This is a genomic window from Pseudomonas baetica (genome assembly GCF_019733355.1).
GTDB lineage: Bacteria > Pseudomonadota > Gammaproteobacteria > Pseudomonadales > Pseudomonadaceae > Aquipseudomonas > Aquipseudomonas baetica_A.
On record NZ_JAIHLQ010000031.1, the window covers coordinates 1 to 87,762 of the forward strand.

The window sequence follows — 87,762 nt, forward strand, 5'->3', positions numbered from 1 at the left end:
TGGCGTCCCCTAGGGGACTCGAACCCCTGTTACCGCCGTGAAAGGGCGGTGTCCTAGGCCACTAGACGAAGGGGACACACTACAACATTCACTCCCTGCTTCGTTTCGCTGTGTGCTTTACGCTGCAAGTGGCGCGCATTCTATGGATGGATTGAGAGGTCGTCAACCCCCTGATATAAATTTATTTAAATCAATGACTTCGACCTGCTTTACGAGGCCAATCGGGCTTTTCCGTCGCCCGGCGTTTGACGCCTATATTCCGGCGGTCGCCAAGGCGTTATAGTCCACCGCACAGTGATGGCAATCTGCACATCAAGGGCCAGCATTCATATATGCAACAAACGGCCGATACAGATTGCACCTGCCGATCCAATTCGTCGAGCGGCGCTAGGCGCACAAATGCCCAGCCACTACACTCGCATGCGAACCCTATAAAGAGGTCTTACCGGTGACACCACTCATGATCACCCTGCTAGTCATAGCCGGGATCGCAATTCTGATCGCCATTGGCTATATGAACCATGTGGTGGAAAACAGCAAACTGGAGAAGGCCCGCACCAAAGTCGAACTCAACGACCGCCTGCGTCGCTGCGGCGAACTGACCGAGACTTTTCCAGGCCAATTCATGACGCCTGCACTCAAGCTGCTGCTAACCCGCCTGGAACTCAACGTCTGCCAGCGTCTGTTAAACCTTGAGAAAACCAGTGCAACGACTAAAGCACGCATCACTGAACTGAGCGCACTGGTAGCCCAGGGCGAGTCGATCCCGATCAACAATCCGCCGGCACCGATCCTGACCGAAGCCAAAGCCAAAGACGTGCGCTTCCTGCTCGAAGCCCTCCACGGCCAGATCACCCGTGCCGCCCATGATGGGTTCCTGCCACCGAACGAAGCCAAGCACTGGGTTCGCGAAGTCCGCCACATTCTGGTGCTGCTGCACATTGAGTTTTTCAACAACCTCGGCCAACAATCTCTGCAACAAAACCAACCAGGCCAGGCCCGCCTCGCCTTCGAGCGCGGCGTGCAATACCTGCGCAAACAGCAGGATCCGCAGATCTACTCCGAACAACTGCAATACCTGGAAAAACTCCTCGCCCGCGCCAACGCCCAAGTCATGGACAAGATTGCGCCAGTTGAAGGTGAAGAGAACCAACTGACCGCTGGCCTCAAAGATGCCGAAACCGATGCGGACTGGAAGAAGAAAGTGATCTACGACTGATCGCTGACGTTGAAAGTGAAGCCACCGAGAGGTGGCTTTTTTGTGGACATGTGGTTGGGGCCCAGCCTCACAGAAGTTACATCCCAATTCGCGAGCAAGCCCACAGTTTGAACCGAGTACACCTGCCAGGTCGTCAAGTCATCAAAGCCGAAAATGCCCGACCATCCCGCGCAACTCGCCCCCCAACTGCGCCAGTTCAACACTCGAGGCTGCATTCCCACGCATTGCAATCGACGACTGATCGGCACTCGCGCGAATACTCGTCACACTGCGATTGATCTCCTCCGCCACTGAACTCTGCTCCTCGGCCGCCGCCGCAATCTGTTGATTCATCTGCTGAATCAACGAAACAGCCGCCGCAATACTCCCCAACGCACTCTCCGTCTGCAAGGCATCACTGACGGCCAGCTTCACCAGCTCACCACTGCTCTGAATCTGCTGCACCGAAGAATGCGCCGCCGAGCGCAAAGCACTGACCAAACGCTCGATCTCCTCGGTCGATTGCTGCGTACGCTTGGCCAAAGCGCGAACCTCATCGGCCACCACCGCGAAGCCCCTGCCCTGCTCCCCGGCCCGCGCCGCCTCGATCGCCGCATTCAACGCCAAAAGATTGGTTTGCTCGGCCACACTTTTGATCACCCCCAGCACCGTGCCGATATTCTGGATTTCGGCACTGAGGCTTTCGATACTGGAACTGGCCGAAGTCGCCGAATCAGCCAGTTGCTCGATCCGCGCCATGCTCTGGCGTACCACCTGCTGACCACTCTCAACCTTGTCATCCGCCGTCTGCGCCGCCAACGCAGCCTCTTCCGCGTTGCGCGCAACATCATGGACAGTGGCGGTCATCTGATTCATGGCCGTGGCCACCTGCTCGGTTTCTTCCTTCTGACTGCTGACCTCTAGGTTGGTCTGTTCGGTCACGGCCGACAGCGATTGTGCCGAACTGGCCAACTGCTCAATACCGGCCTGCAACCCGCTGACAATCTTGCTCAAGCCCGCCCCCATCTGCTGCATCGCCAACATCAGTTGACCAATCTCGTCACGACGGGTGACCTCGACCGTGGCACTCAGATCTCCGGCAGCGATCTGCTGCGCAACTTGAATCACGCTGCGCAACGGCGCGACGATCAAACGGGTAATCACCCACGCAGCGATCAAACCGACAAGCAGTGCCAGCGCCGATGAGCCAATGATCAGCAGCGCGTTCTTCTTCAGCTCAGCCTGCATCGCGCTGTCTTGCGCGACATAAGCCTGATTCACCCGCTCTACCACCTGCGCGGCACGCTCGTGCAGTTGTTCATAAACAGTCTTTTCCTGAGCCAGCAGCCCGGTGTACTCAGCCAGTTTTTCGTTGAAACCTGCGATGTGCCCCAAGACTTCGTTGAGCACCGTCAGATAGCCTTCGTCCTTGACCGTGGACTTCAACTCATCAGCCTGCGCCTGGGCTTGGGCAGCCTGTTCGATTTTGCCTTTGTCGGCATTGTCGGCATCACCTTTGCGGCTTTGATCCAGTCGAACCCGCGCCTCATTCATCGCTTGCAGCATCAGCTTCGACACCTGACTGACCTGACTGGCCTGCTCAATGAATTGCGCGCCATCCTTGCCCTCGGAATCCTTCAAGGTATACGCACCGTCGTCCGCCAGCCCGGCCTGCAACAAGTCGAGATTGTTGGCCACACTGGAAACCGACCAACTGGCCATTTCCAGCGCCAGATCCTTGGCTTGGGTCAGCGAAACGAACTCATCAAATGCCTTGCGATAGGCCGCCAGCGACTGCTCGACATCCGTCATCACTGGCACGTTGACCGATGATTGCGCCTTGAGCTCATTGGCCCGGGCAATAAGCCCGTCCACGCCCTCACGCACGGCATCGGCGGTTTTAGGATCACCGCGCAAGGCGTATTCCTGCTCGAGCAAGCGAACGTTGAGCAGGCCGCTATTGAGCGAGGACATCTGTTTGAGCCCGTCGAAACGCTGGCTGATGGTTTGCAGAGACCAGACACCAATGGCTGCTACCAGCGCGGTCAGCAGCAAGACCAACGCAAACCCGATACCCAGTTTTTTTGCCATACCAAGGTTGGCAAAACGTGCTTGCACGGCCGAAATCATTGCGCGTAGTCCCCTGCCAAAGTCTGTTGATGAAGAGTCGCAATGGCCATGAACCAGCACAAGTCTCTGGCGTCGGAATAATGGCAAAAAGCTACGCCCGCGTCGTTTTCAGAACACTTGAGGTCGATCCGAACCGGTATTGCGAAAGAACTGGCGGGCGCGCGGATCACAGGCGTAGGCCACGTTGATGCGATGCCATTCGCCAGCCTCGCCACTGGGGCTGAAGGCATCTGGAGCTGAAAGCAACACTCCGCAGCGTTGGGCCTGCCTGGACACTCGAGCCTGATCGGTCATTCGCGCACGCGCCCAGATAAACAATCCGCCCGTCGGTTTGCCGAAAACCTCCCAATCAGCATCCTCCAGAGCCTGTAACGCCGCTGCGCGATCGGCATTCAAGCGCTGCCGCTGACGCTGCACCAGTTTGCGGTATGCGCCGGTTGACATCAGGCTGGCCAGCACCGCCTCGGAAAATCTTGAGCATCCCAGACCACTGATCATCTTGACCCGAGCCAGCCGTGCAACCAACTCGCTATCGGCCAATACGAACCCCACTCGCAAAGAGCTGCTCAGTGTCTTGGAAAAGCTGCCGACATAGATGACCCGCTCCTCATCGTCCAGTGCAGCCAGGCGCGTACCATTGCCAGTGTGCAAGTCCGCGTAGACATCGTCTTCGATCAAGCGCACATCGTAGGTCCTGCTCAACTGCACGATGCGCTGAGCCACTGCCGGTGTCAGGGAACTGCCGGTGGGGTTGTGGTGATGGCTGTTGATGAAAAACGCACTGGGCTGAAACTGACGCAGCAGAGCCTCAAGCGCTTCGATATCCGGCCCGTTCGGCATTCGACGCACTTCGAGCATGCGCACGCCATGCAGCCGCAACAGGTCGAACAGCGGTGCATATCCCGGTGTTTCGACCACGACACAATCGCCGGCCTTGAATAATGTACGAACGATCAGATCCAGCGCATGGCTGGCACCGCCAGTGCTGAGTATCTGCGTGCTGCAGGCCTCAATGCTGAACAGTTTGAGTCGCTTGACGATCTGTTCGCGTAACGCTGCAAGGCCCAGTGGCGTGCTGTAGTTGAACAGGCTCGCCATGTCGGTACGCGCCACTTCACGCAATGCATAGCTGAGGTCGTCGGGCTCGCGCCAGCTTTCGGGTAAACCACCACCACCGAGTTTCAAGCCGCTTGAAGTGCCGCACACGGTATCGCACCAGGCCTGCCGGCCCTCGCATGGCACCGACTCCTCCTCCAGGCTCTGGTTCGACGGCGACGGCGCCACGATAAACCCCGCGCCCTGACGCGTGGTCAGAACGCCTTGCGCTACCAACCGCTCGCATGCCTCGACGACACATGACTGACTGAGCAGATTACCCCGGGCGATTTGCCGAACAGAGGGCAAGCGGGTGGCCGGCGGTACCCCGCTTTGCAGGATCCAGTCAGTCAGCCCGTCAACAATCTGCTGTACGACCGGCACCATTGCCTGTCGATCAATTCTCAATTCCATGAGCAAGCAAACTCCTGTCCGTTTTGCTGGCGGCAGTAAATCACAGCCACGCCGCACAGGCTGTGCGACAACGCCGCCAAAAGCGACCGTTCTAATCATTTGATACACATTGTTTATCGGTTTAACGGAACTGACGGCGATCCATAAAAAAGAAAACCCGCACGAAGGCGGGTTCTTTCAAGCGGCGCTTTTTCAGAACGCGGTGACGCCACCGTCCACGGCCAAAGAATGTCCCGTGGTGAACGCAGCACCATCGCTGCACAGATACAGCACGGCACTGGCGATTTCTTCGACCTTGCCGATGCGGCCTACCGGATGCATGGCGTTGGCAAACTCGCCCTTCTTCGGATCAGCCTCGTAGGCACGGCGAAACATATCGGTATCAATCACGGCCGGGCATACCGCGTTGACGCGAATTTTCTTCTTCGCATATTCGATGGCTGCCGATTTGGTCAGACCGATCACCGCATGTTTCGATGCCGCGTAGATGCTCATCTTCGGCGCAGCACCCAGCCCGGCCACCGAGGCAGTGTTGACGATCGCTCCGCCGCCCTGCGCCAGCAAAAGCGGCAACTGGTACTTCATGCACAGCCAGACGCCTTTGACGTTGACGCCCATGATCGCGTCGAACTCATCCATCGAGCCTTCGGCCAGCTTGCCTTTCTCGATTTCGATCCCGGCATTGTTGAAGGCATAGTCGAGGCGGCCGTAAATATTGATCACCTCAGCCATCAGGTTTTTTACATCGTTTTCGTCGGTGACGTTGCAACGCACGAAGGTGGCGTCACCGCCCGCTATACGAATCAGCGCCACCGTGCCCTCGCCCCCTGCCGCATCCAGATCGGCCACCACCACTTTCAGGCCTTCGGAGGCGAATGCCTGTGCGGTCGCACGGCCGATGCCGTTGGCCGCGCCAGTGACTACGGCAACCTGACCGAAAAACGTCATGCTCATTGTTATGTCCTCGAACGGGTAAATGCAGGGGGTGGGTCGAAGTGCAGCATAGCCACAGGGTTCTGCCAGACGTCAGCACTATCAAAAGCCTGTTTATGCGCCTATGCGCCCCAGTGATAGAACCCCATGGATCACTATCACTCCACTGGATCGACATGCATTCGCCGAATCAGCCAACCTTGCGACATCGCCGGTGAAGGTCTATCAACAAGGCTTAATTCAATTCGAGAACCTGCCATGACTTCCCAGACCAATCGCCAGTTCCTGCTCGCCAAACGCCCGGTGGGCGCTGCCACCCGCGAGACCTTCACTTATCAGGAAGTGCCGGTCGGTGAACCGGTTGCGGGACAGATTCTGGTCAAGAACGAATACCTGTCCCTCGACCCGGCCATGCGTGGCTGGATGAACGAGGGCAAGTCCTACATCCCACCGGTCGGCATCGGTGAAGTCATGCGTGCGCTCGGCGTAGGAAAAGTGCTCGCGTCGAACAACCCGGGCTTTGCCGTCGGGGACTACGTCAATGGAGCCATCGGCGTGCAGGATTATTTCCTCGGCGAGCCCAGAGGTTTCTACAAAGTCGATCCGAAACTGGCGCCGCTACCGGTTTATCTGTCGGCACTGGGCATGACCGGCATGACCGCCTACTTCGCGCTGCTTGAGGTGGGCGTGCCTAAGGCTGGCGACACGGTGGTGTTGTCCGGGGCTGCGGGCGCAGTGGGCAGCATTGCCGGACAGATCGCCAAGATCAAAGGTTGCCGTGTAGTGGGCATTGCCGGTGGCGCCGACAAGTGCAAATTCCTCATCGATGAACTGGGCTTCGACGGCGCTATCGACTACAAAAGCGAAGACGTGGTGGCTGGGCTTAAACGCGAATGCCCGAAAGGCGTGGACGTGTATTTCGATAACGTCGGCGGCGATATCCTTGACGCTGTGCTGAGCCGCCTGGCGCCGAAAGCGCGCGTGGTGATCTGCGGCGCCATCAGCCAGTACAACAACAAAGAAGCGGTCAAAGGCCCGGCCAACTATCTGTCGCTGTTGGTCAATCGTGCGCGCATGGAAGGTTTTGTGGTGATGGACTATGCCGCCCAATACGCCAGTGCGGCGCAGGAAATGGCTGGCTGGATGGCCAAGGGTCAACTCAAGAGCAAGGAAGATATCGTCGAAGGCCTGGAGACCTTCCCGGAGACGCTGATGAAACTGTTCAGCGGTGAGAACTTCGGCAAGTTGGTGCTGAAGGTTTAAGCCACCAAAAACCAATGTGGGAGCGGGTTTGCTCGCGAAGAGGTCGTGTCAGAAGACATTGATATCGACTGACCCAACGCTTTCGCGAGCAAGCCCGCTCCCACATTTTGGATCTTCAGCGTTTGATCAGGCGATTTCGGCTACGACCGAAGCCAATGCCTGCGCCGGGTCCGCCGCCTGGCTGATCGGACGGCCGATCACCAGATAATCGGAGCCGGCATCCAGCGCCTGACGCGGGGTCAAAATGCGGCGTTGATCATCCTGCGCGCTGCCCGCCGGGCGAATCCCCGGGGTCACCAGTTGCAGCGACGGATGCGCCGTTTTCAGTGCGGAGGCTTCCAGCGCCGAGCACACCAGACCGTCCAGCCCGGCCTTCTCGGCCAGTGCCGCCAGACGCAGCACCTGCTCCTGCGGCTCGATATCCAGACCGATACCGGCCAGATCTTCGCGTTCCATGCTGGTCAGCACGGTCACGCCGATCAGCAACGGCTGCGGGCCGCTGCGTTTGTCCAGCTCTTCACGGCAGGCGGCCATCATGCGCAGGCCACCGGAGCAATGCACGTTGACCATCCACACACCCATCTCGGCGGCGGCTTTCACAGCCATAGCGGTGGTGTTGGGAATGTCGTGGAATTTCAGATCGAGGAAGACTTCAAAACCCTTGTCACGCAGGGTACCGACGATTTCGGCGGCGCAACTGGTGAACAGTTCCTTGCCCACTTTGACCCGGCACTGCTTCGGGTCCAACTGGTCGGCCAGCTTCAGTGCGGCGTCACGGGTGGGAAAATCCAGGGCGACGATGATAGGAGTCTGGCAGGCGGACATGGATGGGCTCTCAGGCAAGTCGAAATCGGCGCGCATTGTAGCGGAACCGGCGGCGGCGCGGCACCCGATGATCGGTAATTCGTCGCGCCAAACGTGATCAGCATAGCGTTCGACGCTATTGTGTCGACTCCGATACACAACCGACATGTCGCCAACAAGCGCCCGCGCTAGCCTCGCCAGCCGCAACACGTCCTTACATCAGCACTTCCCGCCTCACGGCCGGACGCCTATGCTGAAACCACAACCTCGCAGCCCATCTTTGTGGTTGGCGGCCAAATGGCAGATGAACAGCCCCATGCACAACACCCAAACCACCGGAACGGATGAGCCAAAAGACGACAAGCGCTGGAGCATTCGCGCCCTGATCGTCGACGATGACGTGCCGATCCGCGAGCTGATGATCGATTACCTTGCCCGGTTCAATATCCACGCCAGCGGCGTCACCGACGGCGCGGCGATGCGCCAGGCGATGCAAGCCGAACATTTTGATGTGGTGGTGCTGGATCTGATGCTGCCCGGCGAAGACGGTTTGTCGCTGTGCCGTTGGCTGCGCGCCGAATCGGACATCCCGATCCTGATGCTGACCGCCCGCTGCGAACCCACCGATCGCATCATCGGCCTGGAACTGGGTGCCGATGACTACATGGCCAAACCGTTCGAACCGCGTGAACTGGTCGCCCGGATTCAGACGATTCTGCGCCGCGTGCGCGACGATCGTACCGAGCAGCGCGCCAATATTCGTTTCGACAACTGGCGCCTGAACAGCGTTCTGCGCCAACTGATCGCCGACAATGGCCTGGTGGTGCCGCTGTCCAACGCTGAATTCCGCCTGCTCTGGGTATTCATCGAGCGCCCGCGCCGGGTGCTCAGCCGCGAACAATTGCTTGATGCCGCCCGAGGCCGTTCGATTGAAGCGTTCGACCGCAGTATCGACTTGCTGGTCTCGCGCCTGCGGCAGAAACTCGGCGACGATCCGAAAGCTCCGCAGTTGATCAAAACCGTGCGCGGTGAGGGTTACCTGTTCGACGCAAGAGACATCGGCTGATGCGGGTGCGCTTCGACACCCTGTTCGGCCGCCTGTTTGGCGTGTTGTTCGTGGCGATCGTCCTGGCGCACCTGCTGGCGTTCACCTGGTTTCACCTCTACGGCCCGCCGCCACCTCCGCCGCCCCCGGCGTTTTCCCAAAACGCCGAGGGGCAACGGCCTCACCAGGATCCGCGCTATCCGCAACGGCCACCGCGCCCCTGGTTCGGCGGCCCGGTGGTGCCACTGACCTTTCAGTTCATCACCTTGATGATCGCCGCTTGGTATGGCGCCAAGTTGCTCAGTCGTCCGATCCAGCGCTTGAGTGACGCCGCCGAGCGCCTCAGTGAAGACCTCGACAGCCCACCGCTGGACGAATCCGGCCCGCGGGAAGCCCGGCAAGCAGCGCATACCTTCAACCTGATGCAACAACGGATACGCGAACAAATTCAGCAACGCTCGCGAATGCTCGGCGCTGTCTCCCACGACCTGCGCACACCGCTGTCGCGATTGAAACTGCGCCTGGAAAACATCAGCGACGACAAATTGCAAAGCCAGATGCGCCAGGATCTGAACGACATGATCGGCATGCTCGATGCCACCCTTACCTACCTGCACGAACAGCGCACCAGCGAAGCCTTGCAATTGATGGACGTGCAGGCGCTGGTCGAATCTCTGTGCGAAAACGCCCAGGATCAAGGCTCGGATGTGCAGGTCAGCGGCCATTGCGCACCACTTGCGGTACAACCGATGGCGCTGCGCTCATGCATCAACAACCTGATGGACAACGCCCTGCGCTATGCCGGGCAGGCAGGCATTGAACTGCTGGATCAGCGCGACCAACTGCTGATCCGCGTGATCGACCATGGGCCGGGAATTGCCGAGGACAAGCGCGAGGCGGTGTTTGAACCGTTTTATCGCCTGGAAGGCTCGCGCAACCGCAACTCCGGCGGCGTCGGCCTGGGCATGACCATTGCCCGCGAAGCGGCGCAGCGTTTGGGTGGACATCTGAACCTGGAAGAAACCCCCGGTGGCGGCCTCACGGCAGTCATCCGCCTGCCTCGCCCCTGAGAACTCCACCCTCTTGTGTACCCACCGGTACAAACCTCACATACCTGCGACAACTTGCCCCTTGAGGCTGCCTAAGCCGGTACACCCACCGGTTTTCCAGTCCAGGAGTGAGTCCGATGATCGGTAGCGTCAGCAACTACACGAGCTATACCAGCACCAGCAGCGCCTCCACGCAAAACGCCCGAGGCCAGCAACTGCAAAAACAACTGTTCGCCAAACTCGACAGCAACAGCGATGGCGCGGTGGATCAGGACGAGCTGAAAAGCGCCCTGTCGCAGAAGTCCGACGACGGCCTGCTGGTCAGTCTGAGCAAACAGTTCGGCGATCTGGACAGCGACGGCAGCGGCAGCCTGAGTTCCGAAGAAATGACTGCCATGGCGCCGCCACCGCCGCCAAAAGACCAAGCCCCCAACACTGACCTGGCCGACGCCCTGATCAGCGCGCTCGACACCGACGGCGACGGCGCCATTAGCAGCGACGAACTGAGCAGCGGCCTCACCAGCGCCGGCAGCACCGATACCAGCGCCGCACTGCTCAAGGCTCTGGACAGCGACAGCAGTGGTGACGTGAGCAGCGATGAATTGAAAGCGGCCTTGCAGGAAGGACGCGAACGCCCGGACGACCAACCGACCGCCAGCACCCAGACCAGCTCAGAAGCGTTGAACCGCATGATTGCCAACTTGAGCAAGCAATACTCGCTGGATAATGCAGCGCCTGTGGGCAAGTACCTGAACGTAGCGACTTGAGTTGAACGGGTGAACCGCGATCGTTCCCATGCCGGGGTGTCACTAGTGTCCGGTAAAACCTGTTTCATAGCAGAAGGCAGCCTTGAGCTGCCTTCTGCTCCGTTCGCTTCTGCCTTCGGTGTTCAAGATGTTCGATGCTTGATGGCCGTTCGAACAGCGTGTGGGCTAGCCGAATGACGAAGCTGGAAATAGACCCAGAGCCACCTAGATTCTGCTGCGTCCTCTTTTTTCAAATTCTCGACCAACTTCAGATTGGCGTTTTTCTTCAAGCGAGTGACGAAGAAAGAACCTGTCTGATCAATCTGGTGCCACCCGTTGTAATCGCAGTAACCCTTGTCGAAAACGTAAGTCATGCCCGCTTCGAGTGGCATTGTCAGCGCATCGCTTAGATCGTTGACGTTTGCCGCCGTGATGTTTACGTAAGTTGGGGCTGTCTGCCTTGGATCAATGGCTACATGCACCTTCAGGCCATGGGTGATACGGGTTTTCGTCGCGGTGGTCCATTCGTCAAAACCTGGGCCGCGCAAGCTGATCGAAGTCGAATCAATCAAGGTGATCATTGCTTCAAGAGACTTGCGCTGTTGACGAACGATGCCTTTGAGGAGGTGCTCGCAGGCCAACCGAAAGGGCTCTGAACTGCGCTTGTTCAGCGCATCACAAAGGGTGGAGCGAACCATGTTTTTAGCGTTGAGATGGTGGCGATGAGGTTCCAGTGACTGCGAAGCTGTCGCCAGCGTACGTAAGCTGTTGGCCTGAGTAATCTGGCCATAAATCAGCGTGACAAGCAGATCCAGGAGGTGAACTGCTTGGCGTACCGATCAGCACCACAGCGCTTGACCGCTGCTTTGAAAAGCTGATGAGGAAGGGCTTGAAGCATCTGTGCAAATCGGGTGCTGCTGAACATAGGCGAAAATCGAGTCTGAAAAACCTGATTATTGCTCAGGGAGCAGGCACAGCAAGGGGGAGCAAGCTCCCCCTTCAGTTTTTACCGGACACTAGTGATGCCGGGGTGTGGGAACGATTAATTGAGTACATCTGGACGAGATCAGCAGCCAGAACAGGCCTCTTCGCGAGCAAGCCCGCTCGCACAGTCTGGACTGGGTAGACCTGCCAGAAACAGGTCAGTTGTCAGGCCGGCGCATGCCGCCACACCCAATAAACTAACGGCGGTCTTCAACCCGAGCCTGACTCTTGCTCCAGTCCGTCAGCAAACTATAAGCAACAGCCAACAGCGTGGGTCCGATAAACAACCCGATAAACCCAAACGCAATCAACCCGCCAAAGACCCCCAGCAACACAATCACCAACGGCAGGTTCCCCCCGCGACTGATCAGGTACGGCTTGAGCACGTTGTCCACGCCACTGATGACGAACGTCCCCCAGATCCCGAGAAAGACCGCCATCCCATACTCACCCTTCCAGGCCAGCCAAGCCGTGGCCGGCACCCATACCAGCGGTGGCCCCATCGGAATCAGGCTGAGCAGGAACGTCACAATCCCCAATACCAACGCCCCCGGCACGCCGGCAATCAGGAAGCCGATCAACGCCAGAATCGCCTGCGCCGCCGCCGTACCGATCACGCCGTTGACCACCCGCTGAACCGTGCCCGCCACCAACTCGATGTAGTACCCGGCGCGTTCGCCAATCAAGCGTTCCAGCAAACGATGAGCAAACGCCGCCAGCCTCGGCCCGTCGCGATAGAAAAAGAAAACAAAGACAATGCTCAACGTCAGTTCGAGAATCCCGCCACCGATCTGCGCACTGCGCGCCAGCAACCAGTTACCGACCTGCCCCAGATAAGGTTTGATCGACACCATCAACGCGGCGCCCTGCTCATCAATGCTGTTCCAGAGCCCGACCAGCCGCTCACCCACAAACGGCAAACCTCCCAGCCACGTCGGCGCCTCCGGCAAACCATCGACTTGCACATCCTTGATGAATGCCGTGGCATCGCGCACGTGATCCGCCAGGTTAAACCCCAGCCAGACCAGCGGCGCCGCCACCAGCAACATCCAGCCCAACGTCAGAATGGCGGCAGCCAGCGATTCGCGGCCATTGAGCCAGCGGGTCAGAAGACGCATCAGCGGCCAACTGGCAAACGCCAGCACTGCGCCCCAGAACAACGCCGACCAGAACGGCGCCATCACCCACAGGCTGGCACCAAACAGCACCAGCAGAAGGATTTGCACCAACAGCCGATCGTTATTGAGCATGTAAGGTCTCGAAAAAGTCAGTCAGACAAAAAATAGGCGAACACACAGCGTGCCCGCCCGATACACCTTATCGCAACAGATTAATGTGCAAGCCAGGGCCTTCGACACTACCGGCTTCCAGCCGCCTCGCGCGCACGCCCTGCTCGATCAGTGCTTGTCGCCAAGCCTCGGCCTTGGGGCCCGACACTGTCACCCGTTGCGTAATATCCAGGTTCAAGCCACGGGAAATCAGCCGCAGCCAGGTGTCGTCCGGATCGCCAACCAACTTTGGAAAGTCCAGTTCACCGGTGCTTTTGAGCTGCCGCAACAAGGTCGCAGACGTCGGCAACAACTCGCCCAGCGGCGCTTCGGCAACGAACTGTTCAACATGCAGATAAGCCCTGCGATTGCCGCGCGTAATGCTGTAGAGCGCTATCAGCGTGTTATCCCTTGGAGCCGCCAGCCTTAGCAACAAATAGGCCTGCTGCTCATCGGAACCAAACAGTTTCGAGTTACCAAAGACCTCATTGGCCCACAGGCTGCTTTCGCCACAATCACGGGACTCGCACCAATACAGCAACTCGGCGCCCTGTTTTTTTTGCAGCGCTTCACGGGCGGCAGTGAAAGCTTCGTTGGCGGAGTGTTCCGGTGGCAGTTCGTAGGTCACTGACGTGGTTTGGCCTCTGGCACTGACCTGCCCTTCGAAGCGCAGCTTGCCGCTGATTTTGCGGATCGATCCGAGCGGATAGACACGCTCCAGTTCGGTCGGGGCACGATAGTCGACGATTTGTGCATCGGCCAGACGCGGCACGATCGGTAGATCCTGACTGCCCGGCACATCGTCCGCGATTGAAAAGGAACTGAAACAGCACAGTGCCAAGAGACTGAGTGAACGCATGGATAGGTTCATCGGATAGACATGGCCTGGGTGCCGCTTTGGCCATTCGGGGTCGTAGCGGTGTAAAGATCCATCATGGTTATCTCCCATTTCAACCCGCCCAGCCTCGACAGTTGCCCGCAGCAAGTCAAGGAATGGCGAAGAACCGATTGAAACAGTCTGCGACAAGATCGGCACCGGCCTCATCGTTGAGGTGCAAATGGTGTCCGCCAGGCAGCTGTTCCCGGTTAAAGGGTAGACGCTCCAGCAGTTCTGGGTGTTTGGCCAGCATGCCGTCGGCCGCGACGACCAATTGCGCAGGACAGCCGATGCGCAGGACGAAAGCCATCGCCTGCTCCTGAGTCAGGCGCAGCGGCGACGGCAGGGTCAGGCGATTATCGGTGCGCCAGGTGTAACCACCGGGCACGGGCATCAATCCCCGTTGCGCCAACAGTTCCGCCGCCTCACGACTGACCGCCACCAGTCCTTTCATCCGCGCTTCGATGGCTCGGTCGAGACTGTTGTAGACCGGTTTGCGTTTCTCGCGCAGTTCCAGTTGCGCTTGCAGGGCCATGCCCATGCGTTCGGCAGCGTTTTCGCCTTTGTCTGTAGGAGGAATCACGCCGTCGATCAACGCCAGATGGGTGATGCGCTCCGGCAAAGAACCGGCCAGCACCAGCGACACGATGGCACCCATCGAATGCCCGAGCAGGCCGAAACGTTTCCAGCCCATCTGCTCGGCAACCTGCAGCACGTCATGGGCGTAGTCCCACAACGCGTAACCGGCGCCACTCGGTCGATGCCCGGAGTGCCCGTGCCCTGCCATGTCCAGGGCAATGATGCGCAAGCCTTTGAGCTTCGGCGCCAGGCGGGCAAAGCTGTTGGCGTTGTCGAGCCAGCCATGCAGAGCGATGACCGGCAAACCGTCCTCGGGCCCAAACAAGTGCGCGGCCAACTCGATATGCGGCAGGCTCAGGCGTACTTCTTCGAAGGTCGGGCTCATGCGCAATCCTTGTCCTGACGGTTTTCCCAGCGAGTGAACAGGCTCTTGAGCAACCGCGCCGTGTCTTGCGGGCGTTCAAGCGGAAACATATGGCCACCGGGCATGCTCAGCGCCTCGCCCTGGGCAAGACGCGAAACGAAACGGGTGTGATGACGCATCACCACGCGACTTTTGTGCCCTCGCACCACCGCCAGCGGCACTTGCAACTGTCGGGTAAGGCCGGGACTGGTGTGCGGCACCCCGCGATAGATGCTGATCTCGGTGGCCGGGTCGAAGCGCAACCGCAGCTTGTCGCCCACCTGATGCAAACCGTGTTGCAGATAGGCATCGAAACATTCGGGATCGAAACCGCGAAACAATGTCTTGCCGGCAAAGTAGCTGCGTGCGCTGTCGAGATCGGCAAACTCTTCGCGCCGGCCCAAGGTGCGTCCAGCCGGAGTCAGTCTGTCGATGAAGCCGAAGCGCTTGGCCGCACGGATCACCCATTGATCGGTACGGGTCAGCACAGGGGAATCGAGCATGACCACGCCGCGATACAACTCAGGGCAACGCAGCGCCGCATGCAGGTGCAGCACGCCGCCAAACGAGTGGCCGACGCCCCACACCGGTTGATCCTGCTGCTGCAAATGGTGAATCAACTCGTCGACAAGGTTGTACCAGTTATCGTCCGCAGGAAACCGCGGGTCATGGGCATGCTGCTCCAGATGCGCGACCCGGTACTCGGGCGCCAGCGCCGCGAACAACTTGCCATAGGTACCCGAAGGAAATCCGTTGGCGTGGGCGAAAAAGATCGGTTGCGACATGCGGGGAGATCCATGAGCGGGAAACGTGGCGTTGATTGTCCGTAAGAGTGCGTCTCACAGCAATGACCGTAACGGCCAGGAATGATGACAGTCGCGCCATGGCTATATCCGACGCACCGCCGTATGGGTGTTTTTGTCAACTGTCAGTTCTGTCAGTTGACCCACGCCGTGTTCAGGCTGATAAGAGGATCACCCTCATTAAAGCTGCCGGCGCCCATGACTCACGCGAATACACCCGCCATCCAGGCCTTCGACGCTCGAGGCCTGGTATTACGCAGCGTGAATTACCATCGTCGCGATGAGACTTTGGCGCCCGAGAGTTACATCACTCACCAGACGCATGATGCCGCGGGGCGCACGGTATTCAGTCGCGATCCCAGACTGTTCCGCGAGCACACACCTGAAAAACCCGGCCCGGCGAATCAGAGCAATGTGTTCAGCCTGTCAGGCGCCATGCTGTCGAGTGAAAACAGCGATGCCGGCTGGCGCTTGAGCTTGCTCGCAGAGGACGGCGCTCACATTGACGGATGGGATCAGAAACGCAACCACAGCCGTACCCACCATGATGCTCTGCGACGACCGAGCGCCACTTTCGAGCAGTCTGCGGACGAGCCTGAACACTGTACGGAGCGCTTCACCTATTTCGATGATGCGGTTGAAGTCCACCATAACCGCCGTGGCCGATTGATTCGACATGACGACACCGCAGGCACCCTGCACTTCACTGAACTCAGTATGAGCGGGCAACCACTGCAACTTCGTCGCACCTTCAGTGCCGATCCCGCGTGGGCGGTGGACTGGCCGGAAGTGGAAGTCGATCGCGATTTTTTTCTGGAAACCCGATCGGCCACGACCCACTTCAGCTACAACGCCCTTGGCGAGTCGGTTGGTCAGACAGATGCCTTGGGAAACCGGCAGATACAGCTTCAAGACGTGGCGGGCCATGTGAAAGAAACCCGTCTGACACTGGCCGCAAACGACGACAGCCAGACGCTGGTCAGCGATATCCACTACAACGCCTTTGGGCTTATTGAGCAGCAACGCGCGGGAAATGACGTGATCTCCCAAGCGACATTCAGCCTCGACGATGGCCGCCTGCAACGTCTGACGAGCCAGACCAGTCATGGCTCGATCCTCCAGGATCTGTCCTACGCGTACGACGCGGTCGGCAATATCACTCGCATCAGCGATAGCGCAGAGGCGGCTGTCTATCACCGTAACCAGCGAACAGACGCGATCTGCCGCTACCGTTACGACAGCCTCTCGCGCTTGATCGAGGCCAGTGGCCGGCAGATCCGCAACGCTGCGGGCGGGCCACAGCTGCCGGCATTTGCCTCTCCTGCCGACCCGGGGCAGTTGGAAAACTACACGCGCACTTACACCTATGATCCGTCCGGCAATCTGCTGTTGATGGAGCACCGCGCCGCCAGTGGAAACCGCACCGAGCGCACGGTTGTGGCCCGCGCCAGCAATCGCAGCCTGCCGGAAAGCCCCGACGGCCATTTGCCCGATGAGCAGGCGATTGCCGCCGCTTACGACGCCAATGGCAACCGCGTGTTTCTCCAAGACGAAGGGCAAACGCTGCAGTGGGGTCGACGCAATGAATTGCAACAGGTTGATCAGGTGGTTCGAGAGGGTGAGCCGAATGATTGCGAGTTCTACATCTATGACGGCAGCGGTCAACGCCAGCGAAAAATCCGTCAGGCCTATACCGCATCGGTGCAACGACTCAGTGAAACGCGCTACTTGCCCGGTCTGGAAATTCGCACCGATCCGAATCAGACCGTACACGTCATCACCGTCAAGGCCGGTCGCGCGACAATCCAGGTGTTGCACTTTGAAAAACCGCCACCACACGGCATACCCCAGCATCAGCAGCGCTACAGCTTCACCGATCAATTGAACTCCAGCACCATTGAACTGGACGCCCAGGCACAGATGATCTCCCGGGAAAGCTATTACCCGTTTGGCGGTACCTGTTGGTGGGCGGGCCGAAGCCTGGTCGAAGCGAGCTACAAGACCCTGCGCTACTCGGGCAAGGAACGGGATGCCAGTGGCCTGTATTACTACGGTTTTCGTTACTACACGCCATGGCTTCAGCGCTGGCTGAATGCGGACCCGCTGGGGGTGCAGGACGGACTGAATCTGTTTGCCATGGTGCACGGCAACCCTGTCGGGAACGTGGACTTCCAGGGACTGGTCACACTGAAAGAAGGCGTGGGCGCCGCTCTGGCAACCTTTGGCCGGGACAGTGTGAGTGCACTGGCCGCAGGAGCGGTTAAATATTTTGCTGCAAGAGGGTTGGAGCAATGGGCAACCGGCGATCCGGACACACCGCCAGACCCGGGCGTCAATCTGGGATTGACCCTAGCAGGCAGCATGGCGGGTGCGTTGGCCGGTGGCTCCATGGGGATAGGAGCAGGCAGTCGTATTGCCAGCAGCCGCAACTACAACCGCACCACACAGAAAGTCATGGCCGGTATCTTGGGGCTGGCGGGCGCTGCGGCGGGAGCCGCCGCTCCACTGTATGCGTACCTGTCTGAGCGGGAAACCTTGAACATGACAGCCATCAGCATACTTGCCAGTGTGCCGAAGAGCATGACAAGGGAAGCAGGCCAACGCGCGTTCGCCAGCGTCGGCCCCAGCGTCACGATTGCGCCAAGCGGTACCACGACCGCTTGGCGCACCGCCTTCTATGGAGCAGTTCTTTTTGCTGACGGTGCGCTCGGGGCAAATCTGCCACCTGGCGTGGATATCACTGTCGCCGCTACCGTGGAAGGCCTGGATGGAGCGTCCACAACCACGATCAACTCATTGCGTGGAGGTGACTACAGCAGCCCGGAACGCAATCGGCTTTCTGTGCCGAATGCCGCGCAATGGCTATACGGCGTCGTAACACGCACCGCCGGCTCAACCTTGACCGCCTCACTGACATTGCTCGCCGAACCTCTAACGAACACAATCGAAAACGCCCATTTACAATCAGCAGTCGTCGAAAGCCTGGCCACCCCCACCGAGGCCCGCACATACTTGGGCCAGCATGTGCAGCGTGGCGCCTTCGAGCTGGCCAGGTACGACGATGGGGACTTCACTCTGGATCGTTTCACTCCAGCGAACCGGATTTGGAGAGATGCGACACCCGCCGGTTATCACCCGGAAACACCGGACGTGGGCGACCTGCCCATGAGTGTTATCAGACGACGTAGCGTATGACTCAACTCGAGGGTGGTGTCTGCCCCAACGGCACCACTGCCATGGTCAAGCGCGAGACACAACTGGCCTTGCCTTCATCGCTGGTCAGTCGAATGTCCCAGACATGCGTGGTGCGACCGATATGAATCGGCTTGGCCACAGCCGTCACCCGGCCACTGCGCAAACCACGCAAATGGTTGGCGTTGATCTCAAGCCCCACGCAATAAAACTGGCTGGCATCGATACACAAATAACTGGCCATAGAACCGACAGTTTCAGCCAGCACCACCGAGGCGCCACCGTGCAGCAGGCCGTAAGGCTGGTGGGTGCGATGGTCGATGACCATGCTCGCGGTCAGTGATTGTTCGTCGAACGCCTCGAAACGGATATCCAGCACTTCGCCGATGGTGTTTTTCTGGATTGCGTTCAACTGCTCGATGTCGGGAGTGGTGCGCCACAGGCTCATCACAGACTTCCTTTGTTGTTTTAGTGGTCGCTCAATCCTGCCACAGCACCGCCTCGCTGCGCTCGCTCCATTCTTCGAAGCGCGCGCCGTAGGTGTCTTCGATGACGTTGCGTTTGATTTTCAGGGTCGGCGTGAGAAACCCGTTCTCCACCGCCCAACTGTCCTTGACCACCACCAGTCGACGCAGGCGCTCGTGCTTGTCGAGCACCGCGTTGACCTCCTCCAGCAGTTTTTCCAGGCTCGAATGCAGACTCGCCCGCCCCTCTTCCTGATTGACAATGGAGAGCACGCACAAGCCCAGCGGCGCGCTCAAACCATCGCCCACCACGCAGACCTGTTCGATACGCGAATGCACCGCCAGCCGATTTTCGATCGGCGCCGGAGCCACATATTTGCCTTTACTGGTCTTGAAGATCTCCTTGAGTCGACCGGTCAGGCGCAGGCGCCCTTCGGCATCCTGTTCGCCCTTGTCGCCGGTGCGCAGAAAACCGTCCTCGGTGATCGTTTCGGCGGTTTTCTGCGGTTCCTTGAAATAGCCGAGCATGTTCGCCTGACTGCGTACCTGCACTTCACCGGACTCATCGATACGCACTTCAACATCCGGGCACGGTTTGCCGATCCAGCCCTGCTTGTATTGACCCGGCAGGCAGATGTGCGAATAGCCGCAGCTCTCGGTCATGCCGTAGACCTCCAGTACGTCGAGCCCGAGCTTCTGATACCACGTAAGCAAGGTTTGCGGCACTGGCGCGGCGCCCGACAGGGCGACGCGCAAGGCATCCAGCCCGAGGCCAGCGAGCACTTTGTGCCCGACCCGCTTGCCGATGAACGGCAGGCCGAGGAGCAAATCTAGACGCTTTGCCGGGATCTTGCTGTAGACGCCCATCTGGAATTTGGTCCAGATTCGCGGCACACCGAACATTGCGGTCGGGCGCGCACGCTGCAAGTCAGTGATAAAAGTCTCGAGGCTTTCGGCAAAGAACACCGTCTGCCCGATGTAGATCGACGCCAACTCTACAAACATCCGCTCGGCGACGTGGCACAGCGGCAGGTAGGAGAGCAATCGATCATGCTCGTTAAGCCCGAATAACTGCGTGCCATGGGTCGTCGCAAACCCGAGATTGGCGAAGCTGTGCATCACGCCTTTGGGCAGGCCGGTGGTGCCGGAGGTGTAGATGATGGTCGCCAGTTGCTCGGCGGCAGGACGCGGGTCGTCCTGGATCGGTGAGCGGCGTTGCAGGTCGGCCCAACTGAAATCGAAGTCGCCGATCGGATGCAGCGGCAGGCTGATCGTGGGCAGACCCGCCGGCATGCCCTTGGACATGCCCGACCAGTCATCGAGTTTGCCGATAAACGCCAACACACTTTCCGAGTGATTGAGCACCTGAGCCACGGAGTCGGCGGTCAGGTTGGGATACAGCGGCACAGAGACGTGCCCGGCCATCCAGATGGCGAGATCGGCGATGATCCAGTGCGCGCAGTTTTTCGAGATCAGCGCGATGTGGCTGCCCTGCGGCAACTCGCGCGCTCGCAGCCAATGCGCGGCGCAGCGGGCCTGATGGCCGACGTCGGCCCAGGTCAGCGTTTCGACCTGCCCGCCCCCGATTGGCTGTACAAGGAAGCGCTGGCGCGGATGCCGTGCCTCGCGTTCGTAAAACACGTCCAGCGGCAAACGGAATGCGGCAGACATGCGACTCGCTCCTGTTTTTTGGGTCTGGAGCAAGCGTAGTCAACCAAGCAAGTGCTTGGTTGGAAAATTCACACAAATAATTTCCAACGACACAGAGAAAATATGGGAGCAGCCTGCTCGCGAATGCAGGGTGTCAGGCACATAAGTTGTGAATGACACTCCGCTTTCGCGAGCAGGCTCGCTCCCACAAAGGGATCAGCGTTATGGATGCTTGAGGCTATTGAGGGTCATCGAGCCGATCAGCAGTTCAGGACTCTCCAGCTCAGCCAAACCCGCCGTACTGACCTTCTCCGGCGGATACCCGGCGCCGTGCTGCAAATAGCTGAGCAAATTGCCCACCAGCGGGTTATGGCTGACCAGCAGCACATTGCTCACCGAAACCAGTTGATCGGTGACCTTGTCCGGGTCGACCTCCGGCGTCAACCACTCGACCGTGCGAATCGGCGGCTCGAAACCCAGCGCCTCACGGACAATCTGCGCGGTCTGTTGCGCGCGCAGATAGGGGCTGGCGTAGATCGCGGTCAGCGGCTGGCCCATCAGTCGGGCGGCACTGCTCAAGGCTTCCTGGCGGCCATGCTCGGTCAGCTCCCGCTCCGCATCGGGGCACGTGCCATAAGGCACGGCTTCACCGTGACGCAATACCCAGAGCTTCATAGTTTGGGTTCCTCATCTCTGGCCGGATGCGGTGCTGGCGGCACGGCGTGCGGCGCTTCACCTTCGGGGGTGCGCGGTGCAGGCCAATCGGCGAACGGCCATGGTTTCTGGTCGCTGTGAAAGCTGCCGAAACGGCCGATCTGTGCCAGAAACTGGCTCAGGCTGTCGCCGAAATTCATCAGGCCGGCGCTCGGAGCGCCATAGATCAAACGATAGATCAGTTGCACCAGCACCACTGCGCCAAGGATGAACTGCGCCACTTGCCAGACCAGCACGTAAATAATCATCCACAACACCCGCAGGAGGATGGACTCGTACTTTGTGTCGGTTTTTGGATCGTTCATAGGTCGTTCCCTGCTGATTCAGTTAAAACCACTGGTGGAAATAAAGTCGACGTCGGTTTTCGGCTCGGCCCGCATCAACAACGCGATGACCTGATCCAGCGTGCGCCCTTCGAACAGAATGGCGTGCAGCCCGGCGACCAGCGGCATGTACACACCCACCTCCTGGGATTTGGCCTTGAGCACTTTCAAGGTATTTACCCCTTCGGCAACTTCACCGAGGCGCGACACGGCTTCGTCGAGGCTCAGCCCCTGGCCGAGGGCGAAACCGACCTGATAGTTGCGGCTCTTGGGCGACGAACAGGTCACGATCAGGTCACCGACGCCGGCCAGACCGAGGAAGGTCATGGGGTTGGCACCCTGATTCACCGCAAACCGGGTCATCTCGGCCAGGGCCCGGGTGATCAGCATGCTCTTGGTGTTCTCGCCCATCTCAAGAGCCACCGCCATGCCGGCGATGATCGCATAAACGTTTTTCAACGCCCCGCCCAGCTCGACACCGAAACGGTCGGCGCTGGCGTACACGCGGAAGGTGCGGCCATGCAGCGCAGCTTGCACTTGTTTGCACAGGTCTTCGTCTTCACTGGCGACCACGGTGGCGGTCAGTGCGTGCTCGGCGATTTCCCGCGCCAGATTCGGCCCGGACAACACGCCGATGCGCGCTTGCGCAGCGATCTCTTCGAGGATCTGGCTCATCAGTTTGAAGGTGTGGGCTTCGATACCCTTGGTCAGGCTGACCAGCATTTTGCCGCTCAAGCGCTCGGCGTGGGCAGCCAGAACCGTGCGCAACGCGCTGGACGGCAGGGCGACAAAGCACAAATCACAGGCATCGAGGGTGGCTTGCAGGTCGGTGACGGCGGTCACGCCCGGCAGAATCTTGATGCCTTTGAGGTAACGCGGGTTTTCGCGATTGACCCGGATGGCCTCGGCCTGCTCGGGGTCACGCATCCACTGCAAGACTTGATGGCCGTTCTCGGCCAGAAGATTGGCCACGGCGGTACCAAAACTTCCGCCTCCCAGGACCGCAATCGGGCGCTGTTCAGTCATATGCAATCCGTTAATCCATACCAGTGGCGATGTCGGCATTATACGGGGCGACCCCGTCGCGGCCAGCCCCCGCGTCAATTACCGATACTTGTAGGAAGAAGACCAACAAAACCTAGGAAAATGCCTATAACGTGACTGGAAAAGTCGCTGCCCTCGGTTAACATGCCCGCCAATTCTTCGCTCTATAGGCTGTGTCGTGCTCTTTGCTTCTCCCTCATCGCGCTCGTCCCTGTTGCTCGCGCTGTTGTTCAGCCCGGTCGTGCAGGCAGATGACCTGTTCATGGACAGCGAGTCGCTACCGCAGGTGCTGACGGCCACACGCCTTAAACAGACACCGGCGCAAGTGCCGGGAAGCATGACCGTTCTCGACAGCGAATTGATCAACGCCAGCGGCGCCCGCGACATCAGCGAACTGCTGCGCCTGGTGCCCGGGATGATGGTCGGCAACGTCAGCGGCAATCAGGCTGTGGTCAATTACCATGGCACCAACGCCAGCGAAGCACGGCGCATGCAGGTGTTGATCGACGGCCGCTCGGTTTACCGCGCGGGGCTGGCCACGGTGGACTGGAGCGATATTCCGGTGGCCATGGAAGACATTGAGCGCATCGAAGTCTTCCGAGGCCCGAACACTGTCAGCTACGGCGCCAATGCACTGATGGCGGTCGTCAACATCATCACGCGCCACCCGGCGAACAGCCACGGCACACGGCTGAAGATCAGTCGAGGCCAGCGCGGTATCAACGATTTCTATGCCCGCCAGGGCACGAACTGGAATGGCGGCGACCTGCGCCTGTCGCTGTCAGGTCAAGAAGACGACGGCTTCGACAGCGATCGCACAGGTGCGGACTATCGTGACAGCCGCCGCTTGAGCCGTTTCAGTCTCGCGGTCAGTCATACCCTCAACGACAGCCAGAGCCTCGACTGGCAGGTCAACGCGAAGGACGGCACCAACCAGCGGCCCTATACCTACCGACCGGTGTTCTCAGGGATTACGGACGCGGGGAACAACTCCGACGTGGTGGCCAAGGACTACGCCGGGTCGGTGCGCTGGAATCTCGACATCAATCCCGAACACAGCCTTTATGTACAAGGATCGGCGCAGCACTGGGATCGTCAGCAAACCTGGCGCGCTTGCGACGCCGAAGTGTCGTTCAGCCCGGAATTGACGCAGCTGTGGCAACTCGACCCCAATTACACCGAGCGCCTGGCGCGCAACATCACCCGATTCACTGGCCCCGGCGCCGAGCCCGGCAGCCCGCAGAAAATGGCGCTGGCCAATCGGGCACTCGATCAGTGGCGCAACGGCGCCAGTCGAACCCTGTGCGGTGACATCGACCAGAGTGCCCGGGAATCGCGTTACGACCTCGAATTGCAGGACACCCTCAGCCTGTCCGACAGCCTGCGCCTGGTCAGCGGCATGAACTATCGTTACGACCGGGCCGATTCCGAGACCTACTTCAACGGCACGCTGGATGACACCACTTGGCGCGCCTTCGGCCAACTGGAATGGCGCGCGACCGAACACTGGCTGTTGCAGGGCGGTGCAATGTTCGAAGACACGCAACTGATCGGCAGTTCGCTGACCCCGCGCTTCGCGATCAACTACCTGATCAACCCGCGCCATGGTCTGCGTGCGGTCTACTCGGAGGCGATCCGCTCGCCGGACATGTTCGAGAACAACGTCAACTGGAGCTATCAGGTGACCAACCTGCGGCCCTCGGCGTACGGTCAGTCGTCAGCGCGTTATTTCGTCAAGACCCGTGGCCCCGGCGATCTCGATCAGGAACACATGCGCTCGCGTGAACTGGGCTACAACGGCTATTTCGCAGAGTGGGGACTGGGACTGGATGTGAAGCTGTTCTACGACGAAATCACCGGGATGATCAGCGAGCCGTTGCGCAACAACCAATACATCGCCAGCAATGCCAACAGCTCACGTTTTCGCGGCACCGAAACCCAACTCGACTGGCGCGTGAGCAGGGTCGACCGCTTGCGTTTCACTTACGCCTACGTCGACGCCCAAGCGAGCAATCCGCTGGATCAGCAATTCACCTCGCGCAACAGCGGTTCGGCCGGTTGGCTGCGCGACTGGGGCCAAGGCTGGAACAGCGCCCTCTTCTATTACGGCGACAACGCGCTCAACGGCTATCGCTTTGAACGGGTCGACACGCGGATCGCCAAACGCATCCCACTGGGCAAAGCCCAACTGCAACTGGCCGGCGTGCTGCAACAGCGCCTTGATCACGAGCCAACTACGTTCGTCGACAACCAATACGACGAACGCCGGGTGATGTACTTCAGCGCCGAGTTGGAGTTCTAGGATGCGCCACGGCCTGTCACGGAAGACGCCAACCCTTGGCCACTGCCTGGCCGGGCTGTGCCTGTTTCTGGCCCTGTGGCTGCACGGCATGGCAGTGCAAGCGGCCGATATTCTGCTCACGGGGGCTGAAGAAAGTCCCGGCGTGCAGGCTTTCGTTCAGGCACTCAGCGAGTTGCGTCCAACCGACAGTGTGCGTTTCCAGCCGCTGGTCAGTCTGCCGGTACCGGGAAAATTACCTACCAGCCTGCGCCTGATTCTGCTCGATCTGCCAAGCCTCGACTGGCGCCTGCAAGACTCAAAGGGCCCGCCAACGCTGGTGCTGCGTATAAGCCGCGTGCAAGCACATCAGCGTTTCGGCTCGGCACAACCGTCGCAACTGAGTCTGCTGTGGAGTGATCCGCCACTGGGCCGTCAATTGCAGTTGATCCGGCGGATGCTGCCGCAGGCGCGCAGGGTCGGCGTGTTGTTCAACCCGCACAGCGAATTCCTGCTCAAGGAACTGCGCCTGACCGCTCAGTCGCTAAATCTGCAAATCGTCAGCCAACGCTGGGACAACACCCACGACAACCGCCCCCTGCAAGCAGTACTGAAAAACAGCGACGTGCTGCTGGGCCTCGACGATCCTGATCTGTACAACCCGAAAACCGCGAAAAACCTGCTGCTCAGCAGTTACTCGCAGCAAGTGGCGCTGGTGGGACCCAACGTTGCGTTCGTCCGCGCCGGCAGCCTGGTCAGCACCTACAGCGATCAGAGCGACTGGCTGGCGGTGCTCGACCAACTGCTCGACCAGCCGCCGGGCAATTGGCCGCGAACGCTCTACCCCAAACGTTTTAAAGTCTCAAGTAATGCGCAGGTGGCTCGTTCCCTTGGGATCGAACCGTTAAATGACGCGTCAGTCGCCAGAGCGTTGGCTGAAGGAGAAAGCCGCCCATGAGTTTCCGTCGCCGTTGGGACATCAACACCCGCACCCAGTTGATCAGCCTGGGCCCGGCGCTGTTGCTGACCTTGTTGTTGATCAGCTTTTTTACCTTCGTGCGCATTCAGGATTTGCGCCAGGAGCTGAACCACACCGGCCAATTGATCGCCAACCAACTGGCGCCCGCCACCGAGTACGGGGTGATTTCCGGCAATAACGAAGTACTGGAGAGCCTGCTCAAAGCCTCGCTGGCAACCCCCAACGTGCGCTTTATCGAAGTGCAGGACAGTGCCAACCGGATTCTGGTCTACGTCGAGCAACCGGCGAATGTCCATAGCCGTGCGCATCAGGTCGAAGTTTTTCAAGCGCCGGTAAGGCTGCAACGGATCGCCCTGCACAATGATTTTTTCCAGGACACCAAAGTCAGCAATGGCGCGGCCAACGAGGATTATCTGGGGCGAGTGATCGTCGGTCTGTCCAACGATGCCTTCAGTCAGCGTCAGCAGGAAATCCTGCTCAAGGCCGGGATTCTGGCGCTGTTTGCCCTGCTCTTCACCTTCATCGTCGCGCGGCGCCTGGCGGGCAGCCTGTCGCGGCCGATTCGCGATATCGGCAATGCGGTCAAGGCGATTCAGGAAGGCGACTATAAAACGCCGCTACCGATTGTCGACGACACCGAACTGGGCGCCCTGTCGCAGCACATCAACAACCTCGCTCAGGCGCTGGAACAGGCCAGTCGTGAACAGCATCAAGCCATGGCCCAACTGATCCAGACCCGTGAGGAAGCGGAAAAGGCCAACAGCGCCAAATCCGATTTCCTGGCGATGATGAGCCATGAACTGCGCACCCCCATGAACGGCGTGCTGGGCATGTTGCAATTGCTCGAAACCGCCGACATGACCGAGGAGCAGGTCGAGTACGCCGCGCTTGCCTCGGAGTCCACCGAACACCTGCTCAAGGTCATCAACGACATTCTCGACTTCTCGCGCATCGAGCGTTCGGAACTGGAACTGGAGCACATCCCGTTCAATCTCGCCGAACTCATCGCAGCCTGCGCCCAGTCGTTCCAGCACAGCGCGGTGCAGCGTGGCCTGGCGCTCAACCTGCGGATTCCCGAAGACATGCGCGGTTTGCAGGTACAGGGCGATCCGACGCGGATCCGGCAGATTCTGGTCAACCTGGTCGGCAACGCCTTGAAATTCACTGAACAGGGTCGGGTCAGCATCGAGGCGCAGTGGCAGTCACTGGATCACGAACTGCTGTGGTTCACCTGTTCGGTGCGCGACAGCGGCATCGGCATTTCGTCCGAGAGCCTGGAGTTGATGTTCAACGCCTTCCAGCAGGCCGACAGTTCTATTTCAAGGCGTTACGGCGGCACCGGCCTCGGCCTGCCGATTGCCCGTACCCTCGCCGAGCGCATGGGCGGGACATTGCGCGCGCAGAGCGAGGAAGGTCGTGGCTCGGTGTTCACCCTGGAAATTCCGCTGGCTCTTTATAAGCAGGCGTTGCCTCAACTGACCGCGCCACGCGCATTGAACAGCAGCGGTCACGGCGAGGGGCGTCATGTGTTGCTCGTGGAAGACAATCCGGTTAACCAAACCGTGATTGAAGCGATGCTGCGCAGTTTGGGCTTTACTGTCAGTGTTGCCACCGATGGCGCACAAGCGGTGCAAAATGCCGAAGCAAGCGATTTCGAAATGATTCTCATGGATTGCCGTCTGCCGATCATTGATGGCTACGAAGCGACCCGGCAGATTCGCCGCTTGCCCGGACGCAACGCGGTGCCGATCATCGCATTGACCGCCAACGCCTTGCAGGGTGACCGGGAGGCCTGCCTGTCGGCGGGCATGAACGATTATCTGGCGAAGCCGTTCAAACGCAATGACCTACAGCAGATTCTGCAGCGCTGGGTGTCGTAGTGACGGCTTTTCGACCATCTGCGACTGGCGTGAAAAGCGAAAGTGCGGCAGTCTTAGGCACCCGAACGAGCCTCAAAAGGGGCTTGAATAAAAATTTCAGTGCACAAGTGTACATTCATGTCCTTGGTGCTGTGACTTTCACCACAACGCAATAGTCTATGAGTAGGCTGCCGGTTCGAGGCATGAACGCTTCGAACGGTCGGGAAGATTTGCCCCACCTGCCGCATGGGATTATTGAGGAGCTCGCATGACCAAACAAAACGCCTTTACTCGGGAAGATCTGCTGCGCTGCAGTCGCGGTGAGCTGTTCGGCCCAGGTAACGCGCAACTGCCCGCCCCGAACATGCTGATGGTGGATCGAATCACCCTGATCAGCGAAGAAGGCGGCAAGTACGGCAAAGGTGAATTGGTCGCCGAACTGGATATCAATCCTGACCTGTGGTTCTTCGCTTGCCACTTCGAAGGTGATCCGGTGATGCCGGGCTGCCTCGGTCTGGATGCCATGTGGCAACTGGTCGGTTTCTTCCTGGGCTGGCAAGGCCTGCCGGGCCGCGGCCGTGCGCTGGGTTCGGGCGAAGTGAAATTCTTCGGCCAGGTGCTGCCGACCGCCAAGAAAGTCACCTACAACATTCATATCAAACGCGTCCTCAAGGGCAAGCTGAACCTGGCCATTGCCGATGGTTCGGTCAGTGTCGATGGCCGCGAAATCTACACCGCCGAAGGCCTCCGGGTCGGCGTGTTCACTTCCACTGAAAACTTCTAAGGGTTATCCGCATGCGCCGCGTCGTTATCACTGGTCTGGGCATTGTTTCGTGCCTGGGCAATGACAAAGAGACCGTCTCCGCTAACCTGCGTGCAAGCCGCCCTGGCATCCGGTTCAACCCGGAATATGCCGAAATGGGTCTGCGTAGCCAGGTTTCCGGCTCCATCGACCTCAACCTTGAAGAGCTGATCGATCGCAAGATCTATCGCTTCGTCGGCCACGCAGCGGCATACGCCTACCTGGCCATGAAAGACGCTATCGCTGACTCCGGCCTGACCGAAGAGCAAGTGTCCAACCCGCGTACCGGTCTGATCGCCGGTTCCGGTGGTGCTTCCACGCTGAACCAGATGGAAGCGCTGGACATCCTGCGCGAGAAAGGCGTTAAGCGCGTTGGCCCATACCGCGTCACGCGGACCATGAGCAGCACCGTTTCCGCTTGCCTGGCCACGCCCTTCAAGATCAAGGGCCTGAACTACTCCATCGCTTCTGCCTGCGCCACCAGTGCTCACTGCATCGGTACCGCCATGGAACAGATCCAGATGGGCAAGCAAGACATCGTCTTCGCCGGTGGCGGTGAAGAAGAGCATTGGAGCCAGTCGTTCCTGTTCGACGCGATGGGCGCCCTGTCCAGCAAGCGCAACGACACCCCGCAACAAGCCTCCCGTGCCTACGACGCTGATCGTGACGGTTTCGTCATCGCTGGCGGTGGTGGCATGGTCGTGGTTGAAGAGCTGGAACACGCTCTGGCCCGTGGCGCGAAAATCTACGCCGAAATCGTTGGCTACGGCGCGACGTCCGACGGCTACGACATGGTCGCTCCAAGCGGCGAAGGCGCGATCCGCTGCATGCAAATGGCGATGTCCACCGTTGATACCCCGATCGACTACCTGAACACCCACGGCACTTCGACTCCGGTCGGTGACGTCGCGGAAATGAAAGGTGTGCGTGAAGTGTTCGGCGACAAGGCACCTGCCATCAGCTCGACCAAGAGCCTGTCCGGTCACTCCCTGGGCGCCGCCGGCGTTCACGAAGCGATCTACTGCATGCTGATGATGGAAGGCAACTTCATTGCCGGTTCCGCCAACATCGACGAGCTGGACCCAGAAGTGGCCGATATGCCGGTGCTGACCAAGACCCGTGAGAACGCCACCATCAACACCGTGATGAGCAACAGCTTCGGCTTCGGCGGCACCAATGCCACGCTGGTACTGAAGCGCTGGGAAGGCAAGTAATTCCCCGCTGCTGAGCCACACATGAAAACGCCCCGACTGGTTCGGGGCGTTTTTTTTTGGCCTGAAGGAAATGGCAGTTACACCGTAAAACCCGGTGGGAGCGAGCCTGCTCGCTCCCACAAGTGGGCTTGCGGAGCTTCTGAAAATGAAACTTCTGTCATGCAACTTCCCACCCTGCGACCGAATGTCGCGGTTTTAGCGGCCTCCAGCACTGTTGCAGAATTCGCAACTATACCTTGCACGAATCAGCCGTTTACTTAGCAAACTAACAAATCATATAAAAGAGTCCTGCACACGCCTTGCTGCAGATAACTTGAGATTTGGAGCTAGCAGATGACTGTAAAAGTAACTGAACGCGACGATTCACACATGTCCCATGAAGGCGTAGCCGCCGGTGTACGAATCTGGGATGTGCATCAACAAGACTTGCTGGTCGGCATGTTCCACAACGAAATCGATGCCCACAACTACAAGGCCGAACTGGAACTGCAAGAACAGCAACGGGATTTGCGAACCGCCTGAACCACCCACAGCATTGAAAACGACAAACCCCGCCATGGCGGGGTTTGTCGTAGTGACAGCTTTACCGATTTACCACATCAGATCATCAGGGATCTGGTAGGCCGCGTACGGATCGTCCTCGGTGATGACCTCTTCGGTCTGTACGTTGAGCTGAACGATGCGCTGCGGATCGCGCTCCTGGATCTTCAGGGCCGCTTCACGAGGGATCACTTCATAGCCGCCGGCATGGTGCACGATCGCCAGCGAACCGCTGCTGAGCTTGTTGCGCATCAGCGTGTTGACCGAGAGGCGCTTGACCTTCTTGTCGTCGACGAAGTTGTAGTAGTCCTCGGTGGTCAGCTTCGGCAGACGCGAGACTTCGATCAACTGCTTGACCTGTGCCGCACGCGCCTTGGCCTCGGCTTTTTCTTTCTGCTGACGATTCAGCTCCTGGTCACGCTTGACCTTCTCGGCCATGGCTTCCTGAGCGGCACGCTGCTGCGAGTCATCCAGCTCGACCTGACCTTTGTGGGCCAGACGCTGCTGCTTCTGCTTGTCCTTGCTGACCTGCTTGGCCTGCTTTTGGTTGACCAGCCCTGCTTTGAGCAACTGATCGCGAAGGGAAATACTCATGGTGCTTACTCACTTGGGCAGTTGCTCAGCCGCAGCTGGGCAAATTCTTTTCCTGGCGTTTGGCTTCACCCCAGAGGGTGTCCAACTCTTCGAGGGTGCAATCTTCCATGGGACGGTGGGTGTCGCGCAATGCCTGTTCGATAAAACGGAAACGTCTTTCAAACTTGCCGTTGGCACCACGCAGTGCGGTTTCCGGATCGACCTTCAGATGCCGGGCCAGATTGACCACGGAAAACAGTAGATCACCGATCTCGTCAGCCACCGCGGCGGGATCGTTTTCAGACATGGCTTCAAGCACTTCATCGAGCTCTTCACGCACCTTGTCGAGCACCGGCAAGGCGTCTGGCCAGTCGAAGCCGACCTGCCCCGCACGCTTTTGCAATTTGGCTGAGCGTGACAGCGCAGGCAGCGTCGCCGGTACGTCATCAAGCAGCGACAGTTGCTCTGGCGCAGCGGATTTCTCGGCGCGCTCTTGCGCCTTGATCTCCTCCCAGCGCTGCTTGACTTGCTCTTCACTCAAACGCGGTACGTCGAGCGGCGCATATAGATCGCCGGTGGGGAAGACGTGGGGATGACGGCGGATCAGCTTGCGGGTGATGCTGTCGATCACCCCGGCAAACTCGAATCGCCCCTCCTCCCGTGCAAGCTGGCTGTAATACACCACTTGGAACAACAGATCGCCCAACTCGCCCTGCAAGTGATCGAAGTCGCCACGCTCGATGGCGTCGGCCACTTCGTAGGCTTCTTCGAGGGTGTGCGGGACGATGGTTGCATAGGTTTGCTTGATGTCCCACGGGCAGCCGTACTGCGGATCGCGCAGGCGACTCATCAGGTGGAGCAGGTCTTCAAGGCTGTACATCATTTATCTCTCACCACAAAACCCATGTGGGAGCGGGCTTGCTCACGAATACGGTGTGTCAGCAACAATGATGTCGACTGAGACGCCCTTTTCGCGAGCCAACCCGCTCCCACAGTTGATCGGCGTTGGTCTTCACGGAGTACGGTTACGCCGCGTTTCGATGATGTTCGGCAACTGCGAAATCCGCCCCAGCAACCGCCCCAACGCATCCAGACCCGGAATCTCGATGGTCAGGGACATCAGTGCGGTGTTGTCCTCCTTGTTCGAGCGGGTGTTGACCGCCAGCACGTTGATCCGCTCGTTGAGCAATATCTGCGAAACGTCTCGCAGCAGACCGGACCGGTCGTAGGCACGGATGACGATGTCCACCGGATAGGTGAGCACCGGCACCGGCCCCCAACTGACCTGGATGATCCGCTCAGGCTCGCGCCCGCCCAGTTGCAGCACCGAGGCGCAGTCCTGGCGGTGAATGCTCACGCCACGGCCCTGAGTGATGTAACCGACAATCGCATCGCCCGGCAGCGGCTGGCAGCAACCGGCCATCTGCGTCATCAGGTTGCCGACGCCCTGGATCTGTATGTCGCCGCGCTTGCCCGGCTTGTAGCCAGTGGCTTTGCGCGGGATCAGCTCCAGTTGTTCGTTGCCGCGTTCCGGCTCGACCAGTTGCTGCGCCAGGTTGACCAGTTGCGCCAAACGCAAATCGCCAGCACCGAGGGCGGCGAACATGTCTTCGGCGGTTTTCATGTTGGCCTTGTCCGCCAACTTGTCGAAATCCACCGCAGGCAGCCCCAGACGCGCGAGTTCGCGCTCGATCAGGGTTTTGCCCGCCGCAACGTTCTGATCACGGGCCTGCAACTTGAACCAGTGAACAATCTTGGCCCGAGCACGGGAAGTGGTGACGTACCCCAGGTTCGAGTTCAGCCAGTCGCGACTCGGCGTCCCGTGCTTGCTGGTGATGATCTCGACCTGCTCACCGGTTTGCAGGCTGTAGTTGAGCGGTACGATGCGCCCGTTGATCTTCGCGCCACGGCAGTTGTGACCGATTTCCGTGTGCACGCGGTAAGCGAAGTCCAGCGGCGTCGCGCCTTTGGGCAAGTCGATGGCGTGACCGTCGGGGGTGAAGATGTAGACCCGGTCCGGCTCGATATCGACGCGCAGTTGTTCGGCCAAGCCCCCGATATCGCCCAGTTCTTCATGCCACTCGAGCACCTGACGCAGCCAGGAGATCTTCTCTTCGTAGTGATTGGAGCCGGATTTGACGTCGGTGCCCTTGTAGCGCCAATGCGCGCAGACGCCGAGTTCGGCTTCTTCGTGCATGGAATGGGTGCGGATCTGCACCTCCAGCACCTTGCCTTCCGGGCCGATCACTGCGGTGTGCAACGAGCGGTAGCCGTTCTCTTTCGGGTTGGCGATGTAGTCGTCGAACTCTTTCGGAATGTGCCGCCACAGGGTGTGGACGATGCCGAGCGCGGTGTAGCAATCGCGCATTTCCGGCACTAGCACGCGTACCGCACGCACGTCGTAGATCTGGCTGAATTCCAGACCCTTGCGCTGCATTTTGCGCCAGATCGAATAGATGTGTTTGGCTCGGCCGCTGATGTCGGCGTCGACACCCGTGGCCTGCAATTCGTCTTTGAGCTGGGTCATCACGTCGGCGATGAAACGCTCGCGATCCAGCCGTCGCTCGTGGAGCAACTTGGCGATCTGTTTGTATTGATCGGGTTCCAGGTAGCGGAAGGACAAGTCCTCCAGCTCCCATTTGATATGACCGATGCCGAGCCGGTGCGCGAGCGGCGCATAGATGTCGAAGACTTCCCGGGCGACACGGTTACGCTTCTCATCGTCGGCGGTTTTCACCGCGCGGATTGCGCAGGTCCGTTCGGCCAGTTTGATCAGGGCAACGCGCACGTCGTCGACCATTGCCACGAGCATCTTGCGCAGGTTTTCCACCTGACCTTGCGCCCCCATGACCATCGACTGGCGCGGGCTCAGACTGGCGCTGATGGCGGCCATGCGCTGCACGCCGTCAATCAGTTTGGCGACCACCGGACCGAAGCGCTGGCTGACGGCTGCGAGTTCGATCTGGCCTTCGCGCACACCGCGATACAAGACCGCAGCGACCAGCGAATCCTGATCGAGCTTGAGGTCGGCAAGGATCTCGGCGATCTCAAGCCCGGTGCGGAAACTGCCGGAGCCCTCGGCCCACAGATTCTTGGCGGCGTTGGACTGTTGTTCAGCCTCGCGAGCGAACTCGCAGGCTTCTTTCAAGGCTTCGCGATCCAGTGCCAGATCGACACTGACCGCGTGATCGAGCCAAGCCTCGAGATTGATACTGCCGTCATTGTTGATCGGCTGGTGTGCTCTCACCTGTACCATCTTGCTTTACCTTCCCTACGACGCAGATTCAATGCGTCAAATCGCTGGTCTTCTATGCCCCTGGGCACTCGCGGGGCTAACGCGAGCGCGTCACGGACAGACCGGACGGATCAGACGAGCCATCCTGGCTCGCTTCAAATAACGCCATGGCTTCGACATGTGCCGTCTGAGGAAACATATCGAGAATCCCGGCACGTTTTAACCGGTAGCCCTGCTTGATCAATTCGACCGTATCGCGCGCCAGCGTTGCCGGGTTGCACGACACATACACCAACCGCTTGGCACCCAGGGTCGCGAGCTTGCGCACCACCTCGAAAGCACCGTCACGCGGTGGGTCCAAGAGTACCGCAGAAAAGCCGCTTCCGATCCACTGAGCATCGGTCAAAGGCTGGGATAAATCGGCTTGAAAAAACTTTGTGTTATGCAAATTGTTACTAGCGGCGTTCGCGGCGGCACGCTCGACCATGGTCTGCACGCCTTCGACCGCCACCACTTCGCGCACGGTTCTGGCCAGCGGCAAAGCGAAGTTGCCCAAGCCGCAGAACAGATCCAGCACACGCTCTTCGCTCGTCGGTTTCAGCCAATCCAGCGCCTGCGCAACCATCGCTTCATTAACACCGGCGTTGACCTGAATGAAATCCCCCGGCCGGTAAGCCAGATCAAGCCCCCATTGTTCCAGGCGATAACCCAGCGACTGGTTCGCATCAATCGGTTGCGGCCCGCCTTCGCCATGCAGCCACAATTGCGCTTCATGGAATTGGCAGAAATCCTTGAGGATCGTCATATCCGCTTCCGACAGCGGCGCCATGTGCCGCAGCAACACCGCCAGCGATGAACCGCTGAACAACTCGATATGCCCCAGCGCTTGCGGTTTGCTCAAACGACGGAGCATCTGCGGCAAAGAAGTCATGATCGGCTGCAAGGGCTGTACCAGCACCGGGCATTCACTGATCGCGACAATGTCCTGACTGCCGGCAGCACGGAAACCCACCTCAAGTTGCTTCGCTTTGATGTCCCAGCGCACGGCAATACGGGCGCGACGGCGATAGCCGAACTCGGGGCCGGTCAACGGGATCGCCCACTCTTGCGATTCGACACCGGCGACCTTCGATAATTGCTCGGCGAGCATGCGCTGTTTCAGGGCAAGCTGTTCGCTGTGGGGCAAATGCTGGACGCTGCAACCGCCACAACGGCCCGCGTGCTGACACGGCGCCGGGCGGCGCAACTCGCTGGCCTTGAACACGCGTTCGGTACGCGCCTCGACCACTTTGCCGTGGGCGCCGAGCACCCGCGCCTCGACCTCTTCACCGGCGAGGGCACCGAGGACGAACCAGGTGCGGCCTTCGAAAAACGCGATGCCGCGACCGTCATTGGCCAGACGCTCGATGTTCAAGCGCTGTTTTTTGCCGGTCGGGATTTGCGGGGCCTTGCTGCCACCCGTGGGCTGGAAGCGCAGGCCTCTCTCGTGTTTGGCCATCAGTTGGGCGCGTCGAAAATGCCGGTCGACAGGTAACGGTCGCCACGGTCACAGATGATCGCGACGATCACCGCGTTTTCAACTTCTTGGGACAGACGCAGCATCGCTGCCACCGCGCCACCCGAGGACACGCCACAGAAGATGCCTTCTTCGCGGGCCAGACGACGGGTCACGTCCTCGGCTTCGCTTTGTGCCATGTCGACGATGCGGTCGACGCGGTCAGCCTGATAGATCTTCGGCAGGTATTCCTGCGGCCAGCGACGGATGCCGGGAATGGCCGAGCCTTCCATCGGTTGCAGACCGACGATCTGCACGTTGTCGTTCTGCTCTTTCAAGTAGCGCGACACGCCCATGATGGTGCCGGTTGTGCCCATAGAGCTGACGAAATGAGTGATGCTGCCCTGGGTCTGACGCCAGATTTCCGGACCGGTGGTGGTGTAGTGGGCTTCAGGATTGTCACCGTTGGCGAACTGATCGAGCACCTTGCCACGGCCTTCGGCTTCCATGCGCTGGGCGAGATCGCGAGCACCTTCCATGCCTTCTTCCTGGCTGACCAGAATCAGCTCGGCACCGTAGGCGGTCATGGCCGCTTTGCGCTCGGCGCTGGAATTGTCCGGCATGATCAGGATCATTTTGTAACCCTTGATCGCTGCAGCCATGGCCAGAGCGATCCCGGTGTTGCCCGAGGTCGCTTCGATCAGCGTGTCGCCGGCGTGGATCTGCCCGCGCAACTCGGCACGGGTGATCATCGACAGCGCCGGACGGTCCTTGACCGAACCCGCCGGGTTATTCCCTTCGAGCTTGAGCAATAGGGTGTTGCTGGTGGCTCCGGGCAGGCGCTGCAAACGCACCAGCGGAGTGTTGCCGACGCAATCGGCGATGGTTGGGTACTGCAAGGTCATGGCGTATTCGCAATCCAGACGTGCGGGGGCGCCTATCATACCGGCAAACCCGCGCAGGCCATATCACGCAAAGTGCGGTGCTTATGGTTTATGGGAATAAGGAAACGCTAGTCCGTGTTTTCTGCGTGCGCCGTATCCAATACATAAAACTCGTGCAGTTTGGCTTGCAACAATTGTTTATCCGGCAAGCACGTTTGGTATTCAGCAATCAAGGCAGGTGAAAGGCTGCGATTAAGGGCGTACTCGACGACCTCGTCCTCTTTGCTGGCACAGAGCAGCACACCGATGGCCGGGTTTTCGTGGGGCTTGCGGACAGTGCGATCCAGCGCCTCCAGATAAAAATCCAGCTTGCCGAGGTACTCTGGTTCAAAGCGCCCAACCTTGAGTTCGATGGCCACCAGACAGTTGAGCCCACGGTGAAAGAAGAGCAAATCGAGCGCGAAATCCCGACTGCCGACTTGCAGGGGGTATTGAGAGCCAACAAAGCAGAAGTCGCGACCAAGCTCGGTCAGGAACGCCTTCAGTCGCCTCAGCAATCCCAGGTGCAGATCGGTCTCGGCATGGACGCCGGGCAAGTCGAGAAATTCGACCATGTAGGCGTCGCGAAATATCTCCAGTGCTGCTGGGTGAGCTTGCTTTAAAGCAGCAGATGCCTTCGCCGGATCGGTGACACTTCGTTCGAACAGGGCTGACTTGAATTGGCGCTCCAGTTCGCGCTTCGACCATTTTTCCTGAACCGCCATTTTCAAGTAAAACTCCCGCTCTTCCGGGCGTTTGCTTTGGCTCAAAATGATGATGTTGTGAGTCCACGGCAATTGTCTCACCAGTGGTGAGACAATTACGTCGTCTCGATAAGCCTCATAAAACTGGCGCATACGAAACAGATTTGGCCGGGTAAAACCGCGCAATCCTGGCTGCGTCTGAGCCAAATGTGCAGCCAGTTGCGAAATAACCGAATCCCCCCACTCCGCCCGCTCAATCTTGCGACTGATATGTGCACCGACCTGCCAATACAGCTCAATCAGTTGTGTATTGACGGTCTGCATGGCCTGGTGCCTGGCACTGTTGATCAGCGCTAACACTTCGTTAAAACGATCGCCATCCGAGATACCGGTAACGCTGGAGGCATTCATGCGCAATTCCTTGAAGATGAGGTGAAGCGCGAGCTTAAACGCTCAACGAACCTTCAAATGACCGCCGATCCTGCTTGGGAAATATCGTACAAAAATACGAGAGCACTCCCGCAAAGTCGGCGGAAATGGACATTCCATGGGACTACATCGCGAGCAGGCTCACTCCTACAAGGGAACCGTTTCCTTCACACAGTCAGCGGCGAACACAACCCCAATGCAGGAGCGAGCCTGCTCGCGAAAGCGTCAGTCGAAGCACCCCCCTCATCAGCAACCAACCGCAAATTCAGCCGCAACCCCGTCCCGCTGTTCTCCGCCCATAACGTCCCGCCCTGGCGCTGCACCGCATTCCTGGCAATGCTCAACCCCAACCCGAACCCGCCATTGCCCGGCCGCGCCCCATCCAGTCGAATGAACGGATCAAAAATCCGCTGCAGATCCCCGTCAGCCACCCCGCCACCCTGATCCTCCAGCCACAGATGCCAATAATTCCCCTCCCGCCGCCCATCCAGGCGCACGATCCCGCCCTCAGGCGAGTGACGAATGGCATTACGCAAAATGTTTTCCAGCGCCTGCGCCAGCGTATTGAGATTGCCGCGCACCCAGCACGACGCTTCGACGGAGCACTGCAATTGCAGACTCGACCAGCCGCTTTCATAACAGGCGTTATCAGTGAGCATTTCCCACAGTGCTTGGATCTGGATGGCCTCATCCGGCAATGGCGACCGATCAGTGTCGAGCCAGGCCAGTTGCAGCGTGTCTTCGACCAGCCGTTGCATGCCGTCGACTTCACGGCCGATGCGCTCGCGCAATTGCACCAGGCTTTGCTCGCTTTCGCTGGCCACGCGCAGTCGACTCAGCGGTGTACGCAGTTCATGGGAGAGGTCGCGCAGCAATTGCTGTTGCAGGGCGACGCTCGATTGCAAACGTTCGGACATCGAGTCGAAGGCTCGGGCCAGCTCGCCGAGTTCGTCCGGTCGCTGGGTGATACCGCTCGACAGCCGCACATTCAATTGATCGGCACGCCAGGCGTTGGCCTGTTCACGCAGGTTGTTCAGCGGCACCACCAGCAAGCGATATAAGCCAACGCACAGTAATAAAGTGAACAGACCGGGAATCACGCCGTTGGTGATCACCCGCCAGAACACTCGATATTTGCCCGGCAGAAAACGCTCGGGGAGTTCAATCACCAGACTGCCAACGGAGGGTTCTTGGGGAAACGGTATGCGCAGCCACGGCCGGCCCTGCTTATGTATCGGCCAGTCGAGCCCGCGCAGAAAGGTCAGGTGCTGGATTTCCTGATCATTGAGCGGCTCATTGCTCAACGACTGCAAGTTGCTGCCTATGACGCCGACCCAGGCGGCTTCGCGCAACTCCATGCTCTGCAACCAGCTATCGACGCCTTCGCGCCGGCTCCGCTGCCACGCCTGCTCGGCTTCGCTGGCATAACGCATCAAGGTGCCACGCGCCTCGTTGGAGAGAAACTGATTGCGTTGCTCCATGTACCGGCCCCATGACCAGCTCAGCCAGATCATCAGCAAACAGAACGCCACCAACAGAAAGGCCAGCTTCCAGAACAGCGAATGACGCCCAGGCAGCTCAGACACTCTCATCAGCGGCACTCAACACATAGCCCTTGCCCCAGACCGTGCGCACTTCGCGCTCGGTATAACCGATGGCCTTGAGTTTGCGGCGGATCTGGCTGATGTGCATGTCGAGGCTGCGGTCATGGGCCGCGTAACCGCGTTGCAAAACATGTTGATAAAGGAAGGCCTTGCTCAGCACCTCCTCATCATTGCGATCGAGGGTTTCCAACAGGCGGAATTCGCTGCGGGTCAGCCCCGCCGGTTGTTCGCGAAAGAACACATCGCTTTGTTCATCGTCGAAACGCAGCGTACCCAGCGCCATGGGCACCGCGACAGCCGCCGGGCGACGATCCAGGGCCACCCGCCGCAGAATCGCTTCGATGCGCACATGCAACTCGGCCATACTGAACGGCTTGGGCAAATAGTCATCGGCGCCCAAGCGGAAACCACTGATGCGATCAGCCTCGGCTCCCAGCGCCGACATCAGCAACACCGGTGTCGAATGACTCTGGCGCAACTGGGTCAGCACCTTGAGACCGTCCAGCCCGGGCAGCAGAATATCCATCAGCACCACGTCAAACGGTTGATGCTGAGCGATGTTCAGACCTTCCTGGCCGTTCTGGCACCACGTCACCTGAAAGCCGCTGCGGCCCAGGTGTTCGTGAACGTAGGCACCCAGGACCGGATCGTCTTCGATGGAAAGAATGCGTGGCTGAACGACGGAAACAGGATTCATGACTATCTGCAAATAATTCTCAGTTGAGCGCAATTATTCAAGATTGAGGGACATCGGGCAACCCAAGCTTGACCTGCCGGACAAACGCGCACCGATGCACAGACCGACCACGACACCATTTTTCCGGAGATTGCCCGCGAGCAAATCGCTACACTGCGCCCATGCCGCGTGCCGGATGCACGCATGAGTCAACAGATCAGCGGGATGCGGGAGACAGGTGTGCTCAAGAAACTGGGAATCAAAGGTCGCGTGATGCTGCTGACCTTGTTGCCGACCAGCCTGATGGCGCTGGTGCTGGGTGGTTATTTCACCTGGACGCAGCAGTCCGACTTGCAGACCCAATTGATGCAGCGTGGCGAAATGATCGCCGAGCAACTGGCGCCGCTGGTAGCTCCCGCCATGGGCCATGGCAACAACGAATTGCTCGAACGCATTGCCACCCAGTCCCTCGAACAACCGGACATGCGCGCGGTGACCTTCCTCGCGCCGGATCGCACGCCGCTGGCCCACGCCGGCCCCACCATGCTCAATCAGGCGCCGAGCGGCGACAGCGCCCACCTGCAACGGCGCAGCGGCAATGACGCAACTCGTTACCTGATGCCGGTCTTCGGCAAACACCGCAACCTTGCCGGCGAGGTGATCCCCGAAGAGTCCGACCGCCTGCTGGGCTGGGTCGAACTGGAGCTGTCCCACAACGGCATGCTGCTGCGCGGTTATCGCAGCCTGTTCGCCAGCCTGCTGCTGATCGCCGCAGGCCTCGCCGGCGCGGCTTTGCTCGCGTTGCGCATGGGGCGCACCATCAACCGCCCGCTGGGCCAGATCAAACAAGCCGTCGCGCAGCTCAAGGACGGTCATCTGGAAACCCGCCTGCCCCCCCTTGGCAGCCAGGAGCTCGATGAACTGGCGTCGGGCATCAACCGCATGGCCGGTACCCTGCAAAACGCCCGCGAAGAATTGCAGCACAGCGTCGATCAAGCCACCGAAGACGTGCGCCAGAACCTGGAAACCATCGAAATCCAGAACATCGAACTGGACCTGGCCCGCAAAGAGGCGCTGGAGGCGAGCCGGATCAAATCCGAGTTCCTCGCCAACATGAGCCACGAGATTCGCACGCCGCTCAATGGCATTCTCGGCTTCACTCACCTGTTGCAGAAAAGCGAACTGACGCCGCGTCAGCTCGACTATCTGGGCACCATTGAAAAGTCCGCCGACAGCCTCTTGGGCATCATTAACGAGATCCTCGATTTCTCGAAAATCGAGGCCGGCAAACTGGTGCTCGACCATATCCCGTTCAACCTGCGCGATCTGTTGCAGGACACCCTGACGATTCTTGCCCCGGCCGCCCACGCCAAACAGCTTGAACTGGTCAGCCTGGTGTACCGCGACACGCCTCTGTCGCTGGTCGGCGACCCGTTGCGCCTGAAGCAGATCCTCACCAACCTGGTCAGCAACGCGATCAAGTTCACCCGCGAAGGCACCATCGTCGCCCGGGCCATGCTTGAGGAAGAGCACGAGGACAGCGTGCAACTGCGCATCAGCATTCAGGACACTGGCATCGGCTTGTCGAGCCAGGACGTACGGGCGTTGTTCCAGGCCTTCAGTCAGGCTGACAACTCGTTGTCGCGCCAACCCGGAGGCACCGGTTTGGGTCTGGTGATTTCCAAGCGACTGATCGAACAGATGGGCGGCGAAATCGGCGTCGAGAGCACGCCGGGCGAAGGCTCGGAATTCTGGATCAGCCTGAGCCTGCCCAAGGCCCGCGACGATGCCGAAGACCTGCCCTCGGCGCCGCTGCTCGGACGTCGGGTGGCGGTGCTGGAAAACCACGAACTGGCGCGTCAGGCCTTGCAGCATCAACTGGAAGACTGCGGCCTCAACGTCACACCGTTCAATACCCTGGAAAGCCTGACCAATGGCGTCACCGGCGCGCATCAGACCGATCAGGCGATTGATCTGGCGGTGATCGGTATCACCAGCAACGACATGTTGCCGGAACGTCTGAACCAGCACATCTGGGACCTCGAACACCTGGGTTGCAAAGTGCTGGTACTGTGCCCGACCACCGAGCAGACGCTGTTCCATCTGTCGGTGCCCAATCCGCACAGCCAGTTGCAAGCCAAACCGGCCTGCACGCGCAAACTGCGCCGGGCGCTGTCGGATCTGGCCAACCCGCGCCAACCGCGCACCGAACCCGGCGAGCCGCTGTCGAGTCGCGCGCCGCGAGTGCTTTGCGTCGATGACAACCCGGCCAACCTCTTGCTGGTGCAAACCTTGCTCGAAGACATGGGCGCCAAGGTCCTCGCCGTGGAAAGCGGTTACGCCGCTGTCAAAGCGGTGCAGACCGAATCCTTCGACCTGGTATTGATGGACGTGCAGATGCCGGGTATGGACGGTCGCCAGAGCACCGAAACCATCCGCCAGTGGGAAAGTGAGCGGCATTGCACGCCGCTGCCGATCGTCGCCCTCACCGCCCACGCCATGGCCAACGAAAAACGTGCGTTGCTGCAAAGCGGCATGGACGACTACCTGACCAAACCGATCAGCGAACGGCAACTGGCGCAGGTCGTGTTGAAGTGGACCGGTCTGGCCCTGCGCAATCAGGGGCCGGAGCGGGCCAGCGAAAACACTGCCGGCCAAAACGAACTGCCGGTACTCGATCACGAGGAAGGTTTGCGTCTGGCTGCCGGTAAAGCAGATCTGGCGGCAGACATGCTGGCGATGTTGCTGGCCTCGCTGGAGGCCGACCGCGAAGCCATCCGCAATGCACGCGACAGCCACGACCAGAATGCACTGATCGAACGTGTCCATCGCCTGCACGGCGCCACACGTTACTGCGGCGTACCGCAATTGCGCGCCGCCTGTCAGCGCAGCGAAACCCTGCTCAAACAGGACGACCCGAAAGCCGCGCAGGCGCTCGATGAACTGGAGCGAGCGATGAACCGACTGGCAGCGCAAGCGAGGATCAGCGCCTGATCCAGCGCAATGCCGTTCGATGCAGCCCCGGCTAAAGTGGACTCGGGTGCTTCAACCCGAGTCGATGTTCCAGGAGGATTTCATGCGCACGATCGTTTTCAGCAGCCAGGCCTACGACCGCGACAGCTTTCTCGCGGCCGACTGCCCGGCGGACATCGAACTGCATTTTCAACCTGCCCGGCTCAGCCTCGACACCGCCGCGTTGGCCGACAGACACGACGTGGTTTGCGCGTTCATCAATGACGATCTCAGCGACGCGGTGCTGGAGCGACTGGCCGCCGGCGGCACTCGATTGATTGCCTTGCGCTCGGCCGGTTACAACCATGTCGATCTGGCCGCAGCCAAACGTCTCGGCCTGACCGTCGTGCGTGTCCCGGCCTACTCGCCCCATGCCGTGGCCGAACATGCTGTCGCGCTGATCCTGGCCCTCAACCGGCGCTTGCACCGCGCGTACAACCGCACCCGCGAGGGCGATTTCAGCCTGCATGGGCTGACCGGATTTGATCTGGTCGGCAAGACGGTCGGCATCGTCGGCACCGGGCAGATCGGCGCCACGTTCGCTAAAATCATGCACGGTTTCGGCTGTGAATTGCTGGCCTGCGATCCGTATCCAAACCCCGACGTCCTGGCGCTCGGCGCACGCTATCTGAGCCTGCCGGAGTTGCTCGCGCAATCGCGAATCGTCAGCCTGCACTGCCCGCTCAACGAGCAGAGCAAACACCTGATCAACCGTGATTCACTGGCGCACATGCAAGCCGGCGCCATGCTGATCAACACCGGACGCGGCGCTTTGGTCGACACTCCAGCGTTGATCGACGCCTTGAAGGACGGCCAGCTCGGCTATCTGGGGCTGGATGTGTATGAGGAAGAAGCGCAGTTGTTTTTCGAGGATCGCTCCGACCTGCCGTTGCAGGACGACGTGCTGGCGCGATTGCTGACCTTCCCGAACGTGATCATCACCGCGCATCAGGCGTTTCTGACGCACGAGGCGCTGGGCGCGATTGCCGCAACGACCCTGCACAACATCGCGAGCTGGGCGGCAGGATCGCCGCAAAACCAGGTCGAGGGTTGAGGGTTTAACGTTTTATTTCGGTGATAGCGAGGACGCCAGAATCAATAGCGCCAGCCAGCCGAAGCCGAAAAACCGCTGCTTCGCCGAGTGCCCGCTGCGCAGCAGGAACCAGACGAAAACCATCGGCAACAGGAACACCATGATCTTCAGCCAGCTTTCCACCGGACGGCTGCCATCTTCATTCATGGGCGGCGCAACCGTTTGTTCAGCCTGTTGTCGCCGCCGACGCCCCGCTGCGGCCGGCATGACTTTTGGCAAAGGCTCAGGCGCGGGAGGGACAAATGCCTCGGGCACAGCCTGGTTGCGCGGCAGACTGCCGAATGAAATCGTCGAAGGCTGAACGGGTGCCGCTGCGGTCTGCGCTTGTGCGTGGGTTGGCTGCTCTGCCATCGGAGCCCCGCAATGAATGCACGCCGAGGCTTCTGAGCTGATGCTGCGCTTGCATTCATAACATTCGATAAGCGCCATGTTCCGTTCCTTCAGAGTCGAGGGCGGCAGTTTGCCATGTGTGCAAGCCGATTTGAACCTGATCGAAGGTCACATGCGTGCGTCATTCTGCAACGTGGCCCGTGCTAGCATGTCGCGCATATTTGGAGGACCCATGGTCGAACACGATTTCCGCTACAACCTGATGAACCCGCAACACACCCTCTCCGAATGCCGCGCCCTCGTTCCGGGCCGCTATCAGGTCACCGGCAATGGTGGCTCGATCCGCATCGGTGATGCCCTGTTGGTCACCCTCAAAGGCAGCAAGGACTTGTCCATGCGCCTGACCGTCGAAACCGTCCGCCACCTGATCAATCCGCCGGGCCAATGGACCGCGATGACCACAGGCCCGGTGTTCGGCGAACTGGCGATTCACACCTGGCAGGTCAACTGCGACAGCTGCGCCAAAGAGCTGAGCTTTGAATTCGCCGTCGACGCCAAGCTGGGCAAAACCGCAGAAAAACCGGCCGCCACCGCGCGCATCGCCGAGTTGGGCTGGAAAGCCGTTGGCGACAAGCACCTGTGCCCGAAATGCCAGGAGCCTGCGTGATGAAACGCCTTGCCCTGACCGCTCTGGTCGGTGTTGGCCTGATGGGCTGCGCCGCGGAGCCTGTGCAGTTGCAACAGAACCGCAGCTACATTCTGGAGTGGATCGGCGAGCGGCCATTGATGGATTACAGCCATCTGACCGTGACCCTTGGCGATGATGGTCGCGCCTATGGCAACGGCGGCTGCAACCATTGGTTCGCGCCTTACACGCTTGATGGCGACAAGCTGAGCTTCGGCAAGATCGGTAAGACCCGCAAGCTGTGCGCGCCGGCACTGATGGAGCAGGAGCAGCGTTTCCTGCAGGCATTGGAAGGCGTGCAGCGCTGGGACATCTCGCCCATCGAGCAGATGCGCTTCTGGCCGGCGCAAGGCAAACCGCTGCGCTGGTGGCTGGAAGAGGGTTGATCATTTGTGGTGAGGGGATTTACCCCCTCACCACAGAAGCTCACTGGCCACAGAGGCTCGGCGTGCCTACTGGGTGGCCTGCAACGCCTCAAGCTTGGCCATCACCCCGGCCGCCGTCTGCTCACCCAGCAACTGCTCCCGCACCTTGCCCTTGTTGTCGATGATGTAAGTCACCGGCAACGCCTCGCTGCGCGGCAACTCGAACAACTCCGCCGGATCCTGCGCCAGCACGGTGAACTTGATGCCCAGTTTTTCGCTGGCGCTCTTCAACTCTTCCCCCTGCACGTTGTCGAAGTTGACCCCGAACACGCCGACGTTCTTGCTCTTGAGCTCGTCTGCCAGATGGTTGAGCTCCGGGATTTCGGTCCGGCACGGCCCACACCATTCGGCCCAGTAGTTGAGCACCACCCATTGTTTGTCCAGGCGCTCGGACGCCACCTTCTGACCATTCTGGTCGATGCCGTAATCATTGCCGCAGCCCCCCAGCATCAACGCCCCGATTATGGTCAATGCCGCTGCCAATCGCCGTGTCATGTCGTGTTCCTTGTGAAAATTTGAATGCGCCTGCGACCCATCGTCTCTGAAGGTTCTGGATTGTGCGCTGCACAGTTAGAATAGCCGCCACTTTACGCCAGAAGCGACCCGCCATGACCGATCTGACGCTTTATCACAATCCGCGCTGCTCGAAATCCCGCGGCGCACTGGAACTGCTGGAAGCCCGCGGCCTGACCCCGAACGTCGTGCGTTACCTCGAAACCCCGCTGGACGCGGCGCACATCAAGGCGTTGCTCGGCAAGCTGGGGATCAGCGCACGGCAACTGCTGCGCACCGGGGAAGATGAATACAAAATGCTTCAACTCGCCGACAGCAGCCTCAGCGAAGATCAACTGATCGCCGCCATCGCCCAGCATCCAAAACTGATGGAGCGACCGATTCTCGAAGTCGGCGACAAAGCCGTCATCGGCCGTCCACCGGAACAGATCCTGGAGTTGCTGCCGTGAGCGCGCCTTACATTCTGGTGTTGTATTACAGCCGCAGCGGCTCGACCAACGAGATGGCCCGGCAGATTGCCCGCGGCGTCGAGCAGGCCGGTCTTGAAGCACGCCTGCGTACCGTGCCGGCGATCTCCACCGAATGCGAAGCCGTGGCCTCGGACATCCCGGACGAAGGCGCGCTCTACGCCACCCTTGATGACCTGAAGAACTGCGCCGGTCTGGCGCTGGGCAGTCCGACCCGTTTTGGCAACATGGCCGCACCGCTCAAGTACTTCCTCGATGGCACCAGCAATCTGTGGCTGACCGGCGCACTGGTCGGCAAACCAGCCGGCGTGTTCACCTCCACCGCCAGCCTGCACGGCGGTCAGGAAACCACGTTGCTGTCGATGATGCTGCCCCTGTTGCACCACGGCATGCTGATCACCGGCCTGCCGTACAGCGAATCGGCGCTGCTGGAAACCCAGGGCGGCGGCACGCCTTACGGCGCCAGCCATCATGCCGGGGCTGATGGTAAAAGCGGTCTCGATCAGCACGAAGTGGCACTGTGTCGCGCACTCGGCCTGCGTCTGGCCAAGACTGCCCAAAAACTGGAGGACTGACATGGCCAGGAAGCCGAAGATTCTGCCCTCCGTCGCGTGGCTCGAGCCGCGCGTCAAAGCGATGCGGATTATCAGTCTGTTGTGCTTTTTCGGCCTGGCCGGATTGCTCGCCGCTTACTACCTGATCTTTGCCGACCTGCACGGTGCGCGACCGTGGGTGATTCTGCTGGTCGAGCTGATCCCGTGGATCGTCCTCGCACCGGCCATGATCATGGGCAGCGCTCGCGGCCATTCGTGGATGTGCTTTGTGGTGAATCTTTATTTCATCAAAGGCGCGCTGGCGGCGTATGACCCGAACCGGCAGTTGTTCGGCATTCTGGAGATGCTCGCGAGCCTGGCGGTGTTCTGCTCGGCGCTGCTGTATGTGCGGTGGCGGTATCAGTTGAATCGCAAGCTGGCGGGTGAAGGCGAGATTTCCGTCGCCTGAGCCGGCGCCATCGCGAGCAAGCCCGCTCCCACAGGAGATTTGTGGACGCCACAGATCCTTTGTGGGAGCGGGCCTGCTCGCGAAGGGGCGGACTCGGTGTCAGTGATTGACGGTATAAGCCAGCATCATCGAAATCTGGCTCATCGGCCGGCCGCCACTCTCTTCATGCCACTGGTTGAACACATTCTGCACAATGGCCAGATCGCGCAGACTGGTCGGCGCCTTGTCGACGATCTTCTGTGCATTCAGAGCCGCGACCACGTCGTAGCTCGGCACAAACGTATCCTTGCCGACCATGCGCAAAAAGCGCGGCGCCGACAGTCCGCCCAACTGATGGCCGTGCTTTTTCAGGTAGGTCCACAGACCGACAATATCGGTCACCGGCCACTCGGCAATCAACGCGCCGAAACTGCCCTTCTCCTTCTCCACATCCAGAATAAACTGCGCATTGCGCGGCACACTCTTGAGCTTGCCCAAGTGGCGGATGATCCGCGCGTCCTGCATCAGCCGCTCAAGGTGCTCGGCGCTCATCAGCACGACTTTTTCCGGGTCAAACTTGAAGAACACCTCTTCAAACGCCGGCCACTTGGCGTCGACCAAGCTGTGCTTGAGCCCGGCGCGAAACACGCGCAGCGCCATGGTCGAGAGGTAGCGGTCGTCGCTGATCTTGCGCAGTTGCGCCGGGGTCTTGGGAACGGGCAGATGGGCTTCCAGTTCAGCCGCTGAACCAAAGCGGTTCAGACAGTATTCGTGCAGCCACTTGTAATCGCGCATGCCCTCTCCTATTGAATGAAGCGAAGAAACCAATGTGTGCAGGCATGCTCGCGAAGGCGTTGTGTCATTCAGCACATATGTCGACTGAGACGACGCCTTCGCGAGCAAGCCCGCTCCCACAGGGATGGTGTTTACAGGTTGACGATATTGACGAAGCGCGAAGCCGCCGTCTCGTCGATCTTCAGACTGGTGAAGTCGAACAGATTGCGGTCAGCCAGTTGCGACGGCACCACGTTCTGCAAACTGCGAAAGATGCTTTCGGTGCGGCCCGGGGTCTTGCGATCCCAGTCCTGAAGCATTTCCTTGACCACCTGACGCTGCAGGTTTTCCTGCGAACCGCAGAGGTTGCACGGGATGATCGGGAATTCCTTCAAGTCCGAGTAAGCCTGAATGTCTTTCTCGTTGCAGTACGCCAGCGGGCGGATCACCACGTTGCGACCGTCGTCGGCGCGCAGCTTGGGCGGCATCGCCTTGAGCGAGCCGTTGAAGAACATATTGAGGAAGAACGTTTCGACGATGTCGTCGCGGTGATGACCGAGGGCCATTTTGGTCGCACCGATTTCATCGGCGAAGGTGTACAGCGTGCCACGACGCAGGCGCGAGCACAGCGAGCACGTGGTCTTGCCTTCCGGGATCAGTTCTTTCACCACCGAGTAAGTGTCTTTCTCGACGATGTGGTACTCGATGCCCAGTTCTTTGAGGTAGGCCGGCAGCACGTGCTCGGGGAACCCCGGCTGCTTCTGGTCCATGTTCACGGCGACGATCTCGAACTTGATCGGTGCAACCTTCTGCAGGTGCATCAGTACGTCGAGCATGGTGTAGCTGTCCTTGCCCCCGGACAAGCAGACCATGACCTTGTCGCCATCTTCGATCATGTTGAAATCGGCGACCGCTTCGCCGGCCAGGCGGCGCAGGCGCTTTTGCAGTTTGTTCTGGTTGACCGTAAGAGTGCCCATGACGCGAAATCCGTGAGGTGTGACGAAAGGCCGGCATTTTACGCAAAAACCCTGAGTTTGTGGTCACAGGTTGTCGCCATTGGCCGATTCGTCCTTTACAGACCCCACGGCGATTAACCCCTGTGTTTACAGCGCGATTTGCTCTAAGCCCCTAGTCCCGGTGCGGTTAAGACCTTTCTATACTGCGTCGTAAGGTCGCACACATTTGAAGACCTGAACTTGCTCGGCCTCATTGGCCCGTAGGCGCTCCGCTGGGGGGCGATGGCAATAACAAGAGGAGTGACTGGCATGATCCATCACGTAGTGGGACTTTTTACCCACCCCGATCAGGAATGGAAAGAAATCCGTGGCGACCAAGAGGAAAGCATCAGCCACATGTATCTGACGCACACGCTGATCCTGGCGGCCATCCCGGCTGTTTCGGCCTTCATCGGCACCACCCAGGTCGGCTGGGTGATCGGCAACCGCGCCCCCGTGATGCTCACGGTCGAAAGCGCGATCTGGATGACGGTCATGTCCTACCTGGCGATGCTTGGCGGCGTCGCGGTCATGGGGGCCTTCGTGCACTGGATGGCGCGCACCTATGACGCCAACCCGAGCCTGGCCCGTTGTGTTGCATTCGCCACTTACACCGCGACACCGCTGTTCGTGGGCGGGTTGGCGGCGTTGTATCCGCATATGTGGCTGGGGATGATCGTCGGTACGGCGGCCATCTGCTACACGGTGTATCTGCTCTATGTCGGTCTTCCGACCTTCATGAATATTCCATCCGACGAGGGTTTTCTGTTTTCCAGCTCGGTGCTGGCGGTGGGCCTGGTGGTGCTCGTGGCCATCATGGCGTTCACCGTGATCGTCTGGGGGCTGGGCGTCGGCCCGGTCTATACCAACTAGAAAAGCGTCCTGCCTGAGAAAAACCAGACCTGCCAATAGAGGCCGCCGCAAGGCGGCCTTCTCGTGAGGGTGACGACCATTCGGCAGTTCGGCGATTCGCAAGTCCCAAGGGTTGCGGCATACTCGACACCTCTGGAGATCCATCAAGCATGCCCGAGCAACTCAATACCCGCGTCGAAGACTGTTACCAACTCGCTGAATCCTTTTTCAAACGTCACTTCCAACGCCCTGTGGTGAGCCTCAAGCTGCGCGGGCAAAAAGCCGGGGTCGCGCATCTGCACGAGAACCTGCTGCGCTTCAACCCACAGCTGTACCGGGAAAACACCGAGCATTTCCTCAAGCAGACCGTGGCCCATGAAGTCGCGCACCTGATCGCCCATCAACTGTTTGGCGACCGCATTCAGCCCCACGGCGAGGAGTGGCAACTGATCATGCGCGGCGTTTATGAACTGCCGCCGGATCGCTGCCATACCTATCAAGTCAAACGCCGCAGCGTGACGCGCTATATCTATAAATGCCCGTGTGCAGACAGCGATTTTCCGTTTTCGGCGCAGCGTCATAGCCTGGTACGGCAGGGGCGGCGGTATTTGTGCCGCAGATGCCGCAACACGTTGGTGTTCAGTGGTGAGATGCGGGTGGAATAAGTGTTGTTAGAACTGGCCCCACCGCTAGCAGGCTGGCTCCCACATTGACTGCGCCGCAGACACATCCAGTGTGAAAGCTAGCCTGCCAGCGATAGAGCCTGCACAGGCACTAAAGAATTACCTTGGCTACACGCAATTCGGTAATCCGCTCAGCACTAAACCCCAACGCCCCCAACACCTGATCCGTATGCTGCCCCAACACCGCCCCGACATGCCGCGGCGCCGGTAAAGCCTCGAAAAACTTCAGCGGACAAGCCATCTGCGTCTGCGTCGTGCCATCCCCCCGCGGCACCTGCGTCACCAGTTCCCGCGCCTGCAACTGTGGATGCTGCACCGCCTCACCCAGGCTCAACACCGGTTCGACACAGGCATCGATCCCGGCGAACAACGCACACAGTTCGGCAAAGTCATGCTTCTCGAATTCAACCTTCAACGCCTCCTTGAGCGCCTGCTGTTGCTCAGGCTTGGGTGACAATCCGTGCGCCGCCAGCTCCGGCCGGCCCAGCGCCATACACAGTGGCTGCATGAAACCCGGCTCTAAACTGCCCACCGACATCCAGCGCCCATCGCGGGAACGGTAATAGTCGTAGAAGCTGCCGCCATTGAGCATCTGGTCTTCCCATCCCGGCTCCTCGCCGCAAGCCAGATAGCCGGCGCCGGCCATGGCATTCAGGCTGAAGGCGCAGTCCGTCATGCTCACGTCCAGATGCGTGCCCTGCCCGGTTTGCTGACGCGCGATCACCGCCGCCAACAGACCAATCACTCCATGCAGCGAGCCGCCGGCGACATCGGCCACCTGCATGCCCAGCGGCAAAGGCCCGCTGTCGGCGCGGCCGGTGTAACTGGACAGCCCGGCCAGGGCCAGATAGTTAATGTCGTGGCCGGCTCGATCCTTGTAAGGCCCGGTCTGGCCGTAACCGGTGATCGACACGTAAATCAGCTTCGGATTGATTGCTTTCAACGCCTCGTAACCCAGCCCCAAACGCTCCATCACACCGGGGCGAAACTGCTCAAGCACGATGTCGTAATCGCCCAGCAACTGTTTGATCACGTCCAGCGCTGCGGGCTGTTTGAGGTCCAGCGCCAGGCTGCGCTTGTTGCGATTGAGATACGCGTGACTGGCTGATACCCCGCTGTCATGGGGCGGCAGCACCCGCAACAGATCCATGCGCGAGGGCGATTCGATGCGCAGCACGTCGGCGCCCATGTCCGCCAGCAGCAGCGAGGCGAACGGCCCCGGCAACAATGTCGAGAAATCCAGAATTTTAAGTGAGGCCAGCGGTGCGGACATGGGCGAACTCCTTGTGCGATGCACTCAGCCTAGGCAGCTAACCGCCATGCAGCAATCACCGGATGTGTCAGTAAACATGACCGTTGCGCTCAAATCGCAGGCCAAAAAAAACCCGCCGAACAGACTGTGTGAAAACCTAGCAATCTGCATCGCGGTTTAAGAAAATGCCCCGCATCGAAAGATACGGGGCATTTTTGTTATGGCTTACATCCAGGGTCAAGCGCGCGATCAGACCAGTCTTTTCCCAGTTTCTCTGGAAGATTTAATCCCTGAGGATCACCTCGTTCGCGTGATTGATGCCTTCGTTGCCAAGCTCGATCTCATACGGTTGGGGTTTGACAAGGCAGTGCCCAAAAACACAGGCCGTCCCTCATACGATCCGGCCGATCAGCTCAAGCTCTATCTGTATGGCTATTTCCAGCGTATCCGTTCCTCCCGTCGTCTCGAAGCCGAATGCCAGCGCAACATCGAAGTCATGTGGTTACTCAACCGCCTTAAACCCGATTTCAAGACCATTGCCGACTTTCGCAAGAACAACAAGCAGGCGTTCAGTGCAACCTGTCGGGCCTTTGTCCAGTTCTGCCGTACAGTCGGTTTGATTGCTGGCGATCTGGTTGCCATTGATGGCAGTAAATTTCAGGCGGTAGCCTCTTCGCGGCGCCATCTGAACGTAAAACAGCTCAAGCGCCAGCAGGAAAAACTGGACAAGCGCATCGCCCAATATCTGGCCGAACTGGATGAGGCCGATAAAGCTGAATCGGGTGAAACCATTGATCGCAGCGCCATCAAGACAGCGCTGGAGCAACTTGAAGCCCGGCAATTGAACAACCTGACCTGCCAGGCGCTGATGAATTCGATGGGGATCGAGCAGTTCAACACCGGCGAGAGCGATGCCCGAATGATGCGCACGCCCAAAGGCCCGCGAGTGGCTTACAACGTACAAACCGCCGTGGACGCTGAACACTGCTTGATCCTGCATCACGACGTGACACAAGACGGCAACGATACCTAGCAATTTGAGCCCATGGCCAAGGCGGCCAAAGAACAGTTGCAGCAGAGCGAGCTGAGCGTGACCGCCGATGCGGGCTACTCCAACGGCAAGCAGTTCCAAGCGTGTGAAGAGGCGGGCATTACGGTGTACATACCGCCCAATCGAGCGGTTAACCCTCGTAGCAAGGAGAAGGAGCTCTTCGAACGAAAAGATTTTACTTACGATGCGCAGCAGGATCAGTACCAATGCCCTGCTGGCAAACTGCTGACGCTCAAATAGCTGAACAAAGGTGAGCGCATTTACCATGCCGCTATCAGCGACTGCGCCAGCTGCCCACTGAAAGGGCAATGCACCGACGCTCAGCGCCGATACGTCTCACGCCACGCCCACGAAGATGCCTTCGAGCGAATGGAGCAGCGCATGCAGGCGCATCCCGAAATGATGGTGAGCCGAAGGTCCATCGTTGAGCATCCCTTCGGCATGCCTTAAACAATGGCTGTTTGGAAACGGCCGCTTCCTGCTGCGACAGCTAGCGGGGGCAAGAGCGGAAATGGCCCTGGCGGTGAACGCCTACAACCTCAAAAGAGCGATCAATGTGCTGGGTGTACGCCGAATGATGGAGTTGATGGGCTGAAAAGCCTTTTTTCTGTTACCTGCACAAAAGCAAACGCCCCGAACAAGTCGGGGCGTTTGCTTAGGCCGCCTTCAGCGTGTTTTCACACAGTCTGCGAAGCGGGTTTTTTTCATGCCAGCGCGAGTTAGCTGACGCTGTTAGGGGTTGGGCCTTCAGCCACACCCAGGTCATCTTCTTCACGCACATCGGAGATACCACGACCGCCCGAGGCCAACTCGGCTTGCAGCACGTCGGTGTCCAGCTCATTCACCCACTTGGCCACAACGAGGGTGGCAACGGCGTTACCGACCAGGTTGGTCAGCGCGCGAGCTTCAGACATGAAGCGGTCGATACCCAGGATCAGCGCCAGACCGGCCACCGGCAGGTGCCCGACCGCCGACAGCGTAGCCGCCAGCACGATGAAGCCCGAACCGGTGACACCGGCAGCGCCTTTGGAGGACAGCAGCAGCACCAGCAGCAGGGTGATCTGGTGAGTGATGTCCATGTGGGTGTCGGTCGCTTGAGCGATAAACACGGCCGCCATGGTCAGGTAGATCGAAGTACCGTCGAGGTTGAACGAGTAACCGGTCGGGATCACCAGACCCACAACGGATTTCTTCGCGCCCAGACGCTCCATCTTGATCAGCATGCGTGGCAGGGCCGACTCGGACGAGGAAGTACCCAGCACGATCAGCAGTTCTTCACGGATGTAGCGAACCAGTTTCAACACGCTGAAACCATGCGCGCGGCAGATGGAGCCCAGCACCACGACGACGAACAGTACGCAGGTGATGTAGAAGCAGATCATCAGTTGACCCAACTGCACCAGCGAGCCGACACCGTAAGCACCGATGGTGAAGGCCATGGCACCCAGCGCACCGAGCGGCGCCAGTTTCATGATCATGTTGATGATGTTGAACATCACATGCGCGAAGCGATCGATGATATCCAGCAGCGGCCGGCCGTAGGAGCCGAGGCGATGCAGGGCGTAACCGAAGATCACCGAGAACATCAGCACTTGCAGGATATCGCCGGTGGCAAACGCGCCAACGATCGTGTTCGGGATGACGTTGAGCAGGAAGCCGACGATGCTCTGGTCTTTACTGGCCGTCACATAAGAGGCGATTTTCGAGGCATCCAGCGTTGTCACGTCGATGTGCATGCCGGCGCCCGGCTGCACAACGTTGACCACGACCAGACCGATCAGCAAGGCGATGGTGGAAACCACTTCGAAGTACAGCAGCGCGTAGCCGCCGGTCTTGCCCACCGACTTCATGCTCTGCATACCAGCGATACCGCTGACAACGGTACAGAAGATGATCGGTGCGATGACCATTTTGATCAGTTTGATGAACCCGTCACCCAGCGGCTTGAGCGCCACGCCGGTCTGCGGATAGAAGTGACCGACCAGAATGCCGATGGCGATGGCAACGATCACCTGGAAATACAGGGATTTGTAGAGTGGCTGACGAGTCGTCATTGCAAGTGTCCTCAAGCGTCCCGCAGAGCAACATCCATCTGTTGCCTGCAAAACCTTAAATTGCGAACCCTCCTGCACTGGAGGGATTTGTTGTGTCGAATGGCGCTTTATCCTGCGGATCAACGCACGCTTCTGACACTCCTATCGCAAGCGTCGTGCCACTTTGGTGCATTTCGCAGCAAGCCTTTTGATATCAGGGATTGCAGGCTCATCGATGTCAGCGTTCATCGACCCCGTCCTGGCGGATTTCCGCCAACTCACCGGTTCTCGTCCTACAATTTGGCGGAAATCCGCCTTGTTGCCGTTCAGGGACCCCGGCTACCATCCGGCGCCTGAGAAAGGATTTGCCGCTTATGCGCGAACGCACCATTGCCAGCCATTTCGCCCGTGCCGCCCTCGGTGGCGCACGCCGCTCAGGGTTCGACTATTCGGACCTGTTGCAGCAACTGGGGATCAGCTCCGAGCTGCTCGACGAGCCTCGTGCGCGCATTGCCCCGGAGCAGTTCACCCGTTTGATCCAGGGCCTGTGGCTGGCGCTGGACGACGAGTACCTGGGACTGGGCAACGCACCAAGCAAACCCGGCAGCTTCGCCATGATGTGCCATGCCTCGATTCATTGCCGCAATCTGGAGAAAGCCCTGCAACGCGGTTTATTGTTCTACAGCCTGTTCCCCCAAGCCCCGCGCCTGACCCTGAGCCGCGAAGACGAATGGGTGCGGCTGAGCCTCGACGATTCGCCGTTATGGGACCCGGATCACTTTCTCAGCGAGAGCCTGCTGGTGATCTGGCATCGCCTGGGCAGTTGGCTGATCGGCCAGCGCATTCGCCTGGAACACGCCACGTTCAGCTATGCGAAACCGGCGCATGGCGCTGAATACGATCTGCTGTTCCCCTGCCCCACGACGTTCGGCACCGCGCAAAGCAGCCTGCTGTTTCACAGTCGCTACCTGCCCATGCCCTTGCTGCAGGACGAACGCACCCTCAAGCATTTCCTCGAACGCTCCCCGGCGGATCTGCTGTCACGCCCGGATGACGGCGACAGCCTGAGCAGCCGCTTGCGTCGCATGCTCAGCCGCGACACGGCGAACTGGCCGGATCTGGAAGCGGTGGCCGCGCACCTGCACATCAGCCCGCAGACCCTGCGTCGGCATTTGCGCGAGGAAGGCAGCAGTTTTCAGGAGTTGAAAGATCAGTTGCGGCGGGATATCGCCATCTACCATTTGGGGCGGGCGGATCTGTCGTTGCAACAGATCGCCGAGCAACTGGGGTTTTCCGAACCGTCGGCGTTTCACCGTGCGTTCAAGAAATGGACAGGGCTGACGCCGGGGGCTTATCGGGCGCAGGAACATTAAGAGCAATAGATCAGCCCGGCCAAATCGTTGAGCACGACAAACAGTAAGCCTTGCGTGGGCTGCACGGACGCCTTCGCGGCAAGCCCGCTCCCACAAGGTTGTGTGGCGTTCAAGGTTCCCCCTGTGGGAGCGGGCTTGCTCGCGAAGGGGCCAGAAAGGCCAGCGATCAAACGGGAGGAAAATGAATCCTGAACGCCGCCCCGCCCATCGGCGAATCCCCCAGCATCAACTTGGCGTTGTAGCTCTCGATAATGTCCTTGACCACCGCCAAGCCAATCCCCTGCCCCGGATGCTGACGATCCAGCCGCTCGCCACGTTCAAGAATCCGCGCACGCTGATCAGGCGGCACGCCCGGGCCGTCGTCCTCGACGCACAACTCAACCCCGGCCATGGTCTCGCGCACGCTGATGCGTACCTCACTCAGACACAGGCGATAGGCGTTTTCCAGCAAGTTACCCATCATCTCCAGCAAGGCGCCCTGCTCGATCGGCACATAACAATGCTCGGGCAGATCGAATGCCACCCGCACACGCTTGTCGCGGTAGACCTTGTCCAGCGTGTCGCACAGGCTTTTGAGCACCGGTTGCAACCGCACCTGATGCCGCACCAGACCACTTTTGCGCAAACTCGCGCGCTGCAGTTGATAGCTGATCTGTTGGCTCATGCGTTCGATCTGGCTTTGCAGCACCCAAGCCTGATCGCGGTCTTCGGGGCGCTGAGCCATGTCTTCGCTGACGCTTTGCAGCACCGCCAACGGCGTTTTCAGACTGTGGGCCAAGTCATCGAGCGAGTCGCGATAGCGGCTGCGTTGTTGGCGCTCACTGAGCAGCAAGCGGTTGAGCGAACCGGTCAGTCGCAGCAGTTCGCGCGGGTGTTGTTCGGTGAGGCTTTCGCGGGTGCCGCCTTCGATTTCGTCGAGTTCCTGGCTGAGTTGGCGAAGGGCTTTAAGGCCCCAGGTCAGACCGATCCACAACAGCGCCAGCAGTACCAGCAAGGCTGCGCCGAAACCCAGGTAAAGATTTTCGCGCAGGCCTTCAAGGGTGCTTTCGTACTCGCGCACCGGTTGCAAGGCAACGATGCTGAACGCGGCGCTTTTGCCGCCGAGCAGTTTGACTTCCACGTCGTAGACGAAGAATTCCTGGCCGCTGGCCTCGCGAATCCGCGCGAACTCGTTGCCGAGGCCGTCATAACGCGGTTTGTAGTTGATCTGCTCTTCCTGGGTGGCTTTCGAACGCCAGACCAGATGCCCTGAACGGTCATAAATGTAACCGAGCAGGCGCAGGTCCGTGAGGTTGAAGCGCTCATCCGGCAACTGCGAAGGCATCACCAGCCGGCCGTTTTCAATGCGTGCGGCGGAGATCAGCGTGGTGACGTCCGACGCCAGACGCTGTTCGATCGAGTCCTGCAACGCGAGGCTGAACGCGCCTTGCATCGCCGGCAGCAAGGCGAGCATGAACAACACCGCCAACGTGGTGGCGGCGAGCATCAAGCGAACGCGAAGGGAACGAATCAAGTGCAGCGCTCATTGAACAGGTAGCCGAGACCACGCACGGTGTCGATTGGCTTGAACCCGGCCGGACCTTCGAGCTTGCGGCGCAGGCGGCCGACCAGCACTTCGATCACATTCGGATCGCGCTCGTCATCGTCCGGATAGAGTTGTTCCATCAAGCGGTCCTTGGGCACCACTTGCTGGTGGTGACGCATCAGGTATTCGAGGATGCGGTATTCGTAGGCGGTCAGCGCCAGCGGTTGCTCGTCGAGGGTGGCCTGTTTGCGATTGAGATCAAGCAGCAACGGGCCGGCGACGATGGTCGATTGAGTGAAACCGCTGGAGCGTCGCAACAAGGCATTCAGGCGCGCGTCGAGCTCTTCGAACTGGAACGGTTTGACCACGTAGTCGTCAGCGCCGGCGGCCAGGCCTTCGACCTTGTCCTGCCAGTTGCCGCGTGCGGTGAGGATCAGGATCGGGAAGGTCTTGCCGCCTGAGCGCAACTGGCGGATCAGGTCGAGGCCGCCCATGCCCGGCAGACCGAGGTCGATCACCGCCAGGTCAAAATTGAACTGCCCGGTCTGGTACAGCGCCTCTTCGGCATTGGCCACGGACTCGACCACGTGACCGCTCTCCGTCAGACGGGTTTGCAGGTGATGACGCAACAGCGCTTCATCTTCGACGACCAACAGTTTCATATCGCTCTCCTGAGTAAATCAAAATCTCCAACAACACACCTGTGGGAGCGGGCTTGCTCGCAAAGGCGATGTGTCAGTCGACATCTTCATTGACTGATCCACCGCTTTCGCGAGCAAGCCCGCTCCCACATTCAGGCTGACTGCTCTATCAGAAAGAGTAGTTGGCCGACAGGTACGTCTGGGCGCTGCTGGTCAAGCCCAGCGAACCCTGTTTGCTGCCGCCGCGCTCGCTCATCTCGGTGCTGGCGTTGCTACGCAGGTAACGGTAACCGAGTTCTACCGAAGTGTTTTGCGACACTTGCTGCAAAACACCGAACTGGCCGCCGACCGCATAACCGATGTCACTGTCGCGACTGTAGCCTGGCGATTCCTGAGTCAGCTTGGTCAAACCGGCCGTCGCACCGCCGAACAATTTGGTGGTGTTGCCCACCGGGTAGAACAGATCGTAGCTGCCCAGCAGGTTTTCCTGACGCAGTTTAATGCCATTGTGCGAACCCGACACGTTGTCGTAGGTGGCGTAGTAGCGACCCTGGCTGTTTTGCTGACCGAGGCGTACGCCGTAGGTATTGTTGCCGTCGATCGCGCCAGTGGCGTTAGGGTGATCGAGGTTGTCGTTCAGGGCATGGGATTTTTTGATCTTGTCGCTGGTCTGGCCGAAGGTAAGGCCGGCGAAGTTCGAAGTGGTGTCGGCATGGGCCGCGATACTGGCGCTCATTACGGTAAATGCCAGCAACAGTTTGTTTAAACGAGTCATGGTATTTCCTCTTTCACAGTGCTGTTTGGGTATGACGCAAGGTTACTGCCCCTCCCCTGTACCGCCCCTGAACACTCTCTGAACCTGACCTGAACCAAATCGACTAGGCTGCTCTGACCACTTTTCGATATGGAGACCGACCATGCGCCTGTTCCTCGCCCTCACCCTGCTGGCCGCAAGCTGCCTCACCCAAGCGGCGATCAAGACCGAAGAAATCCCCTACCAAAGCGCCGACGGCAGCAAGCTGATGGGCTACTACGCGTACGACGACGCTATCAAAGGCGTCCGTCCCGGCATTGTCGTGGTGCATGAATGGTGGGGCTTGAACGATTACGCCAAGCGCCGCGCGCGCGATCTGGCTGAGCTCGGTTACAGCGCGCTGGCGATTGATATGTACGGCGAAGGGAAAAATACCGAGCATCCGAAAGATGCGATGGCGTTCATGCAGGCAGCGACCCAGGACGCCGACGCCGCCAGTAAACGCTTCGCTGCCGGCTTGGATTTGTTGAAAAAACAGCCCCAGACCGACGTGAATAAACTCGCAGCCATCGGCTATTGCTTCGGCGGTGGCGTCGTGTTGAACGCAGCGCGCCAAGGTGTGCCGCTGGCGGGGGTGGTGAGTTTCCATGGCGCGCTGGCGACCAAGACGCCGGCCACGCCCGGCAGCGTGAAGGCGAGGATTCTGGTGGAGCATGGCGCGCTGGACAGCATGGTCACACCGGACAACGTCACCGCGTTCAAGTCGGAAATGAACAAGGCGGGAGCTGACTACACGTTCGTCAGTCTGGAGGGCGCCAAGCATGGTTTTACCAATCCGGATGCCGATCGCTTGAGCCATGGCGAACACGGCGGCCCGGACATTGGTTACAACAAGGCTGCGGATGAAAAATCCTGGGCGGATATGAAAGCGTTCTTCAAAAAAATCTTCGGCTGATCAGAACAACTGCGGTGCGGCCATCGCCAGCGGGCTCACTCATGCATTGGGAATACGCGCCCATGTTGGAGTGGGTCTACTCGCGATAGCTTCACCACCGATCTCGACCTTGCATCGACTAACCGGCAAAATGCCCGCCATGAATCTCACCCCAACCCTCCCCGCTTGCTGCTCCCCGCTCGATGCCCACTGGTCATTGCCGACGGTGCTATCCGACACGGTGCTGCTAAGTACCCGTTTCGATCCGTCACAACTGCTCGGCGATGACTTTCAACGCAGCGCCATCGAGCCACCGCCAAGTATTCAGCGTTCGGTGGCCAAACGTCAGGCCGAGTTTCTCGCCGGACGCCTCTGCGCCCGGGCGGCGCTGCAACAGTTGCAAGGGAGTGGCATGGTTCCAGCGATTGGCGAAGACCGGGCCCCCGTGTGGCCGGCGCACATCAGCGGCTCGATCACCCATAGCACCGGCCGTGCGGCAGCGATTGTCGCCAATAAGCGACATTGGCGCGGCTTGGGTATGGATCTGGAAAACCTGCTCAACATCGAGCGTGCCGAGCGCCTGGCCGGGGAGATCCTCACACCGGCGGAAATGCAGCGCATGGCCGCTGGCGCGCGGGATCAATTGGCGTTGCTGGTCACGCTGACATTCTCGGTGAAAGAGAGCCTGTTCAAGGCGTTGTACCCGATCGTGCAAAAACGCTTTTACTTCGAGCATGCCGAAGTCCTGGAGTGGACTGAACAGGGTCAGGTACGTTTGCGCCTGTTGACGGACCTGTCCGGCGAATGGCGCAACGGGACAGAGCTGGAGGCGCAGTTCGGGGTGCAGGATGGGCAATTGTTGAGTCTGGTCAGCATCAAAGCCTGAAGATCTTTATTGGCTGCCAGGGCCTCATCGCTGGCCAGCCAAGCCACCACAAGGCTCAGCGCCGCTCCTGATTGCGCGGCCAGCTCAAGCTAAAGCAAGCCCCTCCCAGACTCTTGCTCCTGCCAATGATGGCCCGCCCGTCATGCCAATGGATGATCCGTCGCACAATCGACAAGCCCAACCCATGCCCACCCGACGCCCGGGTGCGGCTGTCGTCCAGGCGTAAAAACGGCGTGAAGATCCGCTCCCACGCCACTTCTGGCACACCCGGCCCGTCATCCTCGACATCCACCCGACAGCGCAGTTGCCCGACCTGATAACTCACCGTGACCTTCGAGCGCGCATGGCGCATGGCGTTGCTCACCAGATTCTGCAAGGCCCGATGCAGATAACGCGGCTCAGCCTCGACCCAGGCATCGTCGTTATCGGCGGCGGACAGACACAAGCCACGCTGCACCGTGACCTCGGCGCGCAACGGCGCCAACTCCTCGATCACCTGATTGACCAACGCGTCGAGGTCGATGCGTTGAAACGTCAGCGCCGGCGCCCCCTGCTCCAGCCGCGCATAAGTGAGCATTTCATCGACCAGCTTATCGAGGTCCTCAATGTCGTGATCCATGCCCTCACGGTACTTTTCCAGGGCTTGCGGCGTGGTTGCCGAGCCGATCATTTCCAGGCCAAACCGCAACCGCGCCACCGGCGTGCGCAGTTCATGGGACACCGCACGCACCAGTTCACGCTGGATCGCCAATAACTGTTGCAGGTGTTCGGCCATGCCATTGAACGCCGAAGCCAGTCGCCCGACCGAGTCAGCACCGCGCGCGGGCACGCGGGTTTCCAGACTGCCCTTGGCGATGCGCGTAGCCGCTGCTTCAAGGCCTCGCAAACGGCGCTCGAGCTGGCGCACCAGCAGATAAACGATAAGGCCGATCAAGGTCAGCCCGAGCGCGGCGATCAACACCAGCCATTGCGGTGGATACGGATTCATCTGGTACAGCGGCCCGATCTCCAGCACCCAGGGCGTACCAACCATGCCGGCAAACACGCGGATCGAATCGCCGCCCTTGCCCAACGCCATCACCGTATCGCCCTCGGACACCCGGCGACTCTGGTCTTCGTCCATGTCGGCGTCATTCACCGTGACCAGCTGCAGATCGAAACCGAAGCCCTTCTCATTCTTTATTTGCGCCAGCCGTTTGGGCTGCTCGCCCACCGGTACGCGCACCAGTTCATCGGCCAGCAGGTAAATAGTCGCCCGGGCCAGTTGTTCGCTGATTTGTTGCACCTCGCCGGTGAGTACGAGTTGTTCTTTGTCGCTGACCAGTCGATAGACCTTCGCCGCATGCGGCCCGGTTTGCTCGACCAGCGCTTGGCCGCGCAGTACGCGAGTGCGCTGGGTGAGGTCCAGGCCGGTCTGGGCAAAGGTCTTCAGCGCCAGCGGAATCCCGAGCAATCGCTCCCAAACCAATAGCGCACGATGACGCTCGGTTTCATTCATCGGTTGCAGGTTGTCGGCCATCAGCGAGAACGTGCCATGGGCCAGGCGCTCGCGGTACTGCTCGCTGCGCACCTGATTGAGCAGGTTCAGTGCGAGCACGCCGAGCACGGCCACCAGAATCAAGGCTGCGCACATGCCGCCATAGATACGCAGGAAGATCGAGTTCACAGCGCCAGGTCTGCGCAGGCCTCAGGGACGAACAGGTAGCCTTTGCTGCGGATGGTCTTGATCAGACGCGGATGGTCGGGGTCGTCGCCGATTTTGGGGCGAATGCGCGAAATGCGTACATCGATCGAGCGGTCCTGACCGTCGTAGCCGATGCCGCGCAGCGCCGTGAAGATTTCTTCGCGTGACAGAATGCGCCCGGCGTTGGAGACCAACAACCAGAGCAGGTCGAACTCGGCGCTGGTCAACTCGATGCCGCTGTCGCTCAGCCAGGCCTCGCGCAAGGCGTTGTCCACCACCAGCGGGCCGAATTGCAGGCGCCGGGATTTCTCCGTGGTCGGCTCGGGCGTGTCACTGCGTCGCAGCAACGCCTGAATCCGCGCCAGCAACAGTCGCGGGCGCACCGGTTTGCACACGTAATCGTCAGCGCCGAGGTCGAGGCCGTGGATCTGGTCGGCGTCGTCGGTTCTTGCCGTAAGCATCAGGATTGGCCCGTCATAACGGTCGCGCACCTTGCGGCAGATGCTCAAACCATCTTCGCCGGGGAGCATCAGGTCGAGGATCACCAGATCCGGTTGCTCCTTGATGATCCGCGCCGCCGCCAGCGCACCGTTGCCTTCGATGTCCACGCGCAGTCCATTGGCTTGCAGGTAGTCGCGAGTGAGTTCGGCCAGACGCTGATCATCCTCGACTATCAATACCTGAAAGGCTTGTTGCTCCACCGGTGACCTCTGCTTGCCAGAATTACGAATATAGGAAGGATCCTCCGGTCTTTTTGTCATCTTTTCGGAGGATAAGAATGCGTACGCATGGGCCGATTGTATAAACGGCGTCCAGCCAGAACACAAGTCGGTAAATGCGTTCGGACAAGGCCGTTTTTTGTGATAGGGTTCGCGCCCTTAAAAATCCGCTGAAGCGTTTTTCCAGGCGAAAAAACAGTGACAAACGGTCTAGCTCAGCAGGTTCGCGGCCTACACGGGAATTCCCTGTTTCACACACAATTTACGCACAGGGTTATCCACAAGCTGTGCGTTGCAATCCGCCCCTGAAACGCATTATCTTGTAGCCCGTTCGCAAAAAAACCCTACATGTAGGGTTTTGCGTAAAAAACCAAACACAAACCGGACAGTGAATTCAAGGCTTTTTATTGCCATTGTCAGGTTGAACCAAACGTATTTTTACAAGCCCAAACCGCGCCTGCGGATGGCTACCGTTTTTCAGTCGATCACGACGATAACGGTACGGGTGTTGCAGTGGCGAAACTGCTCCCCGAAAGGAATGCGGTCTCACGCGTATCGCGCGAACCGAAGACTTCGGCATGGAAGCGGCGCCCACAAGGCCTTCTTCCTGAACTGTCCCGAAGTCGTTATACCCGGCACGTGCCGGTTGTAGTGCTTCAGGACGGAACGGTGGGCACCGTGATGGTGCCCAAACAAACATAGAGAACGTGGAGACACCCATGCAAACCGACACAACTCGCGAGAACCCGCAGGGCACCTTGCCGCAGGCCGCTGATTCGACTTCGGATCTGGCAGCCACCGCGCCTGGTCAACTGCGCGTGATCAAGCGTAATGGCACTGTCGTTCCTTACACCGATGACAAGATCACCGTCGCTATCACCAAAGCGTTTCTCGCAGTTGAGGGCGGCACCGCTGCCGCTTCGTCGCGAATCCACGACACCGTTGCCCGCCTGACCGAACAGGTCACCGCGACCTTCAAGCGTCGCATGCCTTCGGGCGGCACCATCCACATCGAAGAAATCCAGGACCAGGTCGAACTGGCCCTGATGCGTGCCGGCGAGCAGAAAGTGGCACGCGACTACGTGATCTACCGCGACGGTCGTTCCAAAGAACGCGCAGCCCACGCCCCGGCGGAAGCAGCGGTCAACGCTCACCCGTCGATCCGCATCACCCGCACCGACGGTAGCCTGGCGCCACTGGACATGGGCCGCCTGAACACCATCGTGACCGAAGCCTGCGAAGGCCTGGAAGAAGTCGACGGTGACCTGATCCAGCGCGAAACCCTGAAAAACCTGTACGACGGCGTGGCCCTGACAGACGTCAACACCGCCCTGGTGATGACCGCCCGTACCCTGGTTGAGCGCGAGCCGAACTACTCGTTCGTGACCGCCCGCCTGCTGATGGACACCCTACGCGCCGAAGGCCTGGGCTTCCTGGGTGTGGCCGAAAGCGCCACTCACCACGAAATGGCCGACCTGTACGCCAAGGCACTGCCGGCTTATGTCGCCAAAGGTATCGAGTTCGAACTGCTGAACCCTGTGCTGGCCACCTTCGACCTGGAAAAACTGGGCAAGGCGATCAACCACGAGCGTGATCAGCAATTCACCTACCTGGGCCTGCAAACCCTGTACGACCGTTACTTCATCCACAAGGATGGCGTGCGTTTCGAACTGCCGCAGATCTTCTTCATGCGCGTGGCCATGGGCCTGGCCATCGAAGAGAAGAACAAAGAAGACCGCGCGATCGAGTTCTACAACCTGCTGTCGTCCTTCGACTACATGTCGTCGACCCCGACCCTGTTCAACGCCGGTACCCTGCGTCCACAGCTGTCGAGCTGCTACCTGACCACCGTGCCGGATGACCTGTCGGGCATCTACCACGCGATCCACGACAACGCCATGTTGTCGAAATTCGCCGGTGGCCTGGGCAACGACTGGACACCTGTTCGTGCACTGGGTTCGTACATCAAAGGCACCAACGGCAAGTCGCAAGGCGTGGTTCCGTTCCTCAAAGTCGTGAACGACACCGCCGTCGCCGTTAACCAGGGTGGCAAGCGCAAAGGCGCTGTGTGTGCCTACCTGGAAACCTGGCACATGGACATCGAAGAGTTCATCGAGCTGCGCAAGAACACCGGTGATGACCGTCGTCGTACCCACGACATGAACACCGCCAACTGGATCCCTGACCTGTTCATGAAGCGCGTCTTCGACGACGGTCAGTGGACCCTGTTCTCGCCATCCGAAGTGCCGGACCTGCACGACCTGACCGGCAAGGCCTTCGAAGAGCGCTACGAGTACTACGAAGCCCTGTCCCAGTATCCGGGCAAGATCAAGCTGTTCAAGACCATCCAGGCCAAAGACCTGTGGCGCAAAATGCTGTCCATGCTGTTCGAAACCGGCCACCCATGGCTGACGTTCAAAGACCCGTGCAACCTGCGCAGCCCGCAGCAGCACGTCGGCGTGGTTCACAGCTCGAACCTGTGCACCGAGATCACCTTGAACACCAACAAGGACGAGATCGCCGTTTGCAACCTGGGCTCGATCAACCTGCCGAACCACATCGTGGACGGCAAGCTGGACACCGCCAAGCTCAAGCGCAGCATCGATGTTGCCGTTCGCATGCTCGATAACGTGATCGACATCAACTACTACTCGGTACCGCAGGCGAAGAACTCCAACTTCCGCCACCGTCCAGTCGGCCTGGGCATCATGGGCTTCCAGGACGCGCTGTACCTGCAACACATCCCTTACGGCTCCGACGCTGCCGTCGAATTCGCCGACAAGTCGATGGAAGCGGTCAGCTACTTCGCGATCCAGGCCTCCTGCGACCTGGCTGACGAGCGTGGCGCGTACGAGACGTTCAACGGTTCGCTGTGGTCCAAAGGCATCCTGCCACTGGACTCGCAACAGATCCTGATCGAACAACGTGGCCAGAAGTACATTGATGTCGACCTGAACGAAACCCTGGATTGGGCACCGGTTCGCGCCCGTGTACAGAAAGGCATTCGTAACTCCAACATCATGGCCATCGCACCGACCGCGACCATCGCCAACATCACTGGCGTATCGCAGTCGATCGAACCGACCTATCAGAACCTCTATGTGAAATCGAACCTGTCGGGCGAATTCACCGTGATCAACCCGTACCTGGTTCGCGACCTCAAGGCTCGCGGTCTGTGGGACTCGGTCATGATCAACGACCTGAAGTACTACGACGGTTCGGTTCAGCAGATCGAGCGCATCCCGCAAGAACTCAAAGAGCTCTACGCGACCGCATTCGAAGTGGACACCAAGTGGATCGTTGACGCCGCCAGCCGTCGTCAGAAGTGGATCGACCAGGCCCAGTCGCTGAACCTGTACATCGCTGGCGCATCGGGCAAGAAGCTCGACGTGACCTACCGCATGGCCTGGTACCGTGGTCTGAAAACCACCTACTACCTCCGCGCCCTGGCCGCGACCAGCACCGAGAAGTCGACCATCAACACCGGTAAGCTGAACGCCGTTTCCAGCGGCGGCAACCATGGTGATGATTCGGTTCTGGCTGCTCCAGCCGGTCCAGCCCCAGTGCCCAAGGCTTGTGCGATTGACGAGCCGGATTGCGAAGCTTGCCAATAAGCTGAGCTGATTCAGGCGTCGCGAGACACCTGAACGAGAAACCCCCGACAGACCTCTGGTTTGTCGGGGGTTTTCTTTTGGGCGAGGAAAAAATGACACGGAGTACATCTGACGGAGATTGGCTGGCTTTCAGGCCGCCTTCGCGAGCAGGCTCACTCCTGCAAAAGAGCAATAGCCAATCGCACGCTTCTCACCACTCAACAGGATGAGTGTTAGCTCGGCGACAGACTTTCACCTCCAAGCGCACCCGCATGGTCACCACAGCCATGCTGGGTGCGCTTGCGCGCAACGCGCCATGCCTGGCGCACAAAAAAAAGCCCCTCAAACGAGGGGCCCCTTTCACAAACCAAAACCAGAATCAGGTCATCTGAATAATGGTCTGCATGATAGTGCTCTGGGTCGAAATGGTCTTGGCGTTCGCCTGATAGTTGCTCTGCGCCTTGATCAGATCCACCAGTTCATTGGTCAGGTTAACGTTCGATTCTTCCAGCGAGTTCGACACGATCGAACCCAGCGTCCCGGTCTTCGGCGCATCAACCCCAGCCACGCCCGACGCGAAAGTCTCCTTCCAGCGCGTACCACCAATCGGCTGCAAGCCCTGCTCGTTAGCGAAGCTGGCTACCGCCACCTGACCAATAGCCTTGGTCTGCTGGTTGCTGAAGTTGGCGGTCATGACACCGGTCGAATCGATGGTCAGACTGGAAATCTGGCCAGTGGCGTAACCATCCTGATACTGCGCAGTACGCGCGGTAGGAGAATTGAACGAAGTGGTCAACGTCATGTTGAACGCGATACCGGCCGGGTTGGCCACAGAACCATTCGGGCCCCAGGTCACTGGCGTAGTCGCCGGGTTGGTCACAACGCCCGGCACCCAACCCGTCATGGTCAGGGTGTTGCCGTTCTGAGTCCAGCCAGCGCCCGCGGTCACGGTATTGATCGTGCCGTCGGAGTTGAAGGTGATGTCGTGGGTCAGCGGCGTCAGGGTGTTGTTGGCCGGATCCGATGGTGTACGACCATCCATGTAGGTGTAGACGCTCCAGGCATTGGTACCCGTTTTCACGTAGTACTGATCCATGCGGTGCTCGTTACCCTGAGTATCGTAGACCGGAGTGGAAATGGTCTTGTTGTAGCTGTTCAGATTGGTTGGGCTGAACGGGGTCACGGTAGGCTTGATGTCTTCCGAGTTCAGGTTCATGGTCTGGTCGATCTTGGTCGTCGCATTCGGCTTGAGGGCCGAAGTGTCGATCTTCAGATCAGTCAGCACACCGCTGATGATCTTGCCGTTGGCATCGACGCCATAGCCTTGCAGACGGTTGCCGTTGTTATCGACAACGTAGTTCTGAGCGTCGGTCTTGAACGCACCGGCACGGGTGTAGCTCAAGGAACCGTTATCACTGAGGATGAAGAAACCATTGCCCTGGATACCCATGTCCAGCACGTTGCCAGTGTTGTTCACGTCACCCTGGCCGAACTGCTGGGAAACGTTGGCCAGACGCACGCCGTTACCAACGGTCTTGCTGCCGGTACCCAGGCGCGTGGCCGAGTACACGTCTTCGAATTCTGCACGGGACGCTTTGAAACCGGTGGTCGCAACGTTGGCGATGTTGTTGCCGGTCACATCCAGTTGCTTGTTGGCAGCATAGAGACCGCTAAGGCCGATATTGAAAGACATATTCCACTCCTTTGTGCCGGTTAGTCGGCTCTATATACCAATGGTTTGTACTTTGGACAGCGCGACGCTGCCCAAACCTGCCAGGTTCAGCATCAACTCACCGCCGGTCTGGCTGATGGTCACGCTGTTAACGGTCGCTGGCAGATAAGTGATCAGCGAAGTGGCCTGACCGTCGTAAGTCGCGTTGGCGGTGAACGTGTAAGTGCCCGCGTTCGCGACCTCACCGGAAGCGTTCTTGCCGTCCCAGATGAAACTGGCGTTACCGGCGTTCTGGGTGCCCATGTCGAGGGTGCGCACGACCTTGCCATCGGCATCTTTGATCGTGACCGAAACAGCCCCGGAAGACGGAACCACCACCGTGCCGTTGAGGCTCTTGCTGGTATCAACCACTGCCTTGTCGGTCTGGGCGATGACCGAGCGGCCCACCAGAGACGACGCCTGCAATGCTTGCGAGGAGTTGTAGTTGCCGGCAATGCCGCTGACGGTGTCGTTCAGCGTGGTGATGCCTTCCAGACTGCTGAACTGCGCCAATTGGGCGACGAATTCGCTGTTGTCTTGCGGGTCGAGCGGGTTCTGGTTCTTCAGCTGGGTAACCAGCAGTTGCAAGAACGCATCTTTGCCCAAGGCCTTATTGCCGGCGGCGCTGTTGGTGGCCGCAGCCAGACCATCAGCGGTCGTGCCGGTCTTGACCGAGGAGTTGGCCAGAACGTCCTTGATATTTACGCCGCTGGTGGAATCGGAAACACTCATGGCAGTCGCCCCTTATTACTGACCGAGGGTCAGTACCTTCTGCATCATGGTTTTGGCAGTGTTCATCATTTCAGCGTTGGTCTGAAACGACCGGCTCGCGGAAATCATGTCAGCCATTTCTTCCACCACGTTGACGTTCGGGTAGTAGACGTAGCCCTTGGCGTCGGCGGCCGGATGGTTCGGCTCGTAGCGCGCTTCAAGGTTGCTCTGGTCTTCGACCACACCGAGCACCTGCACGCCTTGACCGGCGGCATCCTGGCTCTGGAACAGCGAGTTGCTGCCGCTGTTCTGGCCGCCCTGGAACATGGTGGCGAATACCGGATGACGGGCGCGGTAGGTCTGGTCGATGCTCGACGAGACGGTTTCGGCGTTGGCGATGTTCGACGCCACGGTGTTCAGACGCGTGGTCTGTGCGCTCATGCCGCTGCCGGCAATGTTGAAAACGCTGGACAGGGACATGGGTTACTCTCCGCGCAGGGCTGATACCAGCCCTTTGAATTTGCTGTTGAGCAGCGTGAAGCTGGCCTGGAAGCCCACGGCGTTTTCCGCGTAGTTGGACTGTTCCAGTTGAGCGTCCACGGTGTTCTGGTCGATCGACGGTTGCATCGGCGTGCGATACATCAGCGACTCGTCGCCATTGCCCAGACCTTCAGCTTCGATGTGACGGCTGTTGGTCATGTTCAGGGCGATGGTGCCGTTAGCGTTTTTCTGGCTCTGTGCTTCAAGCACTTTGGAGAACTCCAGATCCCGAGCCTTGTAGTTCGGGGTATCGGCGTTGGCGATGTTGTTGGCCAGCACTTCAGCACGCTGGGCGCGGAAGCCCAGTGCTTTTTCGTGAATGCCGAGCGCTTTATCGAAGCTGATGCTCATGTCGGGAACCTTCGGGTGACCGGTTTTTCGTAACTGAGCTTTAGCAAGCGGCGTGCCAAACACAGAAACCTCCGGAAACCGGGCCTTTGCGGGTAACAGGTAAAGCGGCAATGCCAGAAAAGCGGCAACGGGTTTCCGCCAGATGCCGCTTTTCTGCCGCTTGCCTCTCCCCTCCCACCCACACCACAGCCCCACTGTGGGAGCGGGCTTGCTCGCGAAAGCGTCGAGTCAGTCAATATCTGTTTTTCTGCCCCCCCTCGCGAGCAAGCCCGCTCCCACAGGGTTTGCGGCGACTTCAGAGAAACGCCAGGCACAAAAAAACGGGAGCCCCTGCGGACTCCCGTTTTTGTGTTGCCGATTTGCAGATTACTTGGCCTTGTAAATGATCCCCGGGCTGCACTGGACCATCTGGTAATGATCCGGCAAACCGTTCAGCGCTTCGGAAGCGCCAAGGAACAGATAACCACCCGGCTTCAGCGTGCTGTGAATGCGCAACAGAATGTCTTTCTTCACTTCAGCAGAGAAGTAGATCAACACGTTGCGGCAGAACACGATGTCGAACTTACCCAGGCTGGCGTAACTGTCGAGCAAATTGAACGAGCGAAACTCCACCCGGTTCTTGATCGGCGCCTTGATGACCCAGCGCCCTGGTCCTTTCGGATCGAAAAAACGCTGCAGACGATCGGGGGACAAACCGCGACCGATTGCCAGGCTGTCGTACTCGCCAGTCTTGCAGTTGTTCAGCATGCTGCCGGAGAGATCGGTGGCAACGATCTGCACGCCCATCTTCAACTGGCCAAGGTTGACGCGCTCGAACTCATCGATAGACATCGAGAGCGAGTACGGTTCCTGACCCGACGAGCAGGCTGCCGACCAGATCCGCAGACGCTGGTTGGGGCTGGCCTTGATGGCTTCGGGCAGCACCTTGTTCTTCAAGACTTCAAACGGATAGGTGTCACGAAACCACAGGGTTTCGTTGGTTGTCATGGCATCGACTACCTGCTCGCGCAAACCGCTGCGCGGCTGGGTCTGGATGCGCTGAACCAGCTCACCCAGGGACTTGATGCCTTGCTGCTCCATCAGTTTGTTGAGACGGCTCGAGACCAGGTACTGCTTGTTTTCACCGAGCAAAATGCCACAGGCTTTTTCCAGGAAGACCCGGAACTGTTCGAAATCCAAATTACCCGTAGACAAATTGATGCCGCCTCTTAAATCGTGTTGACCGCCAGGGACAAAAGGTCCCTAGCTGATATCTGCTGCTTTGATCCGGTCGACTACCCGGGATGCCAGGTCATCAGGGCGGAACTTGGCCAAAAAGTCATCGGCACCGACTTTCTTGACCATCGCCTGATTGAATACCCCCGACAACGAAGTATGCAGGATGATATGAAGCTTTTGCATGCGTGCATCGCCGCGGATTTCGGCCGTCAGGGTGTACCCGTCCATCTCCGGCATCTCGATGTCGGAAATCATCATCAGGAACTCTTCTTCCGGCTTCTTGCCCTCGTCGACCAGCTTGCGCAGGTAATCCAGCGCCTGCTTGCCGTCGTTCAACGCCACGACTTCGACGCCGATCGTCTGCAGGCAACGCGTAACCTGCTTGCGCGCCACCGACGAGTCATCGACCGTCAGCACCCGCAGCGACAATGCCTTGGTCTGCGTCTCGACATCGACCACACCGACCGAAATCGCTTCCGGCGTCGGTGCAACTTCCGCCAGCACCTTTTCGACGTCGATGATTTCGACTAACTGATTGTCCACCCGAGTCACAGCGGTCAGGTAATGATCGCGCCCCGTGCCCTTGGGCGGTGGATGGATCTCCTCCCAGTTCATGTTGACGATGCGCTCCACCGAGCGAACCAGGAAACCCTGGGTCTTGGTGTTGTACTCCGTGATGATCACGAACGGATTTTTCTTGTCTTTCAACGCCCCGGAACCGGTAGCCATTGCCAGATCAAGGATCGGAATGGTCGCCCCCCGAATATTTGCCACCCCGCACACGACAGGACTGGACTTGGGCATCAGCGTCAGTTGCGGGCATTGCAGCACTTCCCGAACCTTGAACACGTTGATCCCGTAGAGCTGCTGACCGTCGAGACGGAACAACAACAGCTCCAGGCGATTCTGCCCTACCAGTTGCGTGCGCTGGTTCACCGAATCCATTACACCAGCCATGCCCAGACTCCTACACCAACGCCAAGTGTTGTTGCGACGCACATTCATTGCTAAACGGCACGGCGCTTGCTTTTTAACTCGTATGAACGCTCAAACGACATTTTTCCGACGCCTGACATCTCCCCTTCGCAGAGGGCTTTGCGCGATGTCCGCCGTTTGCCTCTTTTTCGCCGGCAGCCCTGCCATTGCTGATGCGGTTACCTTGCCTGACATGCTTATCGGCGTCACTCAGGGCTTTCTTGAGTTCACCGTAGAAGACTATCTGGCTACCAGTCAAACGGAAGGCCGCTACGAAATCGAAGTCAACCAGCTCGACCCCCGTATGCACATGCCCATGTGCGACAAGGAATTGACAGCGACTTTGGAGAGTCCGGCACGTCCGCTGGGGCGGGTAACCGTGAAGGTTCGCTGTGAGGGCAGCTCGCCCTGGACCGTGTTCGTACCCGCTCAAGTCCGCCTGTTTCGCGAGATTGTGACCACCACACGACCACTCAAACGCGCCGGGATTATCGAGCCGCAGGATGTGACCTTGCGAGAGCGTGACGTCAGCACAATCAATCAAGGTTTTCTGACGTCGGTGGATCAAGCCATCGGGCAAAAATTAACCCGACCAACGGTCGCCGATCAGGTCATCACGCTCGTGCATCTGGAACAGGCGGAAGTCGTGCGCAAGGGCGATCAAGTGGTCATCATCGCCCGCACCGGCACACTCGCCGTGCGTATGCCGGGAGAAGCCCTGTCCAACGGCGGCCTGAAAGAACAGATCCGAGTGAAAAACCTCAACTCCAACCGGGTCATCAAGGCGCAAGTCATCGCGCCAGGCCAAGTGGAAGTGGCCATGTAAAACGCTCATGAGAAAACTGGCGCGGACCTCGTCGGTTCCCTAAACTGTGCGGCAGCAGGACACGCGCCGGCGCATGCAGGGCCTATTGCTAAATGGGCCTAAAGTTTTCCAGGGGATGGCCGAAAACATGGCAAGCGTCCAAATTCCCAGAGGTTTTTAACATGGTCATCGATTTCAGCCGTTTGAACAGCTCCTCGTCACTTACGGGCAGTACACGTACCAGCAACGCCAGGGAAACCGCCGAAACCGGCACCTCCGCGCCGCTGAATACCCAGGCCGAACCGGCCAGTACCGTAAAAAGCGGGGAATCGGTACACCTCAGCAATGAGGCTCAACAGTTGCAGAAGGTCACTGACAAGCTGCGCGATCAGCCTGCTGTCGACAAAGCCCGAGTGGCCGAGTTGAAAGCCGCGATTGCCGATGGCAGCTACAAAGTCGACAGCAACCGTGTAGCCAGCAAACTGCTCAACTTCGAAGCCCAGCGCTAGGCTTTTGCCTGCGCCAGGCTTTTGGACGCTTAAAACCCAAGGCCAGCCATGCACGACACTCATTTACTGCAACTGATCATCGACGACTTTGCTCCAGCTCAACAATTGCTGGAATTGCTGCAAACCGAATCCCTCGCTTTGCATGGTCGCGACATGCCCTTGCTGGAAGAAATTCTGGCGCGTAAACAGGCGCTGATCATTTTGCTTGAACAGCATGGCCGCAAACGCAGCGAAATCCTCGCCAGCCTCAACCTGCCGACCAATCGGCAGGGGCTTGAGCAACTCGCCAGCCAGTCGAGCCTCGGCGACCAGTTGCTCAGCCAGAGCGACTTCCTGACCGATCTCATCGCCCAATGCCAGGCGGCCAATGTCAACAATGGCCAGTCGATCCGGGTACAGCAGGCCGCTACGGCCAATCAGCTGAAAATCCTCACCGGGGGTGAACCGCCAGCGCTGTATGACGCCAGTGGTGCTTTCGCCAAACCCGTCAAGCCGCGTACGTTCAGCCAGGCGTAAGCCGTTCGATGAGCCCGCACTATCAACACGAGAAACATGCTGGCAAAATACTGGCCAGTCGTAGTCAAATTTTGTCTGGAGATTGAGAAAACGTGCCAAACGCCCTAAGCGCGGATGATGCTCCGCAGCCCCCAAAGGTGCTCACCACGCCCCTGGAAATCTCCAGCAACCTGCGTCAGTTGCAAGAAAGCCACGATCCGCTGATCATCACGTTCCACGAACGCAGCCAGCGCTTCCAGAGTTACCTGATCAAAGTCGACCGTGACAGCGCCTCCATCGCCCTTGATGAAATGATCCCGCGCGACGGCGAACGCTTCCTGCTCGCCGGCGAGTCTTTCAAGGTTGAAGGCTTTCATGAGGGTGTGCGAATTGCCTGGGAATGCACTGGCACGCTGAACATCCAAGAGTCCGAAGGTGATCGCTTTTATACCGGCGAGTTGCCGACCGAAGTGGTGTATCACCAGCGCCGCAACGCCTTTCGCGCGGCACTGAAACTGACCGATCTGGTCAACGTTGAACTGGGCGGCGAAAAGCTCAAATCGCCGATCAACGGCAAGCTGCTGGATATTTCCGCGACCGGTTGCAAGCTGCGCTTCGAAGGCGACATCACCGACCGCCTGCAACTGGGCCAGGTCTACGATCGCTTGATCGCCCCGCCACTGTTCGGCAACCAGCCGACTTCCGTCGAACTGCGTTATCTGCACTTCGAAGAAAAACTCAACATCACGTTTGCCGGCCTGCGCTTCCACAACATCAGCGGTCAGGCTGCACGCAACGTCGAGCGTTTTGTGTATCAGCTACAACGTGAAGCACGGCGTTTCGATAAAGACGATCTCTGATTCGAAACGGCTAATAAAAAGGGCAGTCACCTTGCGGTGACTGCCCTTTTTTATTTTCGACTGTGTCTCAAGGCCTGGCGCCACTGATATCCGGGGCGGGTTTATCGTTGTCAGCATCCGGATTGGCTGCAGGTTCGGACTCAGGTTCTTTTTCAGGTTGCGATTCTGGCTCTGACTCAGGCTCTGGCTCAGGCGTGTTCTGCATCTGCTCCTGCACCACCTGCTCGTCAACACGCGGGTCGAGGGCTGCCACCAGCGGTGAGCTGGACATGCTGTCCGGCATCGCTACGTGATGCAGCGGCGCGTCGTCGACCTGATGCAGATTGGTCACTGCCTTCGGGCGGATCCGCCACACCAGCACCAACGCAAAGAAGCTGAAGAACGCGTAAAGACTTTGGCTACCGAAAAATTTCATCAACACACCAGCGGCCAGCGGACCGATACTGGCGCCGACCCCATAAGTCACCAGCAGCATCGCCGTCAGCGACACCCGGCGATCACCCTCGACATGGTCGTTGGAAAACGCCACCGCCAGGGGATACAGACAGAACTGCACCAGCGAGCAGAGGAAGCCGACCACGAACAGCACCTCCAGCGGCACCTGCGGCAGGATCGCCAGCGGTAAAGCGGCAACCGCCAGAAAACCGGCAAAGCAACGAATCAGCAGCGCGCGATCATATCGGTCAGACAACCACCCCAGCGGCCACTGCACCAGCAATCCGGCAAAAATGCAGGTACCCATGAATAGACCGACCTGCTCGGTCGACAGCCCTTGCTGCGAGGCATACAACGGCGCCAGACCGTAAAACGAGCCAATGATCAAACCCGCCCCGAGCACCGTACTCAACGATTGCGGCACGCGCTTGATGAAAAAACGCGGCTCCATCGGCGCCGGATGCAGCGGCGCCGGGTGAATCCGTCGGGTCAGGGTCACCGGCACCAGACACAATGCAAAGCACAGAGCGACCAGCATCAGCAGCTCCAGACCCAGCCCCGGGTGCATGACCAGAATCAACTGCCCCAAAACCAGGCCAAGGTACGACGCAATCATGTAGCCGCTGAACACCAGACCACGCTGGTTGGCATCGGCCTGCTCGTTGAGCCAGCTCTCGATGACCATGTACTGGCACATCATGCCCAGACCCACAATCGTGCGCAGCACCAGCCATGCCGGCAGCCAGTCCACCAGACCATGCCCCAGCACCGCTGCGCCGACGATCCCGGCACACGCCGAATACGCGCGGATATGCCCGACCCGGGCGATCAACCGGTGGCCGATCTTGCCGCCCAGCACCAGACCGAAATAGTTGGCCGCCATCAATGCACCGACCCACAGCCCGTCGACATCTTCAGCCGCCAGGCGCAGGGCCAGATAAGTAGATAGAAGACCCGAGCCGATCAACATCATCAGCGAGGCAAAATACAGCGCTCGAAAGGATTTCCAGATTTGGCGCATCGGCGTTCCGAGCGGCTCCTTGCAGTAAGTATCGGGCTATCAAACGATAGCCCGATGGCGACGGTACGTCAGGCCTGGGCTGCTAGAACACGCCGTTCCCAGGGAGTGATTTCATCAAAGAAGCTGGTCAGTTCCATGGTCTTCGAAGCGATGTAGCCTTCGATGAACTCCTGTCCGAACAGTTCCCTGGCCAATTGGCTACGTTTCAGACGTTCGAGTGCGGCATGCAAGGTACACGGCAGCGAAAGATTATCCGGCACGTCGAATTCGCCCTGAATCGCCTCGGTCGGCTCCAGTTCGTGTTCGATCCCGTGCAAACCGGCAGCCAGACTGGCGGCGATCGCCAGATACGGATTGGCGTCGGCACCCGGCAAACGGTTTTCGACCCGACGAGCGACCGGTGAACTGGCCGGAATCCGCAGCCCGGCCGCGCGGTTATCGTGGGACCAACAGGCATTGTTCGGCGAAGCGAACGGATGGCACAGACGCTGGTAGGAGTTCACGTTCGGTGCAAACAGCGCGGTGAAATCCGCCATGCCTGCCTGCTGCCCGCCAATGAAGTGGCGGAACATCGCCGTCGGCTGGCCGTTATCGTCGCTGAAGACGTTTTTGCCGCTGGCGATATCAACGATGCTCTGGTGAATGTGCATCGAGCTGCCCGGCGTGTGCGCCAGCGGTTTAGCCATGCAGACCACGGTCAGGCCATGCTTGAGCGCGACTTCTTTGAGCAGGTGTTTGAACAGGAAGGTCTGGTCGGCCAGCAACAGTGGATCACCGTGCAGCAGGTTGATCTCGAACTGGCTAACGCCCATTTCGTGCATGAACGTATCACGCGGCAGACCAAGGGCCGCCATGCATTTATAGACTTCACTGAAGAATGGTCGCAGACCGTTGTTGGAACTGACACTGAACGCCGACAGGCCATCCTCGCGGCGGCCATCGAGGCCGACTGGCGCTCGGAACGGCTGGGTCGGATCAGTGTTTGGAGCGAACACGAAGAATTCCAGTTCGGTCGCCACCACAGGCGCCAGACCGAGCGCCTTGTAACGCGCGATGACTTTCTTGAGCTGGCCACGGGTCGACAGGCTGGAGCTTTCGCCGGTCAGTTCATCGGCATCGCAAATGGCCAGGGCACGGGGCTCGTCACTCCATGGCAACGGATGGATCTGCTCTGGATCAGCAATCAGCGCCAGATCACCGTCATCGCTGCCGTAAAACCGCGCCGGCGGATATCCACCCATGATGCATTGCAGCAGCACCCCCCGCGCGAGCTGCAGACGCCGCCCTTCGAGAAAACCCTCAGCGGTCATCACCTTGCCCCGTGGTACGCCGTTCAAATCCGGCGTGACACATTCAATCTCATCAATGCCCGTCAATCGCTGCGCGAGTGAACGCTGGCCATCGGTTGTCATGACGCAATCCTTGTTGTTGTACGAGCCGCGAACGGCGACCCGAACAAAATAGGCTTCGGCTGTTCGGAATATCAAGCAGCGTCAAACAAAAAGCCTCGGATCACGGCAGGTAGAGACTGAAGATCCCGCCACCCAAGGGGCCGCCATTACGGATTTCGGTGCGCCCCTCGACACCATTGCGTTGATGCAACGCGGCAATGCGTGCAGCGAAATACAGGCCAAGCCCGGTACTGCCGCTGCTGTGATTGATGCCCTGCACATAGTCAGCCTGACGTTCGAGCATTTCGACCGGATAGCCGTCGCCGTCATCGTTGATGCTCAGCACCAGTTGCCCGGCCTCGTCACTGACGGTGATCAGCAGCGACTCGCGGGCATAACGAATGGCGTTATTGATGCAATTGCCCAGCACCGAGGCGACCAGTTCACGATCAAAGAAACCCAGCGGACTCAGTGGATCAACTTCATAAGTGGCGATGATGCCGCGACTGGCGAATACCTCTTGATGCGCTGCCAGTTGCGCCTCGATGAAATCATCCAGTTCGTGATACGCCGGCTGCAATGGCATCTGGTTGACGCCGAGTTTGTAAAGCCCGAGCAACTGCACCAGCATGCCGTTGAGGTGGGCGAACTCGAAGTCGATCACGCCCTGCTCCGCGCCTTCGCGCTGCGCTTGCGGCAAACGCGCCAGCCATTGGCTGTGCGCTTGCATCAGCATGGCCAGCGAGTTCTTCATGTCGTGAACGGTGGAGGCGATCACCGTGGAAAAATCCAATGCCTGCTCGTCTTGGTTCATTCGCCAAACGCCTTGCTTTTCAGCTTCTGATAGCGCGAGAAACGCGCGTCGGTGTCGGGCATCAGGCCGACCATTTTCAGGCAGGCCCGACATTCTTCCAGCTCCGCCGAAGGCACACTGGTGTCGGTGCCATGGAGCAGCGACTGGGCCATGTTCAGCGCAATACTGATGTTCTTCGGTTGCATCTTCAGCGCCTTGCGGAAGACCTCGCGGGCTTCAACCAGATTGCCGGTCTTGTACACCCGCACGCCCTGACGGTTGAGGTCGGCGGCGGCATTGCTCGAACTGAGGATAGTCGGGTCATCGGTGAGCTTGGCAATGTCTTTCATCACCGCCGGATCGTCACCGTAGATTTCCGCGCAGCTCTTGAGCATCGACGTGCCCGCCTCGGCCTGACCGAGCATCTGCAACTGCTTGGCGACGAGCAGCGCCGCCTCCGGACTCATGAACTGTTCCATGCCGTCGAGTCGCATCAGTGCTTGCTCGGTGAGCTTGTCGGCGGTTTCGGCATCGTTGAGCAGCAGGCTCGTTGCCTTCATCAAACGCGCGCGAATCTGCAAACCAGGGTCGGTCGGGTTCTCTTTGGCAACAGCGCTGAGGGTGGTGTTGATCTCCAGGCGCGTGCGCGTATCGAGACCGCGCTCACTGCCTTTGCTGATCAGCGCATGGGCCAGGCCGAGGTTGCTTTCCGGATCCTTGAAGCGCGACTGCGCGCCCTGCGACACAGCCTGACGGTAAGCCCGCGAGGCGGTGTCGAAATCTTCGTTGGCCATCGCCAGTTTGCCGAGCAACGCCTGCCGACGCACCGCCAGCGGCGACAGGCGAATCGCTTCTTCCAGCACCTGCTGCGCGCCTTTGGTATCACCCTCGGACACCAGCACATCAGCCATGCCGTCGTACAGCGAAGGCATCATCGGGAATACTTTCAAGGCCTTTTCATACACGCCTTTGGCCTGCGCCACTTGCCCACGCTTGAACAGCAACTTGCCCAATCCAGCAAAGGCCCACGGCAACGGCCGGTCAGCAATGATGCTGTCGTAGAGGCGTTCCAGTGCTTCGTTCTGGTTCAAGTCGCGCAAGGCATCAGCGCGATAACGCAGACACAGCGGCGAATAGCGGATGTCCTGTTTGCACAGGGCGATGCAGGCGTTGAGCACCTCGACCGGTTTGCCACGGTCGAGCGCTTGCAGAATCGGTTTGAGCAACGTCTTGCGCTGCTCCAGACGCTCCAGCCGCTGGGCCAGGCCCGAGCGGTTGAACGGTTTGGTCAGGTAGGCATCTGGCTCATGCTCCAAAGCACTGAGCACCATCGCCTGACTGGTCTCGGCCGTCACCATCACAAACACGGCTTCGTGGCTGATGAGCTTTTCCAGCATCAGGTCTTCAAGAACCTGCTGGCCGTTCTTCTTGCCGTCACCGAGGTGGAAATCCTGCAGGATGAAATCGTAGGATTTCTGCGCACACATCTTCAGCGCCTGCTCACCGGTGTCAGCGGTGTCCACGTCCTTGACCCCCAGCTCACGCAGCATCGAGCGCACGGAACTGCGGAAATCCGAGAAATCATCGACGATCAGAAAACTCTTTTGGTGATACGACAGCATCGAGGATTTCCAGGCAATTGAAGTAGATGAACCGAGGGCGATTTTCAGGCGCGCAGATGATAGCTGGAGGCCAAATGCTATCAAGCGATTTCGCGCAAGTCTGAACTCACCGTTTGGGTTATCGGCCAGAAGTGGCGTTCCCTGAAGCCGACGCTTCAAGATTCCACACACAGCGATTCACCTGCGCGCCTGCCAACTTCTCACTGCAAGGCCGACCTCGTGTACATCAAAGGACGCTACATCGTGTCCGCCAGTGCGCTGCTGTTTATCCAGCACGCAATGGCGACCGCAATGGACTGCACAAAAGCGGCGACTGCCGTGGAAAACGCGATCTGCGCGAATACTGGATGCGCAGATGGCGACGGTATATCGGGATTTACTGAAGGTCTGCGCACAAACACAACCAGACTTAATACACGCGCAACGACGTTGGCTGAAAACACGCAACGAGTGCGCCCAGGATGTTTCGTGTCTGGATCAGCGCTATCGCGAGCAACTGGAACGCTTGCAAGCGCAATGGACAGAAGCCCTCGCCCATCAGCCGGATGGCGCCGAAAAAGAGCTATTGGATGATCTGCAAAACCGCGTTCGCGCAGTCCGTAAAAATGATCCGGAGTTTGCTCTCGAACGGACACTCGCGTCCTTGGCGTTGAAAAGCGTTGCAACCCAGTTTTCCGCAGAGCCCGACGCCGATCAATACGCCGAAAAAACGCACTTCCCAACATCCCCTCCCAAAGGTGTTTCCCGCAGCGAGTGGCAGGCGTTGAGTGCCACCAACTTCGACGCTGACACCGCACTGGGTCGAACCTCGTTCACGCTGCGGGATCTGGACGGCGACGGGCAACGTGACCTGATCGTCGAGACCTACACCGGCGGCACCGGCCTTTACACTTTCGTCGAAACCTTCCGCCGTGACGGCGACAGATTCGCCCGTAGAACGCCGGCATCCGACGGCGAATCCATTGGCGGCTCCCTCTACTCCATCAATGAGCGTGGCTCCAACCAGTCCGTGAGCTGGATCAGCCTTCGCGGCAAGGTCTATGCCGCCTATCGCAACAGTGGTTATGGCGTCGATGATGTCTATCTGCTCAGCCCTTTGCAGGTGAACCGCGAAGTGCCCACGTTGACCGTCCACTATCGCTATCGACTCAGCATCCCCCGAACTCAGCCTGATGATAAGCACAAAACCACTTATAAACTGAAGCCGGACCTGCACCGCGCACTCACCGATGGCTTGGCCACGGTCGAACAAGATTCGTCCGACAACGGGCAAGAGCGAAAGCCCATTTGCCCTATTCCTGCGTCCGCCACAGACAACGACGAATATTACGGCTACGGAGCAGGCTACTACGCCATCGAGCAGGTCGCCGACTTCCCGGTGATCATCGGTAGCAAATGCTTTATCGCGCGAATGAATGACTGGTTCGGCGCCTACAGCGCCAAGGATGGACTCTATGCGCAAGTGACCTTGCGCAAACCGGGCGCGAAAGAACAGAAGCGCGACTACAAGGTCAATGGACGTCGACGCATGACCGGGATAAGCACCTCAATTGGCAAACCTGGAGGGGGCGCTGAGGAATAGCCCCGGCGCCCGCCCATGAAAAGCCCGGACAGATGAAACCGCGCGAGTTTTCTATCTGAAAATCATCGACCTCTTGAGATCACGCCACTCATGTATTGATTCAAATCGCGAAAATCCTTAACCGTCCAAGCGTGAGGCGGCAGCTTTACACCGGTCTCTTTCAATGTTCTTGGAATCAAGTCTCCGTTTGGACGAAGTATTATTGACGACACAATAACGCCTGGGTATTCCTTGAGTCTTTGCTTGAAAAAGGACGCTGTCAGATCAGGCGTCGGTGGATTGCTTTTTTTAGCCAGGGGTCCTGATGCCTTCAGATCTACTCCGTGGCACATGGCGCACCGCTGTGAATAGAGGTTTTTCCCGTTGGCATTGTCCGCAAAAGACAGCGGCGCCTGAATTAGCGATAAAAAACCAAGCGAAGCAATGAATAGTATTTTCATGCCTCACTTAGCCTTCTTGCGTTTTGCAGCACTTGAAAAGAATTCCAAAAGGCCTTCCATCGGCATCTTCCTTAAGCCGCGAATACGAAAAAGCCCCTTTCAAATCACTCTGAAAGAGGCTTGACTGCTTCTCCTGCCAACACGGCTGTCACAGAGAAACGCAGTGGTCAGAAGAGTGGCCAGAAGGCCCGAATATATGGTGTCCCAGGGCAGGTTCGAACTGCCAACCTTCCCCTTAGGAGGGGGATGCTCTATCCAATTGAGCTACTGAGACACTGGGTTGTCACGAGATGAACACTGCGCGACGGACGGCGTGCATGTTAACGGCCAGGCCCTGATTTGTCATGTCATCCGTAGGGCTTTTTAAGTGTAGGCAGGCGCCCGGCAAGGCTGCGGGAAGATTTACCGTGCATTTTGCACTCCCCCAAAAAGCCATCATTGCAGATTGCAACCTTTGCCCTCTGAAAAAACCTTCCAAATGCTTGTTTTTAAAGGACTTAACAGCATATAGACTGTTGGCACGACGGCTGCTTTGTCTGTTCTCATAACAGAACAAACGGAGTCCGCCTCATGAACAGCACTCTCTTGCTCGCAAACGCGATCGCCTTGGCGATTTTGGTAGGTTTTCACTTTACCCCCGAGAGCGCTGAACGAGTTGCTCAGCGCATGCCGCATTACTTGCAGGTGCAGAAAGCGCCGCAGTTGGCAGTGTTGAGTGATCAGAGCTTCGCACCGCAAGCGGTCAGCGAGTCTCAGCAGGCACTGCCAGCACTAGCGACCGAACGTCTGGTTTTTTGAAATATCTGCAGGAGTACAGCATGTCCAAATCAGCAGCAGGATTTCTGATCCTCGCCTTATTGAGTGGCGTTGTGCATTTTTCGCTGTTCGAGGAAACCGAAATCACTCTGCCGCTGATTAGCTGTGGCGTGTTTGCGGTGTTGTTTGTTCTGGCGCTGGTCGCAGGGCGCAGAATCAAGTTTGATCCGGTACTACGTTGAGCCGGACCAGCTCCAGAAGCTGATTGACGGCGTCCGCCAGGTCGCCCGAATTGTCGATCAGGTGCACAGGCCGGTCACTTGACCTCCTATCCTTGAACAGAGCGTTGCGAGCAACGCGTGCATTGATCTGCTCAAGCGTCTCTCGACCGCGCCTGAGCAAGCGCTCTCGCAGCACCTCATCACCAACCGTCAGCAAAACCGGCAACAGTGAGGGATAGCGCTCCTGCGCTTGCCGTAAATTGGCACGCGAGCCGTTGACCAACACATGTCGCCCGGCTCGCAACCATTGATCCATTTCCACCGCAATGCCATAGGCGAGGCCGTTGGCTTGCCATGCCAATGAAAAATCACCGGCGCGCTGACGTCTTTGGAACTCTTGCGGCGTTACGCCAATCGCATCCTCGCCCACCGATTCGGCAGATCGCGTGATCACCCGGCGCATGACTTCGCAGTTCAAAGCCCACAATGGCTCACGAGCGGCCTCGATCAGACTGTCCTTACCCGAGCCGGACGGTCCCATCAGGTAAATAAGCTTGCCATACATCCTGAAAACGCCCTCCAGCAGGTGTTTGCCCCTAGTAAATCGGCAAATTGCCACTATCCTGTACAGGTAAGGAACAAGGATCGAAAGCCGCATAGCATGCACGTTCTGACGTCTTAGAACACTAAAGGACGTGCATCAGGAGGCGGTCTTTGATGCGGGCCAGGGCAAAGTTTTCAAACCAGTCCGCATTTCTGATAATTGGTGCTGGCATTACGCCTTTACCCAGCTCAATATTTGTCACAGAATTGACGCCAATGATCTGGCAATTTTGAGGCATGATGCGAGCCTCTTAACAATTCAGGTTGAACCATTTGGCGCGGATGCTTGTCCTACCACACATCTGCGGCCAATCCCGAGAACCGCTCCCCTGAACTAACCGGTTAAATATATGCGCCCATTGAAACAGGCAATTTATTCCAGCCGTACGGCTGACAAGTTCGTCGTACGTCTGCCAGACGGAATGCGTGAACGCATTGCCGAGGTGGCTCGCAATCATCATCGCAGCATGAACTCCGAGATCATTGCGCGTCTTGAGCAGAGTCTTATTCAGGAAGGTGCTTTGGGCGAAGAGCTGAGCATGCGCCTGGACAGCCCGGAGCTGTCGTTGCACGAACGCGAGTTGCTGCAACGCTTCCGCCAGCTTTCTCACCGTCAGCAGAACGCACTGGTGTCCTTGATCGCCCACGACGCTGAAATGGCTGCAGACGCGTCCTGAGCCATACCGAACACCTCAAGCCAGCATCAGTGCTGGCTTTTTTTTGCCTGAAATTCAGGCTCTCCCTTTTCTCTAAAAAACCCGCCAATTGGGTTGGCGGGCCGTTTATTTATGGCAGATCAAAGCAGGAAGATTGTCGCCAGCCCCAAGAAGATGAAGAAACCACCACTGTCGGTCATCGCGGTGATCATCACGCTGGCACCCATCGCCGGGTCACGCCCCATCTTCGCCAGCGTCATCGGGATCAAGACCCCCATCAGCGCCGCCAGCAACAGATTGAGAGTCATCGCTGCTGTCATCACCACGCCCAGCGACCAACTGCCGTAAAGCAGATAGGCAACCACGCCGATCACCCCACCCCAGACGAGGCCATTGATCAATCCAACCGCCAACTCCTTACGCATCAGGCGTGAAGTATTGCCGGTGCTGACCTGGTCGAGCGCCATGGCACGGACGATCATGGTGATCGTCTGGTTACCGGAGTTGCCGCCGATCCCCGCCACGATCGGCATCAGTGCCGCGAGCGCTACCAGCTTCTCGATCGAGCCTTCAAACAGGCCGATCACCCGGGAAGCGAAGAACGCCGTGATCAAGTTGATCGCCAGCCACGCCCAACGGTTGTTCAGGGATTTCCACACGGAGGCGAAGATATCTTCCTCTTCACGCAAACCCGCCATATTGAGGACTTCGCTTTCGCTTTCCTCACGGATCAAGTCAACCATTTCGTCGATGGTCAGACGGCCAATCAGCTTGCCGTTCTTGTCGACTACCGGGGCAGAGATCAAGTCGTAACGTTCGAATGCCTGAGCAGCGTCGTAGGCATCTTCGTCCGGGTGGAAGCTCACCGGATCGCTGGCCATGACTTCAGCAACCTGTTTATCGGGGTCATTGACCAGCAAACGCTTGATCGGCAGTACGCCTTTAAGCACGCCGTCGTTATCGACCACGAACAGTTTGTCGGTGTGACCAGGAAGCTCTTTGAGGCGACGCAGGTAACGCAGAACCACTTCGAGACTGACATCCTCACGGATGGTCACCATCTCGAAGTCCATCAGCGCACCGACCTGCTCCTCGTCATAGGACAGTGCCGAACGCACACGCTCGCGCTGCTGGTTATCCAGACTCTCCATCAGCTCATGGACGACATCTCGCGGCAGCTCAGAGGCCAGGTCAGCAAGTTCGTCGGCATCCATGTCCTTGGCCGCAGCCAGGAGCTCGTGATCATCCATGTCGGCGATCAGCGTTTCACGGACAGAATCGGATACTTCGAGAAGAATGTCGCCGTCGCGATCAGCCTTGACCAGTTGCCAAAGCGTCAGACGATCGTCCAGCGGCAAGGCTTCAAGAATATAGGCAACGTCGGCGGAGTGCAGATCATCGAGTTTGCGTTGCAGCTCGACGAGATTTTGTCGGTGAACCAGGCTTTCCACCCGGTCCTGATGCGCGCCTTCCTGGCGGTGAGTCAGGTCTTCAACGACCCGTTGACGCTGCAGCAACTCGACGACCTGAGCCAGGCGGTCCTGCAGGCTTTCCTGTGTTTTCTTTACTTCGATTTCAGACATAGGCGAACTCCACTCCCAGCAGCGGGGCACGCCGGAAGGATCAATCAGTCAATTCATGATTGGTAAAACGGGGTACTGAGTAACTACTGGGTAAGTCCATGGAAGTTTTCCACAAGCCCCGGCGGGGCTGACGGGCGCAATGATACACCGCCTGACGGTTTAAAACGTTAAAAAATCACGGCTGAAACAAGCGCTTGCAAGACAAACCTGAGCGCAGCCCTAATCCATGCAGATGCGACGACTCATCCTGAAAAGAAAACACACCGACATTAAAAAATGCAGCCGCTACCCTTGAGCGTAGACCGTCACGGAGGACGTCGAATGCCATCAAAAACATCCCGCTTTTTACTCGCCAGCCTATTCTGCCTCCCAACCGCCGGGGCCGCGACCAGCCTTCATCGCTGCGAAGCTCCTGACGGCAGCATCACGTTCACGTCGATGAGCTGTGCGAGCGGAGAAAGACTCTCAGCGCAGGAAGTTCACCCCTACCTCCCCGGCTCAGTGGTCGCGGTGATGCCAGCGCTCAATCACGAAGAAACATCCGGCAAGAAAACCAACGACAGAGAACCTGGCGTTGCTGGCAAAGCAGAAGACAAATGCGGAAATCTCATCGATGCCAGACAACGGCGTGAAGCGATCATTAATCGACGCGTCATTGCCGGCATGAACCAACAGGATGTCGAAAGCGCGCTCGGCAAACCGGACAAAGTGAATATTCGGACTTCGACGACAAGCTATCGATACGATCTCAAACGAGGCCGCAGCGCTCTAGTCGATTTTGATGAGAGAGGGTGTGTCAAAGGAACAGCCAAATCCCGTACAGCAAAAAGCCCGCGTTAAACGCGGGCTTTTCGGTATATGGTGCACTCGACAGGATTCGAACCTGTGACCGCTCGGTTCGTAGCCGAGTACTCTATCCAGCTGAGCTACGAGTGCATTT

Annotated in this window: 81 protein-coding genes, 3 tRNA genes and 2 pseudogenes; 35 read left to right on the plus strand and 51 right to left on the minus strand. The window is 59.0% G+C overall.

From position 1 onward, the window contains the following. Positions 1 to 76 (minus strand) — tRNA-Glu (locus tag K5E40_RS24295). A gap of 384 nt (positions 77 to 460) precedes the next feature. Between K5E40_RS24295 and K5E40_RS24300 the strand changes: the two genes are divergently transcribed. After that, positions 461 to 1,219 carry a hypothetical protein gene (locus K5E40_RS24300; protein ID WP_221732985.1) on the plus strand — a complete coding sequence of 253 codons (759 nt, stop codon included), beginning with the start codon at positions 461 to 463 and terminating at the stop codon, positions 1,217 to 1,219. A gap of 141 nt (positions 1,220 to 1,360) precedes the next feature. Here K5E40_RS24300 and K5E40_RS35725 read toward each other — a convergent pair whose 3' ends face one another. The 4 genes and pseudogenes from K5E40_RS35725 to K5E40_RS24315 all read right to left on the minus strand — a co-directional run bounded on the left by K5E40_RS35725 (position 1,361) and on the right by K5E40_RS24315 (position 5,791). Continuing rightward, positions 1,361 to 2,242 carry a methyl-accepting chemotaxis protein gene (locus tag K5E40_RS35725; RefSeq protein WP_409339147.1) on the minus strand — a complete coding sequence of 294 codons (882 nt, stop codon included), beginning with the start codon at positions 2,240 to 2,242 and terminating at the stop codon, positions 1,361 to 1,363. Then, positions 2,222 to 3,328: pseudogene (locus tag K5E40_RS35730) on the minus strand (HAMP domain-containing protein); the annotation flags it as partial. The gene K5E40_RS35725 and the pseudogene K5E40_RS35730, both read right to left, overlap by 21 nt. Positions 3,329 to 3,436: 108 nt before the next feature. Further along, entirely contained in the window at positions 3,437 to 4,837 is a 1,401-nt protein-coding gene (locus tag K5E40_RS24310) for a PLP-dependent aminotransferase family protein (RefSeq protein WP_221732987.1), read from the minus strand. Positions 4,838 to 5,029: 192 nt separating this feature from the next. After that, complete coding sequence (locus K5E40_RS24315) at positions 5,030 to 5,791, minus strand: SDR family oxidoreductase (protein ID WP_221732988.1); 762 nt, start codon at positions 5,789 to 5,791, stop codon at positions 5,030 to 5,032. Positions 5,792 to 6,028: 237 nt separating this feature from the next. On the opposite strand from K5E40_RS24315, the gene K5E40_RS24320 reads away from it, so the two are divergent. After that, on the plus strand, positions 6,029 to 7,033 hold the full coding sequence (locus tag K5E40_RS24320; protein ID WP_221732989.1) for an NADP-dependent oxidoreductase: 1,005 nt from the start codon (positions 6,029 to 6,031) through the stop codon (positions 7,031 to 7,033). Between the two features lie 126 nt (positions 7,034 to 7,159). On the opposite strand, the gene pyrF is transcribed toward K5E40_RS24320, so the two are convergent. Then, a complete protein-coding gene (gene pyrF, locus K5E40_RS24325) occupies positions 7,160 to 7,858 on the minus strand; it encodes an orotidine-5'-phosphate decarboxylase (protein ID WP_221732990.1) in 699 nt (232 codons plus the stop codon). Between the two features lie 283 nt (positions 7,859 to 8,141). Between pyrF and K5E40_RS24330 the strand changes: the two genes are divergently transcribed. The 3 genes from K5E40_RS24330 (at position 8,142) to xopAW (ending at position 10,698) form a co-directional block, all read left to right on the plus strand. Next, on the plus strand, positions 8,142 to 8,903 hold the full coding sequence (locus K5E40_RS24330; protein WP_221733054.1) for a response regulator: 762 nt from the start codon (positions 8,142 to 8,144) through the stop codon (positions 8,901 to 8,903). After that, a complete protein-coding gene (locus tag K5E40_RS24335) occupies positions 8,903 to 9,952 on the plus strand; it encodes a HAMP domain-containing sensor histidine kinase (RefSeq protein ID WP_221732991.1) in 1,050 nt (349 codons plus the stop codon). The genes K5E40_RS24330 and K5E40_RS24335 overlap by 1 nt, the downstream gene beginning before the upstream one ends. 116 nt (positions 9,953 to 10,068) lie before the next feature. Then, positions 10,069 to 10,698 (plus strand): XopAW family type III secretion system calcium-binding effector, encoded by a 630-nt coding sequence (gene xopAW / locus K5E40_RS24340; protein WP_221732992.1) that lies wholly within the window; start codon positions 10,069 to 10,071, stop codon positions 10,696 to 10,698. Positions 10,699 to 10,820: 122 nt separating this feature from the next. Here xopAW and K5E40_RS24345 read toward each other — a convergent pair whose 3' ends face one another. From K5E40_RS24345 to K5E40_RS24370, 6 genes are all read right to left on the minus strand, one after another. Continuing rightward, the gene (locus tag K5E40_RS24345; RefSeq protein ID WP_221733055.1) at positions 10,821 to 11,492 is read right to left on the minus strand and encodes an IS4 family transposase; all 672 of its coding nucleotides are present in this window, start codon (positions 11,490 to 11,492) and stop codon (positions 10,821 to 10,823) included. Further along, positions 11,471 to 11,602, minus strand: a complete 132-nt coding sequence (locus K5E40_RS35735; protein ID WP_221732993.1) for a DUF4372 domain-containing protein — start codon at positions 11,600 to 11,602, stop codon at positions 11,471 to 11,473. The genes K5E40_RS24345 and K5E40_RS35735 overlap by 22 nt, the downstream gene beginning before the upstream one ends. Before the next feature lie 256 nt (positions 11,603 to 11,858). After that, positions 11,859 to 12,911: an AI-2E family transporter gene (locus K5E40_RS24355; protein ID WP_221732994.1), complete on the minus strand. Its 1,053-nt coding sequence runs from the start codon at positions 12,909 to 12,911 to the stop codon at positions 11,859 to 11,861. A gap of 67 nt (positions 12,912 to 12,978) precedes the next feature. Further along, positions 12,979 to 13,788, minus strand: a complete 810-nt coding sequence (locus K5E40_RS24360; protein WP_221732995.1) for a DUF4892 domain-containing protein — start codon at positions 13,786 to 13,788, stop codon at positions 12,979 to 12,981. Positions 13,789 to 13,915: 127 nt separating this feature from the next. Then, positions 13,916 to 14,770, minus strand: coding sequence for an alpha/beta hydrolase (locus tag K5E40_RS24365; RefSeq protein ID WP_221732996.1), 855 nt, complete (start codon positions 14,768 to 14,770; stop codon positions 13,916 to 13,918). Beyond that, positions 14,767 to 15,573 (minus strand): alpha/beta fold hydrolase, encoded by an 807-nt coding sequence (locus K5E40_RS24370; protein WP_221732997.1) that lies wholly within the window; start codon positions 15,571 to 15,573, stop codon positions 14,767 to 14,769. The genes K5E40_RS24365 and K5E40_RS24370 overlap by 4 nt, the downstream gene beginning before the upstream one ends. A 216-nt stretch (positions 15,574 to 15,789) precedes the next feature. Here K5E40_RS24370 and K5E40_RS24375 point away from each other — a divergent pair, with 216 nt between their 5' ends. Continuing rightward, positions 15,790 to 18,786: an RHS repeat-associated core domain-containing protein gene (locus K5E40_RS24375; protein ID WP_221732998.1), complete on the plus strand. Its 2,997-nt coding sequence runs from the start codon at positions 15,790 to 15,792 to the stop codon at positions 18,784 to 18,786. A 1-nt stretch (position 18,787) separates the two neighbouring features. Here K5E40_RS24375 and K5E40_RS24380 read toward each other — a convergent pair whose 3' ends face one another. From K5E40_RS24380 to K5E40_RS24400, 5 genes are all read right to left on the minus strand, one after another. Beyond that, complete coding sequence (locus K5E40_RS24380; RefSeq protein ID WP_221732999.1) at positions 18,788 to 19,231, minus strand: hotdog fold thioesterase; 444 nt, start codon at positions 19,229 to 19,231, stop codon at positions 18,788 to 18,790. Between the two features lie 31 nt (positions 19,232 to 19,262). Next, complete coding sequence (locus K5E40_RS24385) at positions 19,263 to 20,918, minus strand: AMP-binding protein (protein ID WP_221733000.1); 1,656 nt, start codon at positions 20,916 to 20,918, stop codon at positions 19,263 to 19,265. A gap of 201 nt (positions 20,919 to 21,119) precedes the next feature. Continuing rightward, positions 21,120 to 21,572 (minus strand): phosphohistidine phosphatase SixA, encoded by a 453-nt coding sequence (gene sixA, locus K5E40_RS24390; RefSeq protein ID WP_221733001.1) that lies wholly within the window; start codon positions 21,570 to 21,572, stop codon positions 21,120 to 21,122. Continuing rightward, positions 21,569 to 21,916 (minus strand): DUF4389 domain-containing protein, encoded by a 348-nt coding sequence (locus K5E40_RS24395; protein WP_221733002.1) that lies wholly within the window; start codon positions 21,914 to 21,916, stop codon positions 21,569 to 21,571. Before K5E40_RS24395 ends, sixA begins: the two co-directional genes overlap by 4 nt. An 18-nt stretch (positions 21,917 to 21,934) precedes the next feature. Further along, complete coding sequence (locus K5E40_RS24400; protein WP_221733003.1) at positions 21,935 to 22,960, minus strand: NAD(P)H-dependent glycerol-3-phosphate dehydrogenase; 1,026 nt, start codon at positions 22,958 to 22,960, stop codon at positions 21,935 to 21,937. A 196-nt stretch (positions 22,961 to 23,156) separates the two neighbouring features. On the opposite strand from K5E40_RS24400, the gene K5E40_RS24405 reads away from it, so the two are divergent. From K5E40_RS24405 to K5E40_RS24430, 6 genes are all read left to right on the plus strand, one after another. Further along, the gene (locus tag K5E40_RS24405) at positions 23,157 to 25,280 is read left to right on the plus strand and encodes a TonB-dependent receptor domain-containing protein (RefSeq protein WP_221733004.1); all 2,124 of its coding nucleotides are present in this window, start codon (positions 23,157 to 23,159) and stop codon (positions 25,278 to 25,280) included. A 1-nt stretch (position 25,281) separates the two neighbouring features. After that, positions 25,282 to 26,214, plus strand: coding sequence for an ABC transporter substrate-binding protein (locus K5E40_RS24410; protein ID WP_221733005.1), 933 nt, complete (start codon positions 25,282 to 25,284; stop codon positions 26,212 to 26,214). Beyond that, positions 26,211 to 28,115: a response regulator gene (locus tag K5E40_RS24415; protein ID WP_221733006.1), complete on the plus strand. Its 1,905-nt coding sequence runs from the start codon at positions 26,211 to 26,213 to the stop codon at positions 28,113 to 28,115. The genes K5E40_RS24410 and K5E40_RS24415 overlap by 4 nt, the downstream gene beginning before the upstream one ends. A 247-nt stretch (positions 28,116 to 28,362) precedes the next feature. Further along, positions 28,363 to 28,878, plus strand: a complete 516-nt coding sequence (gene fabA, locus K5E40_RS24420; RefSeq protein WP_221733007.1) for a 3-hydroxyacyl-[acyl-carrier-protein] dehydratase FabA — start codon at positions 28,363 to 28,365, stop codon at positions 28,876 to 28,878. 11 nt (positions 28,879 to 28,889) lie between these two features. Next, positions 28,890 to 30,110 (plus strand): beta-ketoacyl-ACP synthase I, encoded by a 1,221-nt coding sequence (fabB, locus tag K5E40_RS24425; protein WP_221733008.1) that lies wholly within the window; start codon positions 28,890 to 28,892, stop codon positions 30,108 to 30,110. A gap of 333 nt (positions 30,111 to 30,443) precedes the next feature. After that, positions 30,444 to 30,632 (plus strand): hypothetical protein, encoded by a 189-nt coding sequence (locus tag K5E40_RS24430; RefSeq protein WP_221733009.1) that lies wholly within the window; start codon positions 30,444 to 30,446, stop codon positions 30,630 to 30,632. A gap of 69 nt (positions 30,633 to 30,701) precedes the next feature. Here the strand turns inward: K5E40_RS24430 and K5E40_RS24435 are convergent, their stop codons facing one another. The 8 genes from K5E40_RS24435 to K5E40_RS24470 form a co-directional block, all read right to left on the minus strand. Next, complete coding sequence (locus K5E40_RS24435) at positions 30,702 to 31,244, minus strand: DUF2058 domain-containing protein (RefSeq protein ID WP_221733010.1); 543 nt, start codon at positions 31,242 to 31,244, stop codon at positions 30,702 to 30,704. Positions 31,245 to 31,269: 25 nt separating this feature from the next. Next, the gene (mazG, locus tag K5E40_RS24440; protein ID WP_221733056.1) at positions 31,270 to 32,103 is read right to left on the minus strand and encodes a nucleoside triphosphate pyrophosphohydrolase; all 834 of its coding nucleotides are present in this window, start codon (positions 32,101 to 32,103) and stop codon (positions 31,270 to 31,272) included. A gap of 132 nt (positions 32,104 to 32,235) precedes the next feature. Continuing rightward, entirely contained in the window at positions 32,236 to 34,479 is a 2,244-nt protein-coding gene (gene relA, locus K5E40_RS24445) for a GTP diphosphokinase (protein WP_221733011.1), read from the minus strand. A 76-nt stretch (positions 34,480 to 34,555) separates the two neighbouring features. Continuing rightward, positions 34,556 to 35,956: a 23S rRNA (uracil(1939)-C(5))-methyltransferase RlmD gene (gene rlmD / locus K5E40_RS24450; protein WP_221733012.1), complete on the minus strand. Its 1,401-nt coding sequence runs from the start codon at positions 35,954 to 35,956 to the stop codon at positions 34,556 to 34,558. Then, positions 35,956 to 36,858: a cysteine synthase CysM gene (cysM, locus tag K5E40_RS24455; protein ID WP_221733057.1), complete on the minus strand. Its 903-nt coding sequence runs from the start codon at positions 36,856 to 36,858 to the stop codon at positions 35,956 to 35,958. Before cysM ends, rlmD begins: the two co-directional genes overlap by 1 nt. Positions 36,859 to 36,965: 107 nt before the next feature. Continuing rightward, positions 36,966 to 37,991, minus strand: coding sequence for a YhcG family protein (locus K5E40_RS24460; protein ID WP_221733013.1), 1,026 nt, complete (start codon positions 37,989 to 37,991; stop codon positions 36,966 to 36,968). Between the two features lie 185 nt (positions 37,992 to 38,176). Further along, positions 38,177 to 39,601, minus strand: a complete 1,425-nt coding sequence (locus K5E40_RS24465; RefSeq protein ID WP_221733014.1) for a sensor histidine kinase — start codon at positions 39,599 to 39,601, stop codon at positions 38,177 to 38,179. Continuing rightward, positions 39,588 to 40,310: a response regulator transcription factor gene (locus K5E40_RS24470; RefSeq protein ID WP_221733015.1), complete on the minus strand. Its 723-nt coding sequence runs from the start codon at positions 40,308 to 40,310 to the stop codon at positions 39,588 to 39,590. The genes K5E40_RS24465 and K5E40_RS24470 overlap by 14 nt, the downstream gene beginning before the upstream one ends. A 219-nt stretch (positions 40,311 to 40,529) precedes the next feature. On the opposite strand from K5E40_RS24470, the gene K5E40_RS24475 reads away from it, so the two are divergent. Further along, positions 40,530 to 43,283: a response regulator gene (locus tag K5E40_RS24475; RefSeq protein ID WP_221733058.1), complete on the plus strand. Its 2,754-nt coding sequence runs from the start codon at positions 40,530 to 40,532 to the stop codon at positions 43,281 to 43,283. A gap of 82 nt (positions 43,284 to 43,365) precedes the next feature. After that, entirely contained in the window at positions 43,366 to 44,355 is a 990-nt protein-coding gene (locus K5E40_RS24480) for a 2-hydroxyacid dehydrogenase (RefSeq protein WP_221733016.1), read from the plus strand. 12 nt (positions 44,356 to 44,367) lie between these two features. On the opposite strand, the gene K5E40_RS24485 is transcribed toward K5E40_RS24480, so the two are convergent. Beyond that, complete coding sequence (locus K5E40_RS24485; protein ID WP_221733017.1) at positions 44,368 to 44,823, minus strand: hypothetical protein; 456 nt, start codon at positions 44,821 to 44,823, stop codon at positions 44,368 to 44,370. A 133-nt stretch (positions 44,824 to 44,956) separates the two neighbouring features. On the opposite strand from K5E40_RS24485, the gene K5E40_RS24490 reads away from it, so the two are divergent. Next, a complete protein-coding gene (locus tag K5E40_RS24490; RefSeq protein WP_221733018.1) occupies positions 44,957 to 45,391 on the plus strand; it encodes a hypothetical protein in 435 nt (144 codons plus the stop codon). Beyond that, positions 45,391 to 45,795, plus strand: coding sequence for an META domain-containing protein (locus tag K5E40_RS24495; protein WP_221733019.1), 405 nt, complete (start codon positions 45,391 to 45,393; stop codon positions 45,793 to 45,795). The genes K5E40_RS24490 and K5E40_RS24495 overlap by 1 nt, the downstream gene beginning before the upstream one ends. A gap of 66 nt (positions 45,796 to 45,861) precedes the next feature. Here K5E40_RS24495 and K5E40_RS24500 read toward each other — a convergent pair whose 3' ends face one another. Further along, positions 45,862 to 46,329: a TlpA disulfide reductase family protein gene (locus K5E40_RS24500; RefSeq protein ID WP_221733020.1), complete on the minus strand. Its 468-nt coding sequence runs from the start codon at positions 46,327 to 46,329 to the stop codon at positions 45,862 to 45,864. Between the two features lie 113 nt (positions 46,330 to 46,442). Between K5E40_RS24500 and arsC the strand changes: the two genes are divergently transcribed. From arsC to K5E40_RS24515, 3 genes are read left to right on the plus strand one after another with little or no spacing between them, the layout of a single operon-like run. Further along, positions 46,443 to 46,796 carry an arsenate reductase (glutaredoxin) gene (gene arsC, locus K5E40_RS24505; protein ID WP_221733021.1) on the plus strand — a complete coding sequence of 118 codons (354 nt, stop codon included), beginning with the start codon at positions 46,443 to 46,445 and terminating at the stop codon, positions 46,794 to 46,796. Further along, the gene (gene wrbA, locus K5E40_RS24510) at positions 46,793 to 47,389 is read left to right on the plus strand and encodes an NAD(P)H:quinone oxidoreductase (protein WP_221733022.1); all 597 of its coding nucleotides are present in this window, start codon (positions 46,793 to 46,795) and stop codon (positions 47,387 to 47,389) included. Before arsC ends, wrbA begins: the two co-directional genes overlap by 4 nt. A gap of 1 nt (position 47,390) precedes the next feature. After that, entirely contained in the window at positions 47,391 to 47,816 is a 426-nt protein-coding gene (locus K5E40_RS24515; protein ID WP_221733023.1) for a DUF2069 domain-containing protein, read from the plus strand. Between the two features lie 99 nt (positions 47,817 to 47,915). Here the strand turns inward: K5E40_RS24515 and K5E40_RS24520 are convergent, their stop codons facing one another. Together K5E40_RS24520 and ttcA are read right to left on the minus strand one after the other, a co-directional pair. Beyond that, the gene (locus tag K5E40_RS24520; RefSeq protein WP_221733024.1) at positions 47,916 to 48,590 is read right to left on the minus strand and encodes a DNA-3-methyladenine glycosylase I; all 675 of its coding nucleotides are present in this window, start codon (positions 48,588 to 48,590) and stop codon (positions 47,916 to 47,918) included. Between the two features lie 131 nt (positions 48,591 to 48,721). Next, entirely contained in the window at positions 48,722 to 49,546 is an 825-nt protein-coding gene (gene ttcA, locus K5E40_RS24525) for a tRNA 2-thiocytidine(32) synthetase TtcA (protein WP_221733025.1), read from the minus strand. Between the two features lie 288 nt (positions 49,547 to 49,834). On the opposite strand from ttcA, the gene K5E40_RS24530 reads away from it, so the two are divergent. After that, entirely contained in the window at positions 49,835 to 50,437 is a 603-nt protein-coding gene (locus K5E40_RS24530; protein WP_007917515.1) for a Yip1 family protein, read from the plus strand. Positions 50,438 to 50,586: 149 nt separating this feature from the next. Next, positions 50,587 to 51,081 carry a SprT family zinc-dependent metalloprotease gene (locus K5E40_RS24535; protein WP_221733026.1) on the plus strand — a complete coding sequence of 165 codons (495 nt, stop codon included), beginning with the start codon at positions 50,587 to 50,589 and terminating at the stop codon, positions 51,079 to 51,081. A 109-nt stretch (positions 51,082 to 51,190) separates the two neighbouring features. Here K5E40_RS24535 and K5E40_RS24540 read toward each other — a convergent pair whose 3' ends face one another. Then, positions 51,191 to 52,372: a CaiB/BaiF CoA-transferase family protein gene (locus tag K5E40_RS24540; protein ID WP_221733027.1), complete on the minus strand. Its 1,182-nt coding sequence runs from the start codon at positions 52,370 to 52,372 to the stop codon at positions 51,191 to 51,193. Between the two features lie 199 nt (positions 52,373 to 52,571). Here K5E40_RS24540 and K5E40_RS24545 point away from each other — a divergent pair. After that, positions 52,572 to 53,997 (plus strand): annotated as a pseudogene (locus K5E40_RS24545) (IS1182 family transposase). 124 nt (positions 53,998 to 54,121) lie between these two features. Here the strand turns inward: K5E40_RS24545 and K5E40_RS24550 are convergent. Continuing rightward, the gene (locus tag K5E40_RS24550) at positions 54,122 to 55,456 is read right to left on the minus strand and encodes a dicarboxylate/amino acid:cation symporter (protein ID WP_221733028.1); all 1,335 of its coding nucleotides are present in this window, start codon (positions 55,454 to 55,456) and stop codon (positions 54,122 to 54,124) included. A 353-nt stretch (positions 55,457 to 55,809) separates the two neighbouring features. On the opposite strand from K5E40_RS24550, the gene K5E40_RS24555 reads away from it, so the two are divergent. Next, positions 55,810 to 56,808, plus strand: a complete 999-nt coding sequence (locus tag K5E40_RS24555; RefSeq protein WP_221733029.1) for an AraC family transcriptional regulator — start codon at positions 55,810 to 55,812, stop codon at positions 56,806 to 56,808. 166 nt (positions 56,809 to 56,974) lie between these two features. Here K5E40_RS24555 and K5E40_RS24560 read toward each other — a convergent pair whose 3' ends face one another. From K5E40_RS24560 to K5E40_RS24570, 3 genes are all read right to left on the minus strand, one after another. Continuing rightward, complete coding sequence (locus K5E40_RS24560; RefSeq protein ID WP_221733030.1) at positions 56,975 to 58,321, minus strand: ATP-binding protein; 1,347 nt, start codon at positions 58,319 to 58,321, stop codon at positions 56,975 to 56,977. After that, positions 58,318 to 58,995, minus strand: a complete 678-nt coding sequence (locus tag K5E40_RS24565; protein WP_008079190.1) for a response regulator transcription factor — start codon at positions 58,993 to 58,995, stop codon at positions 58,318 to 58,320. Before K5E40_RS24565 ends, K5E40_RS24560 begins: the two co-directional genes overlap by 4 nt. A 148-nt stretch (positions 58,996 to 59,143) precedes the next feature. After that, positions 59,144 to 59,749 (minus strand): porin family protein, encoded by a 606-nt coding sequence (locus K5E40_RS24570; protein ID WP_221733031.1) that lies wholly within the window; start codon positions 59,747 to 59,749, stop codon positions 59,144 to 59,146. A 142-nt stretch (positions 59,750 to 59,891) separates the two neighbouring features. Here K5E40_RS24570 and K5E40_RS24575 point away from each other — a divergent pair, with 142 nt between their 5' ends. Both K5E40_RS24575 and K5E40_RS24580 read left to right on the plus strand, forming a co-directional pair. After that, complete coding sequence (locus K5E40_RS24575; protein WP_221733032.1) at positions 59,892 to 60,683, plus strand: dienelactone hydrolase family protein; 792 nt, start codon at positions 59,892 to 59,894, stop codon at positions 60,681 to 60,683. 139 nt (positions 60,684 to 60,822) lie between these two features. Then, positions 60,823 to 61,548 (plus strand): 4'-phosphopantetheinyl transferase, encoded by a 726-nt coding sequence (locus K5E40_RS24580; protein WP_221733033.1) that lies wholly within the window; start codon positions 60,823 to 60,825, stop codon positions 61,546 to 61,548. A gap of 55 nt (positions 61,549 to 61,603) precedes the next feature. Here K5E40_RS24580 and K5E40_RS24585 read toward each other — a convergent pair whose 3' ends face one another. Both K5E40_RS24585 and K5E40_RS24590 read right to left on the minus strand, forming a co-directional pair. Then, positions 61,604 to 63,214: an ATP-binding protein gene (locus tag K5E40_RS24585; RefSeq protein ID WP_221733034.1), complete on the minus strand. Its 1,611-nt coding sequence runs from the start codon at positions 63,212 to 63,214 to the stop codon at positions 61,604 to 61,606. Beyond that, positions 63,211 to 63,933, minus strand: a complete 723-nt coding sequence (locus K5E40_RS24590; protein WP_221733035.1) for a response regulator — start codon at positions 63,931 to 63,933, stop codon at positions 63,211 to 63,213. Before K5E40_RS24590 ends, K5E40_RS24585 begins: the two co-directional genes overlap by 4 nt. Before the next feature lie 737 nt (positions 63,934 to 64,670). Here K5E40_RS24590 and K5E40_RS24595 point away from each other — a divergent pair. Then, a complete protein-coding gene (locus K5E40_RS24595; protein ID WP_221733036.1) occupies positions 64,671 to 67,565 on the plus strand; it encodes a ribonucleoside-diphosphate reductase subunit alpha in 2,895 nt (964 codons plus the stop codon). Positions 67,566 to 67,923: 358 nt separating this feature from the next. Here K5E40_RS24595 and flgE read toward each other — a convergent pair whose 3' ends face one another. The 6 genes from flgE to K5E40_RS24625 form a co-directional block, all read right to left on the minus strand. Next, positions 67,924 to 69,237, minus strand: a complete 1,314-nt coding sequence (flgE, locus tag K5E40_RS24600; protein WP_221733037.1) for a flagellar hook protein FlgE — start codon at positions 69,235 to 69,237, stop codon at positions 67,924 to 67,926. A 30-nt stretch (positions 69,238 to 69,267) separates the two neighbouring features. Continuing rightward, positions 69,268 to 69,987: a flagellar hook assembly protein FlgD gene (gene flgD / locus K5E40_RS24605; protein WP_221733038.1), complete on the minus strand. Its 720-nt coding sequence runs from the start codon at positions 69,985 to 69,987 to the stop codon at positions 69,268 to 69,270. 15 nt (positions 69,988 to 70,002) lie between these two features. Continuing rightward, a complete protein-coding gene (flgC, locus tag K5E40_RS24610) occupies positions 70,003 to 70,446 on the minus strand; it encodes a flagellar basal body rod protein FlgC (protein ID WP_003227217.1) in 444 nt (147 codons plus the stop codon). A 3-nt stretch (positions 70,447 to 70,449) separates the two neighbouring features. Continuing rightward, on the minus strand, positions 70,450 to 70,857 hold the full coding sequence (gene flgB / locus K5E40_RS24615; RefSeq protein WP_007960328.1) for a flagellar basal body rod protein FlgB: 408 nt from the start codon (positions 70,855 to 70,857) through the stop codon (positions 70,450 to 70,452). A gap of 366 nt (positions 70,858 to 71,223) precedes the next feature. Then, positions 71,224 to 72,051: a protein-glutamate O-methyltransferase CheR gene (gene cheR / locus K5E40_RS24620; protein WP_221733039.1), complete on the minus strand. Its 828-nt coding sequence runs from the start codon at positions 72,049 to 72,051 to the stop codon at positions 71,224 to 71,226. A 48-nt stretch (positions 72,052 to 72,099) separates the two neighbouring features. Then, positions 72,100 to 73,032 (minus strand): chemotaxis protein CheV, encoded by a 933-nt coding sequence (locus K5E40_RS24625; RefSeq protein WP_221733040.1) that lies wholly within the window; start codon positions 73,030 to 73,032, stop codon positions 72,100 to 72,102. 82 nt (positions 73,033 to 73,114) lie between these two features. On the opposite strand from K5E40_RS24625, the gene flgA reads away from it, so the two are divergent. From flgA to K5E40_RS24645, 4 genes are all read left to right on the plus strand, one after another. Then, positions 73,115 to 73,876, plus strand: coding sequence for a flagellar basal body P-ring formation chaperone FlgA (gene flgA, locus K5E40_RS24630; RefSeq protein ID WP_221733041.1), 762 nt, complete (start codon positions 73,115 to 73,117; stop codon positions 73,874 to 73,876). A gap of 161 nt (positions 73,877 to 74,037) precedes the next feature. Next, positions 74,038 to 74,364, plus strand: a complete 327-nt coding sequence (gene flgM, locus K5E40_RS24635; protein WP_221733042.1) for a flagellar biosynthesis anti-sigma factor FlgM — start codon at positions 74,038 to 74,040, stop codon at positions 74,362 to 74,364. 48 nt (positions 74,365 to 74,412) lie between these two features. Then, positions 74,413 to 74,880, plus strand: a complete 468-nt coding sequence (locus K5E40_RS24640) for a flagella synthesis protein FlgN (protein WP_221733043.1) — start codon at positions 74,413 to 74,415, stop codon at positions 74,878 to 74,880. Positions 74,881 to 74,972: 92 nt separating this feature from the next. Then, positions 74,973 to 75,719 carry a flagellar brake protein gene (locus tag K5E40_RS24645; protein WP_221733044.1) on the plus strand — a complete coding sequence of 249 codons (747 nt, stop codon included), beginning with the start codon at positions 74,973 to 74,975 and terminating at the stop codon, positions 75,717 to 75,719. A 67-nt stretch (positions 75,720 to 75,786) separates the two neighbouring features. Here the strand turns inward: K5E40_RS24645 and K5E40_RS24650 are convergent, their stop codons facing one another. The 4 genes from K5E40_RS24650 to K5E40_RS24665 all read right to left on the minus strand — a co-directional run bounded on the left by K5E40_RS24650 (position 75,787) and on the right by K5E40_RS24665 (position 80,981). Further along, positions 75,787 to 77,175: an MFS transporter gene (locus K5E40_RS24650; RefSeq protein WP_221733045.1), complete on the minus strand. Its 1,389-nt coding sequence runs from the start codon at positions 77,173 to 77,175 to the stop codon at positions 75,787 to 75,789. A gap of 68 nt (positions 77,176 to 77,243) precedes the next feature. Next, positions 77,244 to 78,485: a glutamine synthetase family protein gene (locus K5E40_RS24655; RefSeq protein WP_221733059.1), complete on the minus strand. Its 1,242-nt coding sequence runs from the start codon at positions 78,483 to 78,485 to the stop codon at positions 77,244 to 77,246. A gap of 202 nt (positions 78,486 to 78,687) precedes the next feature. Then, positions 78,688 to 79,380, minus strand: coding sequence for a sensor histidine kinase KdpD (locus K5E40_RS24660; protein WP_221733046.1), 693 nt, complete (start codon positions 79,378 to 79,380; stop codon positions 78,688 to 78,690). Then, positions 79,377 to 80,981, minus strand: a complete 1,605-nt coding sequence (locus K5E40_RS24665; RefSeq protein WP_221733047.1) for a tetratricopeptide repeat-containing response regulator — start codon at positions 80,979 to 80,981, stop codon at positions 79,377 to 79,379. The genes K5E40_RS24660 and K5E40_RS24665 overlap by 4 nt, the downstream gene beginning before the upstream one ends. A 355-nt stretch (positions 80,982 to 81,336) precedes the next feature. On the opposite strand from K5E40_RS24665, the gene K5E40_RS24670 reads away from it, so the two are divergent. Then, complete coding sequence (locus K5E40_RS24670; RefSeq protein WP_260456002.1) at positions 81,337 to 82,563, plus strand: lysozyme inhibitor LprI family protein; 1,227 nt, start codon at positions 81,337 to 81,339, stop codon at positions 82,561 to 82,563. A 62-nt stretch (positions 82,564 to 82,625) separates the two neighbouring features. On the opposite strand, the gene K5E40_RS24675 is transcribed toward K5E40_RS24670, so the two are convergent. Together K5E40_RS24675 and K5E40_RS24680 are read right to left on the minus strand one after the other, a co-directional pair. Beyond that, entirely contained in the window at positions 82,626 to 83,003 is a 378-nt protein-coding gene (locus K5E40_RS24675) for a cytochrome c (protein WP_221733048.1), read from the minus strand. Positions 83,004 to 83,200: 197 nt separating this feature from the next. Then, positions 83,201 to 83,277 (minus strand) — tRNA-Arg (locus K5E40_RS24680). 296 nt (positions 83,278 to 83,573) lie between these two features. Here K5E40_RS24680 and K5E40_RS24685 point away from each other — a divergent pair. Both K5E40_RS24685 and K5E40_RS24690 read left to right on the plus strand, forming a co-directional pair. Continuing rightward, positions 83,574 to 83,801: a hypothetical protein gene (locus tag K5E40_RS24685; protein ID WP_221733049.1), complete on the plus strand. Its 228-nt coding sequence runs from the start codon at positions 83,574 to 83,576 to the stop codon at positions 83,799 to 83,801. 20 nt (positions 83,802 to 83,821) lie between these two features. Continuing rightward, positions 83,822 to 84,001 carry a PA3371 family protein gene (locus K5E40_RS24690; RefSeq protein ID WP_221733050.1) on the plus strand — a complete coding sequence of 60 codons (180 nt, stop codon included), beginning with the start codon at positions 83,822 to 83,824 and terminating at the stop codon, positions 83,999 to 84,001. Here the strand turns inward: K5E40_RS24690 and phnN are convergent. Beyond that, positions 83,976 to 84,545 carry a phosphonate metabolism protein/1,5-bisphosphokinase (PRPP-forming) PhnN gene (gene phnN / locus K5E40_RS24695; protein WP_221733051.1) on the minus strand — a complete coding sequence of 190 codons (570 nt, stop codon included), beginning with the start codon at positions 84,543 to 84,545 and terminating at the stop codon, positions 83,976 to 83,978. The two genes, K5E40_RS24690 and phnN, sit on opposite strands and share 26 nt — an antisense overlap. A 388-nt stretch (positions 84,546 to 84,933) precedes the next feature. On the opposite strand from phnN, the gene K5E40_RS24700 reads away from it, so the two are divergent. Further along, a complete protein-coding gene (locus K5E40_RS24700) occupies positions 84,934 to 85,260 on the plus strand; it encodes an Arc family DNA-binding protein (RefSeq protein WP_003178899.1) in 327 nt (108 codons plus the stop codon). A gap of 119 nt (positions 85,261 to 85,379) precedes the next feature. Here the strand turns inward: K5E40_RS24700 and mgtE are convergent, their stop codons facing one another. Further along, on the minus strand, positions 85,380 to 86,822 hold the full coding sequence (gene mgtE, locus K5E40_RS24705; RefSeq protein ID WP_221733052.1) for a magnesium transporter: 1,443 nt from the start codon (positions 86,820 to 86,822) through the stop codon (positions 85,380 to 85,382). Between the two features lie 321 nt (positions 86,823 to 87,143). Between mgtE and K5E40_RS24710 the strand changes: the two genes are divergently transcribed. Further along, positions 87,144 to 87,662, plus strand: a complete 519-nt coding sequence (locus K5E40_RS24710) for a cell envelope protein SmpA (RefSeq protein ID WP_221733053.1) — start codon at positions 87,144 to 87,146, stop codon at positions 87,660 to 87,662. A 19-nt stretch (positions 87,663 to 87,681) separates the two neighbouring features. Here K5E40_RS24710 and K5E40_RS24715 read toward each other — a convergent pair. Then, positions 87,682 to 87,758: transfer RNA gene (locus K5E40_RS24715), tRNA-Arg, on the minus strand. Between the last annotated feature and the right edge of the window lie 4 nt (positions 87,759 to 87,762).

Excerpts from the sequence above, each read along its gene's own strand:
- K5E40_RS24625 (WP_221733040.1), bottom strand. The coding sequence starts at position 73,032 with ATGGCTGGTGTAATGGATTCGGTGAACCAGCGCACGCAACTGGTAGGG.
- K5E40_RS24700 (WP_003178899.1), top strand. The coding sequence starts at position 84,934 with ATGCGCCCATTGAAACAGGCAATTTATTCCAGCCGTACGGCTGACAAG.
- flgD (WP_221733038.1), bottom strand. The coding sequence starts at position 69,987 with ATGAGTGTTTCCGATTCCACCAGCGGCGTAAATATCAAGGACGTTCTG.
- K5E40_RS24500 (WP_221733020.1), bottom strand. The coding sequence starts at position 46,329 with ATGACACGGCGATTGGCAGCGGCATTGACCATAATCGGGGCGTTGATG.
- K5E40_RS24365 (WP_221732996.1), bottom strand. The coding sequence starts at position 14,770 with ATGAGCCCGACCTTCGAAGAAGTACGCCTGAGCCTGCCGCATATCGAG.
- K5E40_RS24670 (WP_260456002.1), top strand. The coding sequence starts at position 81,337 with ATGGCGACGGTATATCGGGATTTACTGAAGGTCTGCGCACAAACACAA.
- K5E40_RS24330 (WP_221733054.1), top strand. The coding sequence starts at position 8,142 with ATGAACAGCCCCATGCACAACACCCAAACCACCGGAACGGATGAGCCA.
- K5E40_RS24595 (WP_221733036.1), top strand. The coding sequence starts at position 64,671 with ATGCAAACCGACACAACTCGCGAGAACCCGCAGGGCACCTTGCCGCAG.
- rlmD (WP_221733012.1), bottom strand. The coding sequence starts at position 35,956 with ATGGCCAAACACGAGAGAGGCCTGCGCTTCCAGCCCACGGGTGGCAGC.
- K5E40_RS24710 (WP_221733053.1), top strand. The coding sequence starts at position 87,144 with ATGCCATCAAAAACATCCCGCTTTTTACTCGCCAGCCTATTCTGCCTC.
- K5E40_RS24355 (WP_221732994.1), bottom strand. The coding sequence starts at position 12,911 with ATGCTCAATAACGATCGGCTGTTGGTGCAAATCCTTCTGCTGGTGCTG.
- phnN (WP_221733051.1), bottom strand. The coding sequence starts at position 84,545 with ATGTATGGCAAGCTTATTTACCTGATGGGACCGTCCGGCTCGGGTAAG.
- K5E40_RS24575 (WP_221733032.1), top strand. The coding sequence starts at position 59,892 with ATGCGCCTGTTCCTCGCCCTCACCCTGCTGGCCGCAAGCTGCCTCACC.
- K5E40_RS24310 (WP_221732987.1), bottom strand. The coding sequence starts at position 4,837 with ATGGAATTGAGAATTGATCGACAGGCAATGGTGCCGGTCGTACAGCAG.
- K5E40_RS24580 (WP_221733033.1), top strand. The coding sequence starts at position 60,823 with ATGAATCTCACCCCAACCCTCCCCGCTTGCTGCTCCCCGCTCGATGCC.
- mazG (WP_221733056.1), bottom strand. The coding sequence starts at position 32,103 with ATGTACAGCCTTGAAGACCTGCTCCACCTGATGAGTCGCCTGCGCGAT.
- K5E40_RS24395 (WP_221733002.1), bottom strand. The coding sequence starts at position 21,916 with ATGAACGATCCAAAAACCGACACAAAGTACGAGTCCATCCTCCTGCGG.
- K5E40_RS24665 (WP_221733047.1), bottom strand. The coding sequence starts at position 80,981 with ATGCTGTCGTATCACCAAAAGAGTTTTCTGATCGTCGATGATTTCTCG.
- K5E40_RS24530 (WP_007917515.1), top strand. The coding sequence starts at position 49,835 with ATGATCCATCACGTAGTGGGACTTTTTACCCACCCCGATCAGGAATGG.
- K5E40_RS24380 (WP_221732999.1), bottom strand. The coding sequence starts at position 19,231 with ATGAGCCTGTGGCGCACCACTCCCGACATCGAGCAGTTGAACGCAATC.
- K5E40_RS24565 (WP_008079190.1), bottom strand. The coding sequence starts at position 58,995 with ATGAAACTGTTGGTCGTCGAAGATGAAGCGCTGTTGCGTCATCACCTG.
- flgC (WP_003227217.1), bottom strand. The coding sequence starts at position 70,446 with ATGTCCCTGTCCAGCGTTTTCAACATTGCCGGCAGCGGCATGAGCGCA.
- K5E40_RS24540 (WP_221733027.1), bottom strand. The coding sequence starts at position 52,372 with ATGTCCGCACCGCTGGCCTCACTTAAAATTCTGGATTTCTCGACATTG.
- xopAW (WP_221732992.1), top strand. The coding sequence starts at position 10,069 with ATGATCGGTAGCGTCAGCAACTACACGAGCTATACCAGCACCAGCAGC.
- K5E40_RS24360 (WP_221732995.1), bottom strand. The coding sequence starts at position 13,788 with ATGCGTTCACTCAGTCTCTTGGCACTGTGCTGTTTCAGTTCCTTTTCA.
- K5E40_RS24470 (WP_221733015.1), bottom strand. The coding sequence starts at position 40,310 with ATGAATCCTGTTTCCGTCGTTCAGCCACGCATTCTTTCCATCGAAGAC.
- flgB (WP_007960328.1), bottom strand. The coding sequence starts at position 70,857 with ATGAGCATCAGCTTCGATAAAGCGCTCGGCATTCACGAAAAAGCACTG.
- K5E40_RS24550 (WP_221733028.1), bottom strand. The coding sequence starts at position 55,456 with ATGACGACTCGTCAGCCACTCTACAAATCCCTGTATTTCCAGGTGATC.
- relA (WP_221733011.1), bottom strand. The coding sequence starts at position 34,479 with ATGGTACAGGTGAGAGCACACCAGCCGATCAACAATGACGGCAGTATC.
- K5E40_RS24690 (WP_221733050.1), top strand. The coding sequence starts at position 83,822 with ATGTCCAAATCAGCAGCAGGATTTCTGATCCTCGCCTTATTGAGTGGC.
- K5E40_RS24650 (WP_221733045.1), bottom strand. The coding sequence starts at position 77,175 with ATGCGCCAAATCTGGAAATCCTTTCGAGCGCTGTATTTTGCCTCGCTG.
- K5E40_RS24400 (WP_221733003.1), bottom strand. The coding sequence starts at position 22,960 with ATGACTGAACAGCGCCCGATTGCGGTCCTGGGAGGCGGAAGTTTTGGT.
- fabB (WP_221733008.1), top strand. The coding sequence starts at position 28,890 with ATGCGCCGCGTCGTTATCACTGGTCTGGGCATTGTTTCGTGCCTGGGC.
- K5E40_RS24410 (WP_221733005.1), top strand. The coding sequence starts at position 25,282 with ATGCGCCACGGCCTGTCACGGAAGACGCCAACCCTTGGCCACTGCCTG.
- K5E40_RS35735 (WP_221732993.1), bottom strand. The coding sequence starts at position 11,602 with ATGTTCAGCAGCACCCGATTTGCACAGATGCTTCAAGCCCTTCCTCAT.
- K5E40_RS24415 (WP_221733006.1), top strand. The coding sequence starts at position 26,211 with ATGAGTTTCCGTCGCCGTTGGGACATCAACACCCGCACCCAGTTGATC.
- K5E40_RS24495 (WP_221733019.1), top strand. The coding sequence starts at position 45,391 with ATGAAACGCCTTGCCCTGACCGCTCTGGTCGGTGTTGGCCTGATGGGC.
- K5E40_RS24520 (WP_221733024.1), bottom strand. The coding sequence starts at position 48,590 with ATGCGCGATTACAAGTGGCTGCACGAATACTGTCTGAACCGCTTTGGT.
- K5E40_RS24300 (WP_221732985.1), top strand. The coding sequence starts at position 461 with ATGATCACCCTGCTAGTCATAGCCGGGATCGCAATTCTGATCGCCATT.
- K5E40_RS24490 (WP_221733018.1), top strand. The coding sequence starts at position 44,957 with ATGGTCGAACACGATTTCCGCTACAACCTGATGAACCCGCAACACACC.
- K5E40_RS24435 (WP_221733010.1), bottom strand. The coding sequence starts at position 31,244 with ATGAGTATTTCCCTTCGCGATCAGTTGCTCAAAGCAGGGCTGGTCAAC.
- K5E40_RS24320 (WP_221732989.1), top strand. The coding sequence starts at position 6,029 with ATGACTTCCCAGACCAATCGCCAGTTCCTGCTCGCCAAACGCCCGGTG.
- ttcA (WP_221733025.1), bottom strand. The coding sequence starts at position 49,546 with ATGGGCACTCTTACGGTCAACCAGAACAAACTGCAAAAGCGCCTGCGC.
- K5E40_RS35725 (WP_409339147.1), bottom strand. The coding sequence starts at position 2,242 with ATGTTGGCGATGCAGCAGATGGGGGCGGGCTTGAGCAAGATTGTCAGC.
- K5E40_RS24485 (WP_221733017.1), bottom strand. The coding sequence starts at position 44,823 with ATGGCGCTTATCGAATGTTATGAATGCAAGCGCAGCATCAGCTCAGAA.
- K5E40_RS24460 (WP_221733013.1), bottom strand. The coding sequence starts at position 37,991 with ATGAATGCCTCCAGCGTTACCGGTATCTCGGATGGCGATCGTTTTAAC.
- K5E40_RS24335 (WP_221732991.1), top strand. The coding sequence starts at position 8,903 with ATGCGGGTGCGCTTCGACACCCTGTTCGGCCGCCTGTTTGGCGTGTTG.
- K5E40_RS24660 (WP_221733046.1), bottom strand. The coding sequence starts at position 79,380 with ATGAACCAAGACGAGCAGGCATTGGATTTTTCCACGGTGATCGCCTCC.
- K5E40_RS24685 (WP_221733049.1), top strand. The coding sequence starts at position 83,574 with ATGAACAGCACTCTCTTGCTCGCAAACGCGATCGCCTTGGCGATTTTG.
- fabA (WP_221733007.1), top strand. The coding sequence starts at position 28,363 with ATGACCAAACAAAACGCCTTTACTCGGGAAGATCTGCTGCGCTGCAGT.
- flgM (WP_221733042.1), top strand. The coding sequence starts at position 74,038 with ATGGTCATCGATTTCAGCCGTTTGAACAGCTCCTCGTCACTTACGGGC.
- flgA (WP_221733041.1), top strand. The coding sequence starts at position 73,115 with ATGAACGCTCAAACGACATTTTTCCGACGCCTGACATCTCCCCTTCGC.
- K5E40_RS24375 (WP_221732998.1), top strand. The coding sequence starts at position 15,790 with ATGACTCACGCGAATACACCCGCCATCCAGGCCTTCGACGCTCGAGGC.
- K5E40_RS24675 (WP_221733048.1), bottom strand. The coding sequence starts at position 83,003 with ATGAAAATACTATTCATTGCTTCGCTTGGTTTTTTATCGCTAATTCAG.
- K5E40_RS24570 (WP_221733031.1), bottom strand. The coding sequence starts at position 59,749 with ATGACTCGTTTAAACAAACTGTTGCTGGCATTTACCGTAATGAGCGCC.
- K5E40_RS24640 (WP_221733043.1), top strand. The coding sequence starts at position 74,413 with ATGCACGACACTCATTTACTGCAACTGATCATCGACGACTTTGCTCCA.
- K5E40_RS24655 (WP_221733059.1), bottom strand. The coding sequence starts at position 78,485 with ATGACCGCTGAGGGTTTTCTCGAAGGGCGGCGTCTGCAGCTCGCGCGG.
- K5E40_RS24430 (WP_221733009.1), top strand. The coding sequence starts at position 30,444 with ATGACTGTAAAAGTAACTGAACGCGACGATTCACACATGTCCCATGAA.
- K5E40_RS24515 (WP_221733023.1), top strand. The coding sequence starts at position 47,391 with ATGGCCAGGAAGCCGAAGATTCTGCCCTCCGTCGCGTGGCTCGAGCCG.
- K5E40_RS24370 (WP_221732997.1), bottom strand. The coding sequence starts at position 15,573 with ATGTCGCAACCGATCTTTTTCGCCCACGCCAACGGATTTCCTTCGGGT.
- K5E40_RS24465 (WP_221733014.1), bottom strand. The coding sequence starts at position 39,601 with ATGAGAGTGTCTGAGCTGCCTGGGCGTCATTCGCTGTTCTGGAAGCTG.
- arsC (WP_221733021.1), top strand. The coding sequence starts at position 46,443 with ATGACCGATCTGACGCTTTATCACAATCCGCGCTGCTCGAAATCCCGC.
- sixA (WP_221733001.1), bottom strand. The coding sequence starts at position 21,572 with ATGAAGCTCTGGGTATTGCGTCACGGTGAAGCCGTGCCTTATGGCACG.
- mgtE (WP_221733052.1), bottom strand. The coding sequence starts at position 86,822 with ATGTCTGAAATCGAAGTAAAGAAAACACAGGAAAGCCTGCAGGACCGC.
- K5E40_RS24315 (WP_221732988.1), bottom strand. The coding sequence starts at position 5,791 with ATGAGCATGACGTTTTTCGGTCAGGTTGCCGTAGTCACTGGCGCGGCC.
- K5E40_RS24385 (WP_221733000.1), bottom strand. The coding sequence starts at position 20,918 with ATGTCTGCCGCATTCCGTTTGCCGCTGGACGTGTTTTACGAACGCGAG.
- K5E40_RS24535 (WP_221733026.1), top strand. The coding sequence starts at position 50,587 with ATGCCCGAGCAACTCAATACCCGCGTCGAAGACTGTTACCAACTCGCT.
- pyrF (WP_221732990.1), bottom strand. The coding sequence starts at position 7,858 with ATGTCCGCCTGCCAGACTCCTATCATCGTCGCCCTGGATTTTCCCACC.
- cysM (WP_221733057.1), bottom strand. The coding sequence starts at position 36,858 with ATGACCTTGCAGTACCCAACCATCGCCGATTGCGTCGGCAACACTCCG.
- K5E40_RS24555 (WP_221733029.1), top strand. The coding sequence starts at position 55,810 with ATGCGCGAACGCACCATTGCCAGCCATTTCGCCCGTGCCGCCCTCGGT.
- flgE (WP_221733037.1), bottom strand. The coding sequence starts at position 69,237 with ATGTCTTTCAATATCGGCCTTAGCGGTCTCTATGCTGCCAACAAGCAA.
- K5E40_RS24480 (WP_221733016.1), top strand. The coding sequence starts at position 43,366 with ATGCGCACGATCGTTTTCAGCAGCCAGGCCTACGACCGCGACAGCTTT.